At 65.5% G+C, this 106680-nt stretch carries 102 protein-coding genes and 5 tRNA genes (1 of these 107 only partly in view); 53 read left to right on the forward strand and 54 right to left on the reverse strand.

Going from position 1 to position 106680, the window contains the following annotated elements; all coding sequences use genetic code 11:
- Positions 1 to 586 carry the 5' portion of a 7-carboxy-7-deazaguanine synthase gene (queE, locus tag AO057_RS16120; protein ID WP_057676905.1) on the reverse strand. It extends 50 nt beyond the left edge of the window, so the window shows 586 of its 636 coding nt (coding positions 1-586); its start codon is at positions 584 to 586; its stop codon lies beyond the left edge, outside the window.
- A 468-nt stretch (positions 587 to 1054) separates the two neighbouring features.
- Between queE and AO057_RS16125 the strand changes: the two genes are divergently transcribed.
- The 10 genes from AO057_RS16125 (at position 1055) to AO057_RS16170 (ending at position 11276) form a co-directional block, all read left to right on the forward strand.
- On the forward strand, positions 1055 to 1945 hold the full coding sequence (locus tag AO057_RS16125; protein WP_156404591.1) for a hypothetical protein: 891 nt from the start codon (positions 1055 to 1057) through the stop codon (positions 1943 to 1945).
- Between the two features lie 414 nt (positions 1946 to 2359).
- Entirely contained in the window at positions 2360 to 3658 is a 1299-nt protein-coding gene (locus AO057_RS16130; protein ID WP_057676907.1) for a replication-associated recombination protein A, read from the forward strand.
- A 48-nt stretch (positions 3659 to 3706) separates the two neighbouring features.
- Entirely contained in the window at positions 3707 to 4627 is a 921-nt protein-coding gene (locus tag AO057_RS16135) for a branched-chain amino acid ABC transporter permease (protein WP_057676908.1), read from the forward strand.
- Between the two features lie 8 nt (positions 4628 to 4635).
- The gene (locus tag AO057_RS16140) at positions 4636 to 5727 is read left to right on the forward strand and encodes a branched-chain amino acid ABC transporter permease (RefSeq protein ID WP_057677344.1); all 1092 of its coding nucleotides are present in this window, start codon (positions 4636 to 4638) and stop codon (positions 5725 to 5727) included.
- Positions 5724 to 6533 carry an ABC transporter ATP-binding protein gene (locus tag AO057_RS16145; RefSeq protein WP_057676909.1) on the forward strand — a complete coding sequence of 270 codons (810 nt, stop codon included), beginning with the start codon at positions 5724 to 5726 and terminating at the stop codon, positions 6531 to 6533. The genes AO057_RS16140 and AO057_RS16145 overlap by 4 nt, the downstream gene beginning before the upstream one ends.
- A complete protein-coding gene (locus AO057_RS16150; RefSeq protein ID WP_057676910.1) occupies positions 6530 to 7252 on the forward strand; it encodes an ABC transporter ATP-binding protein in 723 nt (240 codons plus the stop codon). The genes AO057_RS16145 and AO057_RS16150 overlap by 4 nt, the downstream gene beginning before the upstream one ends.
- A gap of 119 nt (positions 7253 to 7371) precedes the next feature.
- Positions 7372 to 9675, forward strand: a complete 2304-nt coding sequence (gene mrcB / locus AO057_RS16155) for a penicillin-binding protein 1B (protein ID WP_057677345.1) — start codon at positions 7372 to 7374, stop codon at positions 9673 to 9675.
- A 33-nt stretch (positions 9676 to 9708) separates the two neighbouring features.
- Positions 9709 to 10302: a tetratricopeptide repeat protein gene (locus tag AO057_RS18125; RefSeq protein WP_057676911.1), complete on the forward strand. Its 594-nt coding sequence runs from the start codon at positions 9709 to 9711 to the stop codon at positions 10300 to 10302.
- A 97-nt stretch (positions 10303 to 10399) separates the two neighbouring features.
- Entirely contained in the window at positions 10400 to 10891 is a 492-nt protein-coding gene (locus AO057_RS16165; RefSeq protein ID WP_057676912.1) for a GlcG/HbpS family heme-binding protein, read from the forward strand.
- A 4-nt stretch (positions 10892 to 10895) separates the two neighbouring features.
- The gene (locus AO057_RS16170) at positions 10896 to 11276 is read left to right on the forward strand and encodes a VOC family protein (protein WP_057676913.1); all 381 of its coding nucleotides are present in this window, start codon (positions 10896 to 10898) and stop codon (positions 11274 to 11276) included.
- Between the two features lie 12 nt (positions 11277 to 11288).
- Here AO057_RS16170 and AO057_RS16175 read toward each other — a convergent pair whose 3' ends face one another.
- Positions 11289 to 12257: a Bug family tripartite tricarboxylate transporter substrate binding protein gene (locus AO057_RS16175; protein WP_057676914.1), complete on the reverse strand. Its 969-nt coding sequence runs from the start codon at positions 12255 to 12257 to the stop codon at positions 11289 to 11291.
- 146 nt (positions 12258 to 12403) lie between these two features.
- Between AO057_RS16175 and AO057_RS16180 the strand changes: the two genes are divergently transcribed.
- The gene (locus AO057_RS16180; RefSeq protein WP_057676915.1) at positions 12404 to 12820 is read left to right on the forward strand and encodes a hypothetical protein; all 417 of its coding nucleotides are present in this window, start codon (positions 12404 to 12406) and stop codon (positions 12818 to 12820) included.
- A gap of 265 nt (positions 12821 to 13085) precedes the next feature.
- On the opposite strand, the gene AO057_RS16185 is transcribed toward AO057_RS16180, so the two are convergent.
- A complete protein-coding gene (locus tag AO057_RS16185; protein WP_057676916.1) occupies positions 13086 to 14150 on the reverse strand; it encodes a CDP-6-deoxy-delta-3,4-glucoseen reductase in 1065 nt (354 codons plus the stop codon).
- Between the two features lie 45 nt (positions 14151 to 14195).
- Here AO057_RS16185 and AO057_RS16190 point away from each other — a divergent pair, with 45 nt between their 5' ends.
- Entirely contained in the window at positions 14196 to 15116 is a 921-nt protein-coding gene (locus AO057_RS16190; RefSeq protein WP_057676917.1) for an SDR family oxidoreductase, read from the forward strand.
- Here AO057_RS16190 and AO057_RS16195 read toward each other — a convergent pair.
- A complete protein-coding gene (locus AO057_RS16195; RefSeq protein ID WP_057676918.1) occupies positions 15113 to 15997 on the reverse strand; it encodes a LysR substrate-binding domain-containing protein in 885 nt (294 codons plus the stop codon). The genes AO057_RS16190 and AO057_RS16195 overlap by 4 nt on opposite strands.
- 117 nt (positions 15998 to 16114) lie before the next feature.
- Between AO057_RS16195 and AO057_RS16200 the strand changes: the two genes are divergently transcribed.
- Entirely contained in the window at positions 16115 to 16954 is an 840-nt protein-coding gene (locus AO057_RS16200; protein WP_057676919.1) for a class II aldolase/adducin family protein, read from the forward strand.
- Between the two features lie 165 nt (positions 16955 to 17119).
- Here the strand turns inward: AO057_RS16200 and AO057_RS16205 are convergent.
- Positions 17120 to 17204 (reverse strand) — tRNA-Leu (locus AO057_RS16205).
- 39 nt (positions 17205 to 17243) lie between these two features.
- On the opposite strand from AO057_RS16205, the gene cysM reads away from it, so the two are divergent.
- The 3 genes from cysM to AO057_RS16220 are packed head-to-tail and all read left to right on the forward strand — an operon-like array spanning position 17244 to position 18985.
- Positions 17244 to 18146 carry a cysteine synthase CysM gene (gene cysM / locus AO057_RS16210; protein WP_057676920.1) on the forward strand — a complete coding sequence of 301 codons (903 nt, stop codon included), beginning with the start codon at positions 17244 to 17246 and terminating at the stop codon, positions 18144 to 18146.
- Positions 18147 to 18158: 12 nt separating this feature from the next.
- The gene (locus tag AO057_RS16215) at positions 18159 to 18710 is read left to right on the forward strand and encodes an NUDIX domain-containing protein (protein WP_057676921.1); all 552 of its coding nucleotides are present in this window, start codon (positions 18159 to 18161) and stop codon (positions 18708 to 18710) included.
- Between the two features lie 47 nt (positions 18711 to 18757).
- A complete protein-coding gene (locus tag AO057_RS16220) occupies positions 18758 to 18985 on the forward strand; it encodes a sulfurtransferase TusA family protein (protein ID WP_057676922.1) in 228 nt (75 codons plus the stop codon).
- Between the two features lie 62 nt (positions 18986 to 19047).
- Here AO057_RS16220 and galU read toward each other — a convergent pair whose 3' ends face one another.
- The 5 genes from galU to AO057_RS16245 form a co-directional block, all read right to left on the reverse strand.
- Entirely contained in the window at positions 19048 to 19929 is an 882-nt protein-coding gene (galU, locus tag AO057_RS16225) for a UTP--glucose-1-phosphate uridylyltransferase GalU (protein WP_057676923.1), read from the reverse strand.
- 25 nt (positions 19930 to 19954) lie between these two features.
- The gene (locus AO057_RS16230; RefSeq protein WP_057676924.1) at positions 19955 to 22834 is read right to left on the reverse strand and encodes a valine--tRNA ligase; all 2880 of its coding nucleotides are present in this window, start codon (positions 22832 to 22834) and stop codon (positions 19955 to 19957) included.
- A 71-nt stretch (positions 22835 to 22905) separates the two neighbouring features.
- Entirely contained in the window at positions 22906 to 23094 is a 189-nt protein-coding gene (locus tag AO057_RS16235) for a DUF2783 domain-containing protein (RefSeq protein ID WP_057676925.1), read from the reverse strand.
- Between the two features lie 16 nt (positions 23095 to 23110).
- Positions 23111 to 24817 carry an FAD-dependent oxidoreductase gene (locus tag AO057_RS16240; protein ID WP_057676926.1) on the reverse strand — a complete coding sequence of 569 codons (1707 nt, stop codon included), beginning with the start codon at positions 24815 to 24817 and terminating at the stop codon, positions 23111 to 23113.
- Complete coding sequence (locus AO057_RS16245) at positions 24814 to 25452, reverse strand: VOC family protein (RefSeq protein ID WP_057676927.1); 639 nt, start codon at positions 25450 to 25452, stop codon at positions 24814 to 24816. The genes AO057_RS16240 and AO057_RS16245 overlap by 4 nt, the downstream gene beginning before the upstream one ends.
- Before the next feature lie 259 nt (positions 25453 to 25711).
- Between AO057_RS16245 and AO057_RS16250 the strand changes: the two genes are divergently transcribed.
- The 4 genes from AO057_RS16250 (at position 25712) to AO057_RS16265 (ending at position 29974) form a co-directional block, all read left to right on the forward strand.
- Positions 25712 to 26134 carry a rubrerythrin family protein gene (locus AO057_RS16250; protein ID WP_057676928.1) on the forward strand — a complete coding sequence of 141 codons (423 nt, stop codon included), beginning with the start codon at positions 25712 to 25714 and terminating at the stop codon, positions 26132 to 26134.
- A 99-nt stretch (positions 26135 to 26233) separates the two neighbouring features.
- Positions 26234 to 27583 carry a (Fe-S)-binding protein gene (locus tag AO057_RS16255; RefSeq protein ID WP_057676929.1) on the forward strand — a complete coding sequence of 450 codons (1350 nt, stop codon included), beginning with the start codon at positions 26234 to 26236 and terminating at the stop codon, positions 27581 to 27583.
- Between the two features lie 23 nt (positions 27584 to 27606).
- Positions 27607 to 28197 (forward strand): DUF3501 family protein, encoded by a 591-nt coding sequence (locus AO057_RS16260; protein ID WP_057677346.1) that lies wholly within the window; start codon positions 27607 to 27609, stop codon positions 28195 to 28197.
- Between the two features lie 109 nt (positions 28198 to 28306).
- Positions 28307 to 29974: a SulP family inorganic anion transporter gene (locus AO057_RS16265; RefSeq protein WP_057676930.1), complete on the forward strand. Its 1668-nt coding sequence runs from the start codon at positions 28307 to 28309 to the stop codon at positions 29972 to 29974.
- A gap of 47 nt (positions 29975 to 30021) precedes the next feature.
- Here the strand turns inward: AO057_RS16265 and AO057_RS16270 are convergent, their stop codons facing one another.
- The gene (locus AO057_RS16270) at positions 30022 to 30732 is read right to left on the reverse strand and encodes a hypothetical protein (protein WP_057676931.1); all 711 of its coding nucleotides are present in this window, start codon (positions 30730 to 30732) and stop codon (positions 30022 to 30024) included.
- 49 nt (positions 30733 to 30781) lie between these two features.
- On the reverse strand, positions 30782 to 31513 hold the full coding sequence (locus AO057_RS16275) for a pseudouridine synthase (protein WP_057676932.1): 732 nt from the start codon (positions 31511 to 31513) through the stop codon (positions 30782 to 30784).
- On the opposite strand from AO057_RS16275, the gene yaaA reads away from it, so the two are divergent.
- Entirely contained in the window at positions 31512 to 32288 is a 777-nt protein-coding gene (gene yaaA, locus AO057_RS16280) for a peroxide stress protein YaaA (protein WP_057676933.1), read from the forward strand. The genes AO057_RS16275 and yaaA overlap by 2 nt on opposite strands.
- Before the next feature lies 1 nt (position 32289).
- The gene (gene queF, locus AO057_RS16285; RefSeq protein WP_057676934.1) at positions 32290 to 33147 is read left to right on the forward strand and encodes an NADPH-dependent 7-cyano-7-deazaguanine reductase QueF; all 858 of its coding nucleotides are present in this window, start codon (positions 32290 to 32292) and stop codon (positions 33145 to 33147) included.
- Between the two features lie 21 nt (positions 33148 to 33168).
- On the opposite strand, the gene AO057_RS16290 is transcribed toward queF, so the two are convergent.
- The 4 genes from AO057_RS16290 to dinB all read right to left on the reverse strand — a co-directional run bounded on the left by AO057_RS16290 (position 33169) and on the right by dinB (position 35931).
- The gene (locus tag AO057_RS16290) at positions 33169 to 33519 is read right to left on the reverse strand and encodes a hypothetical protein (RefSeq protein ID WP_057676935.1); all 351 of its coding nucleotides are present in this window, start codon (positions 33517 to 33519) and stop codon (positions 33169 to 33171) included.
- Positions 33506 to 34351 (reverse strand): enoyl-CoA hydratase-related protein, encoded by an 846-nt coding sequence (locus tag AO057_RS16295; protein WP_057676936.1) that lies wholly within the window; start codon positions 34349 to 34351, stop codon positions 33506 to 33508. The genes AO057_RS16290 and AO057_RS16295 overlap by 14 nt, the downstream gene beginning before the upstream one ends.
- Positions 34352 to 34372: 21 nt before the next feature.
- Positions 34373 to 34651, reverse strand: a complete 279-nt coding sequence (locus AO057_RS16300; protein WP_082605599.1) for a hypothetical protein — start codon at positions 34649 to 34651, stop codon at positions 34373 to 34375.
- Positions 34652 to 34728: 77 nt separating this feature from the next.
- Positions 34729 to 35931: a DNA polymerase IV gene (gene dinB, locus AO057_RS16305; protein WP_082605666.1), complete on the reverse strand. Its 1203-nt coding sequence runs from the start codon at positions 35929 to 35931 to the stop codon at positions 34729 to 34731.
- A 128-nt stretch (positions 35932 to 36059) separates the two neighbouring features.
- On the opposite strand from dinB, the gene AO057_RS16310 reads away from it, so the two are divergent.
- Complete coding sequence (locus tag AO057_RS16310; RefSeq protein ID WP_057676937.1) at positions 36060 to 36653, forward strand: putative pterin-binding protein; 594 nt, start codon at positions 36060 to 36062, stop codon at positions 36651 to 36653.
- Here the strand turns inward: AO057_RS16310 and AO057_RS16315 are convergent.
- From AO057_RS16315 to argH, 4 genes are read right to left on the reverse strand one after another with little or no spacing between them, the layout of a single operon-like run.
- The gene (locus tag AO057_RS16315) at positions 36638 to 37795 is read right to left on the reverse strand and encodes an alpha-hydroxy acid oxidase (protein WP_057676938.1); all 1158 of its coding nucleotides are present in this window, start codon (positions 37793 to 37795) and stop codon (positions 36638 to 36640) included. The genes AO057_RS16310 and AO057_RS16315 overlap by 16 nt on opposite strands.
- 39 nt (positions 37796 to 37834) lie before the next feature.
- Positions 37835 to 38944 carry a 6-phosphofructokinase gene (locus AO057_RS16320; RefSeq protein WP_057676939.1) on the reverse strand — a complete coding sequence of 370 codons (1110 nt, stop codon included), beginning with the start codon at positions 38942 to 38944 and terminating at the stop codon, positions 37835 to 37837.
- 39 nt (positions 38945 to 38983) lie between these two features.
- Positions 38984 to 39475, reverse strand: coding sequence for a hemerythrin domain-containing protein (locus AO057_RS16325; RefSeq protein WP_057676940.1), 492 nt, complete (start codon positions 39473 to 39475; stop codon positions 38984 to 38986).
- 17 nt (positions 39476 to 39492) lie between these two features.
- A complete protein-coding gene (gene argH, locus AO057_RS16330; protein ID WP_057676941.1) occupies positions 39493 to 40950 on the reverse strand; it encodes an argininosuccinate lyase in 1458 nt (485 codons plus the stop codon).
- A gap of 111 nt (positions 40951 to 41061) precedes the next feature.
- On the opposite strand from argH, the gene AO057_RS16335 reads away from it, so the two are divergent.
- The 3 genes from AO057_RS16335 to AO057_RS16345 are packed head-to-tail and all read left to right on the forward strand — an operon-like array spanning position 41062 to position 43618.
- Complete coding sequence (locus tag AO057_RS16335) at positions 41062 to 42099, forward strand: histidine kinase (RefSeq protein WP_057676942.1); 1038 nt, start codon at positions 41062 to 41064, stop codon at positions 42097 to 42099.
- A complete protein-coding gene (locus tag AO057_RS16340; RefSeq protein WP_205630047.1) occupies positions 42096 to 42842 on the forward strand; it encodes a LytR/AlgR family response regulator transcription factor in 747 nt (248 codons plus the stop codon). Before AO057_RS16335 ends, AO057_RS16340 begins: the two co-directional genes overlap by 4 nt.
- 26 nt (positions 42843 to 42868) lie before the next feature.
- Complete coding sequence (locus tag AO057_RS16345; protein ID WP_057676943.1) at positions 42869 to 43618, forward strand: TerC family protein; 750 nt, start codon at positions 42869 to 42871, stop codon at positions 43616 to 43618.
- A gap of 25 nt (positions 43619 to 43643) precedes the next feature.
- On the opposite strand, the gene lolA is transcribed toward AO057_RS16345, so the two are convergent.
- From lolA to AO057_RS16360, 3 genes are read right to left on the reverse strand one after another with little or no spacing between them, the layout of a single operon-like run.
- On the reverse strand, positions 43644 to 44300 hold the full coding sequence (gene lolA / locus AO057_RS16350; RefSeq protein ID WP_057676944.1) for an outer membrane lipoprotein periplasmic chaperone LolA: 657 nt from the start codon (positions 44298 to 44300) through the stop codon (positions 43644 to 43646).
- Positions 44301 to 44305: 5 nt separating this feature from the next.
- The gene (locus AO057_RS16355) at positions 44306 to 46651 is read right to left on the reverse strand and encodes a DNA translocase FtsK (protein ID WP_057676945.1); all 2346 of its coding nucleotides are present in this window, start codon (positions 46649 to 46651) and stop codon (positions 44306 to 44308) included.
- Between the two features lie 44 nt (positions 46652 to 46695).
- Positions 46696 to 47373 carry a Crp/Fnr family transcriptional regulator gene (locus AO057_RS16360; RefSeq protein ID WP_057676946.1) on the reverse strand — a complete coding sequence of 226 codons (678 nt, stop codon included), beginning with the start codon at positions 47371 to 47373 and terminating at the stop codon, positions 46696 to 46698.
- Between the two features lie 149 nt (positions 47374 to 47522).
- Here AO057_RS16360 and trxB point away from each other — a divergent pair, with 149 nt between their 5' ends.
- The 3 genes from trxB to rpmG all read left to right on the forward strand — a co-directional run bounded on the left by trxB (position 47523) and on the right by rpmG (position 49302).
- Positions 47523 to 48476 (forward strand): thioredoxin-disulfide reductase, encoded by a 954-nt coding sequence (gene trxB / locus AO057_RS16365; RefSeq protein WP_057676947.1) that lies wholly within the window; start codon positions 47523 to 47525, stop codon positions 48474 to 48476.
- A 410-nt stretch (positions 48477 to 48886) separates the two neighbouring features.
- Positions 48887 to 49120 carry a 50S ribosomal protein L28 gene (gene rpmB / locus AO057_RS16370; protein WP_057676948.1) on the forward strand — a complete coding sequence of 78 codons (234 nt, stop codon included), beginning with the start codon at positions 48887 to 48889 and terminating at the stop codon, positions 49118 to 49120.
- A gap of 11 nt (positions 49121 to 49131) precedes the next feature.
- On the forward strand, positions 49132 to 49302 hold the full coding sequence (gene rpmG / locus AO057_RS16375) for a 50S ribosomal protein L33 (protein ID WP_057676949.1): 171 nt from the start codon (positions 49132 to 49134) through the stop codon (positions 49300 to 49302).
- A 166-nt stretch (positions 49303 to 49468) separates the two neighbouring features.
- Here the strand turns inward: rpmG and murB are convergent, their stop codons facing one another.
- Positions 49469 to 50548, reverse strand: a complete 1080-nt coding sequence (gene murB / locus AO057_RS16380) for a UDP-N-acetylmuramate dehydrogenase (protein WP_057676950.1) — start codon at positions 50546 to 50548, stop codon at positions 49469 to 49471.
- Positions 50549 to 50590: 42 nt separating this feature from the next.
- Between murB and AO057_RS16385 the strand changes: the two genes are divergently transcribed.
- From AO057_RS16385 to AO057_RS16395, 3 genes are read left to right on the forward strand one after another with little or no spacing between them, the layout of a single operon-like run.
- A complete protein-coding gene (locus tag AO057_RS16385; protein WP_057676951.1) occupies positions 50591 to 51076 on the forward strand; it encodes a YajQ family cyclic di-GMP-binding protein in 486 nt (161 codons plus the stop codon).
- A gap of 10 nt (positions 51077 to 51086) precedes the next feature.
- Entirely contained in the window at positions 51087 to 51734 is a 648-nt protein-coding gene (locus AO057_RS16390; protein WP_057676952.1) for a retropepsin-like aspartic protease family protein, read from the forward strand.
- A gap of 40 nt (positions 51735 to 51774) precedes the next feature.
- Positions 51775 to 52737, forward strand: a complete 963-nt coding sequence (locus AO057_RS16395; RefSeq protein WP_082605600.1) for an HD-GYP domain-containing protein — start codon at positions 51775 to 51777, stop codon at positions 52735 to 52737.
- A 24-nt stretch (positions 52738 to 52761) separates the two neighbouring features.
- Here AO057_RS16395 and plsY read toward each other — a convergent pair whose 3' ends face one another.
- From plsY to ybaK, 3 genes are all read right to left on the reverse strand, one after another.
- Entirely contained in the window at positions 52762 to 53391 is a 630-nt protein-coding gene (gene plsY / locus AO057_RS16400; protein WP_057677350.1) for a glycerol-3-phosphate 1-O-acyltransferase PlsY, read from the reverse strand.
- A 68-nt stretch (positions 53392 to 53459) separates the two neighbouring features.
- Positions 53460 to 54839: a diguanylate cyclase domain-containing protein gene (locus AO057_RS16405; RefSeq protein WP_057676954.1), complete on the reverse strand. Its 1380-nt coding sequence runs from the start codon at positions 54837 to 54839 to the stop codon at positions 53460 to 53462.
- Positions 54840 to 54939: 100 nt separating this feature from the next.
- A complete protein-coding gene (gene ybaK / locus AO057_RS16410; protein ID WP_057676955.1) occupies positions 54940 to 55431 on the reverse strand; it encodes a Cys-tRNA(Pro) deacylase in 492 nt (163 codons plus the stop codon).
- A gap of 62 nt (positions 55432 to 55493) precedes the next feature.
- On the opposite strand from ybaK, the gene AO057_RS16415 reads away from it, so the two are divergent.
- Positions 55494 to 56111: a YitT family protein gene (locus AO057_RS16415; RefSeq protein WP_057676956.1), complete on the forward strand. Its 618-nt coding sequence runs from the start codon at positions 55494 to 55496 to the stop codon at positions 56109 to 56111.
- A 21-nt stretch (positions 56112 to 56132) separates the two neighbouring features.
- Positions 56133 to 57569, forward strand: a complete 1437-nt coding sequence (locus tag AO057_RS16420; protein ID WP_057676957.1) for a coniferyl aldehyde dehydrogenase — start codon at positions 56133 to 56135, stop codon at positions 57567 to 57569.
- Between the two features lie 102 nt (positions 57570 to 57671).
- Here AO057_RS16420 and AO057_RS16425 read toward each other — a convergent pair whose 3' ends face one another.
- A complete protein-coding gene (locus tag AO057_RS16425) occupies positions 57672 to 58736 on the reverse strand; it encodes an aldo/keto reductase (protein ID WP_057676958.1) in 1065 nt (354 codons plus the stop codon).
- A gap of 40 nt (positions 58737 to 58776) precedes the next feature.
- The gene (locus tag AO057_RS16430) at positions 58777 to 60573 is read right to left on the reverse strand and encodes an acyl-CoA synthetase (protein WP_057676959.1); all 1797 of its coding nucleotides are present in this window, start codon (positions 60571 to 60573) and stop codon (positions 58777 to 58779) included.
- A 25-nt stretch (positions 60574 to 60598) separates the two neighbouring features.
- Here AO057_RS16430 and AO057_RS16435 point away from each other — a divergent pair, with 25 nt between their 5' ends.
- From AO057_RS16435 to AO057_RS17935, 7 genes are all read left to right on the forward strand, one after another.
- A complete protein-coding gene (locus tag AO057_RS16435) occupies positions 60599 to 61516 on the forward strand; it encodes an alpha/beta fold hydrolase (protein ID WP_057676960.1) in 918 nt (305 codons plus the stop codon).
- Between the two features lie 15 nt (positions 61517 to 61531).
- Positions 61532 to 62077, forward strand: coding sequence for a hypothetical protein (locus AO057_RS16440; RefSeq protein ID WP_057676961.1), 546 nt, complete (start codon positions 61532 to 61534; stop codon positions 62075 to 62077).
- A 104-nt stretch (positions 62078 to 62181) separates the two neighbouring features.
- Positions 62182 to 63286, forward strand: a protein-coding gene (prfB, locus tag AO057_RS16445) for a peptide chain release factor 2 (RefSeq protein ID WP_156404593.1) whose coding sequence is annotated in 2 segments (ribosomal slippage) — positions 62182 to 62262 and positions 62264 to 63286 — 1104 coding nt in all. Because the reading frame shifts where the segments join, the coding sequence is not laid out codon by codon here.
- Positions 63287 to 63295: 9 nt separating this feature from the next.
- Complete coding sequence (gene pepN / locus AO057_RS16450) at positions 63296 to 65986, forward strand: aminopeptidase N (RefSeq protein WP_057676963.1); 2691 nt, start codon at positions 63296 to 63298, stop codon at positions 65984 to 65986.
- Positions 65987 to 66004: 18 nt separating this feature from the next.
- Positions 66005 to 67024, forward strand: a complete 1020-nt coding sequence (locus AO057_RS16455; protein ID WP_057676964.1) for a class 1 fructose-bisphosphatase — start codon at positions 66005 to 66007, stop codon at positions 67022 to 67024.
- A 13-nt stretch (positions 67025 to 67037) separates the two neighbouring features.
- Positions 67038 to 67113 (forward strand) — tRNA-Thr (locus AO057_RS16460).
- 227 nt (positions 67114 to 67340) lie between these two features.
- On the forward strand, positions 67341 to 67517 hold the full coding sequence (locus AO057_RS17935) for a hypothetical protein (protein WP_156404594.1): 177 nt from the start codon (positions 67341 to 67343) through the stop codon (positions 67515 to 67517).
- A gap of 71 nt (positions 67518 to 67588) precedes the next feature.
- On the opposite strand, the gene AO057_RS16465 is transcribed toward AO057_RS17935, so the two are convergent.
- The 9 genes from AO057_RS16465 to folC form a co-directional block, all read right to left on the reverse strand.
- Positions 67589 to 67665: transfer RNA gene (locus AO057_RS16465), tRNA-Asp, on the reverse strand.
- Positions 67666 to 67720: 55 nt separating this feature from the next.
- Positions 67721 to 67796, reverse strand: a tRNA-Glu gene (locus AO057_RS16470).
- A gap of 33 nt (positions 67797 to 67829) precedes the next feature.
- Positions 67830 to 67905: transfer RNA gene (locus AO057_RS16475), tRNA-Ala, on the reverse strand.
- A 60-nt stretch (positions 67906 to 67965) separates the two neighbouring features.
- Positions 67966 to 69354 carry a glutamate--tRNA ligase gene (gene gltX / locus AO057_RS18130; protein ID WP_057676965.1) on the reverse strand — a complete coding sequence of 463 codons (1389 nt, stop codon included), beginning with the start codon at positions 69352 to 69354 and terminating at the stop codon, positions 67966 to 67968.
- 21 nt (positions 69355 to 69375) lie between these two features.
- Positions 69376 to 70605 (reverse strand): O-succinylhomoserine sulfhydrylase, encoded by a 1230-nt coding sequence (locus tag AO057_RS18135; protein WP_057676966.1) that lies wholly within the window; start codon positions 70603 to 70605, stop codon positions 69376 to 69378.
- A 4-nt stretch (positions 70606 to 70609) separates the two neighbouring features.
- The gene (gene purF, locus AO057_RS16490) at positions 70610 to 72115 is read right to left on the reverse strand and encodes an amidophosphoribosyltransferase (RefSeq protein WP_057676967.1); all 1506 of its coding nucleotides are present in this window, start codon (positions 72113 to 72115) and stop codon (positions 70610 to 70612) included.
- A 53-nt stretch (positions 72116 to 72168) separates the two neighbouring features.
- Positions 72169 to 72654, reverse strand: a complete 486-nt coding sequence (locus tag AO057_RS16495) for a CvpA family protein (protein WP_057677351.1) — start codon at positions 72652 to 72654, stop codon at positions 72169 to 72171.
- 10 nt (positions 72655 to 72664) lie between these two features.
- Positions 72665 to 73306, reverse strand: a complete 642-nt coding sequence (locus AO057_RS16500) for an SPOR domain-containing protein (RefSeq protein WP_057676968.1) — start codon at positions 73304 to 73306, stop codon at positions 72665 to 72667.
- An 11-nt stretch (positions 73307 to 73317) separates the two neighbouring features.
- Positions 73318 to 74628, reverse strand: a complete 1311-nt coding sequence (gene folC / locus AO057_RS16505; RefSeq protein WP_057676969.1) for a bifunctional tetrahydrofolate synthase/dihydrofolate synthase — start codon at positions 74626 to 74628, stop codon at positions 73318 to 73320.
- Positions 74629 to 74646: 18 nt separating this feature from the next.
- On the opposite strand from folC, the gene AO057_RS16510 reads away from it, so the two are divergent.
- The 3 genes from AO057_RS16510 to argG are packed head-to-tail and all read left to right on the forward strand — an operon-like array spanning position 74647 to position 76714.
- Positions 74647 to 75006: an ArsC family reductase gene (locus AO057_RS16510; protein ID WP_057676970.1), complete on the forward strand. Its 360-nt coding sequence runs from the start codon at positions 74647 to 74649 to the stop codon at positions 75004 to 75006.
- Between the two features lie 50 nt (positions 75007 to 75056).
- Positions 75057 to 75371: a pyrimidine/purine nucleoside phosphorylase gene (locus AO057_RS16515; RefSeq protein ID WP_057676971.1), complete on the forward strand. Its 315-nt coding sequence runs from the start codon at positions 75057 to 75059 to the stop codon at positions 75369 to 75371.
- Between the two features lie 5 nt (positions 75372 to 75376).
- Positions 75377 to 76714: an argininosuccinate synthase gene (gene argG, locus AO057_RS16520; RefSeq protein WP_057676972.1), complete on the forward strand. Its 1338-nt coding sequence runs from the start codon at positions 75377 to 75379 to the stop codon at positions 76712 to 76714.
- A 689-nt stretch (positions 76715 to 77403) separates the two neighbouring features.
- On the opposite strand, the gene AO057_RS16525 is transcribed toward argG, so the two are convergent.
- Positions 77404 to 78618 (reverse strand): DesA family fatty acid desaturase, encoded by a 1215-nt coding sequence (locus AO057_RS16525; protein ID WP_057676973.1) that lies wholly within the window; start codon positions 78616 to 78618, stop codon positions 77404 to 77406.
- A 142-nt stretch (positions 78619 to 78760) separates the two neighbouring features.
- Positions 78761 to 80032: an RsmB/NOP family class I SAM-dependent RNA methyltransferase gene (locus tag AO057_RS16530; protein WP_057676974.1), complete on the reverse strand. Its 1272-nt coding sequence runs from the start codon at positions 80030 to 80032 to the stop codon at positions 78761 to 78763.
- Positions 80033 to 80048: 16 nt separating this feature from the next.
- Between AO057_RS16530 and AO057_RS16535 the strand changes: the two genes are divergently transcribed.
- Positions 80049 to 80306, forward strand: coding sequence for a DUF1653 domain-containing protein (locus tag AO057_RS16535; protein ID WP_057676975.1), 258 nt, complete (start codon positions 80049 to 80051; stop codon positions 80304 to 80306).
- Between the two features lie 3 nt (positions 80307 to 80309).
- Here AO057_RS16535 and purN read toward each other — a convergent pair whose 3' ends face one another.
- A complete protein-coding gene (gene purN / locus AO057_RS16540; protein ID WP_057676976.1) occupies positions 80310 to 80891 on the reverse strand; it encodes a phosphoribosylglycinamide formyltransferase in 582 nt (193 codons plus the stop codon).
- Between the two features lie 25 nt (positions 80892 to 80916).
- Here purN and AO057_RS16545 point away from each other — a divergent pair, with 25 nt between their 5' ends.
- The 3 genes from AO057_RS16545 to AO057_RS16555 are packed head-to-tail and all read left to right on the forward strand — an operon-like array spanning position 80917 to position 83977.
- Positions 80917 to 81642: a YceH family protein gene (locus AO057_RS16545; RefSeq protein ID WP_371258284.1), complete on the forward strand. Its 726-nt coding sequence runs from the start codon at positions 80917 to 80919 to the stop codon at positions 81640 to 81642.
- A gap of 20 nt (positions 81643 to 81662) precedes the next feature.
- A complete protein-coding gene (locus tag AO057_RS16550; protein WP_057676978.1) occupies positions 81663 to 82844 on the forward strand; it encodes an acyl-CoA dehydrogenase family protein in 1182 nt (393 codons plus the stop codon).
- A gap of 17 nt (positions 82845 to 82861) precedes the next feature.
- Complete coding sequence (locus AO057_RS16555; protein ID WP_057676979.1) at positions 82862 to 83977, forward strand: acyl-CoA dehydrogenase family protein; 1116 nt, start codon at positions 82862 to 82864, stop codon at positions 83975 to 83977.
- 39 nt (positions 83978 to 84016) lie between these two features.
- Here the strand turns inward: AO057_RS16555 and AO057_RS16560 are convergent, their stop codons facing one another.
- Positions 84017 to 84394 (reverse strand): response regulator, encoded by a 378-nt coding sequence (locus AO057_RS16560; RefSeq protein ID WP_082605601.1) that lies wholly within the window; start codon positions 84392 to 84394, stop codon positions 84017 to 84019.
- Between the two features lie 52 nt (positions 84395 to 84446).
- A complete protein-coding gene (locus AO057_RS16565) occupies positions 84447 to 85007 on the reverse strand; it encodes an HNH endonuclease (protein WP_057676981.1) in 561 nt (186 codons plus the stop codon).
- Positions 85008 to 85182: 175 nt separating this feature from the next.
- On the opposite strand from AO057_RS16565, the gene AO057_RS16570 reads away from it, so the two are divergent.
- The 4 genes from AO057_RS16570 (at position 85183) to AO057_RS16585 (ending at position 91309) form a co-directional block, all read left to right on the forward strand.
- On the forward strand, positions 85183 to 86157 hold the full coding sequence (locus tag AO057_RS16570; protein WP_057676982.1) for a bifunctional riboflavin kinase/FAD synthetase: 975 nt from the start codon (positions 85183 to 85185) through the stop codon (positions 86155 to 86157).
- 89 nt (positions 86158 to 86246) lie between these two features.
- Complete coding sequence (gene ileS / locus AO057_RS16575) at positions 86247 to 89087, forward strand: isoleucine--tRNA ligase (RefSeq protein ID WP_057676983.1); 2841 nt, start codon at positions 86247 to 86249, stop codon at positions 89085 to 89087.
- Positions 89087 to 89581, forward strand: coding sequence for a signal peptidase II (lspA, locus tag AO057_RS16580; RefSeq protein WP_057676984.1), 495 nt, complete (start codon positions 89087 to 89089; stop codon positions 89579 to 89581). Before ileS ends, lspA begins: the two co-directional genes overlap by 1 nt.
- Before the next feature lie 24 nt (positions 89582 to 89605).
- On the forward strand, positions 89606 to 91309 hold the full coding sequence (locus AO057_RS16585) for an ABC1 kinase family protein (RefSeq protein WP_057676985.1): 1704 nt from the start codon (positions 89606 to 89608) through the stop codon (positions 91307 to 91309).
- A gap of 6 nt (positions 91310 to 91315) precedes the next feature.
- Here AO057_RS16585 and AO057_RS16590 read toward each other — a convergent pair whose 3' ends face one another.
- Positions 91316 to 92311, reverse strand: coding sequence for a quinone oxidoreductase family protein (locus AO057_RS16590; RefSeq protein WP_057676986.1), 996 nt, complete (start codon positions 92309 to 92311; stop codon positions 91316 to 91318).
- Between the two features lie 116 nt (positions 92312 to 92427).
- On the opposite strand from AO057_RS16590, the gene AO057_RS16595 reads away from it, so the two are divergent.
- Positions 92428 to 93333, forward strand: coding sequence for a DMT family transporter (locus AO057_RS16595; protein WP_057676987.1), 906 nt, complete (start codon positions 92428 to 92430; stop codon positions 93331 to 93333).
- A gap of 13 nt (positions 93334 to 93346) precedes the next feature.
- Here the strand turns inward: AO057_RS16595 and pstS are convergent, their stop codons facing one another.
- The 10 genes from pstS to AO057_RS16645 form a co-directional block, all read right to left on the reverse strand.
- Positions 93347 to 94402, reverse strand: a complete 1056-nt coding sequence (pstS, locus tag AO057_RS16600) for a phosphate ABC transporter substrate-binding protein PstS (protein ID WP_240480801.1) — start codon at positions 94400 to 94402, stop codon at positions 93347 to 93349.
- Positions 94403 to 94742: 340 nt separating this feature from the next.
- Positions 94743 to 95531, reverse strand: coding sequence for an SDR family oxidoreductase (locus AO057_RS16605; protein ID WP_057676989.1), 789 nt, complete (start codon positions 95529 to 95531; stop codon positions 94743 to 94745).
- Positions 95532 to 95604: 73 nt separating this feature from the next.
- Positions 95605 to 96495, reverse strand: a complete 891-nt coding sequence (locus tag AO057_RS16610) for a DMT family transporter (RefSeq protein ID WP_057676990.1) — start codon at positions 96493 to 96495, stop codon at positions 95605 to 95607.
- A 38-nt stretch (positions 96496 to 96533) separates the two neighbouring features.
- Positions 96534 to 98471 carry a S1 family peptidase gene (locus AO057_RS16615; RefSeq protein WP_168163380.1) on the reverse strand — a complete coding sequence of 646 codons (1938 nt, stop codon included), beginning with the start codon at positions 98469 to 98471 and terminating at the stop codon, positions 96534 to 96536.
- A 260-nt stretch (positions 98472 to 98731) separates the two neighbouring features.
- Positions 98732 to 100354 carry a gamma-glutamyltransferase family protein gene (locus AO057_RS16620; RefSeq protein ID WP_057676992.1) on the reverse strand — a complete coding sequence of 541 codons (1623 nt, stop codon included), beginning with the start codon at positions 100352 to 100354 and terminating at the stop codon, positions 98732 to 98734.
- Positions 100355 to 100406: 52 nt separating this feature from the next.
- Complete coding sequence (locus AO057_RS16625; RefSeq protein WP_057676993.1) at positions 100407 to 101366, reverse strand: Bug family tripartite tricarboxylate transporter substrate binding protein; 960 nt, start codon at positions 101364 to 101366, stop codon at positions 100407 to 100409.
- 84 nt (positions 101367 to 101450) lie between these two features.
- Positions 101451 to 102968, reverse strand: coding sequence for a tripartite tricarboxylate transporter permease (locus tag AO057_RS16630; protein ID WP_057676994.1), 1518 nt, complete (start codon positions 102966 to 102968; stop codon positions 101451 to 101453).
- 13 nt (positions 102969 to 102981) lie between these two features.
- Positions 102982 to 103431, reverse strand: a complete 450-nt coding sequence (locus AO057_RS16635) for a tripartite tricarboxylate transporter TctB family protein (RefSeq protein ID WP_057677352.1) — start codon at positions 103429 to 103431, stop codon at positions 102982 to 102984.
- Between the two features lie 233 nt (positions 103432 to 103664).
- On the reverse strand, positions 103665 to 105455 hold the full coding sequence (locus tag AO057_RS16640; protein WP_057676995.1) for a type IV pilus assembly ATPase TfpB: 1791 nt from the start codon (positions 105453 to 105455) through the stop codon (positions 103665 to 103667).
- Between the two features lie 4 nt (positions 105456 to 105459).
- Positions 105460 to 106218: a spermine/spermidine synthase domain-containing protein gene (locus AO057_RS16645; RefSeq protein WP_057676996.1), complete on the reverse strand. Its 759-nt coding sequence runs from the start codon at positions 106216 to 106218 to the stop codon at positions 105460 to 105462.
- Positions 106219 to 106680: the final 462 nt, after the last annotated feature.

Consider the following 106680-nt stretch of genomic DNA (forward strand, 5'->3'; position numbering starts at 1 on the left):
GGTGTTGCTGACAATATTCAATGGCGCGCTCGGTATTGGTGGCACGATCCGGCCCGTCCATGGGCTGCAGGAAGAAATGCTCGAAGGCCAAGCCTTCGAAACGCGCCGGATCCACCTCGACCTGCGGGTAGACCAGCTTGAGCTCGTTGCCCTGCTTTAGAACCACCTCGGCCTGGGCCTTGGGGCTGACGCAGATCCAGTCCAGCCCCGCCGGTGCCTGCACCGTGCCATTGGTTTCCACGGCAATCGTGAAACCACGCGCATGCAGAGCGGTGGTCAGCGCCTCATCCACCTGCAGCAGGGGCTCGCCGCCGGTCAGCACCACGTAGCGGCCGGCCCGACCTTGCGGTTCCCAGCTGTTCTCGATGGCCTCGGCCAGTGCATCGGCTGATGTGAACTTGCCACCACCGGTGCCGTCTGTGCCCACGAAGTCGGTATCGCAGAACTTGCAGACCGCGTTGGCCCGGTCTTCCTCGCGCCCCGTCCAGAGATTGCAGCCTGCAAAGCGGCAGAACACGGCAGCCCGGCCGGACTGGGCGCCCTCGCCTTGCAGGGTGTAGAAGATTTCTTTGACGGAATAGGTCATTTCTGGGTTTTGCGGTGCGAGACGAGATTTTCGCAGGTTATCGCTCTCTGCGATGCGCCCAAGCCAGCGAGGCAAGCCGGGTCTCGCCCCGGCGGGCGAGGTACTTTTCTTTGCTTCGCCAAAGCAAAGTACCCAAAAGAAAGGCGAGCCGGATTCGTCGACCCGCTGCGCGGGCACGCTGCGTTGCTCGGTCTGCGCGGGGTGCGCGCAAACTCGCTGCGCTCAAACATGCGCGCCCCTTTTTCCGCTCAGCCCTGCGCTACTCGCCTCCTCATTACGGCGGGGGGGGGAACCGGATACCGAAAACCACAAGGACGCGCCATGCGCGTCCTTCTTACCCTCGATTAGCCCTCAAATATCAATTAGACGAGGACCTCTCCGTATTCCGTATCAATCCTGGGTCAAGCTCATGTATAACAACTTAACAAAGATCGAGTACTTGGGCGTACCAGAAAGGGCCTGTTGATCATGAAGACAATTCTCTTCATTCTCTTGCTTGCCGGATACTCGTGCGCATTTTCTGCTTCAGCGGATTCAAAACCAAGAGCCGATAGCCACGCACAACAAACCGCTCCAAAGGAGATGGGAGCAAAAGCCGCCGTCTCCCTACTGGGAACCGACAAAAACCCGTTCATTGTTAAGCGCATCGATGACGTTGAAAGTCCTGAGAAGATTGCACAACAGGAGCAGGATCGCCTCGAAAAAGCATCAAACGAACGCGCCATCGTCACTTGGACGATAGTGATGGCGATTGCCAGCTTGCTGCTGGCAATCGTTGCATCAGTTCAGCTCGGAATGTTTTTGACGCAGCTTAGGTTAATGAAAGCTGGAGCCGAGGACACAAAAAACGCTGCTTTCGCTGCCAAGGCTCAGTCTGATGCGCTGATGGCCGCGGAACGCGCCTACGTAAAGATTTCACATGCTGCTCCAGGCATCACCCCTCTTACAGCCGGATTCAGCAACTACATTGAATTTGAAATCAAGAATTGGGGCAAAACACCAGCACATGTGACTGATGTGCACATCGGATTCAAGCTTCTTGAATACGGAGAAGCACTCCCAATACCGTATCCATTTGGAACGCAGTCGCGCGAGTCTTTCCCCAACGCCTTCTTGGTATCCGATGAGTCAATCTATATTGACAAGCATGTGTCCTTAGATCCTCTAAGTGACACAAGCAAGCAACTTTGGGTGTTTGGACACGTTGATTACATTGACGCATTCAATAGACGGTGGCGCGGCGGTTACGCCAGGAAATTCGTCGACAGCAAAGATAACAATCTCGCTTACAACACCGAGGCTCGGGATAACTTTGACCGAGAGCGCGTAATAGGTGAGGGTGATGATTGGAACAAGTAGTCCCGAACTAGCAACCGCTACTTGAGTTTGTCTGCAACGGTGCTGCTCGCTTCCTAATATCGGGGCGCGAAGCCTGAAGAATCAACGACCACAGAAGGACGCGCCATGGCGCGTCCTTGTGGTTTTCGATATCCGGTTCCCCCGCCGTAATGAGGAGACGAGTAGCGCAGGGAGCGGCGGATCAAGAAGCGCAGATGTTTGAGCGCAGCGAGTTTCTGCGCTTCCCGCCGGTCCCGAGCAACGCAGTGTGCCCGCAGCGACAGCGGAGGGTCGACGAATCCGGCTCGCCTTTCTTTCGGTTACCTTGCTTTGGCGAAGCAAAGAAAGGTGACTCGCCCGCCGGGGCGAGACCCGGCTTGCCACGATCGCCAAAGCACAGGCCAACAGAAAACCCGAAGCCCTAGAATCCCCCGCATGCCCCCAAGCGCCCCCTCGCATCAACCCCTGGCCGAACGCCTCCGCCCCAAAACCCTGGGCGAAGTCATCGGCCAGCAGCAGTTGCTGGGCGAAGGCATGCCCCTGCGCATCGCCTTTGAATCGGGCCAGCCGCATAGCTGCATCCTCTGGGGCCCGCCGGGCACGGGCAAGACCACCATTGCGCGGCTCATGGCCGATGCCTTTGGCGCGCAGTTCATCAGCATCAGCGCGGTGCTCGGCGGCGTGAAGGACATCCGCGAGGCGGTGGAGATGGCGCAGGTGGCGCTGGGCCAGGACAAAAGAACGATCGTCTTCGTGGACGAGGTGCACCGCTTCAACAAAAGCCAGCAGGACGCTTTCCTGCCGCACGTGGAGTCCGGCCTCTTCACCTTCATCGGCGCCACCACCGAGAACCCGTCCTTCGAGGTCAACTCGGCCCTGCTTTCGCGCGCGGCGGTCTATGTGCTGCAGTCGCTGAGCGAAGACGACCTGAAGCAGATCGTGCAGCGCGCCCTGGACATCAACGCCGTGCCGCCCATGGACGACACAGCGCGCGACCGATTGATCGCCTATGCCGATGGCGACGCGCGACGCCTGCTCAACACCCTGGAAACGCTGGCCGTGGCGGCCACGCAGCAGAAGCAGGCGCAGATCAGCGACGAGTGGCTGCTAAAGGTGCTGGGCGAGCGCATGCGGCGTTACGACAAGGGCGGCGAGCAGTTCTACGACACCATCAGCGCGCTGCACAAGTCGGTGCGCGGTTCAGACCCCGACGCATCCCTCTACTGGTTCATGCGCATGCTCGACGGCGGGGCCGACCCGCGTTACATGGCGCGCCGCCTGGTGCGCATGGCCAGTGAAGATGTGGGCCTGGCCGATCCGCGCGCCCTGCGCCTGGCGCTGGACGCGGCCGAGGTCTACGAGCGCCTGGGCTCACCCGAGGGCGAGCTGGCCCTGGCCGAGTGTGTGGTGTATCTCGCCATCGCGCCCAAGAGCAATGCCGTCTACAAGGCCTACAACGAGGCCAAGGCCTTCATCAAGAAGGACGGCACCCGCCCGGTGCCCATGCACCTGCGCAATGCACCGACCAAGCTCATGAAAGAGCTGGACTACGGCAAGGGCTACCGCTATGCGCATGACGAAGCCGGCGGTTTTGCGGCCGGTGAGAGTTATCTGCCCGAAGGCATGGCCGAGCCGGGTTTCTACCGACCCGTGGAACGCGGCCTGGAGATCAAAATCGCCGAGAAGATGCGTGCGCTGCGCGCGCTGAACGAAAAGAGTCGGAACCAGCCATAAAAACACGGGACCGGATGCAAGTGGCATGAAGCTTGCAGATGGGAATCTATGGACATCTTCCTGCAGCAAATCATCAACGGGCTGGTACTGGGCAGCATGTACGCATTGGTGGCGCTGGGCTACACCATGGTGTACGGCATCATCGGCCTGATCAACTTCGCGCACGGCGAGGTGCTGATGGTCGGCGCGCTGGTCAGCTGGAGCGTGATCGGCCTGCTGCAGCCCCTGCTGCCGCCCTGGCTGGTGCTGATCATCGCCCTCATCGTGGCCTGCGTGCTGGCCGCCGCGTTGAACTACAGCATCGAAAAGGTGGCCTACCGGCCGCTGCGCAACAGCCCGCGCCTGGCCCCGCTGATCACCGCCATCGGCATGTCCATCCTGCTACAGACCATGGCCATGATCATCTGGAAGCCCAACTTCAAGTCCTACCCCACGCTGCTGCCCAGCACGCCCATCCAGCTCGGCGGCGCCAGCATCACGCCCACGCAGATCATGATCCTGGTCGTCACGGCGCTGACACTCGCCGCGCTGATGTGGCTGGTACACGCCACCAAACTGGGCCGCGCCATGCGTGCCACCGCCGAAAACCCGCGCGTGGCCGCCCTCATGGGGGTGCAGCCCGACCGCGTGATCTCGGCCACCTTCATCATCGGCGCCGTGCTGGCCGCAATTGCCGGCGTGATGTGGGCCAGCAACTACGGCACCGCGCAGCACACCATGGGTTTCCTGCCCGGGCTCAAGGCCTTCACGGCGGCGGTCTTCGGTGGCATCGGTAACCTGGCCGGGGCGGTGGTGGGCGGCATCCTGCTGGGCCTGATCGAGGCCATCGGCGCCGGTTACATCGGTGACCTCACGGGCGGTGTGCTGGGCAGCCATTACGCCGACATCTTCGCCTTCATCGTGCTGATCGTGGTGCTGACGCTGCGGCCCTCGGGCCTGCTGGGCGAACGCGTGGCGGACCGGGCTTGACCATGCAGATGAATTCCCGTCACCGCCTCATCGCCATCGTGCTGGCCGCCATCGGCCTGCTGGTGCTGCCGCTGATCCTCCAGGGCTACGGCAATGCTTGGGTGCGCATCCTGGACATGGCCCTGCTCTTCGTCTTGCTGGCCCTGGGCCTGAACATCGTGGTGGGTTACGCCGGCCTGCTGGACCTGGGTTTCGTGGCCTTCTTCGCCATCGGCGCCTACATGTTCGGCCTGCTGGCCTCGCCGCACCTGAGCGACCACTTTCCCGCCTTTGCCGCCATGTTCCCCAACGGCCTGCACACGCCGCTGTGGCTGGTGATCCCGCTGGGGGCGCTGCTGGCCGGCGCTTTCGGCGTGCTGCTGGGGGCACCCACGCTGCGCCTGCGCGGCGACTACCTGGCCATCGTGACCCTGGGTTTCGGCGAGATCATCCGCGTTTTCCTGAACAACCTGGACCACCCGGTCAACATCACCAACGGCCCCAAGGGCATAGGCCAGATCGACTCCATCAAGTTCTTCGGTTTTGACCTGGGCAAGAAGCTCAACATCCTGGGCTTCGACGTGGCGCCGGTCACCATGTACTACTACCTCTTCCTCGCGCTGGTGGTGGTGAGCGTGGTGATCTGCCACCGCATCGAGTTCTCGCGCATCGGCCGCGCCTGGATGGCCATCCGCGAGGACGAGATCGCCGCGAAGGCCATGGGCATCAACACGCGCAATATGAAGCTGCTGGCCTTCGGCATGGGCGCCACTTTCGGCGGCGTCTCGGGCGCCATGTTCGCGGCCTTCCAGGGTTTCATCTCGCCCGAGTCCTTCAGCCTCATGGAGTCCGTGATGATCGTGGCCATGGTGGTGCTGGGCGGCATCGGCCACCTGCCGGGCGTGATCCTGGGCGCGGTGCTGCTGGCCTCCCTGCCCGAGGTGCTGCGTTATGTGGCCGGCCCGCTGCAGTCCATGACCGACGGGCGGCTTGACGCCTCCATCCTGCGCCAACTGCTGATCGCCCTGGCCATGATCGTCGTGATGCTGCTGCGCCCGCGCGGCCTGTGGCCCTCGCCCGAACACGGCAAGGTCCGTCGCACCAAGGGGGGACCGGCATGAGTGCGCATCACGCCGACGCCCTGCTGCATGTCAGCGGCGTCTCCAAACGCTTCGGCGGCCTGCAGGCCCTCAACGATGTGCACCTGCGCATCCAGCGCGGCCAGGTCTACGGCCTGATCGGCCCCAATGGTGCGGGCAAGACCACTTTCTTCAACGTCATCACCGGCCTGTACACCCCCGACAGCGGCAAGTTCGAGCTGGCCGGTCTGGCCTACAAGCCCACGGCCGTGCACGAGGTGGCGCGTGCCGGCATCGCACGCACCTTCCAGAACATCCGCCTCTTTGCCGACATGACGGCGCTGGAGAACGTGATGGTGGGGCGGCACATCCGCTCGGGCTCCGGCCTGCTGGGTGCCATCTTCCGCACCCGCGGCTTCGAGCGCGAGGAAGTGAACATCACCCGGCGCGCCAACGAGCTGCTGGACTACGTGGGCATAGGCCACCTGGGTGACTACAAGGCGCGCACCCTGAGCTATGGCGACCAGCGCCGCCTGGAGATCGCCCGCGCCCTGGCCACCGAGCCGCTGCTGCTGGCCCTGGACGAACCGGCCGCCGGCATGAACGCCACCGAGAAGGTGGAACTGCGCGCGCTGATCGAACGCATCCGCACCGATGGTGTCAGCGTGCTGCTGATCGAACACGACGTGAAGCTGGTCATGGGCCTGTGCGACCGCGTCACCGTGCTGGACTACGGCCGCCAGATCGCCGAGGGCACACCGGCCGACGTGCAGAAGAACGAGAAGGTCATCGAGGCCTACCTGGGCCACGCCGGCGCCAAGACCGCCGCGGAGGCCACCGCATCATGAGTGACAACAAGGACGTGCTGCTGCAGGTCCACGGCCTGAAGGTGGCCTACGGCGGCATCCAGGCCGTCAAGGGCGTGGACTTCGAGGTGCGCCGGGGCGAGCTGGTCTGCCTGATCGGCTCCAACGGCGCCGGCAAGACCAGCACCATGAAAGCCGTGACCGGCACCCTGCCCTGCCTGGGCCAGTTGCATTACCTGGGCCGTGCCCTGCGCGGCCAGGGGCCCTGGGACCTGGTGCGCCAGGGCCTGGCCATGGTGCCCGAGGGGCGCGGCGTGTTCACGCGCATGAGCATTGCCGAAAACCTGCTCATGGGCGCCTACACCCGCGACGACAAGGACGGCATCGCGACCGACCTGGAGCGCATGTACACCCTGTTCCCGCGCCTCAAGGAACGCCACACCCAGCTGGCCGGGACGCTCTCCGGCGGCGAGCAGCAGATGCTGGCCATGGGCCGCGCCCTGATGAGCCGCCCCCAGCTGCTGCTGCTGGACGAACCCTCCATGGGCCTGAGCCCCATCATGGTGGACAAGATCTTCGAGGTGGTGCGCGAGGTCTCCAGCCAGGGCATGACGGTGCTGCTCGTCGAGCAGAACGCCAGCCGCGCCCTGGCCCTGGCCGACCGGGGCTACGTCATGGAGTCCGGGCTCATCACGCTGTCCGGCCTGGCCCAGGACCTGCTGCACGACCCGGCCGTGCGCGCCGCCTACCTGGGCGAATAGGGCGCGAACGCGCGTAACAAGCCGTACAGGCCCGCGGGCCGCCCGCCCCGGCCCCTACAATCGACGGAGTTCACCCTGTGGGCGCGCACGCCGCTGCCCCGCCCCTCACGGACCTCCCCATGCATAGGCTGTCACCGTTCCTGAATCGTCTGCGTGCCTTGCCCCGCCTGCCCTGGAAAAAACCGGGGCTGGCCTTGCGGCTCATCGCCTGGTCGCTGCTGCTGGTCCTGGCGGGTTTCACCCTGTACCTGGACATCACCATCCGCGAGGCCTTCGAGGGCCGCAAGTTCGCGCTGCCGGCGCGCGTCTACGGCCGCGCGCTGGAGGTGTACCCCGGACTCAAGCTCACACCCGCGCGACTGGTGGAGGAACTGCGCGCGCTCGGCTACCGCGAGAACCCCGAGCCGCAGGAAGCGGCCACCTATCGCCACGTCCTCGATGGCGTGGAGTTCACGACCCGTGACTTCGTGTTCTGGGACGGCCCCCAGCCCAGCCAGCGCCTGCGCGCGGTGTTTGCCGAGGGCAAGGTCGCCCAGCTGCAGGAGCGCGGCACCGGGGACAAGGAGATGCCGCTGCTGCGCATCGAGCCGCCCCTGATCGGCGGCATCTACCCCGGGCACAACGAAGACCGCGCGCTGCTGCGGCTGGACCAGGTGCCGCGCGTGCTGGTCGACACGCTGATGGCCGTCGAGGACCGCAAGTTCCAGACGCATTGGGGCATCGATCCGCGCGGCATCGCGCGCGCGCTGTACCGCACGCTCAGCGGCCAGCGCGTGGAAGGCGGCAGCACGCTGACCCAGCAGCTCGTCAAGAATTTCTTCCTCAGCTCGGAACGCACGCTCACGCGCAAGGGCACGGAAGTGCTCATGTCCCTGCTGCTGGAAATGCACTACAGCAAGGACGAGATCCTCGAGACCTATCTCAACGAGGTCTACCTGGGGCAGGACGCCAGCCGCGCGATCCACGGCGTGGGGCTGGCCAGCCACTTCTATTTCGACCGGCCGCTGGAGCGGCTGGAACTGCAGGAGATCGCCCTGCTGGTCGGCATGATCAAGGGGCCGGGCGTCTACGATCCGCGCAACAAGCCCGAGCAGGCACTGCAGCGGCGCAACGTGGTGCTGCAGGAGATGGTGAAACTCGGTGTCATCACGCAGGCCCAGTTCGTGCCGGCGCGCGACAAACCCCTGGGCGTGATCCGCCGCGCGCCCACGGGCACCTCGCCCTATCCGGCCTTCCTGCAGTACGTGCAGCGTCAGCTGCAGCGCGACTACCGCGAGGAAGACCTGCGCAGCGAAGGCCTGCGCATCTTCACCACGCTGGACCCGCGCGTGCAGCGCGAGGCCGAGCAGGCCCTGGCGCAGCGCCTGACCCAGCTGGAGACCACGCGCAAGATCCCGGTCAACTCCCTGGAAGGCTCGGTGGTCGTCAGCAGTACGCAGCAAGGCGAGGTACTGGCGCTGGTGGGCGGGCGCCAGGCGCGCTATGCGGGCTACAACCGCGCCATCGACGCCAAGCGGCAGATCGGCTCCCTGGCCAAGCCCCTCGTGTTCCTGACGGCGCTGGAGCAACCATCAAAGTACACGCTGCTCACGCCGCTGGACGACTCGCCGCTGGTCTGGCGCCAGCGCGGCGCACCGGACTGGAAGCCGATGAACTACGACCGCAAGTTCAACGGCCAGGTCCCGCTGGGCACGGCACTCGCCCGCTCGCTGAACGTCTCCACGGCGCGCCTGGGCATCGACCTGGGTGTGGAACGCATCCTGGACAAGCTGCCGCGCTTTGGCGTTGGGCGGCCGTCGCCCTATCCGTCCAGCCTGCTGGGCGCGTTCGAGCTCTCGCCCATCGAAGTGGCACAGGTCTACCAGACCCTGGCCGACGGAGGCTTTCGCACCCCCCTGCGCGCCATCCGCGAGATCGTCACGGCCGACGGCAGGCCGCTGCAACGCTACCCGCTGAGCGTCGAAGCTGTGGCCAGCCCGGCCCCGGTCTATCTGCTGACCACGGCCCTGCAGGGCGCGGTACGCGATGGCACGGCCCAGGGCCTGAGCAACTGGGTCGCACCCGAAGTCCGCGTGGCCGGCAAGACCGGCACCACCGATGACCTGCGCGACAACTGGTTCGCCGGCTACACCGGCGACATGGTGGCGGTGGTCTGGGTCGGCCGCGACGACGCCAAGTCCACCGGCCTCACAGGTGCCACGGGCGCCATGACCATCTGGGGCGAGATGATGAAGAACCTCCAGCCCGAGCCCTTGTCACCCGAGGTGCCGGAAGACATCGAATTCGCCTTCATCGACCCGGCCAGCGGCCAGCGTTACAAGGAAGAATGCAAGGGCGCCGTGTCCGTGCCCTTCATCAAAAGCTCGCTGCCGCCCGAGACGGCCTGCCCGGACGTGCCCGCACTCAACACCATGAGCCCCTAGCAGAGCATCCAGACTCCAGACCCCGATCACCTCATGCGTCACCTCAGCTTCCTGCCTCTTCTGCGCCTGGCCCTGGCCGGGTCCATCGTCGTCTGGCTGACCGGCTGTGCCAGCGTGTCGCCGCCAGGCACCCCGACCTCGCCGCCGACGGAGCCGGGCAGGCCGCAGGAACAGGCGACAGCGGGCAGTGCACCCCCGTCCGCTGTCCCGTCCGCGGTGGCTCAGCCGTCCGACACCGCCACACCCCTGCCGGCCGAGGCCGGCAGCGAAACGGTGGCGCCACCGCCACCGGTCTCCAGCAACCGCGCCGTGGTCGCCCTGCTGGAACGCGCACGCCAGGAGGCCGGCAGCGGCCGGCGTGAGTCCGCCGGCGCTTCGCTGGAGCGCGCCCTGCGCATCGAACCGCGCAACGCCTGGCTGTGGCATGAGCTGGCACGACTGCGCCTGACCCAGGGCCAGTATGCGCAGGCCGTGTCCCTGGCCCAGAAATCGAACAGCCTGGCGGTCCGGGAGCGCACGCTGCAAGCCCTGAACTGGCACCTCATTGCCGATGCGCGCATCGCCCAGGGCGACCCGGCCGGTGCGGCACAGGCACGCAAGCTCGCCGAGGACCTGCAGCGGCCCTGAAGCCTTGGCTGGCGATCTCCAGTGCGTGCGCCGCTGGACCGGCCGCCGCTGTCAGGCTACGATGGCAGGCTCTGTGTTTGATCTGAAAGGCTGCATCATGAAACTCAGGTTCCTCCCCCTGGTGGCCGTGCTTCTCGCGGGCCACGCCACGGCCCAGGAGGCCGTATTCCAGACCAAATCACTGACACCCGAGGCTGCCCTCAAAGCAGCCCAGGCGGCCCTGGAGTCCTGCCGCAAGCAGGGCTACCAGATCGCCGTGGCCGTGACCGACCGCACGGGCCTGCTGCAGGTGCTGCTGCGCGACCGCTTTGCCGGTGCGCACACGGTCACGGTCGCCACCGACAAGGCCTGGACGGCGGCCAGCTTCAAGACCTCCACGCTCGAGTTCGGCAAGGACACGCAAGCCGGCAAGTCCATGAGCGGCATCCGCCAGGTACCGCGTGTCGTCGCGGCCGGTGGCGGCCTCCCCATTGAAGCCGGCGGCACACTGGTGGGCGCCATCGGCATCTCGGGCGGCCCCGGCGGCGAAGCCGACGAGGCTTGCGCCAAGGCCGGAATCAAAGCCATCGCCGACGCGCTCGAACTCTGAGCTGATGCGCATCGACAGCCTCGACCACCTGGTGCTGACGGTGGCCGACGTGGCGGCCACCTGCACCTTCTACCAGCGCGTGCTGGACATGGAGGTGGTGACCTTCGGTGCCGGCCGCAAGGCCCTGGCCTTTGGCGCGCAGAAGATCAACCTGCACCAGGCCGGCCGCGAGTTCGAGCCCAAGGCCCAGCGGCCCACGCCGGGTTCGGCCGACCTGTGCTTCCTGACGTCCGTACCGCTGGCCCAGGTGCAGGCGCACCTGGCGGCCGCTGGCGTGACCATCACCGAAGGCCCGGTGCAGCGCACCGGCGCGCAAGGCCCCATCCTCTCGGTCTACTTCCGCGACCCGGACCTCAACCTGATCGAGGTCTCGAACCGGCTCTAGCCAGCGAGGTCTTCAATCCACCTTCGCACCGGAGGCCTTGACGACCTTCTCGTACTTGGCGAGTTCAGCTTTCATGAAAGCACCGAATTCCTCGGGTGTGGTCGGCACGGGTTCGGCCATCAGCGCGGCAAAGCGGGTCTGCGTCTCGGGTGCCTGGAGCGCAGCCACGAAGGCCTGGTTCAGGCGGGCCAGCACCTCTTTGGGCGTGCCCGCCGGCGCCACCAGCCCCCACCAGGTATCCACCGCAAAGCCTGGCAGCGTCTCGGCCACGGCCGGTACCTGCGGCAAGGCGGGTGCACGTTTCAGCGTGGTGACCGCCAGGGCCTTGAGCTTGCCGGCGCGGATGTTGGCGGAAGCCGTGGCCAGGTTGTCGAAGTTGAAATCCACCTGGCCGCTGAGCAGGGCCAGCTGTGCCGGGTTGCCCCCGTTGTAGGGAATGTGCACGGCAAAGATGCCCGCCTGCGACTTGAAAAGCTCGCCCGCCAGGTGGCCGGCGCTGCCGTTGCCACCGCTGCCGTAGTTGAGCCTGCCGGGGTTGGCCCGGGCATAGGCGATCAGGTCCTGCAAGGTATGAATGTTCAGGCGCTGGGCGGTCTCGGCGTTGATGACCAGCACATTGGGCACGCGCAGCATCTGCGTGATGGGCGCGAAGTCTGCATCGGCCCTGTAGGGCATCCTGCTATAGAGCCAGGGGTTGACGGCGTGCGTGGCCGTGGCGGCAATGCCGATGGTCAGGCCGTCGGGCGCGGCCTTGGCCACGGCGTCGGCACCGATATTGCCGCCGGCACCTGCGCGGTTCTCGATGATGACGGTGCCAAGGCTGTCCTTGACACGCTCGGCGAGCGCACGCGCTGTGATGTCGATGGGACCACCGGCCGCATAGGGCACGATCAGGCGGATGGGCCTGGTCTGGGACAGGGCCGGGACGCCAGCCAGCGCCAGCGCGGCCAGGACGAGGAGAGGAAGGGCGCGTCGTTTCATGCCTGCATTGTGCAAAATTCGGCGCCCCTGTCATCCGTCACATTTACAAGACTTTGCAGAAAGAACGTCAGCCGACCGCGCGGTCGACCGCGTTGCAGGTTCATGGAAGTTTTTTCTTCCATGCTTCAACCCACAAGGAGTTCCGCATGAAAACCAAGATGTTGCTCGGTATCCTGGCCCTGGCCGCCAGTGGCGCCTACGCCCAGTCCGCCAATATGGGTAGCGCACCCAACCCCACGGCCACGCCGCGTGTGGACCAGCGCGAGGCGAACCAGGAGCGCCGCATCCAGCAGGGCGTGCACTCGGGCCAGCTGACGCAGCGCGAAGCCCATCGTCTGGAAAACCAGCAGGGCCGCATCGACCGCGCCGAAGACAAGGCCAAGGCCGATGGCAAGGTCACCGCCAAGGAACGTGCCCACCTGGGCAATATGCAGGACCGCGCCAGCCAAGACATCGGCCGCGAGAAGCACGACCGCCAGCGTGACATGAACCACGACGGCCGCAAGGACCGCCAGCATGCGGATCGCGGCAACACCGAGCGCCACCAGGGCAAGCGCCACTGACACCGTTCAACAAAAAAGGCCCGCCGTTGGAAGACGGCGGGCCTTTTGCCTTGGTGCGGTTCTGAAACTCAGGCGGCCACTCTATGACTACCGGCGCTACGCGCCATTCAAACCCGAGAGTTGTGGCTACGACACGGTGCTGCGCACCTTAACTTCGCTGCGCGAAGTTAGCCTGGGCCGCAAGAGGAAGGGCTTGTGGCTACGGCCGGCGCTAACGCGCCTTAACTTGGCTACGCCAAGTTAGCCTGCGCCGCAAACATGGCGCTTACGCGCCATGTTTGTCCGCCTCGCTGGTGAAGGCGTCGGCGTAGAACTCCTCCTCGGGCAGCCCGGCCTGGGCCACGTAGTCACGTCGGGCCGAGTCCACCACGATGGGCGCGCCGCAGGCGTAGACCTGGTGGCCCGACAGATCGGGGAAATCCTGCAGCACGGCCTGGTGCACGAAACCCGTGCGGCCGGCCCAGTGGTCTTCGGGCAGGGCATCGGACACCACTGGCACGTAACGCAGGTTTGGCATCTCCTGCGTCTTCTGCAACATCCAGCCGTGCATGTAGAGATCGGCCGGGCGGCGCCCGCCCCAGTAGAGCGTGGCCGGACGGGTGATACCTTTGTGCTGCATCTGCTCGATCAAGGCCTTGACGGGCGCGAAACCCGTGCCCGAAGCCAGCAGCACCAGAGGCTTGTCGCTGTCCTCGCGCAGGTAGAAGCTGCCGTAGGGGCCTTCGATGCGCAGGATCTCCTTTTCCTTCATGGCACCGAACACGTGGTCGGTGAACTTGCCGCCAGGCATGTGGCGGATGTGCAGTTCCATCGTCGCGCCCACCGGCGGCGTGGCCGTGGGCTGGCCCGCGCGGCTGTGCGGCGCATTGGCCATGGAATAGCTGCGCCGCGCGCCGTCACGCAGCAGGAACTCGATGTACTGGCCGGCATGGAACTGGAAGCTGTCATTGGCAGGCAACTGCAGCACTACGCGCATGACATCGGGCGAGACCTTTTGCATCTCGTTCACGCGCACCGGCATCTTGCGGATCGGGAAGGCACCGGCCTCCGTCACCTGGCGCGATTCCAGCACCACGTCGCTCTGCGGCAGGCCACAGCAGGTCAGAACGTAACCGGCGGCTTCCTCAGCCTCGCTCAGGGCCTTGCTCTGGTGCGGGCCATGCACCACGGTGCCGGAAATCTTCCTGCATTTGCAGGAGCCGCAGGCGCCGTCCTTGCAGCCATAGGGCAGGCCAATGCCGGCGCGGATGCCGGCGGCCAGCATGGCTTCGCCGGGGAGAACCTCGAAACTGCGGCCACTGGGCTGCACGGTAACCTGGTGGGTCGACATCTTTTCGTTATCCTTGGACAGTTTTTCGACGCAAAGACAGGAATTTTGCCAGTGTTAACAAGCCCCCTGGGCGCGCTGCCCATGCGCTTCAGGCGCCAGCGCGTGCTGATCATCGGCTGCGGCGACGTGGGCCAACGCGCCGCTGCCGCCTTGCCCGCCCGCGTGCGGGTGCTGGCGCTCACCTCGACACCGGGACGACGCGCTGAGCTGCGCGCACGCGGCATCACGCCGCTGTTGGGCAACCTGGATGACAGGGCCACGCTGCACCGCCTGGCTGGCCTGGCTACGAGAGTGCTGCACCTGGCGCCGCCGCCGGGCGAGGGCAAGGGGGACCCGCGCACCCACGCCCTGCTGAGCGCCTTGCGACGGCGCACGCCACCTGCCGCCCTCGTCTACGGATCGACCAGCGGTGTCTACGGCGACTGCGCCGGCGAGTGGGTCGCGGAAACCCGCCCCCTGCGCGCTGGCACGCCACGCGCCCAGCGGCGCGTGGCGGCCGAGAGGCTGGTGCGCTTCCACGGCCGCAGCAGCGGCATGCGGACCAGCATCCTGCGCATCCCGGGCATCTATGCGCCCGACCGCGAGGGCGGCACCCCGCGCGAACGGCTGCAACGCGGCACGCCGGTGCTGCGCGCCGAGGACGACGTCTACACCAACCACATCCACGCCGACGACCTGGCACGCGCCTGCGTGGCCGCCCTGTGGCGCGGCGCGGCACAACGGGTCTATCACGCGAGCGACGACACACAGCTGAAGATGGGCGACTACTTCGATCTGGCAGCCAGGCTGTATGGCCTGCCCCAGCCGCGCCGCATCTCGCGTCAGGAAGCCAAAGAGCAGCTGTCACCGATGCTGCTGAGCTTCATGAGCGAATCGCGGCGCATGGACAACACGCGCCTGAAGCGCGAGCTGCGTGTCGTACTGCGCTACCCGCAGGTGACGGGCGGATTGCGCCAGGGACCCTAGGAAATCTGCTGGAACAGCCAGTCGCGAAACAGCGCGATCTTGGGCAGGCTCTCCTCGCCGGAGCGGAAGTAGACGAAATGCGTCTCCTGCTCGATGGCCTTGAACTCGCGCTTGCCGAGTTCCATCAACTCACCGCGCTTGAGCGCCCGCTCGGCCAACCGCGTGCTCTCCAGCGCCACACCCATCTGGTCCACGGCCGCGGAGATCACCAGCGCGGCACGGTCGAATGAAGAGCGGGGATGCTCCGGCATCTCCAGCCGGTTCAGGCGGAACCAATCGGCCCAGGTCGCCTTGCTCAGGGGGGAATCGATCAGCGGCAGCTGGGTGATACGCCGGGCGGGGGAAACACCCTTCTTCAGCAGCGCCGGTGAACACAGCGGGACGATCCGCTCCTTGCCCAGGGGCAGCACGGTGACCTCGGCGCGCCGGGGCGGCGCGCCATAGGAGATCGCAACATCCAGCTCGTTCATGCGCGCCAGGTCGATGGGATCGGAACTCGATGTCATGCGGATGGTGATGTCCGGATGCGATTTCATGAACAGGGGCAGGCGGGGGCCCAGCCAGTTCACGGCGAAGCTCGGAGAGCAGTGCAAGGCCAGCACCTGTGCCTTGGGCGACAGGCGAACCTCCTTGCAGGCCACCTCCATCGCATCGAAGACGCGCGACAGGGTTTCGAGCAGGCGCCGGCCCTCGGGTGTGGGTTCGACCCGGCGGTTGCGGCGCAGGAAGAGCGGCCGGCCGAAATGCTCCTCCAGTTCCCGGATCTGGTGGCTGATGGCCGACTGGGTCAGATGCAGCTCTTCGGCCGCCTGGGTGAAGCTCTCCAGACGGGCCGCGGCTTCGAAAGCGCGCAGCAGCACGAAGTTCGGCATTTTTCTCATTAATGCAATATCCAGATGAATGAATTTTGTTCATGGTTTCATGAACAAGCATCACTTGTCAAACCCGGGGGGCATCCGGGAACATGCGGGTCTCCCCAACATCTTGAGAGCTTCGTCATGGACATGAAAGTCAAGCCCGCCAGCCCGCAGCACAAGCAGGAACGCGTCTCGATCTACCAGCCGGAACAGGAGGGCCTGATCTATCCCGAGATCCCTGTCTTCGACAATGTCGCCGACGAGCGCCAGCACCGCAAGGAGCGCCTGGTCGCGGCCTGCCGCGCTTTTGCACTGCAGAAATTCGACTACGGCTCGGCCGGGCATCTGACCATCCGCGATCCGGAACATCCCGAGCTTTACTGGACCAACCCCATGTGCGTGCATTTCTCGCAGGTCAAGGTGTCCAACCTCGTGCTGGCCGATCATTCCGGCCGTGTGCTGGAGGGGCGGCATGCCATCAACCGCGCAGGCTTTGTGTTGCATGCGGCGGTCCACGAAATGCACCCCGACATCCTGGCCATGTGCCATGCGCACACGGTCTACGGCACGGCGTTCGCTTCGCTGGGCAAGCGACTCGATCCCATCACCCAGGACACCGCGGCCTTTTTCGAGGACCACGACGTGGTCAACGAGGAAGCCGGCCAGGTGGTGGTGGAGGTGAAAGCCGGACACCGGGTGGCCAGCGCGCTGGGCAAAGGCAAGGCCATCATCCACCAGAACCACGGTCTGTTCACCGTCAGCCGCCACAGCATCGAAGCCGCCGCCTTCTGGTTCATCGCCCTGGAGCGCTGCTGCAAGCAGCAGCTGGTGGTGGAAGCCAGCGGCGCCAAGCCCATCCACCTGTCGCCCGAGACTGCGCGCTACAGCCGCGAGCACGTGGGCAGCGAGTACCTGGGCTGGCTGCACTTCCAGACCATCTGGGGCCAGCTGGTCGAACAGCAGCCCGATATGTTCGACTGAGAACGACTCACAGCGCCCTGGGCGTGCCGATTCGCGAGCAGATGAAGTGTTCGGAGAGAAGGTGCCTGGGGCTGGAATCGAACCCGCGCACGCTAGTGCGCTTCAACCATACCGCCTTGGGCGTGCCGGTTCGCGAGTGCCAACCAGGCCGATATTCCAAAGAGGTGGTGCCCGGGGCCGGAATCGAACCGGCACGCCTTGCGGCGGGGGGTTTTGAGTCCCCTGCGTCTACCAATTTCACCACCCGGGCAAGGAGAGGGAAGGCGGAAATTATGGCACAGTGGCGGTCATGAAGTACCCCACCATCGAAGACGCCATCGGCAAGACGCCGCTGGTGGCCCTGCAGCGCATCGGCGCCGTTGAAAACCAGGCGCGAGGCAACGTCGTCCTCGGCAAGCTCGAAGGCAACAACCCGGCCGGCTCGGTGAAAGACCGCCCCGCCCTGTCCATGATCCAGCGCGCCGAGGAACGCGGTGAGATCAAACCCGGCGACACGCTGATCGAAGCCACTTCAGGGAACACGGGCATCGCCCTGGCGATGGCGGCGGCCATCAAGGGCTACCGCATGGTGCTCATCATGCCGGAGGACCTGTCCATCGAGCGCGCCCAGACCATGAAGGCCTTCGGCGCCGAGCTGATCCTCACGCCGAAGTCCGGCGGCATGGAATACGCGCGTGACCTGGCCACGCAGATGGAACAGGGTGGCAAGGGCCGGGTGCTGGACCAGTTTGCCAATGCCGACAACCCGCGCATCCACTACGAAACCACCGGCCCCGAGCTGTGGGAGCAGACCGGCGGGCGCATCACGCATTTCGTCAGCGCCATGGGCACCACGGGCACCATCACCGGCGTCTCGCGTTTCCTCAAGGAAAAGAACCCCGCCATCCGGATCATCGGCGCCCAGCCCAGCGAAGGCTCGCGCATCCCCGGCATCCGCAAGTGGCCGCAGGAGTACCTGCCCAAGATCTACGACGCCAGCGCTGTGGACGAGCTGGTCTACGTGAGCCAGAGCGACGCCGAAGAGATGTGCCGCCGCCTGGCGCGCGAGGAAGGCATCTTTGCCGGCATCTCGGCCGCCGGGGCCTGCTGGGTCGCGCAGCAGATCGCCGCGCGCGAGACCAACGCCACCATCGCCTTCATCGTCTGCGACCGCGGCGATCGGTACCTGTCGACTGGCGTCTTCCCCGCTTGACGAGCCCGGCCCATGAACGAGGCCTATCGCTACTGCCCGGCCTGCGCCACGGCGCTGGCGCACATCAGCCTGCTGGAAGACGGTGGCCCGAAAGAGCGCCTGCGCTGCCCGGCCTGCGCCTGGACCCACTGGAACAACCCCACCCCGGTGCTGGCCGCCGTGGTGGAGTACCAGGGCCAGATCCTGCTGGCGCGCAATGCCGCCTGGGAAGGCAAGATGTACGCGCTGATCACGGGTTTCATGGAAGCCGGCGAGACGCCGCAGGAAGGCATCACGCGCGAAATCCAGGAAGAGACGAATCTGCAGGCGCAGGAGCTGAACCTGATCGGCGTCTACGACTTCCAGCGCATGAACCAGCTCATCGTGGCCTACCACGCGCGCTGCGAAGGTGAGGTGAAGCTCTCGCCCGAGCTGGTGGACTACCGGTTGTTCGCGCCTGAAAAGGTCAAGTGCTGGCCCGCCGGCACCGGCTACGCCCTGGCCGACTGGCTGCGCTCGCGCGGGCATACTCCGCAGTTCATGGAGGGCTGGAAGTCCCCACAGAGGTCCGATTCCGCCACCTGAAGGCCGGATTGCTTAAAATCAGGGCTACTCGCTAATCTGGACTTGTGATGAACGCTGACCGAGAACTCGACACCCGTGGCCTGAACTGCCCCCTGCCCATCCTCAAGGCCAAGAAGGCCCTGTCGGAGATGACGAGCGGCCAGACCATCAAGGTGATCGCCACCGACGCCGGTTCGGTCCGTGATTTTGTGGCCTTCGCCAAGCAGACCGGCAACGAACTGCTGGAACAGACCACCGAGGGCAAGGACTACATCCACGTCCTCAAGCGCCGCTGAGAACTTACGAATCAATCTACTGCGCGGCCTGATTGCCGCGTTGGGCGGTGTTGGCTCGGGCCTCAGACCTTGAGCGATTTCAGATACGCGCGGAAACTCGCCCCCACCTCGGGGTGCGCCAGGGCCAGCTCCACCGTGGCCTCCAGAAAACCTTCCTTGCTGCCGCAGTCGTAGCGCCTGCCGGCATAGGTGTAGGCGTGCACGGCCTCATGCTTGAGCAAGCCGGCAATGCCGTCGGTCAGCTGGATCTCACTGCCCGCACCGCGCGGCTGCTGGCGGATCTGCTCGAACACTGCCGGTGTGAGGATGTAACGACCGGCCACGGCCAAGCGTGAAGGCGCCTGCTCCGGCGCCGGTTTCTCCACCATGTGGCTGATCTTCAGCAGGCGCTCGCCGTCGGGCTGGCCCGCCACGATGCCGTAACGGCGCACCTGCTCCTGCGGCACTTCCTGCACGGCGATCACGGAGTTGTTCAATCGGTGAAACTGCTCGGCCATCTGGGCCAGCACATGCTGACCACCCGGCGGCCCCATCATCAGGTCGTCGGCCAGCAGCACGGCAAACGGCGCGCCTTCGGTCAGGTGCTCGGCACACAGCACCGCATGGCCGAGGCCCAGGGCACGCGGCTGGCGCACGTAGGAGCACAGCATGTCGTCCGGTTGCACCGAGCGCACCAGGTCCAGCAGGGCCTGCTTGCCGCTCTGCGCCAGCTCGTTTTCCAGCTCGTAGGCGGTGTCGAAATGGTCCTCGATGGCGCGCTTGTTGCGCCCGGTCACGAAAACCATGTGGCGGATGCCGGCCGCGTAGGCCTCTTCCACCGCGTACTGGATCAGCGGCTTGTCGACGACCGGCAGCATTTCCTTGGGCGCCGCCTTGGTGGCCGGCAGGAAACGCGTGCCCAAGCCGGCCACAGGGAAAACGGCAGTTTTGATTTTTTGCGTCATGCCACGATTCTCCCTGCGAAATATGTCAGTTCAAGCGGGTCAGCTGGTCCCGTATCTTGGCCAGTGTGGCCGTGAAGTCGGCCATGCGCTTGTTCTCCTGTTCGATCACGGCCGGCGGCGCCTTGGCCACGAAAGCCTCGTTGGAAAGCTTGCCCTTGGCCTTGGCGATCTCGCCTTCCAGCCGCGTGGCTTCCTTGCCCAGGCGCAGCTTCTCCGCGGCTACGTCGACTTCCATGTGCAGGCACAGGCGCGCTTCCCCCACCACGGCCACCGGCGCAGCTTGCGCAGCAGCAGCCCACTCGGCCTCGGTCTTGAAGACCTTGACTTCGCTCAGCTTGGCCAGGGCTTGCAGCACCGGCGCCCACTGTTCCAGGAAAGCCGTCTCGCCGGCGCTGCTGGCCACGGCGTACAGCGGCAGGCGCGTGGAGGGCGACACATTCATCTCGCCACGCAGGTTGCGGCAGGCGTCGACGAACTGGCGCAGGCGGGCCACCTCGGCCATGGCCGCAGCGTCGATACGCTCGGGCTGGCTCACGGGGTAAGCGGCCACGCTCACGGACGCACCGGCCCGGCCGGCGACGGGCGCCACCTTCTGCCACAGCTCTTCGGTGATGAAGGGGATCAGCGGGTGCGCCAGGCGCTGGATGGTTTCCAGCGTGCGGATCAGGGTGCGACGCGTGCCGCGCTGTTGCGCAGCGTCGCCGGTGTTGATCTGCACCTTGGCGATTTCCAGGTACCAGTCGCAGAACTCGTTCCAGACGAAGTCGTAGATGGTGTTGGCGACGTTGTCCAGGCGGTAATCGGCAAAACCCTGGGCCACGTCGGCCTCGACCTGCTGCAGCAGCGAGACGATCCAGCGGTCGGCAGCGCTGAAGCTCAGGTAGCCGTGGAAGGGACCACCGGGCACGCACTGCTCCTTCGTGTGCTCCTCCAGGCCGCAGTCATGGCCCTCGCAGTTCATCAGCACAAAACGCGTGGCGTTCCAGAGCTTGTTGCAGAAGTTTCGGTAACCCTCGCAGCGCTTGCTGTCGAAGTTGATGTTGCGCCCCAGCGAGGCCAGCGAGGCGAAGGTGAAACGCAGCGCATCGGCGCCGAAAGCGGGAATGCCGGCGGGGAACTCCTTCTCGGTGTTCTTGCGCACCTGGGGCGCGGTCTCGGGTTTGCGCAGGCCGACCACGCGCTTGTCCAGCAGGGGGGCGAGCGCGATGCCGTCGATCAGGTCCACCGGGTCCAGCACATTGCCTTCGCTCTTGCTCATCTTCTGGCCCTGCGCGTCGCGCACCAGGCCATGGATGTAGACGTGCTTGAAGGGCACCTTGCCCGTGAAGTGGGTCGTCATCATGATCATGCGGGCGACCCAGAAGAAGATGATGTCGTAACCCGTGACCAGCACGCTGGAGGGCAGGTAGAGGTCGAAATCTTCCGTCTGCTCGGGCCAGCCCATGGTGCTGAAGGGCACGAGAGCGGACGAATACCAGGTGTCCAGCACGTCCTCGTCACGTGTGAGTTTTTTGCCCGGCGCCTTGGCTTGCGCTTCCGCCTCGTTGCGCGCCACGATCACATTGCCGGCCTCGTCGTACCAGGCCGGGATCTGGTGGCCCCACCAGAGCTGGCGCGAGATGCACCAGTCCTGGATGTTGTTCATCCACTGGTTGTAGGTGTTGACCCAGTTCTCGGGCACGAATTTGACCGCGCCGCTGTCCACCGCGTCGATGGCCTTCTGCGCGATGCTCTTGCCCGTCGGGTCCTGCTCGCTGACCTTGCTCATGGCCACGAACCACTGGTCCGTCAACATGGGCTCGACGATCTGGCCCGTGCGGGTGCAGATGGGCACCATGAGCTTGTGTTTCTTGGTCTCAACCAGCAGGCCCAGCGCTTCCAGATCCTTCACGATGGCCTTGCGTGCCACGAAGCGGTCCAGGCCGCGGTATTTCTCGGGCGCGTTCTCGTTGACGGTGGCCTGTAGCGTCAGCACACAGATCAGCTCCAGCTTGTGGCGCTGGCCCACCTGGTAGTCGTTGGGATCATGGGCCGGCGTGACCTTGACCACGCCCGTGCCGAATTCCTTGTCCACATAGGCGTCGGCGATCACCGGGATCTGGCGGCCCACCAGGGGCAGGGTCACCATCTTGCCGATCAGGTGCTTGTAACGTTCATCCTCGGGGTGCACCATCACGGCCACGTCGCCGAGCATGGTCTCGGGGCGGGTGGTGGCCACGGTCAGGCTGCCCGAGCCATCGGCCAGCGGGTAGGCGATGTGCCAGAGCGAGCCATCCTTCTCCTCGCTCTCCACTTCCAGGTCGGACACGGCGGACTGCAGCACCGGGTCCCAGTTGACCAGCCGCTTGCCGCGGTAGATGAGGCCCTGCTCGTACAGGCGCACAAAAGTCTCGGTCACCACCTTGGAGAGCTTGTCGTCCATGGTGAAGTACTCGCGGCTCCAGTCCACGCTGTCGCCCATACGACGCATCTGCGTGGTGATGATGTTGCCGCTCTGCTCCTTCCACTCCCAGACGCGGGCCACGAAGTTCTTGCGGCCCAGGTCGTGGCGGCTGACCTTCTGCTCCTGCAGCTGGCGCTCCACCACGATCTGGGTGGCGATGCCCGCGTGGTCCGTGCCCGGCACCCAGACCGTGTTGGCGCCGGCCATGCGGTGGTAACGCGTGAGCGAGTCCATGATGGTCTGGTTGAAGGCATGGCCCATGTGCAGCGTTCCCGTCACATTCGGGGGCGGCAGCTGGATGGCAAAGGACGGCGCACCGGCTTTGGCCTGGCCGGTGCCGCGGAAACCTGCGTTGCCGTAGCCGCGTTTTTCCCATTCGGGGCCCCAGTGCGCCTCCAGGGCGGCGGGTTCGAAGGACTTGGACAGGCTGTTGAGGCCGGGTTGCTGGACGGTGTCGGTCATGGTGCTGACAAAAAATGAAGAACGGCACCCGAAGGTGCCGTTCCATGGGAGGTCTGGGAACTGCCCCGATTTTACCGGGGCAGGTCCTTGGCCGCCCGGATGCACTCGGCCAGCACATCCCTGCTGCCGATCTGGTTGGCCAGCAGCAGGATCAGCCGCGCATTGAGCAGCTCCGATTGTTCCTGGCTCAGGCCGGCGTGGGCGTCCAGCAACTGCTCGTAGAAGGTGTCGGCGTCCTGGAAATGGGGGGTGGTTTTCATGGTTCCTCCGCTTTTTTCAAGGCTGGATGCCGATGGCCCGCTCGATGGCCTGGATCAGGCCGGCGTCCACGCTCTCGCCCGTGGCGGCGATGTAGGCGTCGGGCCGCACCAAGGCCCAGGCATGGCCGAAGACATGGCAGGCGCCCTGCAGATGGCCCTGCGGGTCGATCACGAACTCGCGCGCCTGCGGCCGGGTGTCCGGCCCCACCACCTGCACGCAGCGCACGGGTGCGGCGCTGCCCAGGTGGCGCAGGCGCTGCGCCGCGGCCGCCGACATGTCACCAAAGACCAGCACCAACAGCTGGCCACCGGCCCATTCGATCAGGTCGTTGACGCAGCCGGCGCTGTGATCGGCCCAGCGAAAGCTCACGTTCTGCACCGACAGGCCCCCGCTGCGGTCGCAGATGCCGGAATGGGTGTAGTTGTTGGCCACGGCCATGCGGCCCGTGTTGATGAGCGCACGGGCAAAGGGGTGCTGGCGCGCCAGGCTGATGGCCGCGCTGCGGAAGGTGCGCTCCATGCCGTCAGCCGGGCGCAGGAAACGCGCCGTGCGGTTGGTCACCATGACGTTCTGCGCGGCGGCCTCGTGCCGCTCATCGTTGTAACTGTCCAGCAGGCTCACCGGCGCCTGGCCGCGTAACACGGCCGCCAGCTTCCAGGCCAGGTTGTCGGCATCGGCCACCCCGGTATTGCCGCCGCGCGCGCCGAAGGGACTGACGATCTTGGCCGTGTCGCCCATGAAAAACACGCTGCCGATGTGCAAGCGGTCCAGGCACTGGCTGCGGTAGGCGTAGGGGCCGACCCAGACGATCTCGGCTTCCACGTCCGGGCCGAACTGCTGCCGCAACCGTTCGCGCACCACGTCCTCGCGACTCACGACCTCGGGGTCGGCATTGGGCTCCATCTGGTAGTCGATGCGCCAGACTTCGTCGCCCATCAGGTGCTGCCAGACCGCGCGGTTGCCGTTGAAGGGCGCCTCGATCCAGGTGTGGCGCTCCTGCGGCGGACGGTGCTTGAAACGCACGTCGGCGATGCACCAGCGATCATCACCGCGGCGCGAAGTCATGGTGGCCCCCGTCCAGGCATGAAAGGGGGTGTGCGAGCCGCTGGCGTCGATCACGTGCTCGGCCTCCAGCGCGTAGGGGCCGGCCGGCGTGTCCACGATCAGCGTGGCGTAGCCCGCGTGCTGCTGGAAGCCCGTCACGCGCGATTTCCAGCGCAGGTTCACGTGGCCCAGGCCGTAGATGCGCTCGACCAGGTAGCCCTCGATGTAGAACTGCTGGATGTTGATGAAGGGCGGCTGGGCCGACAGGCTGTAGCTGCTGTTCTGCCGCAGGTCGAAGGAGTAGACCTCGTCCTGGCCGGCGAAGGTGCGGCCCACGCTCCACTGGATGCCCTTGGCGGCGATGCGCTCGTACACCCCCAGGCGCTGGAAGATCTCCAGCGACTTCTGCGTGTAGCAGATGCCGCGCGAGGATGCGCCCTTGACGCCCACGGTGTTGTCCTCGTCCAGCAGCACGGCCTCCACCCCCAGCTTCGCGAGGCCGCAAGCCAGGGTCAGCCCGGTGATGCCGGCGCCGATGATGACGATCTTGTGACGTTTGACTTCGCCGCTCTTGATTTCGGGCGGTTCGACAAAAGGGTACTCGGGCAGTTCGTAGCCCTTGCCCTGGGTGAACTCGTAGCCGTTCGTGTGGGCCACGTCGCGGTAGGCGGCCTTCATGCACGGCCTTTCTGCGCGGCGCGCGCGGCCACTTCGGGCCGGTCGTTCTGTTGCGGCTTGAGCGGTGCGGCCACCTTGCCGCTGGCACGTTCCTGGCGCCAGACCTGCTTGCGCGCCGTCCACTCGTTCAGGCGGTCGTGGGCCGTGGTGCTTTCCTTGAGCATCTGGAACTCGTCGGCCACCTGGGCCGAGAGTTCGAGCCGGATGCCGTTGGGGTCGAAGAAGTAGATGCTCTTGAAGATGTGGTGGTCGGTCACGCCGATCACCTCGACGCCGCTGGCCTGCAGCCGCACCTTCATGGCCTCCAGCTGCTCGATGGAGTCGAGCCGGAAGGCGATGTGGTTCACCCAGCGCGGCGTGTTGGCGCTGGGCTCGGCCGCCACGTCGTCGCCCAGGTCGAAGAAGGCGATGAAGGAGCCGTCCTGCAGGCGGAAGAAGAAGTGCGTGTAGGGGCAGTATTCGCCGGTGCTGGGCACGTGATCGCTCTGGATGATGTGGTACAGCGGCAGGCCCAGGATGTCTTCGTAGAAGTGCCGCGTCTCCTCCGCGTCGCGTGCGCGGTAGGCGTAGTGGTGCAGCTGCTGGATCGGTGGCGGCGCCGGCAGGGCAGTCGCCGCTCGGGGGCTGTTGCTCATGTTTGCTCCTCGGGCAGACAATTTACTTATACGTAACCCGTTTACTTTAACGTAACTCCCCACTCCTGCCGATCGTGATAAAGCCGGAGCGCCCGATAGTTATTGCGAATGAATATCAATAGCGACATTCAATAGGCAAGGGTAATTCGCCATATTGAAACTGCCAATTAGACGCGGGCATGTCGCAGGGCTACCCTAGGTTCCGTCTTTGACCTGTTCAAAGCGTTCCCGTGTTTTTCAACCCAACAAGGAGATAGCCATGCCCGCACTGAAAGGTTCCAAAACGGAACAGTGCCTGAAGGACGCCTTCGCCGGCGAATCACAGGCCAACCGCCGTTACCTGTACTTCGCAAACAAGGCCGACGTGGAAGGCCAGAACGACGTGGCAGCGCTGTTCCGCTCCACCGCTGAAGGCGAAACCGGTCACGCCCACGGCCACCTGGAGTTCCTGGAGCAGTCCGGCGACCCCGCCACCGGCATGCCCATCGGCTCCACCCGCGACAACCTGAAGTCCGCTGTCGCCGGCGAAACCCATGAGTACACCGACATGTACCCGGGCATGGCCAAGACCGCCCGCTCGGAAGGTTTCGACGAAGTTGCCGACTGGTTCGAGACCCTGGCCAAGGCCGAGCGTTCGCACGCGAACCGCTATCAGAAGGCCCTGAACGAACTGGTGGATTGATTCCGCTGTTCTTCCGCTACGCCGCGAGGCGTAGCGGTTTACGAAAGAGCTTTCGCACGAAAGCGCTTTCTTAAATCCACACAACAAAGAGGACACACCATGGCGCGCGAAGGCAACCTGGAAGCCCCGACCCGACACCCCCTGGACTGGAAGAACCCCGACTTCTACAACGAAGAATCGACCTTCAAGGAACTGGAACGCATCTTCGACATCTGCCACGGCTGCCGCCGTTGCGTCAGCCTGTGCGGCTCCTTCCCCACCCTGTTCGACCTGGTCGATGAAAGCGCGACCGGCGAGGTCGACGGTGTGGCCAAGCAGGACTACTGGAAGGTGGTGGACCAGTGCTACATGTGCGACCTGTGCTACATGACCAAGTGTCCGTACACCCCGCCGCACGAATGGAACCTGGACTTCCCGCACACCATGCTGCGCGCCAAGGCCATCAAGTTCAAAAAGGGCGAGGTCAAGACCAGCGAGAAGCTGCTGGCCTCCACCGACCTGCATGGCTCCTTTGCCGGCATTCCCATCGTCGTGCAGATCGCCAACGCCGTGACCCACACCCAGGCCGCGCGCAGCGTGATGGAGAGCGTGGCCGGCGTCGACAAGAACGCCTGGCTGCCCTCGCTGGCGACGCGGAAGTTCCGCTCCGGCGCCGCCGACAGCCAGCCCTATGCCGTGAAGAACGGCGACAAGACGCCGGGCAAGGTGGCCATCTACTCGACCTGCTACGTCAACTACAACGAACCCGGCATCGGCCACGACCTGCTCAAGATCCTCGACCACAACGAGATCCCCTACGTGCTGGTGAGCAAGGAAAAATGCTGCGGCATGCCCAAGCTGGAGCTCGGTGACCTGGACTCGGTCAACAGCAGCAAGGAAGCCAACATCCCCGTGCTTCACAAATATGCGCAGGAGGGCTACGCCATCCTCTCGGCCGTGCCCAGCTGCACCCTGATGTTCAAGCAGGAAATCCCGCTGATGTACCCGGAGGACAAAGCCGTGCAGGCGGTGAAGGAAGCCATGTGGGACCCCTTTGAGTATCTGATGGCGCGCAAGCGCGACGGCCTGCTCAAGACCGAGTTCCCGCAGAAGCTGGGCAATGTGAGCTACCAGATCCCCTGCCACGGCCGCGTGCAGAACATCGGCAAGAAGACCGAGGAGATGCTCAAGATGATCCCCGACACCACGATCAACACGATCGAGCGCTGCTCGGGCCACGCCGGCACCTTCGGTGTGAAGAAGGCCACCCACCAGCAGGCCATGAAGATCGGCAAGCCCGTGTTCAAGGCCATGGCCAGCATGAAGGACGGCACCAAGCCCGACTACATCAGTTCCGACTGCCCGCTGGGCGGCCACCACATCGCACAGGGCTTCGAGGTCAACGGCCTGGGCGCGCCCGAGCTGCAGCACCCGCTGTCTCTGGTGCGCATGGCCTATGGCTTGAAGTAAGAGTATTGGAGATGGAGATGGACATGCAACTCACCGGCAAGATCACCCCCGACAACCTGATGTCGCTGGAGGCCTACAGCAAGTGGCGCAAGGCGCACAAGGGCGAGGTCATCACCCACCGCAAGCTGCGCAGCGTGCTGCTGGGCGAGCACATCAACCTGCAGTTCGAATCGGAGCTGACCATCCGCTACCAGATCCAGGAGATGCTGCGCATCGAGAAGATCTTCGAGGAGGAAGGCATCCTGGACGAGATCCACGCCTACGCCCCGCTGGTGCCGGACGGCACGAACTGGAAGGCCACGATGATGATCGAGTACCCCGACATCAACGAGCGCAAGCGCGAGCTGGCCCGCCTGATCGGGGTGGAAGACCGCATGTTCGTCGAGGTGGAAGGCTACCCGCGCGTCTACGCGATTGCCGACGAAGATCTGGACCGCGAGAACGAGGAGAAGACCTCGGCCGTGCACTTCGTGCGCTTCGAACTCACGCCCGCCATGTGCGCGGCCATCAAGGCCGGCGCCGGTGTGAAGGTGGGCTGCGACCACACCAACTACCCGGCGCACGTGACGGTCAGCGCCGAGACCCTGGCCTCGCTGGCCGGCGACTTGAAGTAAATCGCTCTGCCCTGCACAGGGCAGCAGAACCGGGGCCAGCGCCGATGCACTGGCCTTGTGTTTTGGGGCGCGGCTAAACTGTCTGCTCGTCTGCCACTGCCCCACCCCCATGCCCTTCGTCACAGCCCGCCTGCGCTCGCTCCTGCCTTTCCTGAACTGGCCCCGCCCCACGGCCGAGCTGCTGCGCAGCGAGGCCCTGGCCGGTCTGGCCGTGGGCCTGATGGTGATCCCCCAGGGCGTGGCCTATGCCGTGCTGGCGGGCATGCCGCCGGTCACCGGCATCTATGCCTCCATCCTGCCGGCCCTGCTGGCGGTGCTGTTCAGCGCCTCGACCCGGCTCTCGGTCGGCCCGACCGCCCTGACCTGCCTGCTGGTAAGTGCCGGCCTCACGGGGCTGGCCCAGCCCGGCTCGGCTGAATGGGTCCAGTTGGCCATCTGGCTGGCCCTGCTCACCGGCCTGCTGCAGCTGGTGCTGGGTTTCATGCGCTTCGGCTGGCTGCTCAATCTGGTCAATGCGCCGGTGCTCACGGCCTTCACCCAGGCGGCATCCGTGCTCATCATCGGCTCCCAGCTGCCTGACCTGCTGGGCCTGCATGACTGGCGCAGCCTGGGATCGGACGCACTCCACGCCTGGCACCTGCCCTCCCTGGCTTTCGGCCTGGGCACGCTGGCGCTGCTGCTGGCGGCGCGCCGCTGGCGCCCCGCCTTTCCCTCGGTGCTGCTGATCGTGCTGGCCGCAGCCGGCCTGTCCCATGGGCTGGACTTCGAGGCTGCGGGCGGCCAGGTGGTCGGCATGCTGCCGGCGGGCCTGCCGGCCCTGCAGTTGCCGGCCCTGCCCGATGCCGCCGTGCTGGGCCATCTGCTGCTGCCCACCCTGGTCATCACGCTGGTGAGTTTCCTGGAAACGGCCTCCAGCGCCAAAGTCGACAACGAGCGCCGCGGCACGCGCTGGAACCAGGACCAGGACCTGATCGGCCAGGGCCTGGGCAAACTGGCGGCCGGCCTCAGCGGCGCCTTCCCGACCAGCTCCTCCTTCTCGCGCTCGGCGCTCAACCTCTACGCCGGCGCCCGCACCGGCTGGGCCACGGTGTTTTCCGCCGTGGTCGTGCTGCTGGCGCTGTGGCTGTTCATCCCGGTCCTGCGCCATGTACCGCAGGCCGTGCTGGCTGCCATCGTGGTGGCTGCGGTGCTGGGCCTGATCAAGCCACGCGAGTTCACGCGCCTGTGGCGCATCGCCCGCGTGGAGGCCATCATTGCCGGCACCACCTTCCTCATCACCCTGCTGGTCTCACCCCGGCTCTACTGGGGCGTGCTGGCCGGCGTGCTGATGTCGCTGAGTCATTTCCTCTACCAGCGCCTGCACCCGCGCATCATCGAAGTGGGCCTGCATCCTGACGGCAGCCTGCGCGATCGCCATGTCTGGAAACTGCCGCCGCTGGCGCCCGACACCTATGCCCTGCGCATGGATGCCGCGCTGGACTTCGCCGCCGCGGCCGAGTTCGAGCGCGCCATCGTCGAGTACCTGGCCGCCCATCCGCAAACCCGTCATGTCTGCCTCTTCGCCCAACCCATCAGCCACGTTGACGCCACCGGCGTGGATGCCCTGCTCAAGCTCAGTGGGCAACTGCGCCAGCAGGAGGTGCTGTTGCACATCAGCGGCATGAAACTGCCGGTGGAACGCACCCTGCTGCAGGCCGGGTGGAAGCCGGCCGATCCGGCGCATCGCCTCTACCGCACCGAGGCGGAAACGGTCGCCGCGCTGCGAGCCCTGGCCTGAGAGGTCTCACCCTCTGAGCCCGGGCCGGCGCCAGCCCCCTGGAGCGCTCAGCCGAATTTCAGGAACATGCGGCTGTAGGGACCCTTGAGCCGGTCCAGCGCCTCCCGCGCGGCGGTCGCGTCCTGGTTCATGGCGGCCCGGTGCAGCGTGGTCACCGAGGTCTCCAGCGCCTGCAGGGCGGCGCCAAATTCAGCGTCGTTCTGCAGGGCCTTCGGGGCCTCACTGCGCAGTTGCTTGGCCAGGTACTCCAGCACGCCCACCCGCTTGACCAGCGTCAGCATGGCCTGCGGACTGCTGGTCATCGCCGGCCCCTGCTGCAGCACATGCTCCATCTCGGCATGGTAGGCGTTCATGTGGTCACTGAAGACGATGACCCCATTGCGCCGGCGCAACTCGGCCATGATGTCCCGCGCCTGCTCCAGCGTTTCGTGCGCCTGCGCCAGCTTGCCCTGGCCGATCTCGCCGGCCGCCTTCTCGTAGACCTTGCCGACGGCCTGCAGGGAAGCACTGAATTCGGGATCCCTGTCGTAGGGGATGGGCGGCCTGGCAGCGAACCTGTCCAGGATCGATTGCCAGGCCTGCCGGGCCTGGGCCATCGCCTGTTCGGACTCGGCCTGCGCCTTGCTGTTGGTGCGGAACAGGGCGGCACGGTAGGGGGCGTAGGCCTGGTTGATGGCTTCCGTCACCGGGTCGGCCGCCTGGGCCCCCAGGCAGGCCAGCAGACCGAGCATCACGAAGAAATTGACAACGAGTTTCATGGCATCTCCAGATCAGGGACAACGCCGTCACAGCGGCGGCTGATTCAGTCTAGTCGGCGCTTGTCCGCCCGTCTTGACGTAAATCAATGCGGCGACGCCAGAGCGCCCAGTCAGGCCCGAGCGGGGCCTCGATCGGCAGCGCCGTGCCATGCACCGGATGGATCAGCTCCAGGCGCAGGGCATGCAGCCAGAGACGCTGCGCCCCCAGCAACGCCGCCAGGGCGCGATTCAGAGGCCCCTTGCCATGGGTGGCGTCCCCGATGATGGGGTGGGCGATGTGCTTGAGATGACGGCGCAGCTGGTGGCGCCGGCCGCTCAGGGGCTGCAGTTCCACCAGCGCGCAGCGCGTCGTGGGGAAGCCACCCTGCGGCAGCGGCAGCTCGTAACGCGCCAGCGTGCGATAACGCGTCTGGGCGTCCTGCACTTCCTGCCGGCCTGCGCGGGCGTCATCTTCCATGCGCTTGAGGGGGTGATCGATCAGGCCTGACTCGGGCGACCAGCCGCGCACCACGGCCTGGTAGGTCTTGCGCACCTGGTCCGGTGCCTCGAAGGCCTGGCCCAGCTGGCGGGCGGTATCGGCATCCAGCGCGAACAGCAGCACGCCACTGGTGCCCTTGTCCAGCCGGTGGGCGGGCCAGACCGGGCGGCCGAGTTGATCGCGCAGCAGTTGCAAGGCAAATTGCGTCTCGCCAGCATCCAGCCCGGTCCGGTGGACCAGCAGCCCCGGCGGCTTGTCCACGGCTACTAGATAATTGTCCTGATACAGGATACGCAAGAACATGCTGTTTTTATTATCTCCCGCGAAATCACTGGACTACGACACACCCGCTGGCGACGTGCCGCACACGCAGCCCCTGTTCGTCAAGCAATCGACCGAACTCATCAAGATCCTGCGCGGCTACTCACCGCAACAGATTTCCGAACTGATGGACCTGAGCGACGCGCTCGCCGGCCTGAACGTGGCGCGTTACCAGGCCTGGAGCCCGAAGTTCACGGCGAAGAACGCCAAGCAGGCCGTGCTGGCCTTCAACGGCGACGTCTACGAAGGGCTGGATGCGAAGACGCTCAAGGCCCAGGACCTGGCCTGGACGCAGGAGCACGTGTGCATCCTCAGCGGCCTGTACGGCGTGCTGCGCCCGCTGGACTGGATGCAGCCCTACCGGCTGGAGATGGGCACCCAGCTGCCCAACCCGAAAGGCAAGAACCTCTACAAGTTCTGGGACACGCAAATCGCGGATTACCTGAACGAACGCCTGCAGGCCGACAAGACGCCCGTGGTGGTGAACCTGGCCTCGCAGGAATACTTCAAGGCCGTGGACACCAAAGCACTGAAGGCCCGCGTGATCGAGTGCGTGTTCGAGGACTGGAAGGGCGACAAGTACAAGGTCATCAGCTTCCTGGCCAAGCGCGCGCGCGGCCTCATGGCGCGTTATGCGGCCACCAGGCACGTGACCACACCGAAGCAGCTGGAGAAATTCAATCTCGAAGGCTATGCTTACGAAGCGGCCGCATCCGAACCCGATCGTCTGGTGTTCCGCCGCAAGATCCAGGACTGACATGAGCCAACCTGAAGACTCGCTGCTGGGCAAGGCGGCCCCCTATGTGGACCAGTACGACGCCGCGCTGCTCTACCCCATCCCGCGCCTGCCGAAACGCCAGGAGATCGGCCTGGGCATCAAAGAGGGCGCCACCCTGCCCTTCATGGGTGCCGATCTGTGGACGGCTTACGAGCTGAGCTGGCTCAACGCACGCGGCAAGCCGCAAGTGGCCATCGCCCAGATCACCGTGCCCTGCGAGACGCCCAACATCGTCGAGAGCAAGTCCTTCAAGCTCTACCTCAACAGCTACAACAACACGAAGTTCGCTGATGCGGCCGAGGTGCAGACGCGTATCCGCGCCGACATCAGCGAAGCGGTCTGGCGTGGTTCCGACAAGACCGGCACCGTGGGCGTGAAAATCATCGCGCCCGAACTGTTCGACCAGCAGCCCATCCATGAACTCGACGGCCTGAGCCTGGACCGGCTGGACGTCGAATGCACGCACTACACGCCAGCCCCCGAACTGCTGACAGCCGCCTTCGACGAGCAGCCCGTGAGCGAGGTGCTGACCAGTTCCCTGCTCAAGAGCAACTGCCTGGTGACAGGCCAGCCCGACTGGGCCAGCGTGCAGATCGCCTACAGCGGCCCGCAGATCGAGCAGGCCGGCCTGCTGCAATACCTGGTGAGTTTTCGCAACCACAACGAATTCCACGAGCAATGCGTGGAGCGCATCTACATGGACCTCTGGACGCGCTGCAAACCGACCAAACTGACGGTCTATGCGCGCTACACGCGCCGCGGCGGCCTGGACATCAACCCCTGGCGCACCAGCCACCCGCAGGCCCTGCCAGCCAACGTACGCACGGCACGGCAGTAAACGCGGTCCTGGGACCTGGCCTCAAGGGCGACCTTGGGGCCACTGCAGGTCCAGCAGCTTCCAACCCGCCCCTGGCGTCTTCTGCACCGCGCACTGGTATTCGGAACGGACCATGGGCGCCCCAAAACGGGCCTGGGCATGGAGTGCGCCTGAGGCCAGCCAGACGTCGGCCATCCCCGCCCAGCGCTTGTCGTTCGCTGGTGTCGCTGGCCGTGTAGCGTCCATCCTGGGCTTGCCCAGGGTCTTCAGCGCCGCCAGGGCGTATTGCTGGCAGGCATAACTCGCATACAGCGCGTCGTCCTTCTCGGCCGCCTGCACCAAGCCACCAACCAGGACGAGGAGCAGGCCCCGGCCGGCTTTACTGGCCAGCATCGCGAAACGACCGTAGCGGCGCCAGTTCCGGGAACTGGCCTGCCCGCTTTTCCTTCATGGCCGTGACGGCCTCCATCACGTGCTTGTTGCTCCAGATCGCGCCTTGCAGCCAGCCCATCTGCTTGAGCGCGTCGTCCACGCCGTGGTCACGCGCGTAGTGCAGGGCCTGCTTGGTGCCCCAGATGGCCACCGGCGGCTTGGCTGCGATCTCCCTGGCCGTCTGCAAGGCGCCGGCCAGCAAGGCTTCCGGCGTGTCGAACACCTGGTTGACCAGGCCGTAGCCCAGAGCCTGTGCCGCCGGCAGGCGCCGGCCCGTGTAGGCCAGTTCCTTGACAACACCCAGCGGCATGAGCTTCGGTAAACGCTGCAAGGTGCCCACGTCGGCCACCATGCCGATGTTGATCTCCTGGATGCAGAAGAAGGCATCGCTCGTGGCGTAGCGCAGGCAGCAGGCGCTGACCATGTCCACCGCGCCGCCGATGCAGCCGCCCTGGATGGCCGCGATCACCGGCATGCGCAAGGTCTCCAGCTTGGTGAAGGTGGCCTGCATGTCGGTCAGCAGGTCGAAGATGGCGGCACGGCCTTCCGCGCTCTTGTCGTCCAGCGTGATGGCGCCACTGAAGGTCTCCAGCGCCATGCCGGCGCTGAAGTGCTTGCCGGTGCTGCTGATGAGCAGCACGCGCGCCTCGCCACTGGCGTGCAGCTGTGTGAGCACCTGGTCGAGCTCGCGCCAGAACTGCGGGTGCATGGTGTTCATCGCCTCGGGGCGATTCAGCACCAGATGGGCAATGTGATCGGTGATGGAAAGAGTGAAACAGTTCAGGGTGTTCATGCCCCTACTGTACCCAGCCTCTCAGGCCCGGCTGGACAACCAGTCGCAACGCAGGCGTTGCGCGCGGTGCGCGTGCGCACGCCAGGCCACGTAGAGCCTGGGGGCCGCGCTGCCCAGCAGACACAGCGGCCCGACCCACAGCAATTCGAACATCAGCACCGGCATCCAGCCGACCCAACCCATGAGCCAGCAGCAGAGGACGCCATCCCAGAGCTGGTACTCCAGCGGATGTTCATCCTTGTGCGCGACATGCCAGAGCCGGATACGCTTGATTTCTGCCAGGTTCAGGGGATGGTGCATGGAGGCCTCCGCTGCGGATGGCTTCACTGTAAGTTTGGCGTCAGCCCCTGTCAATGCCGGCCAACCCGCCTGATGGATCAGAACAGGGGGAGCGTATCCGCTCCTGAATCGATAGCATCCAGTGCAGCATTGGCAGCCGTATTTGGTTGCTGCACTGCAACATCCTCAGAACCCAGGCGACGCAGCGAGCCGACGCGCACGCCCAGCAGACGCAGGCGACGGCTCAGGTCCACGCGCTTGAGGCACAAGCCCGCTGCCTGGCGTATGGTTTTGGCGTCCGCCGTGTAGTGCTCCAGGGTCTGGTCGCGGGTGACACTTTTGAAATCGTCGTAACGCAGCTTGATGCCGATGGTGCGGCCTTCATAGCCCTTGCGCTGCAGGTCGGCCGCCACGCGCTCGCACAGGCTCGTGAAGATGGCCCCGAGCTCGGCCCGGTCGCGCGTGGCGTGCAGGTCGCGCTCGAAGGTGGTTTCACGGCTGAGCGACACCGGTTCGCTCTCGGTCACCACAGGCCGTTCATCACGCCCCCAGGCCGCATCAAACAGCCAGGCGCCGTAGCTTTTGCCGAAATGCTCGACCAGCCAGCCGGGCTCGCGCGCCGCCAGCTCGCCTATCGTATGGATGCCGTGCGACTGGAGTTTCTCGTCGGTCTTGGGGCCTACGCCGTTGATCTTGCGGCAGGGCAGCGGCCAGATCAGCGCCTGCAGGTCATCCGGTCGCACGACGGAAATGCCCCTGGGTTTGTTGAACTCGCTGGCCATCTTGGCGATGAGCTTGTTGGGGGCCACGCCAATGGAGCAGGTCAGGCCGGTGGCGTCGAAGATGCTCTTCTGGATCAGCCGCGCCAGGCTGCGGCCGCCGTCGCGCTGGCCACCGGGCACGTCGGTGAAGTCGATGTAGACCTCGTCCACGCCGCGGTCCTCCATCACCGGCGCGATCTCGGTGATGACTTCCTTGAAACGGCGCGAGTACTTGCGGTATTCGTCGAAATCCACCGGCAGCAGGATGGCCTGCGGGCAGAGCTTGGCCGCCTTCATCAGGCCCATGGCCGAGCCCACGCCGAACTGGCGCGCGGCATAGGTGGCGGTGGTGATGACACCGCGGCCGGCGTAGTCCTTGAGCAAGGGAAATTCGGCGACCGGGATCTCCGCCAAAGGCAGATCGGCATGCTTTTGCAGCAGCGCATCGTCGGGCCGACGCCGCGAGCCGCCGATGACCACCGGCAGGCCCTGCAACTGCGGGTAACGCAGCAATTCGACCGAGGCGTAGAACGCATCCATGTCGAGATGTGCGATGCGGCGCAGGGAGCGGGTTTCGGCAGTGGCAGGCGTGGCAGTCACCCGGCTAGCATAGCGCGCGCACCAAGGCAGAATAGGCGCTGGAACGCCCCTGCAGTTCAGGAGACCGCATGCAAAAACGTCAATTTCTGGCCGCCCTCGGCACCACCACCCTGGCCAGCGCCGTGCCGGCCGCACAGGAACGCCCCCAGCGCGGCCCCACCCTATTGACGGTGACGGGCGCCATCGGCCGCGGCAACCGCGGGCCGCTGGACAAGGCGCTCGACCAGATGATGGTCAAGCAGCAACTGGCTTTCGACCGGGCGCATGTCTTTGATTTCGAAGCCTTGCGCGCGCTGCCGGCGGTCACCATCCGCCCGACCCTGGAATACGACGCCAAAGTCCACACCCTGCGCGGCCCGCTGCTGAGCCAGGTTGTCGAAGCCACCGGCGCCCGGATGGACAACACGCACAAGCTGGTGCTGCGCGCCATCGATGGCTACACCGTGAGCCTGGGCCTGGCCCAGGCACGTCGTTACCGTTTCATCATCGCCACCCACCTGGACGGCCATCCGATGCCGCTGGGTGGCCTGGGCCCGCTCTGGGCGGTGTTCGACACCGACCGGCATGCCGACATCGCCGCCCGGCCGCTGGCCGAGCGCTACGCGCAGTGCCCCTGGGGGCTGTACCACCTGGAAGTGCAGGCCACTCAGGCCGTCGGGTAGGTCCCCGGCAGCAGGATGCTGCGGTCCACCGTGTTGATGTCCGTGTGGCCGCAGAAGGCCATGGTGATGTCCAGTTCCTTGTGGAGGATCTCCAGCGCCTTGCTCACACCGGCCCCACCCATGGCGCCCAGGCCATAGGCCATGGCGCGGCCGATGTAGACACCGCGCGCGCCCAGGGCCCGCGCCTTGAGCACGTCCTGGCCGGAGCGGATGCCGCCGTCCATGTGCACCTCGATCTGGCTGCCCACGGCCGCCACGATGGCGGGCAGGGCCTCGACGCTGCTTTGCGCGCCGTCGAGCTGGCGACCGCCATGGTTGGAGACGATCAGCGCGTCGGCGCCGGATTTGACAGCGAGCTTCGCGTCTTCCACGTCCTGGATACCCTTGAGGATGATCTTGCCGCCCCAGCGTTTCTTGATCCACTCCACATCGCCCCAGTTCAGCGCCGGGTCGAACTGCTGGTTGGTCCAGGCCGAGAGCGAGCTCATGTTCTCCACACCCTTGACATGCCCGACGATGTTGCCGAACTCGCGCCGCGGCGTGCCCAGCATGCCCAGCGCCCAGCGCGGCTTGGTGGCGATGTTGAGAATATTGGGGAGGGTCAGCTTCGGCGGCGCCGACAGGCCGTTCTTCAGGTCCTTGTGGCGCTGGCCGATGATCTGCAGGTCCAGCGTGAGCACCAGGGCCGAGCATTTGACGGCCCTGGCCCGCTCGATCAGGCGCTCGATGAAACCGCGGTCCTTCATCATGTAGAGCTGGAACCAGAAGGGGTGGCCGTCCGTCCCCTTGGACACGTCCTCGATCGAGCAGATGCTCATGGTCGAGAGCGTGAAGGGGATGCCGAACTTCTTGGCCGCACGCGCGGCCAGGATCTCGCCGTCGGCGTGCTGCATGCCCGTCAGACCCACGGGCGCAATGGCCACGGGCATGGCCACGTCCTGCCCGATCATGGTGCTGCGCGTGCTGCGGCCTTCCATGTTGACGGCCACACGCTGACGCAGCTTGATCTTCTGGAAGTCGCTCTCGTTGGCGCGGTAGGTGCTCTCGGTCCAGGAGCCGCTGTCGGCGTAGTCGTAGAACATGCGCGGCACGCGCTTCTGGGCCAGGACCCGCAGGTCTTCGATGTTGGTGATGACGGTCATTGTTTTTTCTCCTGAATTTTTCTCGATCTTAGGGCCTGTTCAGTCACCGAAGCAGATGCCCAGGTCGCGCCCGGTCTGCAGGGTGTCGCTGTCGGGCGGAACGGCCTTCATGCGGCCGGCCACCTCCGTCAGCGGCACGTAGATGACGTTGGGATGGGACAGCGCCACCATCACACCCGAGTGCCCCTCGTCCAGCGCACGCACGGCCGCGGTGCCGAAACGCTTGGCCGCCAGCCGGTCGAAGGTGGTGGGGCTGCCGCCGCGCAGCAGGTGCCCCAGCACCACCACACGCGCGTCCTTTCCGGTGCGCTCGGCCAGTTCCCTGGCCACCTGCTCGCCGATGCCGCCCAGGCGTTCGGCATGGCCGGCTTCAGCGCTGGCCAGCAGGGCACGCTGGCCTTGCTGCGCGCGGGCGCCCTCGGCCACCACGACCAGCGAGTACAGGCGGCCGTGGGCATCGCGCTCGCGGATCGCGGCCGCCACCTTCTCGATGTCGTAGGGAATCTCGGGCATCAGGATGGCGTGCGCGCCGCCCGAGATGCCGGCGTGCAGGGCGATCCAGCCCGCGTAGCGCCCCATCATCTCCACCACCATCACACGCTGGTGGCTCTCGGCCGTGCTGTGCAGGCGGTCCAGGCATTCGGTGGCAAAGGACACCGCGGTGTCGAAGCCGAAGGTGGTGTGGGTCTTGTCCAGGTCGTTGTCGATGGTCTTGGGCACCCCCACCACGCGCAGGCCGCGGCGGTGCAGTTCGTTGCCGATGGTGAGCGTGCCGTCGCCGCCCGCGATGACCAGGGCGTCGATGCCCTCGCGCTTGAAATAGTCCAGGATTTCGCCGGAACGGTCCACCTCGACCAGGCTGCCGTCGGCCTGGCGCACGGGAAAGTGGAAAGGGTCGCCCTTGTTGGTGGTGCCCAGGATGGTGCCGCCCAGGTGGGCGATGCCGCGCACGCGGTCACGGCTCAGCAACTCGGTGCCGCCCCGGGGGTAGTGCTGCGGTGACAAGATGCCGTTGAAGCCGTCGCGGATGCCCACGCATTCCCAACCCCGGTTGGCCGCGGCCCAGACCACGGAACTGATGACGGCGTTCAGGCCCGGGGCGTCACCGCCGCCGGTGCTGATGGCGATGCGTCGGATGGGCTGCTTCATGGTTGTCGGATGCACAAGAGCAGAGGCATCACCACAGGCTCAGGCGCAGGGCTCGTCCGGCGCGTGGCCGCACGATGGCACAGCCGCCTCGGTCGCGACGGGAGCACCTTCCCTGAAAGTCTCGGTCGTGGTGTCGTAGCCCTTTTCCTGCAGATAGCTCACCAGGCCGGCGTCCATGCCGCTGGCGTGCGAGGGGAACCACTCGACCAGGGCCTCGATCATGCTGGCGATGTATTCCATCTCGCCATTGAGCGCGCGGCGCTCCACTTCCTGCATCACCTGCAGCACGCTGGCATGCTGGCCGAAATGGCAGAAGTCGGGCTGGATGCCGCAGGCCGCCATCCAGCGTTCCTCCTGGGCGAAGTGCTCCACGGTGTGCGCCACCAGTTCCTGGTAGACGGCGAGCTTGTTCTCGAGGGGGGCAGCGGTGGTCGCGTTCACCAGGTCGATGAACTCCTGGTGGGTGTGGTCTGTGCGGGCGTCACCGAGCACCAGTTCTTCGGTCCAGCTCAGGGTATGGGTGGCAGACATCGTGGATCTTTCTGGATTCAGAGGGCCGCCAGGCGGGCCTGGTGGCGTTCGATCTGCAGCTTGACCTGGGCCGGCGCCGTGCCGCCCAGGGTGTGGCGCGCGTTGAGCGAGCCGCGCAACGAGAGCACGTCGTAGACATCCTTCTCGATGTTCTTGTTGAATTGCTGCAGCACGGTCAGCGGCAGCTCCGACAGGTCGCAGGCATGCGTGATGGCGGCCTTGACCGCGTGGGCCACGGTCTCGTGCGCATCGCGGAAGGGCAGGCCTTTCTTCACCAGGTAATCGGCCAGGTCGGTGGCGGTGGCATAACCCTTGAGGGCGGCCTGTTCCATGGCGGGGGCGTTGACGGTGATACCGCCTTCGAGCTTGCCGCTGGCGGGGTTGAGCTGGCCGCCCACCATTTCGGTGAAGATGCGCAGCGTGTCCTTCAGCGTGTCCACCGTGTCGAACAGCGGCTCCTTGTCTTCCTGGTTGTCCTTGTTGTAGGCCAGGGGCTGGCCCTTCATCAGCGTGATCAGGCCCATGAGATGACCCACCACACGGCCGGTCTTGCCGCGCGCGAGTTCGGGCACGTCGGGGTTCTTCTTCTGCGGCATGATGGAAGAGCCGGTGGTGAAGCGGTCTGCGATCTTGATGAAACCGAAGTTCTGGCTCATCCACAAAATCAGCTCCTCGCTCAGGCGGCTGATGTGCACCATGACCAGCGAGGCGGCGGCCGTGAACTCGATGGCGAAGTCACGGTCGCTCACGGCGTCCAGGCTGTTCTGGCAGACGCAGGCATCGCCCTGCTCATCCACCATGCCCAGGGTGCGGGCGACCCGCTCGCGGTCCAGCGGGTAGCTCGTTCCCGCCAGCGCAGCGCTGCCCAGGGGCAGGCGGTTCACGCGGCGGCGCACATCGGCCATGCGCTCGGCGTCGCGCGCGAACATCTCCACATAGGCCAGCATGTGGTGGCCAAAGCTCACCGGCTGGGCTACCTGCAGGTGGGTGAAGCCGGGCAGGATCACTTCCACGTTCTGCCCGGCCACCGTGATGAGGGCCTTTTGCAGATCGACCAGCAGGTCACTGATGAGATCGATCTCGCTGCGCAACCACAGGCGCACATCGGTGGCGACCTGGTCGTTGCGGCTGCGGCCGGTGTGCAGGCGCTTGCCGGCGTCGCCCACGAGCTGGGTCAGGCGCGCTTCGATGTTGAGATGCACGTCCTCCAGGTCGAGCTTCCACTCGAACTTGCCGGTCTCGATCTCGGCGATGATCTGGGCCATGCCGTCACGGATGGCAGCCAGGTCGGCGGCGGCGATGATGCCCTGCGCCGCCAGCATCTCGGCGTGCGCCAGGCTGCCGGTGATGTCGGCATGCCACAGGCGCTTGTCGAAAAAGACGCTGGCCGTGTAGCGCTTGACCAGATCGCTCATGGGTTCGGAGAACAGCGCCGACCAGGCTTGGGATTTCTTGTCGAATTGGTTTTGGGACATGGCGGGCGGGCGTATATGAGAAAGGTGGGCAAGGCTGGCGTGATAGCCATTGTGCGACCACGGTCATTTCACCAATAATGGAGCCGGCCCCAAGGCCGACCCCCACCATCCATGAAAGACACCCAGATTTTATCGGCCTTCCAGGAACTGAGCCCGGAAAGCCCGGCCAGCGCCGCGTCCGCCGTACTCCTGTACGACGCTTGCCAGGTGGGTGTGGCCCTGCGCGCCGTGCTTTTCGTGGAGGCCGTGGTGGCCGTGGGCGCCATGTACGGCACCAGCACGGCGCTGGACTGGTTCGTGCGCCTGGCCCTGCTGACCGGCAGCGCCCTGCCCGCCACGGTGTTCTGGCTGGTCGTTGCCTGCCTGTTCAAGCGGTCCCTGGGGCGCCTGCCGCGCCCGGCCCAGTACGCCGCCGGCGTGCTGCTGGGCGCCCTGGCCGGCCTCTACGGCTGCAGCATGCTTTTGCTGGCCGGCCTGCTCAGCCCCGCCCCCTGGCTGGCCAGCGCCAGCAGCGGTGCCCTGCTGGCCGGCGTGCTGGTGGCCGTGCTGGCCCTGCGCGCGCGCGGCCGCACCCCGGCCGACACCGCGGCGCGCCTGTCCGAGCTGCAGTCACGCATCCGCCCGCACTTCCTCTTCAACACCCTCAACAGCGCCATCGCCCTGGTGCGCGCCGAACCGGCCAAGGCCGAGGCCCTGCTGGAAGACCTGAGCGACCTGTTCCGCCATGCGCTGGTGGACCAGGGCGAGTCAGCCACGCTGGGCGACGAGATCGCGCTGGCGCGGCGTTACCTGGACATCGAGCAGGTGCGCTTCGGCGAGCGCTTGCAGCTCGAATGGGCGCTCGACCCGCTGGCCGACGGCGCCCGCCTGCCGCCGCTGCTGCTGCAACCCTTGCTGGAAAACGCCGTGCGCCACGGTGTGGAGCCCAGCCCGACCGGCGCACAGATCCGCATCTCTACCCAACGCCGCGGCTCGACCGTGGTGATCAAGGTGACCAACACCGTGCCATCCGGCCCGGGCCCGCACGGCCACGGCGTGGCGCTGGACAATGTGCGCGACCGCCTGCGCCTGCTGCACGACGTGCAGTGCAGCTTCCAGACAGTGCACAAGGACGGTATCTACCAGGTGCGCATGGAGGTGCCGGCATGACAACGCTGCGGGTCCTGATCGTGGACGACGAGACCCTGGCGCGCAGTCGCCTGCGCACCCTGCTGGGCGACTGCAAGGCGCCCGCGGCCAGCGTGGAAGGTGAGGCTGCCAACGCTACCCAGGCCATCGAACTCCTGCGCCGCCAGCCCTATGACTTGGCCTTGCTGGACATCCACATGCCCGGGGCCGACGGTTTGACGCTGGCGCAGACCCTGCGCACCCTGCCCCACCCCCCGGTTGTGATCTTCGTGACGGCCCATGCCGAGCACGCCGTACAGGCTTTCGAGTTGGAGGCCGTGGACTACCTGACCAAGCCGGTGCGCCTGGAACGCCTGCAGCAGGCCCTGCAGAAGGTCGAGCGCCTGCTGCGCGGCCGCCAGGAGGCCGGCACGGCAGTCCCCGAAGAAGTGCTGCTGATCCAGGAGCGCGGCCGCACCGAACGCGTGCCGCTGGCCGAGGTGCTCTACTTCAAGGCCGAGCTTAAATACATCACGGTGCGCACGCCGGCCAAGACCTACATCCTCGATGGCGCGCTCAGCGAACTCGAGGAAAAATACGCGACCCGGTTCATGCGTGTCCATCGCAACGCCCTGGTGGCCCGCCGTGCCGTGCGGGCATTGGAGAAGCACTACGATCCCGAAGAGGGCGAGGGCTGGGCCGTGCGTCTGAGCGGCACGGACGAGCTGCTTTCCGTGTCCCGCCGGCAGCTGGCCGCCGTGCGCGAGGCCATCGCCTCGAATTGAACCGCTGACAAAAACAGGAGAACGTGATGATGGAACTGCTGACGGACCCCCAGGCCTGGATCGCCTTCGCCACCCTGACCCTGCTGGAGTTGGTACTGGGGATCGACAACATCATCTTCATCTCCATCCTGGTCGACAAGCTGCCGCCCGAAAAACGCGTGCTGGCGCGCCGGCTGGGCCTGTTCATGGCCATGTTCATGCGCATCGGCCTGCTGCTGGTGCTGTCCTGGATCATCGGCCTGGTGGCGCCCCTGTTCACGGTGCTCAACCAGGAGATCTCGGGGCGAGATCTGATCCTGATCGCCGGCGGCTTGTTCCTGATCTGGAAGAGCACCGGCGAGATCCACCAGTCGCTCGAAGGCGAGGAAGGCCATTCCTCCGGCGCGGTGCAGGCCACGTTCACGGCAGTGATCCTGCAGATCATGGTCATCGACCTGGTGTTCTCGCTGGACTCCATCATCACCGCCGTGGGCATGGTGGATGAACTCGCCGTCATGATCGCCGCGGTGATTGCCTCGGTGGCGCTGATGATGGTGTTTGCCGGCGCCATCGGCCGTTTCGTGTCGGACCACCCCAGCATCAAGATGCTGGCCCTGTCTTTCCTGGTCGTGGTCGGCGTGGTGTTGCTCGCCGAAGGTTTCGACCACCACGTGCCCAAGGGCTACGTCTACTTTGCCATGGCCTTCTCGGTGGGGGTGGAGATGCTCAACATCCGCATGCGCAAGCGCTCCGCCAAGCCGGTGCACCTGCACAACGAGTACACGCGCGAGCCCTGAGCCGCGCTGAGTCGCGCCCGCCCGCTTATTGCCGGATCACGTCGGCACCGGCGGGCGCCTTGAAGCGGAAGGTCTCGGGCGGCAGGCTCACATTGAGCTGCACCTTGGTGAAGGTCAGCAGCGAACGCTGGCCGAAGTTGTCGACGATCTCCAGCGCCGCCAGCTCGGCCGTCCTGGCCCCGGCCTTGTCCACTTCGCGCAGGCCCACGCGCACCGTCTGCACCTGGCCGTCGCGCGCGCGCGGCGTCGCCACCACCCACTGCAGACCATCGCGCTCGGGCCCGTTGGCCAGCTGGTAGTCGGCCTGCAGGGCACGCATGTCGGGTGCAGCGGCAATCAGCGCCGCGGGCGTGCTGCCCAGGGCACTGGCCTGCGAGCGCGCCGTCACCTGGTTCAGGTCGACGTCATGCAGCCACAGGGTCTGGCCATCGGCCACGATGGTCTGGGCCAGGGGTTTGCCGTAGACGAAGCGGAAACGCCCCGGGCGCTGGAACTCGAAGGTACCGCTGGAGCTGCGCGTGCGCGCCACCTGGCCCTCACGCGGCGGCGCCGTCACCACCTGGGTGAAGTCGGCGCGGCCGCTGGAGGCGGTCTTGAGGAAGAGTTCGAGCGCGCCCAGGCCATCGGCTCGTGCCACCATGGCACAAAACGCTATCGAAAAAGTAGCAAGCAGTTTTTTCATGGGATTCACTCCGCGCGCGCCGGCACCAGGATGTCGCGCTGGCCGTTGGTGCTCATGGCACTCACCAGCCCCGCCTTCTCCATGTCTTCCACCAGGCGCGCTGCGCGGTTGTAGCCGATCTTCAAATGGCGCTGCACCAGCGAGATGCTGGCCTTGCGGTTCTTCAGCACGATTTCCACCGCCTGGTCGTACATGGGGTCCTTCTCGCCAGCGGGGCCGCCTTCGCCCAGGAGGCCGTCCTCGCCATCGACCGTGCCGCCTTCGAGCACGCCTTCGATGTAGTCGGGCTCGCCCTGGCTCTTGAGGTACTTCACCACACGGTGCACTTCCTCGTCGCTGACAAAGGCACCGTGCACGCGGATGGGCAGGCCGGTGCCGCTGGCCATGTAGAGCATGTCGCCCATGCCCAGCAGGGCTTCGGCACCCATCTGGTCGAGGATGGTGCGGCTGTCGATCTTGCTGCTGACCTGGAAGGCGATGCGGGTGGGGATGTTGGCCTTGATCAGGCCGGTGATCACGTCCACGCTGGGACGCTGCGTGGCCAGGATCAGGTGGATGCCGGCGGCGCGCGCCTTCTGCGCCAGGCGGGCGATCAACTCCTCGATCTTCTTGCCCACCACCATCATGAGATCGGCCAGCTCGTCGATCACGACGACGATGTGCGGCAGGCGGTCCAGCGGCTCGGGTGATTCGGGGGTGAGGCTGAAGGGGTTGTAGATGAACTGTTCCTTGGCCTTGGCTTCGTCGATCTTGTGGTTGTAGCCGGCCAGGTTGCGCACGCCCAGCTTGCTCATGAGCTTGTAACGGCGCTCCATCTCGGCCACGCACCAGGTCAGACCATGCGCGGCCTGTTTCATGTCGGTGACCACGGGGGCCAGCAGGTGCGGAATGCCCTCGTAGACCGACATCTCCAGCATCTTGGGGTCGATCATGAGCAGGCGCACGTCGCGCGCCTCGGCCTTGTAGAGCAGGCTCAGGATCATGGCATTGATACCGACCGACTTGCCCGAGCCGGTGGTGCCGGCCACCAGCACGTGGGGCATCTTGGCCAGATCGGCCACCACGGGGTTGCCCACGATGTCCTTGCCCAGGCCCATGGTCAGCATGGACTTGGCTTCGTTGTAGACCTGCGAGCCCAGGATTTCCGAGAGCTTGATGGACTGGCGCTTGGCGTTGGGCAATTCGAGAGCCATGGTGGTCTTGCCCGGGATGGTCTCGACCACGCGGATCGACACCAGGCTGAGCGAACGCGCCAGGTCCTTGGCCAGGCCCACGATCTGCGAGCCTTTCACGCCCGTGGCGGGTTCGATCTCGTAGCGCGTGATCACCGGGCCGGGTTGGGCCAGCACCACCCGCACGTCCACGCCGAAGTCCTTGAGCCGTTTTTCGATCATGCGGCTGGTCATCTCCAGCGTCTCGGGGGCGACGGTCTCCTGGCGAGTCTGCGCGCCGTCCAGCAGGTCGACCTGCGGCAGCTTGGAATCGGGCATGTCGCTGAACAGGGGCTTCTGGCGCTCCTTGGCCACGCGCGTGCTCTGCGGCACTTCCACCAGCACGGGTTCGATCAGCACGGGCGGGGCATGGTGCTCGATGATCTCCTCGCGCTCCTCCAGCACCCCCTCTTCGCGTTCGCGCGCGGCCCGCTGGCCCAGGGCCAGGTCCTGCGCCATTTCGCGGCGGGGGCGACGCGATTCGATGAGGTCGTGGATCCAGCCGCCGATGCGCTCGGCCACGTGGCCCCAGGAAAAACGGAACACCAGGCCCATGGCCAGCACCCACAGGCCGATGGCCAGCAAGGCCGAGCCGGTGACCCCCAGCCAGCGCACCGCCAGCGGCCCCACCAGATAACCCAGCACACCACCGGCATGCCCCGGCAGGCGCGGCTCCAGGCTGTAGAAACGCGCCCACTCGATCGCCGTGCTGGCCAGCATGAGCAAGGCCAGGCCGATCCAGAAGCTCCAGCGGCTGGCCACGAAGCGCGCCAAATGCGAGGAAGCGCCTGCAGGTTCGAGGGGCAGCTCATGGGCGCGCAGCCAGCGCGCCAGCGCCGACAACCAGCCGCGCACGGCGGCAGCAAAACACCACCAGACCGAGAAGCCGAAGAGGTAGAAACTGGCATCGGCCAGCCGCGCCCCCAGCTGGCCACCGAGATTGCGCACCGCCGCGCCGTCGCCGGAGGTAGACCAGGCCGCGTCGAGTCGGCTGTAGCTGGCCAACACCAGCAGCCAGTACACCAGCAGCACCAGGCTGACGAAAAGCAGCACTTCGCCGGCAAAACGGCCCCGCCCGCTGCGGGTGGGCGCCGCAGCGCCGGAGTCTTCGGAATTGAGCGTGTGGAGTCGGTAGGTCATGTAGACAGGGAAAGGGCGCCTTCACGCGGGGTGAAGCGCCGCATTCAGCGCGGCTTGGAGCGGCGTTCCTTGACGTGCATGGCCCCGCCTTCGAGCGGGGTCACGAAGCCCTGCTCCTCGAAGTCTTTCATGACACGGCTGACCATCTCGCGCGAGGCACCGACCATCTTGGCGATGTCCTGGCGCGAGAGCTTGTCGCGAATGATCATGTCGCCCGCCGGTGCGACCTTGGCCGCATCGAGCAGCACATTGGCCACACGGCCATAGACACTCATCAGTGCCAGCGAGCCGATCTTGCGGTCGGCAAGGCGCAGGCGCTGCACCAGGCCGCGCATGATGCCGTAGGCCATGGGCGCGCTGTCGGCCAGGCTGCGCAGAAACTCGGCACGCCCCAGTTCCAGCACGTCGGTCTGGGTCTCGGCCTCGACCGATGCGGAGTGGACGTCGTTGTCGATCAGGCTCATTTCGCCAAAATAGTCGCCTGACTGCAAAGTGGCCAGGATGACTTCGCGCCCGTTGCCGGTGTCGGTCATGAGCACACGCGCCCGGCCCGAGAGAATGATGGACAGGGCGTCCGACTTCTCTCCCTGCTGGACGATGCGTTCGCCACGCTTGACGCGACGCTTGACCACCGCCGCGGCGAGCGCGTGGAGCTGGTCGTCCGACAGCATGGAAAACAGCGGAACCCGGCGCAACAAATCCTGATTGGTCAGCATTGACATAGTTCGGTCATTCTGCGCGTGCATGGTTGAGTTCATACAATGGCAAGTCGGCCGGTTTTCCGGTCTCCTCCCTGGCCATCCACCGCGGCACGGTACGCGGCACATCGATTATTGACCAAAAGATTCACGAAACAAGCAAGGTTCACAGAATGTCGCAGAACAAACACGCCAAGGTCCTCATCCTGGGCTCCGGCCCGGCCGGCTACACCGCGGCGGTTTATGCCGCGCGCGCCAACCTCAACCCCGTGCTGGTCACCGGCATGGCCCAGGGCGGCCAGCTCATGACCACCACCGAGGTCGACAACTGGCCGGCCGACACCGACGGCGTGCAGGGCCCTGAGCTGATGCAGCGTTTCCTGGCCCATGCCGAACGCTTCAAGACCGAGATCGTCTACGACCACATCAACCAGGTCGATTTCAGCAAGCGCCCCTACACCCTCACCGGCGACAGCGGCACCTACACCTGCGATTCGCTGATCATCGCCACCGGCGCCTCGGCCAAATACCTGGGCCTGCCGTCCGAGACGGCCTTCATGGGCCGTGGCGTCTCCGGCTGCGCCACCTGCGACGGCTTCTTCTACCGCGACCAGGTCTGCTGCGTGGTGGGCGGCGGGAACACGGCCGTGGAAGAGGCCCTGTACCTGTCGAATATCGCCTCCAAGGTCTACCTGGTGCACCGCCGCGACAAGTTCAAGGCCGAGCCCATCCTGATCGACAAGGTCATGGACAAGGTCAAGGCCGGCAAGATCGTGCTCAAGACCTTCAAGACCCTGGACGAAGTCCTGGGCGACGCCAGCGGCGTCACCGGCATCCGCCTCAAGAGCACGATCGACGGCAGCACCGAGGAGCTGGAACTCAAGGGCGCCTTCATCGCCATCGGCCATGCCCCCAACACCGAGATCTTCCAGGGCCAGCTGGCCATGGAAAACGGCTACATCGTCACCCAGGGCGGGCTCAAGGGTTTTGCCACCCAGACCTCGGTGCCGGGCATCTTCGCCGCCGGCGACGTGCAGGACCACGTCTACCGCCAGGCCATCACCAGCGCCGGCACCGGCTGCATGGCGGCCCTGGACGCCCAACGTTTCCTGGAGCAACAGGAATAAGCCGCCCAGGCTTGGAGCCTGTTTGCGGTCTGGAAGGGGTCGCGTTGGGACGCAATCGGGATGAGTTGCTCGCCCAGTCCCGCCGCATGGGCTGCCGCCCATGCAAGGGGATGGGTGGGCAAATCGCCCGATTGCGTCCCAACCCGCAGGGCAGGTGTCTTTTCGGGCGGTCTGCGGCGTTGCAATACTTGCCCATAGCTGGGCTATGGGCTGCGCACCGCGCCTTGCATCCCATCCCGAAAAGATATCTGCGCGGCCCCTTCCAGACCGCAAGCAGGCTCTACACAATCTGGCTATAATTGCAGGCTTTGCTGGACTTTCTGGTCCATCATGGGTTACCGCCACCCTACTGGCGAGGTGAGGCCCCCACTGCCCAGGTGGCGGCCGTTTGAAGAAAGCGAAGTGTCCTCATGGCACGCGTATGCGAAGTAACGGGTAAAGGCCCGATGGTCGGAAACAATGTTTCCCACGCCAACAACAAAACCAAGCGCCGGTTCCTGCCGAACCTGCAATACCGCCGTTTCTGGGTCGAGACTGAAAACCGCTGGGTCCGTCTGCGCGTTTCCAGCGCCGCCCTGCGTCTGATCGACAAGAATGGTATCGACTCCGTGCTCGCCGACCTGCGCGCACGTGGCCAAGCTTAAGGAGCTGAATCATGGCAACCAAAGGCGGACGCGAAAAGATCAAGCTGGAATCCACGGCCGGCACCGGTCACTTCTACACGACCAGCAAGAACAAGAAGACCATGCCCGAGAAAATGGCGATCATGAAGTTTGATCCCAAGGCTCGCAAGCATGTGGAATACAAGGAAACCAAGCTGAAGTAATTCAGCCCGGCTCCTGTCCGAAAGCCCGCCCTGTGCGGGCTTTTCTGTTTCCGCTCCCCGGATCAACCACTGCTGGACTGTCCTTGAATGAATTAAATGCGAATCGCTCTTATTTGAGAGGTTCGCGCTTGCTCGACAGTGCGGCGACGGGTGCCGCACGACGCATTCAGACCACCACCGGTTCAGGCTCCAGCAGGATGCCAAAGCGCTCGTAGACGCTGGTCTGGATGGCCTTGGCCAGGGTCATGACCTCGCCGCCCGTGGCCCCACGGGGGCCACTGCCATGCCCGCCCTGCTCGCCGCCGCCGCGGTTGACCAGCACCAGCGCCTGCTTCTCGTAGACCCCTGCCTGGCCGATGGACTTGCCCTTCCAGCCGCAGGCGTCGATCAGCCAGCCGGCCGCCAGCTTCACCGTCCCGTCAGCCAGTTGATAGTGGACGATCCTGGGCTCGCGCGCAATGATGTCGGCGCACTGTTCGGCCGTCACCGTCGGGTTCTTGAAGAAGCTGCCGGCATTGCCGATGACTGCCGGATCGGGCAGCTTGGCGCGGCGAATTTCGCAGACCCAGTCGTAGATCTGGCGGGGTGTGGGCTTGTGGATACCGGTCTCGGCCATCCTGCGTTCCAGGTCCAGATAACCCAGCACCGGTTTCCAGGCCTTGGGCAGCGCCAGGCGCACACGGGTGATGAGGGCGCGGCCCGCCAGGCCAAAACCGGGGGCGCGGCCGTCGGCGACATGCTTGAACACCGAGTCGCGGTAGGCAAAGCCGCACTGCGCGGCATCCAGCGTGAAGGCGCGGCCGGTTTCCAGGTCGATGGCATCGAGCGACTCGAAACGGTCCTGCAACTCCACGCCGTAGGCACCGATGTTCTGCACCGGCGCAGCCCCCATGGTGCCCGGGATCAGGGCCATGTTCTCCAGGCCAGGCCAGCCCTGCTCCAGCGTCCAGCCCACAAAGTCATGCCAGTTCTCGCCGGCACCGGCCTCGACGATCCAGGCCTTGGGCGTCTCCTCGACCAGGCGCCGGCCCGGGATCTCGACCTTGAGGACCACCGGCTTCACGTCCCCGGTCAGCACGATGTTGCTGCCGCCGCCGAGCACGAATTTGGGCGCCGGGCCGAGCGTGGGGTCGGCCAGCACGGCACGCACGTCGGCCTCCTGCAACACCCGGACCAGGGTAGGGGCCCGGGCGACGATGCTGAAGGTGTTGTATGGCTGGAGCGGGACGTTTTTCTCGACTAACATCGGTCTGATTCTCTCATTCATCAGTCTTAGAAAAATACCGTCATGCCTTCTTTCGACACCGTCTGCGAAGCCGATATGGTCAAGGTGAAAAACGGCGTGGAGAACTCCGTCAAGGAGATTGCCACCCGCTTCGACTTCAAGGGCACCTCGGCCAGCATCGAGATCAAGGACAAGGAGATCACCTTGGTCGGCGACGCCGACTTCCAGATCGAGCAGATCCTGGAAGTGCTGCGCAACAAGCTGACCAAGCAGGCCGTGGACGTGCGCTTCCTGGACATCGGCGATCTGCAGAAGATCGGCGGCGACAAGGTCAAGAAGCTCATCAAGGTGCGCAACGGCATCGAGGCCGAACTGGCCAAGAAGATCCAGCGCCTGGTCAAGGACAGCAAGATCAAGGTCCAGGCCGCCATCCAGGAAGACAAGGTACGGGTCACCGGCGCCAAACGCGATGACCTGCAGGCCGTCATGGCCTTGCTGCGCAAGGACATCGCCGACGTGCCCATCAGCTTCAACAACTTCCGCGATTGATGCCGACCCCATGCAAAGCCACCTCGCCCTGCTGCTGTGCGCCCTCGCCCTGACGGGCGCAGCGCAGGCGCAGACCGTGGTGCTGTCGGGCATCCTGGGTGGCAAGGCCCTGCTGGTGGTTGATGGCGGCCCCCCCAGGAGCGTGGCCGTGGGCCAGAGCCACCAGGGCGTCAAGGTCATCGGCATTCAGGCCGGTCAGGCCATGGTGGAAATCGGCGGTGCGCGCCAGACCCTGCGCCTGGGTGAAGGGCCGGTCAGCGCACCCTCTGCCCAGAGCGAAACGGGGGACCAGCGCCGCATCGTCCTGCACGCGGGCAGCAACGGCCACTTCCGTGCCCTGGGACAGATCAACGGGCGCGCCGTCACCTTTTTGGTGGATACAGGCGCCTCGGTTGTCAGTGTCAGCGCCGCCGAGGCCGATCGCATCGGGCTGAATTACCGCGCCGGTCAACCGGTTCAGATGCAAACCGCCAATGGCAGCACGACCGGCTGGCTGGTCAAGCTCCATTCGGTCCGGCTGGGCAGCATGGATATTTTCGACGTCGACGCGATCGTCAGCGCCGCGCCCATGCCCTACGTGTTGCTGGGCAACAGCTACCTCACCCGTTTCCAGATGACGCGCACCAACGACCAGTTGGTGCTGGAGCGCCGGTATTGAAGCTGCTGGTATCCTAGGCTCATATTCCGAACCGCGCACCGTGACTGTCCAAAACGAAAACGAGTACGAAGACCTGCTGGGCTTGTGGTCGGACCTGGAGTCCGGCCTGGGCATCCTGCTGGGCAGTCCGCTGAGCGTGCAGGAGTTCGAGCAGCGTATCTGGCAGTACGACCGCTGGATGCAGGCCCTGCTGCAGCGCGACGCCGACGTCGGCATCTACCTGCTGTTCCAGCTGGCCACCAACTCTTCGGTCGGCTACAGCGCCTCGCACAGCCTGGTCTGCGCCACCCTGTGCCACCTGCTCGCCGCCGAGCTCAAGCTCGATGCCAAGGAACGCGACAGCCTGGTCCATGCCGCGCTGACCATGAACATCGCCATGACCGAACTGCAGGACCAGCTCGCCCTGCAGACCGAAAAGCTCAGCCAGCCCCAGCTTGAAGCCATCCGCCTGCACGCCCCCAAGGGCGGCCTGATGCTGGCCAACAGCCTGGGCGTGAGCGACCCGCTGTGGATCGAGGTGGTGTCCTCGCACCATGACGAGTACACCGAAAAGATCGAGCTGCGCCTGCTGCCCGCCCACAAGCGGCTGATCCGCATCCTGCGGGTGGTGGACCGCTACGCGGCCATGATCTCGCCGCGCAAATCACGGGAAGGCCGTAGCGCGACCGAGTCCGTGCGTACCATCATGACGGGTGCCAATGCCTACAACGACGAGGTCGGCCACGCCATGGTGCGCGCTGTGGGCCTGTGCCCGCCCGGCACCTATGTGCGCCTGGAAGACAACACGCTGGCCGTCGTGATGCGCCGCAGTGTGCGCCCCAACCTGCCCCATGTGGCCGTGGTCACCGGCACCGATGGCCAGGTGCTGCCGCAGCCCCGCCTGCACCGCACCTTGAGCGGCCGTCCGACTATCCAGGCGGCACTGGCCACCTCCCTGGTGAGGCTGCGCCTGAACCATCACCTGATCCTGCAGCTGGGCGCGCACGCCGCCATGCAGGCCTGACCCCGGCATCCGGGGCCGGAGCCTTCAGGTCTTTTTCTTGCCGAGCCTGGACTCGGTACCGCGAGCCAGCCGGCCGATGTTTTCGGCATGCCGATAGATCAGCAGCAATGACATCAGGCTGACGGAAAACAGCAGGGCCCCGTCCATGTACCAGGCCAGACCATCACCGAAGATGTAGTACAGCGGCGCGAAGACAGAGGCCACCAGCGCGGCCAGCGAGGAATAGCGGAAGAAGAAGGCGATCAGGATCCAGGTCAGCAGGGTGGCCAGGCCCAGCGCCCAGTGCACGCCCATCAAAACGCCCAGCGCTGTGGCCACGCCCTTGCCCCCCTCGAAGCGGAAGAACACCGGGTACAGGTGGCCGAGGAAAGCGCCCAGGCCCACCAGCGCCACCGTGCCGGCTTCCAGTCCGTAAGGCTTGCCGTACCACTGGACCAGGGCCACCGGCAGCCAGCCCTTGGCGGCGTCGAGCAGCAGGGTGACCACGGCGGCCTTTTTCGAGCCCGAGCGCAGCACGTTGGTCGCCCCGGGGTTCTTGCTGCCATACGTGCGCGGGTCGTTCAGGCCCAAGACATGGCTGACGATGACGGCGAAGGACAGCGAGCCCAGCAGATAGGCGGCCACCGTGGCCAGGGCGGGATAGGCGACAGACAGGGAATCCAAGACTCTTGCTCCTCGATCGGCCCAAATGCAGCAGGGGCCTGTTTTTTCGGTACAGGCCGCTATTCTGCCAGCGCAGCCGGCCTGGAAAACCCGCCCTTGCGCGACGTCTTGTCGCTGTACATCTGGCCGTCTGCCGCATGCAGCAGCTGGTCCAGGTCGGTGCCGGCCTCCGGGTAGATGGCCACCCCGATGGAAACGCCCACCTGGAGTTGATGCCCTTCGAAATCGATGGGCGCCTGGATGGAGCCGCGCAGGCGCTGGGCAATGGTTTCCAGCATGTCCCTGGAAATGTTCTCCAGCAGCACGATGAGCTCGTCACCACCCCAGCGCGCCACCGTATCATGCTGACGTACGGCCGCCAGCGCCCGGCTGGCCACGGCCATGAGTACGGCATCGCCGGCCTTGTGGCCATGCAGGTCGTTCACGGTCTTGAAGTCGTCGAGATCCAGAAACAGCAGCGCGCACAGCTGCTCCGGCTGGCGCTGCTGGCGGGAAAATGCCATCAGGGCGCGGTCCTCGAAGAGCCGGCGATTGGGCAGGCCCGTCAGGTCGTCGTACATGGCCCGGTGCGCCATCAGGCCACGGTTGCGGATCAGCATGTAGAGCATGGTCGCGACCAGCAAGCCAGCCGCCGCTGAACCCGTGCGGATCAGCCAGCGCAGCCCGCGGCTGTCGTCGGCCAGGCGCGGGCGCACGGCAATGGCCCAGCGCCCCCCGGGGATCTCCATCTCCTGCACCAGCACCTCCGGCTGATCGAACAGGCCCAGTGCCCCCCAGACCGCTTCGCCTGTCAGTCCTTGCGCGTCACGGCCGCGGATCGCAAACTCGTAGCGATCGTCTTCCGATTCGGCCTGTACTGCCCGGAACAGTGAGTCGGAGTCGATCACGGTCGACAGCAAGCCCCAGTAGCGGCCGTGCAGCATCAACGGCATGCGGTACACCAGTCCCCGGCCACCCTGCACCAGCTCCACCGGCCCGGCCAGCAAGGCCAGGCCGCTCTGGGCGATCTTCTGGATCATGGGCCATTGGGTCGGCTGATCCGGGTAGTACAAGCCGATCGCCCTTTCATTCCCCAGCAGGGGATAGACATAGAGCAGGCGGTAGCCAACAGCCACTCCGAAATTCCGGATGTGCCGGTTGCTGCGGTGCAGGACGGCCAGGATGTCCTGGATCTCGCTGGTCTGCATGCTGCTGTTGCGCACGACCAGATAAGCCCCCAGGCCGCTGTTGAGATAGAGCAAGGCGTTGAGTTCACGCTCCAGGCGCACACGCAGGGTGGTGGCGTAGGACAGCGCCTCGATATGGCGCTTGTTCAGGCGATCCTGCAACTGGGAGCGCAGGACCACCTCCCCGCCCGCCACCAGCAGGCCGAACACGACGAGCCCACTGGCCAGCGCCCCGGCCCGTCTGGAGAAAAATGCAAAACCCGGGAATCGCATGCAACAAACTCCGTTGGCTGATCCATTCTCTCAGAGTCCGTTCATATGCGTGGCGCCCCGGCTCCCGCGCGGGGCGATGAGATCGCGCAGCGACCGAGCGCTACTCGGCCAGCGCACACTGCACCGGTGTGGCCCCCAGCAACTGCACGCAGACCTGCGGGGCGATGCCCACCAGGTAACCGCGCCGCCCGCCGTTGATCAGGATGCGCGGCAGCGCGAGGATGGTCTCTTCAATGTAGACCGGCATCTCGCGCCGTGTGCCGAAGGGTGAAGTGCCGCCCACCAGATAACCGCTGTGCCGATTGGCAACCTCGGGCCTGCAGGGCTCCACCGACTTGGCGCCGATCTGCCGCGCCAGGTTCTTGGTCGAGACCTTGCGGTTGCCGTGCATCAGTACCACCAGCGGCTTCGCATCCTGGTCCTGCATGATCAGCGTCTTCACCACTGTGTACGGGTCCCAGCCCAGCACCTGCGCGCTGTGCTGCGCGCCGCCATGCTCCAGGTACTCGTACGGGTGCTCGGTGTACTCCACCTTATGCGACTTGAGCAACTGGGTGGCAGGGGTTTCGGAGACGTGTTCTTTCTTGGCCATGCGTGAATTTTCCCTCAAGGAAAGGGCCCCGGCGTCACCGGGCAGTGCCACAATTCCGGTGCATGAACTCGCCCCAAGACACGCCGCCCCTACGCCACAGCAGGGCCGAGGATGCTCTGGCCCTGCTCTCGGGCACGGCACTGATCGCCCTGGCGGTGGCGCTGTTCCAGCATGCGCAGCTGCTCAGCGGCGGCACGGCCGGCATCGCCTTCCTGCTGCACTACGGCACGGGCTGGGGTTTCGGGCCGGTGTTCTTCGTGCTCAACCTGCCCTTCTATGTGCTGGCCTGGCGTCGTCTGGACCGGGCCTTCCTCGTCAAGACCATGATCGCCGTGGCCTTGCTCTCGGTGCTGAGCGAACTCACGCCCCACTTCATCACTTTCGAACAGGTACAGCCGCTTTACGCGGCCCTGGTGGGGGGCGTGCTGCTGGGCGTGGGCTTTCTGATCCTGTTCCGCCACCGCGCCAGCCTGGGCGGCGTGGGCATCCTGGCCTTCTGGCTGCAGGAGACCCGGGGCTGGCGTGCCGGCCACGTGCAAATGGCCGTGGATACGCTCATACTTCTGCTGGCGCTGGCCACCGCACCGCTGCCGCAGGTGGCCCTGTCCGTGGCCGGAGCCGTGGTGCTGAACCTCACGCTGGCCATCAACCACCGCGCCGGCCGCTACATGGCCAACTGAAGAAAAACAAGGAGAGTGACGATGAATGCTGTCAATGATTCCGCCGGTGCGCTGGTACACACCATGCTGGAAGCCGCCCTCAAGCGCCAGCGCGCCGCCTACCTCGCCAACCCGGAGCCTGACTATGAAAGCCGCTGCTCCGACCTGCGCAAGCTCGAGCGCTTCGTGCGCGAGCACCAGGACGCCATCTGCGATGCCATCAGCGCCGACTACGGCAACCGCTCGCGCCACGAGACTCTCCTGACCGAAATCATGCCGGTGCTCAAGGGCATCCACCACACGCTCAAACGACTCAAGCGCTGGATGAAGCCGCAACGCCGTGGCATCGACCGCATGGCTTTCGGCCTGGCCAGCAACCGCGTGATCCCGCAGCCGCTGGGCGTGGTGGGCGTCATCGTGCCCTGGAACTTCCCGCTCAATCTCAGCCTGCTCCCGCTGGCCGCCATCCTCGCCGCCGGCAACCGAGCCATGGTCAAGATGAGCGAAAACTCGCGCCACCTCGCGAAGCTGCTGGTCAAGGAAATACCCGACTACTTCCCCGAGGAGAAGCTGCAGTTCTTCGACGAAACAGGTGGTGTCGGCGTGGAGTTTTCCAAACTACCCTTCGACCACCTGCTGTTCACGGGTTCGGGCCAGACCGGCCGCGCCGTCATGGCCGCGGCCGCACAGAACCTGTGCCCGGTCACGCTGGAACTGGGCGGCAAGTCGCCCGCCATCGTGTGCGAGGACTTTCCGATGCGCACGGCCGCCGAGCGCCTGCTCTACGTCAAGTACCTCAACGCCGGCCAGATCTGCACCACGGTGGACCACGTGTTCGTGCCGGACCGGAAAATCAAGGAATTCGTGCGCCTGGCCCAAGAGATCATGCCCAAGCGCTATCCGAAGCTGGACTCGCCGGACTACACGTCCATCATCGACGACATCGCCTACGCGCGCCTGCTGCATGCGCTGGACGATGCCAAACAGCGCGGCGCCCAGGTGATCCCGCTGATCCCCGGCAAACCCTTCGATGCCAAGCTGCGCAAGATCGCGCCGCACCTCGTTCTGGACGCGCCCGCCGACTGCCTGCTGATGCAGCGCGAGATCTTCGGCCCCATCCTGCCGGTGATCAGCTACGAAGACCTGGAAGACGATGTGATCAAGCGCATCAACGCCGGAGCGCGCCCGCTGGCACTCTACCCCTTCACCAATGACAAGGCCGTGCAGGCGCAGTTGCTCACACGCGTGATGTCGGGCGGTGTGTCCATCAACGACGCGCTCTTCCATGTGGGCCAGGAAGAACTGCCCTTCGGCGGCGTGGGCGCCTCGGGCATGGGCCACTACCACGGCCATGAGGGTTTCCTGACCTTCTCCAAGCTGCGTCCTGTCTTCAAGCAGGCCCGCTTCTCCACCGCCAGGCTGCTGGCACCGCCCTACGGGCCGCTGACGGACAAGCTGCTGAAGTTCCTGCTGAAGTAGGCAAGTGCGGCGTGAGTCGCCGCCGGGCCGCCCCAAGGCGACGAGGGCCCCCAGTGGGGGCAGCGGCGACACGCAGTGCGCAAGCGTGGGGGCGTCCTAGTTCTAGACGGCGGGGTCTCGCATCTCCTTGCGGATCGCGTCGATGGCCTTGAGCAGTTCGGGGCTCAGCGTGGTGCCCCAGGCGTTGAGATCCTCGTCCAGCTGCGCGAGGGAGGTCACGCCGATGATGGTGCTGGTGACCTGCCACTTGGTGTAGCAGAAGGCCAGGGCCATCTGGGTGGGCGTGAGGCCATGCTCGCGCGCCAGTGCGTTGTAACGACGCGCGGCGTCCAGCGCCTCGGCACGACCCCAGCGCTGCTTGCGCACGCTCTCGAACTTGGCAATGCGGCCTTCTGGTGCATCGGAACCCAGGAAACCGCTGCTGTCGTACTTGCCGGTCAGCAGGCCGAAACCCAGGGGCGAATAGGCCAGCAGCGAGACGCCCAGGCGGTGCAGGGTTTCGTCCAGCGCGTTTTCGACCGTGCGGTTCACCAGGCAGTAGGGGTTCTGCACCGTGGCCACGCGCGGCAGGCCGTGCTGCTCGGCCAGACGCACGAACTCGTGCACACCGTAGGGTGACTCATTCGACAGGCCGATCGCCCGAACCTTGCCCGCCTTCACCAGCTTGCCCAGGGCCTCCAGCTGCTCGTGGATGGACGTGACCGCAGGATCGTCCTTGGACGGGTCGAAGTACATCTGGCCGAACATGGGCACGTGACGCACCGGCCAGTGGATCTGGTAGAGGTCGATGACGTCGGTCTTCAGGCGCTTGAGGCTGTCGTCGCAGGCGGCCAGGATGTCGGTCGGCGTCAGATTGCTGCTGCCGCCACGCACCCAGGGCATGCCACGCGAGGGACCGGCCACCTTGGTGGCCACCACCATCTTCTGGCGCGCGCCGGGACGGCTGGCGAACCAGTTGCCGATGATCTTCTCGGTGGCGTTGTAGGTCTCGGCCTTGGTAGGCACCGAGTAGATCTCCGCCGTATCCAGGAAGTTGATGCCGCGCTCCAGTGCGCGGTCCAGGATGGCGTGGGCGGCGGCCTCGCCGACCTGTTCGCCGAAGGTCATGGTGCCCAAGCAGATGGGGGTGACGTGCAGATCGCTCTGGCCGAGTCGGACGTTTTTCATGGGAGTCAGGTTTTGGGTTGGTGTCGGCAAAGGCGCGAGTTTACGCAGTGGGCAATGTCCCTGCCTGTCGCGCGCGTTCCTCCTCGAGCAAGCGCAGCACGCGACGCTGCACCTTGCCCGTGGTCGTCATGGGCAAGGCATCGAGAAACTCGATCTCCTTGGGGTATTCGTAGGGCGCCAGCTGGCCCTTCACGTGCCGCTGCAGGTCGATCATCAGGCGCCGCTCCCACTCGTTGCGCGAGACGGGCTCGTCGCCCCGCTCGGCTGCGGCCTCCACCGTCAACACGACATAGGCCTTCACCAGCGCGCCACGCTCGGCGTCGGGCTTGGGCACGACCGCGGCATTGGCCACGGCCGGGTGCTTGATCAGACAGTTCTCGATCTCCCCCGGGCCGATGCGGTAGCCAGCAGCCTTGAACATGTCATCGGCGCGGCCCTGGTACCAGAGGTAGCCATCGGGGTCACGCAGGGCGAGGTCACCGGTGCGGCACCAGTCGCCGGTGTACTTATCGCGGGTGTCCGCCTCGTTTTTCCAGTAGCCGAGGAAGAAGATCGGGTCCGGATCACCATGCACGTCCAGGCGGTGGATCGCCACCTCGCCAAGCGTGCCGCTGGCGCACTCGCGCCCCTGCTCGTCGATCACCGCCACCCGGTGGCCCGGATAGCCCTTGCCCATGCTGCCGGGCTTGGCCGGGTAAAAGATCGAGCAGTTGCCGACGATGTAGTTCACCTCGGTCTGGCCGAACATCTCGTTCACCGTCACGCCCAGTTCCTTCTGGCAATAGCCGAACACGGCATCGCCCACCGCCTCGCCCGCGCTCATGATGGCCCGCAGCCTGAGCTTGAAGAACTTCTTCGGCTGCGGGAAGGCCTTCATCATGGCCTTGAGCGCCGTGGGGAAGAGGAAGGTGTGCGTGATCTCGTATTTCTGCAGCAGTTCGAAGGCAGCCTGCGGACTGAAACGGCCGTTCCAGGCCACGATGGGACGGCCAAAGTAGAGACTGGGCAGCAGGGCGTCCATCAGACCGCCCGTCCAGCTCCAGTCTGCGGGGCTCCAGAAAACGCTGGGCGTTTTGGGCTGCGGCAGTTTTGTCAACGGCCCCCGGTCCTGCGGGTCGAAGCCGAACCAGTTCTGGCTGCAGACGAAACCCGTCAGGTTGCCGATCAGCGCGCGATGCGGGATCAGTGCGCCCTTGGGGTTGCCCGTGGTGCCGCTGGTGTAGATCAGCACGGCCGGGTCGTCGGCGCGTGTGCGCACCGGGTCGAACTCGGGCGGGTGCTGCGCCAGCAGGGCAGCGTAATCCAGATCGGCCATGCCGGCCGCGCCGCCACCGGCGTCTCCGCCGGCGCTGGAGCCCACACCGATCACGTGGCGCAGCGCTTCGCACTCACCCCGGATGTTCTGGATGTTGACGATGGCCGCGTCGTCGCAGATCAGGACCGAGGCCGCGCTGTCGTTCAGGCGGAATTCCAGTGCCTCGGGGCCGAACAGGGTGGACAGCGGCATGGCCACCGCGCCCAGCTGCAGCACGGCCATGTAGGCCACGGCGGTCTCGAAACGCTGCGGCAGCACGATGGCCACGCGGTCGCCCTGGCGCACCCGCAACTGGGCCAAGGCATTCGACAGGCGGTTGGCCTGGTGCTGCAGTTCGGCGTAGCTGTGCGCGCGCGGCTGCAGGCCGGGCCCGTCGGCATGGATGGCGATGCGCTGGCCGGCATCGGCCGCCCGTGCCCAGCGCCGGCTGCAGACCTCTGCAATGTTGAATTCATCCGGCACCAGCCAGCGAAATTCGCCGTGCAAAGACGCATAGTTGTCCCGGTCTTGACTGCTTGCCATGTGATGTCTCCGTATGATTGGATAAATGTACCAAGTCCGACGTCCCGCCCACAGCGAATTTACCCCTGTACGCAACCTGAAGTACCACGTCCTGCAATGGGGTGAGGCCAAATCTGCCCTGCCCCCGCTGGTGCTGATGCACGGCTGGATGGACGTGGCCGCGTCCTGGCAGTTCATGGTGGACGCCTTCAGCCCCAGCTTCATGCAGGGCCGCACCATCATCGCAGCCGACTGGCGCGGTTTCGGGCTGACTGAGTGCCCGGGGCACGACAACTACTGGTTCCCTGATTACCTGGCCGATCTCGATGGCTTGCTCGACCACTACGCCGGCGAGCAGCCCGTGGACCTGGTGGGCCACAGCATGGGCGGCAACGTGGTCATGCTCTACGCCGGTGCCCGCCCCCAGCGCATCCGCCGCCTGGTCAACCTGGAAGGTTTCGGCATGCCGGCCAGCAAGCCAGAAAAAGCCCCCAAGCGTTATGCCCAGTGGATGGACGAGCTCAAAAGCCTGCACTGCGGCGAACTGGCCCTGAAAAGCTATGACGATGCCGCCGGCGTGGCGCGTCGCCTCATGAAGACCAACCCGCGCCTGGGCGAGGACAAGGCGCAGTGGCTGGCGCGGCACTGGGCGCGGCCCAATGTCCTGGGAAAATGGGAAATCCTGGGCGACGCCGCGCACAAGATCGTCAACGCCCAGCTTTACCGGGTGGACGAAGTGCTGGCCGCCTTTGCCGCCATCACGGCGCCCGTGCTGTCGGTGGAAGCGAGCCACAACCAGATGGAGCAGTGGTGGGAGGGTAAATACACCCTGGCCGAATTCCACGAGCGTCTGAAAAGCGTGCCCCAGCTGCAGCAGGCCCTGATCGAGGACGCCGGCCACATGCTGCACCACGACCAGCCCGAGCAGTTGGCTAGACTCATCGAAAACTTCCTGGCCGGCTAAGGCCTCTCCCGTCTCATGCACTTTCTATCGCGCCCGTTCATTCTGGCCGGGTCCCTGCTCTGGGCTGGCTTCAGCCTGGCCCAGACGGTCGACCCCCAGGCGGACAACACGCCGCCCCCCGCCATCGCCGAAGCGGCCGCACCCACCCCCCTCACCCTCACGATCGCGCCCGTCGTCTACCACTGGCGTGACGACCCCGAGCACAAATATGCCTTTGTGATCTCGGTGGAACAGCATCTGGACCGTCAGCGCCTGGTCGGGCTGGCACTGTTCCGCAACTCCTTCGGCCAGCCGTCGGCCTACGCCTACGCTGGCTATCACTGGCACAACTTTCTGGGTGAACCCAATCTCTCACTCAAGGTGTCGGCCGGCATCATCTACGGCTACACGGGTGAATACGCGGACAAGGTGCCTTTGAACTGGGAAGGCTTTTCCCCCGGCATCATCCCGTCGCTGGGCTACAAGATCGGCGCCAACGGCTCGGTCAACCTCATGCTGCTGGGCACGGCCGGCGTGGTGATCGGCTATAGCCACAGCTTCCAGGGGTTTGCCAGCCCATGAGGCGCCCGCCCTGCTTTGGGGGAGGGCCTAAAATCAGGGGTTCCGGGCAATAGACACTGCCACCGGCAGTCCGCCCCCGCAGAACACAGACAGGATCTCCCATCATGGACGCAGAACAAATCAATGCCATCGGTACCAAACTGGCCGACCTGAGCCAGCGCACGGTCGAGCTCCGGAGGTATCTTTGACTACGATGCCAAGGCTGAACGACTGAGGACGGTCAACGCCTCGCTGGAAGACCCCACGGTCTGGAACGACCCCAAGCGGGCCCAGGAGCTGGGCCGCGAAAAGAAGGCGCTGGACGACGTGGTCGTCACGCTCGACAAGCTCAGCAGCGAACTGTCCGACAACTCCGAGCTCTACGAGATGAGCAAGGAAGAAGGCGACGAGGCCGGCCTGTTGACCATCTCGGCCGAAGAAGCCAAGCTCTCCGAAATCGTGGAGAAGCTGGAATTCCGCCGCATGTTCAACAACCCGGCCGACCCCCTGCCCGCCTTCCTGGACATCCAGGCCGGTGCCGGCGGTACCGAGGCCTGCGACTGGGCCAGCATGCTGCTGCGCCAGTACCTGAAGTACGCCGAACGCAAGGGCTTCAAGGCCACGGTGGAAGACGAAACCCCGGGCGACACCGCCGGCATCAAGAGCGCCACCATCAAGGTGGAGGGCGACTACGCCTTCGGCCTGCTGCGCACCGAGACCGGTGTGCACCGCCTGGTGCGCAAGAGCCCCTTTGACAGCTCGGGCGGCCGTCATACCAGCTTTGCCAGCGTGTTCGTCTACCCGGAGATCGACGACACCATCGAGATCGACATCAACCCCTCCGATGTGCGCACCGACACCTTCCGCGCCAGCGGCGCCGGCGGCCAGCACATCAACAAGACCGACTCGGCCGTGCGCCTGACGCACATCCCAACCGGCATCGTGGTGCAGTGCCAGGACGGCCGCAGCCAGCACAGCAACCGCGACGTGGCCTGGAAACGCCTGCGCAGCCGCCTCTACGACCATGAGATGCGCAAGCGCCAGGAAGAGCAGCAAAAACTGGAAGACACCAAGACCGACGTGGGCTGGGGCCACCAGATCCGTTCCTACGTGCTGGACCAGAGCCGCATCAAGGACCTGCGCACCAATTACGAGACCTCGGCCACCCAGAAAGTGCTGGACGGCGACCTCGACCCCTTCATCGAAGCCTCGCTCAAACAAGGCGTTTAAGGAATCACCATGCGTGAAGGACAAGCCCACGTCATCCGGCGCGAGGACTACACCGCCCCGGCCTACTGGATCGACACCGTCGACCTGAGTTTCGACCTGGATCCGGCCAAGACCCGCGTGCTCAACAGGATGACGCTGCGCCGCAATCCGGCAGTGGCCCCCCAGCCCCTGCGCCTGGACGGCGAGGAGCTGAACCTGGCACGCGTGCTGGTCAATGGCCAGGGCACCAGCTTCAAGATGGACGGCAGCCAGCTCCTGCTGGAGAACCTGCCCGAAGGCGAGGCCCCTTTCGAACTGGAGATCTTCACCACCTGCGCCCCGGTGAAAAACACCAAGCTCATGGGCCTGTACGTGAGCAACGACTCCTTCTTCACGCAATGTGAGGCCGAAGGTTTCCGCCGCATCACCTACTTCCTGGACCGTCCCGACGTGATGGCCAGCTACACGGTGACCCTGCGCGCCGACAAGGCCCGTTACCCCGTGCTACTGTCCAACGGCAACCTGGTGGATCAGGGCGATCTGGAAGACGGCCGCCACTTTGCCAAGTGGGTCGACCCGCACCGCAAGCCCTGCTACCTGTTTGCGCTGGTGGCCGGCAAGCTGGTGGCGCGCGAGCAGCGCATCACCGCACGCAACGGCAAGGACCACCTGCTGCAGGTCTATGTGCGCCCCGGCGACCTGGACAAGACCGAACACGCCATGAACTCCCTCATGGCCTCCGTGGCCTGGGACGAGGCGCGCTTCCAGCTGCCGCTGGACCTGGAACGCTTCATGATCGTCGCCACCAGCGACTTCAACATGGGTGCCATGGAGAACAAGGGCCTGAACATCTTCAACACCAAGTACGTTCTGGCCAACCAGGCCACCGCCACCGACGCCGACTATTCCAATATCGAAAGCGTGGTGGGTCACGAGTACTTCCACAACTGGACTGGCAACCGCGTCACCTGCCGCGACTGGTTCCAGTTGAGCCTCAAGGAAGGCCTGACCGTCTTCCGTGACCAGGAGTTCAGCCAGGATCTGGCGGGTGACCTGTCGGCGCGCGCCGTCAAGCGCATCGAAGACGTGCGTGTGCTGCGCACCGCCCAGTTCCCCGAAGATGCCGGCCCCATGGCCCACCCGGTGCGGCCCGACAGCTACATCGAGATCAACAACTTCTACACCGTCACCGTCTACGAAAAAGGCGCCGAAGTCGTGCGCATGCAGCAGACGCTGACGTCGCGCGAAGGTTTTGCCAAGGGCATGGCCCTGTACTTCCAGCGCTTTGACGGCCAGGCCGTCACCTGCGACGACTTTGCCCAGGCCATCGCCGACGCCAACCCCGGCTCCGAACTGGCCCGCCTGCTGCCGCAGTTCAAGCGCTGGTACAGCCAGGCCGGCACGCCGCGCCTGAGCGCCAGCGCGCAATACGACGCAAGCAACCGCAGCTACACGCTGACGCTGAGCCAGTCCTGCGCCCCCACGCCGGGCCAGGCCGTGAAAGAGCCTTTTGTCATCCCGGTCAGCCTGGGCCTGGTCAGCAGCGATGGCCGTGCGCTGCCGCTGCAACTGGAAGGCGAGGCCGAACCCGGCCCCAGCTCACGCACCATCGTGCTGACCGAAGCCTCGCAAACGCTGCGTTTCATCAACGTGGATGCCGAGCCCGTACCCTCGCTGCTGCGCGGTTTCAGCGCCCCAGTGGTGCTGGCCTATGACTACAGCGACGAGCAGCTGCTGGCCCTGCTGGCCCACGACACCGACCCCTTCAACCGCTGGGAGGCCGGCCAGCGCCTGGCCGTCAAGCGTGCACTGGCCTTCATCCGTGGCAGCGCCCAGCCGGGCGAAGCCAAAGTGCTGGATGCCGCCTACGTCGACGCCATGCGCCAGGTGCTGCGTCACCCCACGCTGGACGCCGCCTTCAAGGAGCTGGTGCTCACGCTGCCCGCCGAGACCTATATGGCCGAGCAGCTGGACGTAGTAGACCCGCAGCGCGTGCATGCCGTGCGCGAGGCCATGCGCCAGCAACTGGCGCTGGAGTTGCGGCACGACTGGGCCTGGGCCTATGAGGAGCACCACGACACCGGCGCCTACCGCCCGGACGCCACCTCCTCCGGCCGCCGCGCTCTCACCGGCCTGGCACTCACCATGCTGTGTCTGGCTGCACGCGAAACCGGCGATGTGATCTGGCCCGGCAAGACCTACCAGCGTTTCAAGGACGCCGGCAACATGACCGACCGCTTCAACGCCCTGGGCGCCCTGGTCAACAGCGGGCATGAGCTGGCTGCTCCTGCACTGGAGCGTTTCCACGCCCTGTTCAAGGACGAGGCCCTGGTGCTGGACAAGTGGTTCGCCCTGCAGGCCGGCAACTGCGACCGCGGCGGCCAAGTGCTGCCGGCCGTGCGCCAGTTGATGACGCACCCGGACTTCAACCTGCGCAACCCCAACCGCGCGCGCAGCCTGATCTTCAGCTACTGCAGCGCCAACCCGGGCGCCTTCCACCGCGCCGATGCCGCCGGTTATGTCTACTGGAGCGAACGCGTGCTGGAGCTGGACGGCATCAACCCGCAGGTCGCCGCGCGCCTGGCGCGCGCGCTGGACCGCTGGAAGAAGCTGGCCGAGCCCTACCGCCACGCCGCCCGCGAAGCCATCGCCCGCGTGGCCGCCAAGCCCGACCTGAGCAACGACGTGCGCGAGGTGGTCACCCGCGCTCTTGCCGATTGAACCCCAAAGAGGACCGCCATGAGTTCCAAGATTTCCCTCACGCGCTACCTGGTCGAACAGCAGCGCAGCCACGGCCACATCCCCTCCGAACTGCGCCTGCTGCTCGAAGTGGTGGCCCGCGCCTGCAAGAGCATCAGCCAGGCCGTCAACAAGGGCGCCCTCGGCGGTGTGCTGGGCAGCGCCGGCAGCGAGAACGTGCAGGGCGAAGTGCAGAAAAAGCTCGACATCATCGCCAACGAGGTGCTGATCGAGGCCAATGAATGGGGCGGCCACCTGGCAGCCATGGCCTCCGAAGAGATGGACAGCATCTACGCCGTGCCCAACCGCTATCCCAAGGGTGAATACCTGCTGTTGTTCGATCCCCTGGACGGCTCCAGCAACATCGACGTCAACGTCAGCATCGGCACCATCTTCTCGGTGCTCAAGAAGGGCAACGACGACCCCACGGCGATCGAGCCCGTCTGCGAGCAGGATTTCCTGCAAGCCGGCAAGCAGCAGGTGGCCGCCGGCTACTGTGTCTACGGCCCGCAGACCACGCTGGTGCTGACGGTCGGCGACGGCGTGGCCATGTTCACGCTGGACCGCGAGCAGGGTTCCTTCGTGCTGACGCAAGAGGACGTGAAGATCCCGGAAGACACCAGGGAATTCGCGATCAACATGAGCAATATGCGCCACTGGGACGAACCGGTGAAGCGCTACATCGACGAATGCCTGCTGGGCCAGACCGGCCCGCGCGGCAAGGACTTCAACATGCGCTGGATCGCCAGCATGGTGGCCGACGTGCACCGCATCCTGACCCGCGGCGGCGTCTTCATGTACCCCTGGGACAAGCGCGAGCCCAACAAGCCCGGCAAGCTGCGCCTGATGTACGAAGCCAACCCCATGAGCTGGCTCATCGAGCAGGCCGGCGGTGCCGCCACCAACGGCCGCCAGCGCATCCTGGACATCCAACCCACCAGCCTGCACGAGCGCGTCAGCGTGATCCTGGGCTCGAAGAACGAGGTCGAGCGCGTCACGTCATACCACGGCAAGGTATAATTTTGGGCTTGCCGCCGGTGTAGCTCAGTTGGTAGAGCAGCTCATTCGTAATGAGAAGGTCGAGGGTTCGATTCCTTTCTCCGGCACCAATTAAAAGCCCTGATTCGCAAGCGTCAGGGCTTTTTTCATGTGCCATGGCCGACCCGCAGCGCTGCGCAACGCGCCACAGGATCGTGACCTGGGCAGATCTCCCGCCGCCGGCGTGAACTTTGACGCATAGAAGGCTGGAATCAGACGCGGTGGCGGTTGACCAGCCTGATGGGCACAGCACAATGGGTTGATCTGCTCCATCCTAGGCATGAAGCAGGATCCAACCATGCAACAAGCCACCAGACCATCCACCGAAGACGCCGCGAAGGAAATCGAGGCGATGGCGCGCGCTGCCGCCCTGCTGCTGGATGCCGGCGACCTGAAAAGCTCGCAGAGCGTAGGCCGCCTGCTGCTGGCGATCGAACAACGCGCGGCCGAACTTGCCCGGAGTGCCGGCGCCTGAGTCCCCGGCAAAGCAAGACACCCGCAAGAAAAAAGCCGCTGCATTTTCATGCAACGGCTCTTCTTTTTTGTTGGCGGAGTGGACGGGACTCGAACCCGCGACCCCCGGCGTGACAGGCCGGTATTCTAACCAACTGAACTACCACTCCAGTTGCTGCGTTTTGCCTGCTTGCTAGAGACAAGCAGGCCAAGTGCGGCAAAACTTGGCGACCCTACGGGGATTCGAACCCCGGTACTCACCGTGAAAGGGTGATGTCCTAGGCCTCTAGACGATAGGGTCAAAACCTGGACTGTTTCCGACTCGACGTGAAATTGGTGGAGGTAAACGGGATCGAACCGATGACCTCTTGCATGCCATGCAAGCGCTCTCCCAGCTGAGCTATACCCCCATTTCGTCTGACACTTTTTCTCAAAAGCATCGTGTCGAGCCTCGAATTATAGACTGAAATTCAGGCCCTTTGCAAACGGGCCTGAACTTTTTCACGTGGCAGGAGCTCCAGCACGGCATCCAGCGACGGCGTCTGGGGCGTGCCCAGCACCAGCACGCGCACGGGCATGGCCAGCTGCGGCATTTTCAGGCCCGTGGCTGTGAGCACTTCCTTGATGGCGGCGGCAATCGAAGCCTTGTCCCAGGCGCAGGCGGCCAGTTTGTCCCGCAGTTGGGCCAGCGCAGGCTTGATTGCATCCGTGATGTGCTGGGCCAGATCTTCGGCCTTCGGACTTACGTCGGCGTAGAAGGCCTGGGCCCAGTCGGCCAGGGCCACGGTGGTGTCGCAGCGGTCCTTGAACAGGCCGCAGATGCGCTGCAGGCGTTCGTCGGACGTGATGCCGCGCTTGCCCAACTGGGCAAGCACCAGCGGCGCCAGCGCCTCATCGGTCATGGCCTTGAGGTGCTGGGCGTTGACCCAGCGCAGCTTGGCTTCGTCGAACTGCGCGGCGCTGCGGCCCAGGTGGTCGAGGTTGAACCATTCCAGGAACTGCGTGCGGCTGAAGATCTCGTCGTCACCGTGGCTCCAGCCCAGGCGCGCCAGGTAGTTGACCATGGCGTCGGGCAGGTAGCCCTCGTCGCGGTACTGCGTGACGGGCTTGGCGCCGTTGCGCTTGCTCATCTTCTCGCCCTGCTCGTTGAGCACGGTGGGCAGATGGGCGTAGACCGGCGGCTCCTTGCCCAGCGCCTTGAAGATGTTGATCTGGCGCGGCGTGTTGTTCACATGGTCGTCACCGCGGATCACGTGGGTGATGGTCATGTCGATGTCGTCCACCACCACGCAGAAGTTGTAGGTGGGTGTACCGTCGGGGCGCGCGATCACCAGGTCGTCGAGCTCGTCGTTGCTGATTTCGATGCGGCCCTTGACCTTGTCATCCCAGACCACGGCGCCACCCTGCGGGTTCCTGAAGCGCAGCACGGGTTTCACACCCGCGGGGACTGGCGGCAGGGCCTTGCCCGGCTCGGGGCGCCAGGTGCCGTCGTAACGCGGCTTTTCCTTGTTGGCCATCTGGCGCTCACGCAGGGCGTCAAGTTCTTCCACGCTCATATAGCAGGGGTAGACATGACCGGCGGCCTGCAGCTCGGCCAGCACGGCCTTGTAGCGCTCCATGCGCTGCATCTGGTAGAACGGGCCTTCGTCGTACGTGAGGCCCAGCCAGGCCATGCCTTCGATGATGACGTCCACCGCTGCCTGGGTGGAGCGGTCCAGGTCGGTGTCCTCGATGCGCAGGATGAAGTCACCGCCCGTGGCGCGCGCGAACGCCCAGGGATAAAGAGCCGAGCGGATGTTGCCGAGGTGGATGAAGCCCGTGGGCGAAGGGGCAAAGCGGGTACGAACGCGTTGGGTCACGGAATCAGTTCAATTCAAAAATCAGGACAGGGTGTTCAGGCCGCGTGCCATGTCGTCCTGCACGTCCTGCGGATGCTCCAGGCCCACGGCCACACGGATCAGGCCCTGGACGATACCGGCCGCCTGACGCTGGGCCTCGGACAACTTGCCGTGCGAGGTACTGGCCGGGTGCGTGAGCAGGGTCTTGGTATCGCCGAGGTTGGTGCAGAGCGAGAGCGTCTGTAGCGAGTCCAGCACGTGGAAAGCGCGTGTGCGCGCCTGCTCGGGGCTGCCGGCCTTCACCTCGAAAGACAGCACCGCCCCGCCCAGGCCCGACATCTGTTTCATGGCCAGCGCGTGCTGGGGATGTTCGGCCAGCGAGGGATAGTGCACCCTGGCCACCGCCGGATGGGTGCGCAGCCAATGGGCCAGCTCCAGGGTCAGGGCGCTTTGCGCACGCATGCGCAGGTCCAGCGTCTCCAGCCCCTTGAGCACGACCCAGGCGTTGAAGGGCGACAACACCATGCCGCTGTTCTTCTGCACGGGCAGGAATTTCTCCAGCACCATCTTCTCGCTGGCGCACAAGGCGCCCGCCATGACACGGCCCTGACCATCGAGGTACTTGGTGCCCGAATGCATCACGATGTCGGCGCCCATGTCGACGGGGCGCTGCAGCGCGGGCGTGGCAAAGCAGTTGTCCACGGCCAGCAGGGCCCCGGCGTTGTGCGCCACATCGGCCAGGGCGGCGATGTCGCACACCTCGGTCAGCGGATTGGTCGGCGTCTCGGCAAACAGCAGGCGCGTGTTCGACCGGACGGCGGCCTTCCAGGCGGCCAGGTCCGTCTGCGGGACGGCGGTGGACTCCACGCCGAAACGAGCGAATTCCGAACCGATCAGCTTGATGGTCGAACCGAACAGGGACTGGGAATAGACCACGTGGTCGCCCGCCTTGAGCAGGCTGAAGCACATCAGCATGATGGCCGACATGCCGGACGAGGTGGCCATGCAGGCTTCGGCCCCCTCCAGGGCGGCGAGGCGCTGCTCGAAGCTGCTCACCGTGGGGTTGCCGGAGCGGCCATAGGTGTAGCCCTCTTCTTCGCCAGCAAAACGGCGGGCAGAGATCTCCGCACTGGGCTGCACATAACCACTGGTGAGGTACAGGGCTTCGGAGTTTTCTCCGTACTGGCTGCGCTCGACCGCCGCGCGCACCGCCAGCGTCTGCAGGCGCAGGCCCTCGGGCCGGGATTTGCTGCTGTTGATTTTGCTGCTCATCCGCTCAGTCTCCCTGATGGTTGGGCAGGGCCAGGCGCGAGGTGTCGGCATCGTCCTCGCCACCCTTGACGCGGCTGGCATTCATGCGCGCAATGTCCTCGGCGCGGATGTCACCGGTCACGTAGACGCCATCGAAGCACGAGGCGTCGAAGCCGTTGATCTTGGTGTTGAGTTTGCCGATGGCGTGTTTCATCGCATCGACATCCTGGTAGATCAGCGCATCGGCACCGATGATCTGGCGCACCTCTTCCACGGTGCGGCCGTGCGCCACCAGTTCTTCCACCGTGGGCATGTCGATGCCATAGACGTTGGGAAAACGCACCGGCGGCGCAGCACTGGCCATGTAGACCTTGTTGGCCCCGGCCTCGCGTGCCATCTGGACGATCTCGCGGCTGGTGGTGCCGCGCACGATGGAGTCGTCCACCAGCAGCACGTTGCGGCCCTTGAACTCGCTGCCGATCACGTTGAGCTTCTGGCGCACGCTCTTCTTGCGCACGGCCTGGCCCGGCATGATGAAGGTGCGGCCCACGTAGCGGTTCTTCACGAAACCCTCGCGGTAGGGCAGGCCCAGCAACTGGGCCAGCTGCATGGCGCTGGGGCGGCTGGATTCGGGGATGGGAATGACTACGTCGATCTCGCTGGGCGGGACGGTCGAGACCACGCGCTTGGCCAGGGTCTCGCCCAGGTTCAGGCGGGCCTGGTAGACCGAGATGCCGTCCATGACCGAGTCGGGGCGGGCCAGGTAGACGTATTCGAAGATGCAGGGGTGCAGACGCGGCACGTCGGCGCATTGCAGGGCGCTGACACGACCTTCCAGATCGACGAAAACGGCCTCGCCCGGGGCGATGTCGCGCTCGAACACATGGCCCGTTCCCTCCAGCACCACGGACTCGCTGGCCAGCATGACGGTGCCGTCCGGGCTGCGGCCCATGCACAGCGGACGGATGCCGTAGGGATCACGGAAGGCCAGCACGCCGTGGCCGGCGATCAGCGCGATGACGGCGTAGGAGCCGCGCAGGCGCTTGTGCATCTGGCGCACAGCGGTAAACACGTCGCCCACGCGCAGCGGCTTGCCGCGGGTGGCCTTGTCCATCTCGTCGGCCAGCACGTTGAGCAGCACCTCGGAGTCGCTCTCGGTGTTGAGATGGCGGTGGTCGGTATTGAACAGTTCGACCTTGAGCGCCTGCGCATTGGTCAGGTTGCCGTTGTGCACCAGCACGATGCCGAAGGGCGCGTTGACGTAGAAGGGCTGGGCCTCTTCCTCGCTGTAGGCGTTGCCGGCCGTCGGGTAGCGCGCCTGGCCCAGGCCGCAGTTGCCCGGCAGCGCGCGCATATTGCGCGTGCGAAACACGTCCTTCACCATGCCCTTGGCCTTGTGCATGAAGAACTTGCGATCCTGCTGCGTGACGATACCGGCCGCATCCTGCCCGCGGTGCTGCAAGAGCAGCAGCGAGTCATAGATCAGCTGGTTGACGGGTGCGTTGCTGACAACGCCGACGATTCCACACATAGTTTCACTTCCAGTCGGGTGCGCACAGCCTGTCCGTGCGCTGCCCGATCAATTCAGGGCAAATACTTTCCCACACTCTGAGGCAGCACCGGCTTGAGCAGCTTGAGCGCTTCCACCGATATATGCGCCGCCTTGGCCTCACGCCACCAGGTCTGGCTCTTCAAGGGCGACATCAGCACCAGCACGGTCAGCGCCAGCAGCAGGATGAGCCCGCGCAACAGGCCGAACACGCCGCCCAGCACCCGATCCACCGGGCGCAGACCGGCCTGCTCGATCAGCTTGGGGATGCCCCACACGATCAAACCGCCGATGAACACGGACACCACGAAAACCAGCACAAAACCGATGATCTGGACCAGGGCCTCCGAGCTGCTGTCGATCGGCAGCTGGCGGCCGACATCGGCGCCCAGCCACTGGGCCAGCACAAAGGCCAGCAGCCAGTTCAGCACCGACATCACCTCGTAGACAAAACCTCGCCAGACGCCCAGGCCGATCGAGGCGAGCAGGGCCACGATGAAAATCCAGTCGAGTGCGGCCATGGCCATGTCCTTACAGGCTCAGCACCGTGCCAGGCAGGTCGAGTTTCTTGAGTTTCTCCGCAGCGCGCTCGGCCTCGGCCTTGCTGGCAAAGGGCCCGGCCCGCACGCGGATGCGTTTGCCGTCCTTGGTTTCCACGGCCTGGGTGTAGTTCTTGAGACCGGCACGCTCGATCTTGCTGCGCGCGTCGCGCGCGCGGTTTTCGTCGGCGAAGGAGCCGACCTGCACCACGTAGCGGGTTTCGGTGGCGGCCTTGGTGTCGGTTTTTTTGGCCTCGGGCTTGGGTTCGGCTTTGGCTGCCGGAGCCGGCTTGGCTGCTGGCTTGGCCGCCGGCGGGGGGGCCTCGGTGACGAGGCCCGAGGCGGCGGCCGAGGGTACCGGCGCGGCTTCGGACACGGCGGCCGGCGACGGCACAGCGGGTGTCGTCAGCGGCAACGCCTTGTTCTTGTCGGGGATCTCGATCGGCAGGTCCACGGCCACGGGGCGCGGCTGCTTGTCCACCAGCAGGGGAAAACCGATGACGCCGATCAGCACCAGGATGGCCGAACCGATCAGCCTGTTCTTGGCGCGCCGGCGCAGCACCTCCACGCTCTCGGGCTGCGCGGCAGGGGCCGTCTGATCGTCGCCACCCTTGCGGAACTTGAAAAAGGCCATGTGCTGCGGGTTCAGGGTTTGAGATGCTGGGCTTGAAGGCGCGGCACGCCTTCCTTCAGAACGCCACCGACCGTGTAGAACGATCCGAAGACCACGATTCTATCAGCGGGGTCCGCTGCGGCGATGGCCGCGCCCAGGGCCTGCAGAGGGTCGGCAAAGAGCGCGGACGTCCCGGCCACGCGCGGGTTCAGCGCCTGGCACCGGGCCTGCAGATCGGCCGCACCGGCGGCCCGCGGCGTGGGCAGGTCGGTGAAATACCAGCGGTCCACCAGGGGCATGATGCGCGCCAGCATGGGCGCCAGGTCCTTGTCGGCCATGGCGCCGAAAACGGCATGGGTCGTCGGGAAGTACCCCATGGCGTCCAGGTTGGCTGTCAGCGCCGCCACCGAATGCGGGTTGTGCGCCACGTCCAGCACCAGGGTGGGCTGGCCCGGGATGATCTGGAAGCGCCCGGGCAGCTCCACGAAGGCCAGGCCGTTGCGCACGGCCTGCGCCGTCACCGGCAGCTTCTCGCGCAGCGCCGTGAGGGCGGCCAGCACCCCCGAGGCGTTGACCAGCTGGTTGGCGCCGCGCAGCGCCGGGTAGGCCAGGCCGCTGTAACGACGGTCCCGGCCGGCCCAGCTCCACTGCTGCTTGTCGCCGGAATAGTTGAAGTCGCGACCGAAACGCCAGAGTTCGGCGTCGATGGCGGCGGCATGGTCGATCACGCTTTGCGGCGGGATGGGGTCGCTCACCACCACCGGGCGCCCGGTGCGCATGATGCCGGCCTTCTCGCGACCGATGCTCTCGCGGTCGGGGCCGAGAAGCTCCATGTGGTCCAGATCGATGCTGGTGATGATGGCGCAGTCGGCGTCCAGGATGTTGACGGCATCGAGCCGCCCGCCCAGGCCCACCTCCAGGACGGCCACGTCCACGCCAGCGTGCGCGATGCAGTCGAGGATGGCCAGGGTGGTGAATTCGAAATAACTCAGCGAAATTTCGTCTCCGCCGGCCGTGCGGGCCTGCTCGACGCGTGCGAAGCAGGGCAGCAGTTCGTCAGCCTTCACCATCTCCCCCCGCAGGCGCAGGCGCTCCTCGAAATGCACCAGATGCGGCGAGGTGTAGACACCGGTGCGGTAACCGGCCTGGCCGAGGATGGACTCCAGCATGGCGCAGGTGGAACCCTTGCCGTTGGTGCCGGCCACGGTGATGATGGGGCAATCGAAATGCAGGCCCATGCGCTGTGCGACGGCCTTGACGCGGTCCAGCCCCATGTCGATGGTCTTGGGATGCAGGCGCTCGCAGTAGGCCAGCCAGTCGGAAAGTGTGTTCAAGCTCGACATATCCGACAATTGTCCCCCATGAAGCATCCCATCACGCTCTACGGCATCCCCAACTGCGACACGGTCAAGAAGGCGCGCGCCTGGCTTGCTGAACATCAGGTGGAGGTGCAGTTCCACGATTTCAAGAAGCTGGGGGTGCCCGAAGCCCGGCTGGACCACTGGCTGGCCAGCGCTGGCTGGGAAAAGCTGCTGAACCGCCAGGGCACGACCTGGCGCAAGCTGGACGCCGCCACCCAGGCCGCCGTCACCGATGCCGCGAGCGCCCGCGCCCTCATGCTGGCCCAGGCCAGCGTGATCAAACGGCCCGTCGTTGAATGGAACACCCGGGATGTGAGCGTGGGCTTCGACGCCACCAACTGGCTGGCCCGGCTGAACTAGGCCGCTGCCTTAAAATCGCGGATTCGCCCCTGCAAACAGAGCACCACACCATGACCCAGCAATACAACGGCGTGACCGTCGCCACCCAGGCCAATGTCTATTTCGACGGCAAATGCGTCAGCCACAGCATCACCCTGGCCGACGGCACCAAAAAATCGGTCGGCGTGGTCCTGCCCGCCACCCTGACCTTCAACACCGGCGCCCCCGAGATCATGGAATGCGTGGCCGGCAGCTGCGAGTACAAGCTCAAGGGCACCGACGCCTGGGTCAAATCCGCCGCTGGCCAGAAGTTCAGCGTGCCCGGCAACTCCTCGTTTGAAATCCGAGTGACCGAGCCCTACCACTACATCTGCCACTTCGGTTGATCCTCATGGCCACCATCCTGCAAAACCTCCCCATCGGCCAGAAGGTCGGCATCGCCTTCTCGGGCGGCCTGGACACCAGCGCCGCCCTGCTGTGGATGAAGCTCAAGGGCGCCGAACCCTACGCCTACACCGCCAACCTGGGCCAGCCCGACGAGCCCGATTACGACGCCATCCCGCGCAAGGCCATGGAATACGGCGCCAAGCTGGCCCGTCTGATCGACTGCCGCCGCCAGCTGGCGCACGAAGGCATTGCCGCGCTGCAGGCCGGTGCCTTCCACATCACCACAGCCGGTGCCACCTACTTCAACACCACGCCGCTGGGCCGTGCGGTCACCGGCACCATGCTGGTGGCCGCCATGAAGGAAGACGACGTCAACATCTGGGGTGACGGCTCGACCTTCAAGGGCAACGACATCGAGCGTTTCTACCGCTACGGCCTGCTGACCAACCCCTCGCTCAAGATCTACAAGCCCTGGCTGGACCAGCTCTTCATCGACGAACTGGGCGGCCGCGCCGAGATGAGCGCCTTCATGACGCAGCACGGCTTCGGCTACAAGATGAGTGCCGAGAAGGCCTACAGCACCGACTCGAACATGCTGGGCGCCACCCACGAGGCGAAAGACCTGGAGCACCTCAACAGCGGCATGAAGATCGTAAACCCCATCATGGGTGTCGCATTCTGGAAGGACGACGTGGTCGTCAAGCGCGAGGAAGTCTCCGTGCGCTTCGAGGAAGGCCAGCCGGTCGCCCTGAATGGCGTGCAGTTCAGCGACCCGGTGGAACTGATCCTGGAAGCCAACCGCATCGGCGGGCGCCACGGTTTAGGGATGAGCGACCAGATCGAGAACCGCATCATCGAGGCCAAGAGCCGCGGCATCTACGAGGCCCCCGGCCTGGCCCTGCTCCACATCGCCTATGAGCGCCTGGTGACCGGCATCCACAACGAAGACACCATCGAGCAGTACCGCGACAACGGCCGCAAGCTGGGCCGCCTGCTCTACCAGGGCCGCTGGTTCGACCCGCAGGCCATCATGCTGCGCGAAGCCGCCCAGCGCTGGATTGCCCACGCCGTCACCGGCGAAGTCACGCTGGAGCTGCGCCGCGGTAACGACTACTCCATCCTCAACACGGTCAGCCCCAACCTCACCTACGCGCCCGAGCGCCTGAGCATGGAGAAGGTGGAAGACGCGCCCTTCAGCCCGCTGGATCGCATCGGCCAGTTGACCATGCGCAACCTGGACATCACGGACACGCGGGCCAAGCTGGGCATCTATTCCGGGACCGGCTTGTTGTCGGCAGGAGTGGGAGCTGAGTTGCTGTCGATCGGCAAGAGCAAGAAATAGTCTCTTTCCACGCTGGTATCTGGAAGGCCACCTGCGGGTGGCTTTTCTGTTTCCGCTGCGCGCTGTTGCTCGCGTGGCTGGCCGGGTCTCGCCCCGGCGGGCGAGGAACTTTTCTTTGCTTCGCCAAAGCAAAGTACCCAAAAGAAAGGCGAGCCGGGTGCGTCGTCCCTCCGCTACGCTCCGGGCACACTGCGTTGCTCGGCAAGGGCGGGAAGTGCAGAAACTCGCCCTGCGGGCTCAGACATCTGCACTTCTTATTCCGCCCTTGCCTGCGCTACTCGCCTCCGCACACGGCAGAGGGGAACCGGATACCAAAACCAAAGACCACAAGGACGCGCCATGGCGCGTCCTTGTTTGGCTGTTCTGTTCTCGGCTGTTGGCTCCCGGCTGTCCGGATCCCTATGCCGTGTGGCAGGGCTGAGCAGCGCAGCAGCGGGCGGATCAGGGCGGGCGTTGTTTGAGCGCAGCGAGTTTAGCCCGACCCCGCCCGATGCGAGCAGCGCAAGGTACCCCGCAGGGGCCCTGACTTCGGCTGCCCTTCTCTTTGGTGACTTTCTCTTGGGCACGCAAGAGAAAGTTACTGCGCTGTCGGGCGCACATCCCGACAAAGCCACATCAACAAACACATAACGCAGAAAAGAAAAAGCCCGCATGAAAGCGGGCTTCGTCAGGAAGAAGGGAAACGGGGATTAAGCCCGAGCCATCCGCAACTTCATCGAGAACTCCTGCAGCGCGGCAATACCGCTTTCCTCGGCGCGATGGCACCAGGCCTGCAGATTGGCGATCAGTTGCTCGCGCGAGAGCGAGGTGTTCAGCCAGAGCTGGCGCAGTTCTTCGCGCATGGTGACCATCTTGTCCAGCACCGGGGATGCGGCGCGGGCCTGGGCCAGCACGGGCGCCACGGTGGCGGGCACCTTGTCTTCGTCGCGGTGCAGCCAGCGGCTGGCGGCCTTGATGACGGCGGTGTCGGCGCTGCGGGCCTTGAGGGAGGCGACTTCCTGCTGGAAGGCGCGCTGCATGCCGGCGGCGTAGCCGGCCATGATCTCGTAGCGGTTGGCGATCAGGGCCTCGAGGGTCTTGTCGTCGGCCACGGGCTTGATGTCACCCAGGGCCAGCTTCGGTGCGGTCTTCTTGACCTTGGCCAGACCCATGGCGCTCAGGATGCTGATGTAGAGCCAACCGATGTCGAACTCGTAGGGCTTCACGGACAGCTTGGCCGAGGTCGGATAGGTGTGGTGGTTGTTGTGCAACTCCTCACCGCCGATGATGATGCCCCAGGGCGAGATGTTGGTGCTGGCGTCAGGCGCCTCGAAATTGCGATAACCCCAGTAGTGACCGATGCCGTTGATGATGCCGGCGGCGGTGATCGGGATCCAGGCCATCTGCAGGGCCCACACGGCCGCACCAGCGGCGCCGAAGAGGGCCAGGTTGATGATCAGCATCACGCCCACGCCCTGCCAGGAGTAACGGGTGTAGAGGTTGCGCTCGATCCAGTCGTCCGGGGTGCCGTGGCCGTAACGGGCCATGGTTTCCTGGTTCTTGGCTTCGGCACGATACAACTCGGAGCCTTCGAAGAAGACCTTCTTGATGCCGTAGACCTGCGGGCTGTGCGGGTCTTCGGCCTGCTCGCACTTGGCGTGATGCTTGCGGTGGATGGCGGCCCATTCCTTGGTCACCATGCCGGTGGTCAGCCACAGCCAGAAGCGGAAGAAGTGCGAGGGGATGGCGTGCAGATCCAGCGCGCGGTGCGCCTGGTGGCGGTGCAGAAAGATGGTGACGCTGGCAATCGTGATGTGGGTCAAGGCCAGGGCGACCAGGGCAATCTGCCACCAGCTCAGATCCAACAGGCCGTGCGCCAGCCAGTCGATGGCCGCGTTCAGCACAGCCCAGTCAGGTAAGAACATAGAAGTCTCTCAACGTAGTGAATAGGAATAAGCCCCGCCTTAAATAAGCGACCGGGCCTGTGACATGGATTCTAAGGGTTCCACCCTGTTTTGACCATAGTTGGCCAGCTTTAGGCGGAAAACCTTAATTCAAGTCAATTGACTACTTTTTTTGCCAAATTGCGGCAAAGAAGCCGTCTGTTTGATGCAGATGGGGCCAAAGACGCAGGTAACGCAAACCATTCGCACCCCCGCTGCACAGACGCTCGGCGCCGGGCACCTTGAGGTCGGCCAGGATCTGGCCGGCTTCAATCGGCTCGAAATCCGGGTGGGCCGTGCTGAAGGCCTCGGCGATGGCCTCGTTTTCCTGGGGCAGGACGCTGCAGGTGGCATAGACCAGGCGCCCGCCGGGCTTGAGCAGGCGCGCCGCGCTGGCCAGGATGGCGGCCTGCTTGACCGTCATTTCCTCCACAGCCTGCAGGCTCTGGCGCCATTTCAGGTCCGGGTTGCGGCGCAGGGTGCCCAGGCCGGAGCAGGGGGCATCGACCAGCACGCGGTCGATCTTGCCGGCCAGGCGCTTGATGCGCTCGTCACGCTCATGGGCGATGGCGGCCGGGTGCACATTGGACAGGCCGCTGCGTGCCAGTCGGGGCTTGAGGGCTTCGAGCCGGTGGCCCGAGGTGTCGAAGGCATACAGCCGGCCCGTGCTGCGCATGGCCGCGCCGATGGCCAGGGTCTTGCCGCCGGCACCGGCACAGAAGTCCACCACCATCTCGCCACGATGGGCGTCCAGCAGCATGGCCAGCAGTTGTGAGCCCTCGTCCTGCACTTCGATGGCCCCGCGCGTGAAGGCGTCCAGCTTGTTCAGCGCAGGCTTGCCCTCGATGCGCAAACCCCAGGGTGAATACGGCGTGGGCACCGCCTTGATGCCCGCCTCCTTCAATTCCTTCTGCACCGCCTCGCGCTTGGCCAGCTGCGTGTTGACGCGCAAGTCCAGGCCCGCGCCCAGGTTGAGGCTTTCGACCAGAGGCCAGAAGCCTGCGCCCAGCTGGTCTTTCAGCGGTTGCACCAGCCATTCGGGCAGGTTGTGGCGATGCAGATCAAGCAGCTCCTGCGGCTTGACCTGGTCGCAATAGTCCAGCCATTGCTTTTCCTGCTCGGTCAGCACGCTCTTGATGAAGTCACGCGGGCCGTAGAAGCCGAGGATGGCCAGGCGCCGCTCCCGGGGCCCGCTGCCCGAGAGCGCCAGCTTCTCAAACAGCAGCTTCTTGCGCAGCACGGTGTAGACCGTCTCGGCCAGGGTGGCGCGTTCCCGCGGGCCCAGGCCGCGGTGTTCGCGGAAAAAGCGCGACACGATGGCGTCGGCCGGATGGTCGAATTTGAGGGTGAGCCGGACCAGTTCGGTGCAGACGTCCAGCAGGGTTTGAGGGTGCATAGGTCAGAATTGTCCCATGAGCGATAAAGACCTTCCCCCGTTGATCGAAACCCGCCCCGGCCTCTACCGGCATTACAAGAATCTCATGTACGAGGTGCTGGGCACGGCGCGCCACAGCGAAACGCTGGAACCCATGACCCTGTACCGCGCGCTCTACGGCGAGCGCGGCCTGTGGGTGCGGCCGGCCGCCATGTTCAGCGAGGACGTCGTGATCGCCGGCGTCCGCCAGCCGCGCTTCACCTGGGTGGGCGAAGCGGGTTCACCTGCGCCCTGATTGCTACAACTTCTGTAGCAATTCGGCAATCGCCCGCGGGTAGATCTGGTGCTCCTGCGTCAGTACACGAGCCGCCAGCGTGTGCTCGTCGTCCTGCGGCAGCACCGGCACCACGGCTTGCGCCAGGATGGGCCCGTGGTCCAGTTCGGCCGTGACCTGGTGCACGGTGGCGCCGGCGAACTTGCAACCGGCCTCGATGGCGCGGCGGTGCGTGTGCAGGCCCGTGAAGGCCGGCAGCAACGAAGGATGGATATTGAGCAGGCGCCCGGCGTAATGCCCGACAAAACCCGGCGTCAGGATGCGCATGAAACCGGCCAGCACCACCAGCGCAGGCTGGTGGGCGTCGATGGCGGCCATCAGCGCGGCGTCGAAGGCCTCGCGGCTGTCGAAAGCCTTGTGGTCGAGCACGGCGGTGGCGATGCCCTGCTCACGGGCAAAGACCAGGCCCTTGGCATCGGCCTTGTTGCTCAGGACCGCGGCCACGCGCCCGCCCCATCGGTCTTGCCAGTGCTCGCGCCCGGCGGCCTGGACGATGGCTGCCATATTGGAGCCGCCGCCTGAGATCAAAATGACGATGTTCTTCATACCGGCACGAATTATGACCCCGAGCATCCCCACCCCGACCCAGCCATCGACCCTCAGCGCCGTGGAGGCGCGTGTGCTCGGCACCCTGATGGAAAAAGCCCGCACCGTGCCGGACAGCTATCCGCTCACGCTCAACTCGCTGCTGCTGGGCTGCAACCAGAAGACCAGCCGCGAGCCGCTGATGGAACTGGATGAGGCGCAGGTCGCCACCGCACTGGACACCCTCAAGCCGCTCGGGCTGGTGCGCGAAGTCAGCGGCGGGCGCACGGCACGTTATGAGCACAATTTCCAGCGCGCCATCGGCGTGCCGGAGCAATCGGCCGTGCTGCTGGGCCTCTTGATGCTGCGTGGCCCGCAAACCGCGGGCGAGTTGCGGCTCAACACCGAACGCTGGTACAAGTTTGCCGACATCTCCTCCGTGGAAGGGTTCCTGGAGGAACTGCAAGACCGCCCGGCCGAAAAAGGCGGCCCCCTGGTCATCAAGCTGGCCAGGACACCGGGCACGCGTGAGCAACGTTGGGCGCACCTGTTGTGTGGCCCGGTGGACGAGACACAAGCCGGGGCCATGCCGGCTTCCCGCGTCTCAGGTGGCGAGGCCACCGGTAACACCGTGGAGCGGCTGGAACAACTCGAAGCAGAGGTGACACAACTGCGCGCCACCGTCGAGAAACTGTGCGCAGAACTCGGCATGTCACCACTTGGACAGCCGCAAGCGAACGACCGTGCTAAAACCTCAGAAGTTTCAGACTGACGCCCCTTTTGGAGACCCCCATGGATTTGGCATTCACCCCTGAAGAACAAGCATTCCGCGAGGAGATCCGCGCCTGGGTGCGCGCGAACCTCCCGGCCGACATCTCGCACAAGGTGCACAACGCCCTGCAGCTGACGCGTGACGATCACCAGCGCTGGGCCAGGATCCTGGGCAAAAAGGGCTGGCTGGGCTGGGGCTGGCCCAAGCAGTTTGGCGGCCCGGGCTGGAACGCCATCCAGAAGCACCTGTTCGAAGAAGAAAACGCGCTGGCCGGTGCACCACGTGTCATCCCCTTCGGCCCGGTGATGGTGGCCCCGGTCATCATGGCCTTCGGCAGCCCGGAACAGCAGCAGCGCTTCCTGCCCGGCATCGCCAGCGGCGAAGTCTGGTGGAGCCAGGGTTACAGCGAGCCGGGTTCGGGCTCCGATCTCGCCTCGGTGAAGACCCGCGCCGAGCGCAAGGGTGACAAATACATCGTCAACGGCCAAAAGACGTGGACCACCCTGGGCCAGTACGGCGAGTGGATCTTCTGCCTGGTGCGTACCAGCAACGAAGGCAAGCCGCAAACCGGCATCTCCTTCCTGCTGATCGACATGAAGTCCAAGGGCGTCACCGTGCGGCCGATCAAGCTGCTCGACGGCGAGTGCGAGGTCAACGAGGTCTTCTTCGACAACGTCGAGGTGCCGGCCGAGAACCTGATCGGTGAAGAGAACAAGGGCTGGACCTATGCCAAGCACCTGCTCAGCCACGAGCGCACCAACATCGCCGACGTGAACCGTGCCAAGCGCGAACTGGAACGCCTCAAGCGCATCGCGAAGGCCGAAGGGGTCTACGAAGACGTGCGCTTCCGCGACGAGATCGCCAAACTGGAGGTGGACGTGGTGGCGCTGGAAATGCTGGTGCTGCGTGTGCTGTCCGCCGAGAAGTCGGGCAAGAACTCGCTGGACATCGCTGGCCTGCTCAAGATCCGCGGCAGCGAGATCCAGCAGCGCTACGCCGAACTCATGATGCTGGCCGCCGGCCCCTACGCCCTGCCGCTGATCCGCGAGGCGATGGAAGCCGGCTGGCAAGGGAACTACCCGGGCGGCGTGCTGGCCAACGCCCCGCTGGCCTCGACCTATTTCAATATGCGCAAGACCACCATCTACGGTGGTTCCAACGAAGTGCAACGCAACATCGTGGCTCAAACCATCCTCGGCTGAGCACAAGGAGACAGAACATGGATTTCGATTTCACCGACGACCAGCAGCAACTGCGCGACGCCGTGCACAAATGGGTGGAGAAGGGCTACAACTTTGAACGCCGCCGCGGCATCGAGGCCAAGGGCGGTTTCTCGCGCGAGGCCTACACCGAACTGGCCGAACTGGGCCTGTGCGGTCTCTACATCCCCGAAGACGAGGGTGGCCTGGGCATGGGCCCGATCGAGGGCATGGTGGTCATGGAGGAGCTGGGCCGCGGCATCGTGCTGGAACCGCTGGCGCAAAGCCTGATCGCCGGCGCCGTGCTGTCCGGCTACGCGGGTGCGGATCTCAAGAGCAGCTGGCTGCCGCGCATCGCCGGTGGCGAAGCGCTCGTGGTGCTGGCCCAGCAGGAGCGCAAGGCGCGTTATCGCCTGGATGTGTGCGCAGCCACGGCGACACAAGCGGGCAGCGGTTGGACCGTGTCGGGTACCAAGAACATGGTGCCGGCCGGCGACCAGGCCGATGCCTTTCTCGTGCCTGCCATGGCCGGTGGCAAGCTGGCCCTGTACCTGGTCGAGCGCACAGCAAAGGGCGTGAGCACACGCGGTTACGGCACGCAGGATGGCGGCCGCGCCGCCGACGTGGTGCTGGACAAGGCCGCGGCGCAACTCGTCACGGCCGAGGGTCTCACCGCCCTGGAGCACGCGGTGGACATCGGCATCGCGTCGCTGTGCGCCGAAGCCGTGGGCGTGATGGACCAGACCCTGGCCGTGACCCTGGACTACATGAACACGCGCAAGCAGTTCGGCGTGGCGATTGCCAGCTTCCAGGCGCTGCGCCATCGCGCCGCCGACATGAAGATGCAACTGGAACTGGCACGCTCCATGAGCTATTACGCCAGCCTCAAGCTCAACGCCCCGGCCGACGAACGCCGTCGGGCCATGGCGCGCGCCAAGGTCCAGCTGGGACAGTCCATGCGTTTTGTCGGCCAGCAGGCCGTGCAACTGCATGGCGGCATAGGCGTGACCGACGAGTACATCGTCAGCCACTACTTCAAGAAGCTGACGCAGCTGGAGATGACGTATGGCGACAGCCTGCACCAGCTGGGCGAGGTCTCGGCCCGCATGCAGGAAACGGCTGGCGTCTTCGCCTGAAGGTGCGGCCGTCCGTTCGGAACAGGACGGATGGCGCGCTCACAATTTCAGCAGCGCGGCTTCCAGGGCCTTGATGTCCAGCGGCTTGACCAGGTAGCCGCTGGCGCCGGCATCGCGGTAATAGGCCCAGTTGGCTGCCAGGTCATTGCCGCTGACCAGGATGACCGGCAGGGTGGCCTGTCCGCGGGCGCGGCGCTCGCGCAGGCCGGCCAGCGTGGCCAGGCCGTCGTGCACCGGCATGCTCAGGTCCAGCAGCATGAGGTCGAAGGGCAGGCGCTCCAGCATGTCCAGGGCGATCTGGCCGTTGTTGGCCAGCGCGCCGGAATGCCCGAGCTCACGCAACAGACGCGCGGCGATGCGAAGCTGGATCGGATCATCGTCGGTCACCAGGACCCGCAATGGACGCTGGGTTGTCATGGTCGCGGATGGTAGCGGAGGAGCTTGCCAGCGACCTGACGATCCCCGCGGATCAGTTGATCAAGAGGCGCGATGAGCGTGGCACGTGCGCCATGAGGAACTCCATCTGGTCGGCCAGGATACGGCGGTTGCGCAGGATGAAGTCTTCCCAGAGGCTGGGGATGTAGGGAGCGTAGAGCAGGGGCATGCCGGCCTGCTCGGGCGTGCGGCTGCTCTTGCGGTGGTTGCAGGCGCGGCAGGCAGTGACCACGTTCATCCAGTGGTCCTGGCCGTCCTGGGCAAAGGGGATGATGTGCTCGCGGGTGAGCTCGGTCTCGTGGTGGTCGACACCGCAGTAGGCACAGACGTTGCGGTCGCGCGTGAAGAGCTTGCTGTTGGTCAGGCTGGGGCGCAGGTCGAAGGGGTTGATGCTGGGCACGCCCTTGGTGCCGATGATGCTGTTGACCGTGATGACGGACTGCTCACCGGTGATGGCGTTGTGGCCACCATGGAACACGGCGATCTCGCCGCCCGCTTCCCAGCGCACTTCGTCGGCGGCGTAGTGCAACACCGCTTCCTCGAGCGAAATCCAGGACTGGGGCAATCCCTGGGCTGACAGCTTCAAGACCTTCAAAACACGCCTCCTGACCGGTTACGAGAACCATCCAAACGGAACGTTTGCGTCTGCGGTGGCTCCTTGCTACGGAGCCGCCTCGCCATTCGGACACAATATACCCTGTTTTCATGACGAATTGGCGGCAACTGCCTCAGGCGAGGGCCTGGCCCGCTATCAAAAATATATCAACCCCATGAAAGTCTTCCGCGGCTTCAACCACCCCGGCATCGCCCCCGCCTGTGCCCTGACCATCGGCAATTTCGACGGCGTGCACCGAGGCCACCAGGCCATGCTGGCGCTGCTGCGCGGCGAGGCCGCGCAGCGCGGCGTGCCCAGCTGCGCCATGACCTTCGAGCCGCACCCGCGCGACTACTTTGCCGGTGCCACGGGCAACGCCGCCCTGGCCCCGGCCCGCATCGCCACCCTGCGCGACAAGCTGGCCGACCTGCAGCGCTGCGGCATCGACCAGGTGATCGTGCTGCCCTTCGACGCCCGCCTGGCCTCGCTGAGTCCCCAAGCCTTCATCGACGACGTGCTGGTGCGCGGCCTGGGCACACGCTACGTGCTGGTGGGCGACGACTTCCGTTTCGGCGCCAAACGCGCCGGTGACTACGCCCTGCTGGACGCCGCCGGCACCCGGAAAAGCTTCGACGTCGCCCGCATGAACAGCTACGAGGTCCATGGCCTGCGCGTCTCCAGCTCGGCCGTGCGCGCTGCCCTGGCCGAGGGCCGCATGGACGACGCGGCCCGCCTGCTGGGCCACCCGTACCACATCTCCGGCCACGTGCTGCACGGCCGCAAGCTCGGGCGCGAGCTGGGGTTCAAGACCCTGAACCTGCGCTTCACCCACTGGAAACCGGCCGCCAGCGGCATCTTTGCGGTGCTGGTGCACGGCCTGGATGCCCAGCCCCTGCGCGGGGTGGCCAACCTGGGGGTGCGACCCTCGCTGGACCCGACCGACGTGAACGGCGGGCGGGTGCTGCTGGAGACCCATAGTCTGGACTGGCCGGCCGCCTTGGGCGCCGAGGGGGCCTACGGTAAAATCATCCGCGTGGAACTGCTGCACAAACTGCACGACGAACTGAAATACGACAGCCTGGATGCCCTCACGCAAGGCATCACCCGGGACTGCGATGCTGCGCGCGCCTGGTTCGCCCGGCGAATTTGACGGGGCATCACTGGCGCACCTTGCCCCGCGCCTGAATCTGCCCCCGCCGGCCTGCTGCGCGGGCCGCCACGTCTCTCGAAAAGTTTGCCATGACCGACAAAGTTGATTACCGCGCCACGCTGAACCTGCCCGACACCCCCTTCCCCATGCGCGGCGACCTGCCCAAGCGCGAGCCGGGCTGGGTCAAGCAATGGGAAGACCAGGGCCTGTACAAGAAGCTGCGCGACGTGCGCCAGGGCAAGCCCAAATTCATCCTGCACGACGGCCCGCCCTACGCCAACGGCTCGATCCACATCGGCCACGCCGTCAACAAGGTCCTGAAAGACATGATCGTCAAGGCGCGCCAGCTCAAGGGCCTGGACGCTCAGTACATCCCGGGTTGGGACTGCCATGGCCTGCCCATCGAGAACGCCATCGAGAAATTGCACGGCCGCAACCTGCCACGCGACGAGATGCAGGCCAAGAGCCGCGCCTTTGCCACCGAGCAGATCGCAGGCCAGATGGCCGACTTTAAGCGCCTGGGTGTGCTGGGCCAGTGGGACAACCCGTACAAGACGATGAACTTCGTCAACGAGGCCGCCGAGATCCGCGCCTTCAAGCGCGTGATGGAGCGCGGTTTCGTCTACCGCGGCCTCAAGCCCGTCTACTGGTGCTTTGACTGCGGCTCGTCACTGGCCGAGTTCGAGATCGAATACCAGGACAAGAAGAGCAGCACGCTGGACGTGGGCTTCGAGTGCGCCGAGCCCGAGAAACTGGCGGCCGCCTTCGGCCTGGGCAAGCTGGAGCAGCCGGCCTATGCCGTGATCTGGACCACCACCGCCTGGACCATCCCCGCCAACCAGGCGCTCAACCTCAACCCCGAGCTGGAGTACGCGCTGGTGCAGACCGAACGCGGCCTGCTGGTGCTGGCGGCCGTGCTGGTCGAGAAATGCATGGAGCGGTTCAAGCTCAGCGGCAAGGTGCTGGCCACCACCGTGGGCAAGAAGCTGGGCCTGATCAACTTCAAGCATCCGCTCTACGACGTGGATGCTGGCTACCGTCGCCTCAGCCCCATCTACCTGGCCGACTACGCCACCGCCGACGACGGCACGGGTATCGTGCACTCGGCACCCGCCTACGGCGTGGACGACTTCAACAGCTGTGTGTCGCACGGCCTGAAGTACGACGATATCCTCAACCCCGTGCAGGGCAACGGTGCCTACGCCGCGGACTTCCCGCTCTTCGGCGGCCTGCACATCTGGAAGGCCGTGCCGGTGGCGCTCGAAGCACTGAAGAACGCTGGCCGTCTGTTCGCCACGCAGGACATCACGCACAGCTATCCGCACTGCTGGCGCCACAAGACGCCGGTGATCTACCGCGCCGCGGCCCAGTGGTTCGTGCGCATGGACGAAGGCACGGGCATCTTCACCAAGGACAAGGCGCCGCAGACCCTGCGCCAGATGGCCCTGGCCGCCATCGACGACACCCGCTTCTACCCCGAGAACGGCCGTACCCGACTGCGCGACATGATCGCCAACCGGCCCGACTGGTGCATCTCGCGCCAGCGCAGCTGGGGCGTGCCCCTGCCCTTCCTGCTCGACGTGGACAGCGGCGAGCCGCACCCGCGCACGCCCGAGATCATCGACCTCGCCGCGCAAGTCGTGGAGCAGGGCGGCATCGAAGCCTGGAGCAAGCTCTCCACCGCCGAGATCCTGCAGCGCATCGGTGACAAGAGCAACGCCGCGCAGTGGAGCAAGAGCACCGACATCCTGGAAGTGTGGTTCGACTCCGGCACCACCCACACCACCGTACTCAAGACCTCGCACCCGGGCGCCGGCCACGAAAGCGGCCCGGAAGCCGACCTCTATCTCGAAGGCCACGACCAGCACCGCGGCTGGTTTCACAGCTCGCTGCTCACGGCCTGCGCCATGTACGGCCGCGCGCCCTACCGCGGCCTGCTGACCCACGGCTTCACCGTGGACGGCCAGGGCCGCAAGATGAGCAAGAGCGTGGGCAACGTTGTGGCCCCGCAGCAGGTCAGCGAGAAGATGGGTGCCGAGATCATCCGCCTGTGGTGCGCCGCCACCGATTACTCGGGTGACCTGGGCATCGACGACAAGATCCTGGCGCGCGTGGTGGACACCTACCGCCGCATCCGCAACACCTTGAAATTCCTGCTGGCCAACGTGAGCGACTTCGATCCGAAAAAGGACGCCGTGCCGCTGGACCAGCTGCTGGAGATCGACCGCTACGCACTGAGCCGGGCCGCTGAGCTGCAGGCCGAGATCCTGGCGCACTACGAGGTCTACGAATTCCACCCGGTGGTCGCCAAGCTGCAGGTCTATTGCAGCGAAGACCTGGGCGCCTTCTACCTGGACGTGCTCAAGGACCGCCTCTACACCACGGCCCCGAAGTCGCTGGCACGCCGCAGCGCCCAGACCGCGCTGTACCAGATCACCCAGGCCATGCTGCGCTGGATGGCGCCCTTCCTCAGCTTCACGGCCGAGGAAGCGTGGAAGGTGGCCGGCTCGTCCGAATCGATCTTCATGGAGACCTATGTCGAACTGGGCCAGCCCGACGCCGCACTGCTCGCCAAGTGGACCCGCATCCGCGAGATCCGCGACGCGGTGAACAAGGACATCGAAGCGCTGCGCGCCGAGGGCAAGGTCGGCGCCTCGCTGCAGGCCACCGTGACCCTGGCAGCCGAGCCGGCCGACCACGCGCTGCTGGCCAGCCTGGGCGAGGACCTGAAGTTCGTCTTCATCACCTCGGCCGTGACGCTGCAGCCCGGCAGTGCGCTGACCGTACAGGTCGCCCCCAGCACCGCGCAGAAATGCGAGCGCTGCTGGCACTACCGCGAGGACGTCGGCGCGGACGCCGCCCATCCCACCCTGTGCGGCCGCTGCACCAGCAACCTGTATGGCGCCGGTGAAAGCCGGAAGGTCGCCTGATGGGCCGCGCCATCAAATCGGCCGGCCTGCTGCAGTGGCTGGGCCTGGCCTTGCTGATCCTGGTGGTGGACCAGATCACCAAGGTGCTGATCCTGGTCTATTACCACCCGGGCGAGGTCACCGTGCTGACCGATTTCCTGAACATCGTGCGCGTGCACAACCGCGGCGCGGCCTTCTCCTTCCTCGCCGGCGCCGACGGCTGGCAGCGCTGGTTCTTCGTGGGCATCGGCGTGGCGTCGGCGCTGTTCATCATCTACATGCTGCGCACCCATGCCGGCCAGCGCCTGTTCTGCTTTGCGCTGACCTGCATCCTGGGCGGCGCCATCGGCAATGTAGTGGACCGCCTGCTCCACGGTTATGTGGTGGACATGGTGGACTTCCACGTCGGCCGCTGGCACTTCCCGGCCTTCAACGTGGCTGACAGCGCCATCACCCTGGGTGTGATCTTCCTGCTGCTCGACGAGCTCTTGCGGGTACGGCGCTCGCGCGCCTGAGTCCACCGGCCTGACACTCTGACCATGAACACTTCAGCGGTCCACGGTGTCAGGCGCAGCAATCTGGGCCGCCTCAACGAGATCGCCGGTGTGCTGGTGCGCCACGGCCTGGGCGAACTGGTGCGCCGCTGGGGCTTGGCCGATGTGCTGGAAAAGGCCGGTCACCGCCTGCACTGGGACCACGCCGCCGATCTGGCCCACCTCTCCCCCCCCGTGCAGCTGCGCCAGGCCCTGGAGGAACTGGGCCCCACCTTTGTGAAACTCGGCCAGATCCTGGCCGGCCGGGCCGACATGTTCGGCCCCGAGTGGATCGCCGAATTCGAGAAACTGCACAGCCATGTGCCGGCCCTGCCGTTGGACGCGCTGCGTGCACAACTGCGCGAAGACCTGGGCGACGAGCCCGAGGCCGTGTTCGCCCGCTTCGACCCCGAGCCGCTGGCGGCCGCCTCCATCGCCCAGGTGCACCGCGCGCGGCTGGCCGACGGCAGTGAGGTCATCGTCAAGATCCGCCGCCCCGGCATCCGCGAAGTGATCGAGGCCGACCTGCGCCTGCTCGACCGCCTGGCCGCGCTGGCTGAAATCGAATTGCCGGCGCTTGCCCCCTACCGCCCGCGCCAGCTGCTGCGCGAGTTCGGCCGCTCACTGCAGCGCGAACTGGATCTGGCCAGCGAATGCCGCCATGCCGAGCGCCTGGCCCGCAACATGGCGACCCTGCCCTTCGTGCAGATCCCCCACATCCACTGGGCCTGGACCCGCGAGCGCGTCAATGTGCAGGACTACGTGGAGGGCATCGCCGGCCACGACCTGGCCCGGCTCGACGCCACCGGGCTGGACCGCCGGCTGCTCGCCCGGCGTGGTGCCCAGGCCGTGCTCAAGATGATCGTGGAAGACGGCTTCTTCCACGCCGATCCGCACCCCGGCAATGTCTTCTACCTGCCGGACAACCGGCTGGCCTTCATCGATTTCGGCATGGTGGGCCACCTCTCCATGCGCCGGCGCCAGCAGCTGCTCAAGCTGCTGCTGGGCCTGGTGCAACGCGAGCCGCAAACGGTGGTGGACGTGCTGCTGGATTGGACACGCGACGGCCAGACCGTGCCGGTGGAACGGCTGGAAAGCGATATCGAAGCCTTCCTCGACCAGTACCACGGCACCCCGCTGGCCGAGCTGAGCCTGGGCCGCATGCTGGTGGACGTGACAGCCATCCTGCGCGAAAACCACCTCGCCCTGCCCGCCGACCTGGCCCTGCTGATCAAGGCTTTCATCACGCTGGAGGGCCTGGGCCGTGGCCTGGACCCGGACTTCAACATGGCCGGCGAGGCCCTGCCCCTGCTGCAGCAGGTGGTGCGCGCGCGCTATCGGCCCCGGGCGATGGCGGGGCGCGTCTGGGGTTCCTGGCTGCGCCTGATGGAAGTGGCCGAGCAGTTGCCACAGGACCTCTCGCATCTCCTGCGCCGCGCGCGCCAGGGACGCATGGGGCTGGACATCGAGAGCCGCTCGCTGCGCCACGTGGGCAAGCAGCTCGACCGCGCGGCCAACCGGCTCTCGCTGGCGCTGATCATTGCGGCGCTCATCATCGGCTCCTCCATCGTCATGACGGTGGGCGGCGGCCCCACCCTGCTGGGCCTGCCGGCCTTCGGCCTGCTGGGTTTCCTGGGCGCGGGCATCGGCGCGCTCTGGCTGGGCCGGGCCATCTGGCGCAGCCACCGGCACGAGGACGACGAGCTCTAGCGCTGCTTACAACGTCAGGATGGTGCTGCCCGTGGTCTTGCGGGCTTCCAGGTCGCGGTGCGCCTGCTGCACCTGCTCCAGCGGGTAGCGCTGCGCGATGTTGATCTTCACCTTGCCGCTGCCCACCATGGCGAACAGGTCGTCGGCCATGGCCTGCGTGCTCTCGCGCGTGGCGATGTGGGTGAACAGGGTCTGGCGCGTCACGTAGATCGAGCCCTTGGCCGCCAGGCTGCCCGGCGCAAAGGGCGGCACCACGCCCGAGGAATTGCCGAAGCTGGCCATCAGGCCGAAGGGGCGCAGGCAGTCCAGCGACTTGTCCCAGGTGTCCTTGCCGACCGAGTCGTACACCACCTTCACGCCCTTGCCGCCGGTGATCTCCTTCACGCGCGCCTGGAAGTCCTCGGTCGCGTAGTTGATCACGTGCGCCGCGCCGTTGGCCCGGGCAAGTTCGCACTTGGCGTCCGAACCGGCGGTGCCGATCAGCTGCAGGCCCAGGGCGCGGGCCCACTGGCAGGCGATCAGGCCCACGCCGCCGGCAGCCGCATGGAAGAGGATGTGATCGCCGGGCTGCAAGCCCTCGACCGGGCGTGTCTTGTTCAGCAGGTACTGCACGGTCAGGCCCTTGAGCATCATGGCCGCGCCGGTCTCGAAGTCGATGTTGTCGGGCAATTTGCAGACGCACTTGGCCGGCATCACGCGCAGTTCGCAATAGGCGCCGGGCGGCTGGCTGGCATAGGCGGCGCGGTCGCCCACCCTCAGGTGCGTCACGCCCTCGCCCACCGCCTCGACGATGCCCGAGGCCTCCATGCCCAGCTGCAGCGGCATGGGCAGCTGATAGACGCCGGTACGCTGGTAGACGTCGAGGAAGTTCAGGCCGCAGGCCTTGTGGCGGATGCGGATCTCGCCGGGGCCGGGTTCGCCCACCATCACCTCGGCGATCTTCATTTCTTCGGGGCCACCGTGCTGATTGATGCGCACCGCGCGGGATTTGAACTGGCTCATGTCTGTCTCCTTGTGTTGCGCAAAATTCTACGTGAGCATACGACTGCCCGCCGGCAGCAGGGCCAAACGACCTGGGCGACAGCGCCCCGGCCCGGGGCTTGCTACAGTGCCAACCCATGCACACCCGTCTCAGCCCCTCCACCGCCCTGCTCCTGACCGTCCCGCCCCTGATGTGGGCGGGCAACGCCGTGGTGGGCCGCATGGTGGGCGAACTCGTGCCGCCCATGATGCTCAACCTGCTGCGCTGGGCGCTGGCCGGCCTGATCCTGCTGCCCCTGGCGGCCTGGGTCCTCAAGCGCGACAGCGGGATGTGGAAACACTGGCGGCGCTTCTCCATGCTGGGCCTGCTCAGCGTGGGGGCCTACAACGCGCTGCAGTACCTGGCGCTCAAGACATCCTCGCCCATCAACGTCACCCTGGTGGCCGCCAGCATGCCGATCTGGATGCAGCTCATCGGCCGCCTGTTCTTCGCAGCGCCGGTGTCCAGGCGCCAGCTGCTGGGCGCCCTGCTGTCGATCAGCGGCGTGCTGCTGGTGCTCAGCCGCGGCCAGCTCGACACCCTGCTGCAGGTCCAGCTGCTGCCGGGCGACATCTACATCCTGATCGCGTCCATCTGCTGGGCTTTCTACAGCTGGATGCTGGCGCGCCCGGGGGGCGAGCCGACCACCATCCGCGGCGACTGGGCCGCTTTCCTGATGGCGCAGATCGTCTTTGGCCTGGTCTGGTCGGCCCTCTTTGCCGCCGGTGAGTGGGCCGTGGTGGAGCAGCCCATCACCTGGGGCTGGCCGCTGCTGGCGGCCCTGGTTTTCGTGGCCGTGGGGCCGGCCTTGCTGGCCTACCGCGCCTGGGGCATCGGCGTGCAACGCGCCGGCCCCACGGTGGCCAGCTTCTTCGGCAACCTCACGCCCCTGCTCGCGGCGCTGATGTCCGCCGCCCTGCTGGGCGAACTGCCGCAGCTGTACCACGGCGCCGCCTTCGTGCTCATCGTCTGCGGCATCGTGGTGTCATCGGCGCGGCGCTGAAGGCCGCACAGGTTCAGAATCCCGTGACCTGCATGCCGATCGGGTTGCCGGTCTTGTCCTTGACGGACGCAATGATCCTGAAGGCCGCCGCCTGCACGCGGGTGGGCAAGCGCACGAAACTGCTCTGCTGCACCAGTTCGTCACCGTGCATGAAGGACCAGGCGAAGAACTTCAGGGCGGGCAGGATGTCCTGCGGCTTGTCGGCCACCAGCGGCACAACGGCGAAAGTAGCCATGGTGATGGGCCAGGCACCGCGCCGGTTCATGTGGGTCAGCGTCGTCGTGAAGTTGCCGCTGCTGACCCAGTCACTGGCCGACAGCGCGGTGCGGAAGCTTTCGCTGGACGGATTCAGGAACTCGCCGGTGGCATCGGCCAGCTGCACCGGGGTGAGCTGGTATTCGCGCACATAACCAAAGTCGACATAGCTGATGCCACCCACCGTCTCGCGCACCGCCTTGGAGACCCCCTCGCTGCCTTTCGCAGCAATGAAATGTCCGGGCCAGGTGATGCTGCTCTTGACGCCAAACTGCGCCTGCCAGTCCGGATGCACCTTGGCCAGGTAGTCGGTGTAGTTGTAGGTGGTGCCCGAGCCATCACTGCGCACGATGACCTTGATGGGCAGATTGGGCAGGGCCAGGCCCGGGTTGAGCTGGACGATCTCGGGCGCATTCCACTGGCTGAGCTGCCCCATGAAGATGCGCGCCAGCACGGCGCCATTCAATCGCAGTTGGCCGTCGGCGATCCTGGGCAGGTTCACCACGGGTGTGATGCCCGTGATGGCGATCGGAAACACCAGCAACCCGTCCTTGTCCAGCTCGGCGCGGGTCGGTGCGACGTCGGTCGCGCCATAACCCACCTCGCGCGCCTTGATCTTGCGCACACCTGCCGAGGAGCCTGCCGATTCATAGACCAGCTTGTGGCTGGTGGCCTTCTCATAGGCAGCGCCCCAACTGCGGTAGATCGGCGCCGCGGCGGATGAACCGGCGCCGGTGAAAGTATCGGCCCAGGCGCCGCAGGCGGTCGCGGCCAGCCATGCGGCGGCAAGTCCCAACGATATCTTCTGTTTCATCATTCTTCAATTCCAAGCATTCATGAACACGCCCACCCGGTCCGCAAAACGGGACCGGAACATCATGTCCTGCGCCAGGGTGCGGTCAGACAGGGATGACAGGGGGTGGTCGGACTGACTGGCCTGACCCGCGTCAGGCACAGCTCTGGGGGCGCAGGCGAACTGCAAAAAGCAGATACCCGCGTCCGCATTCTAAAAGAACCAAGGGAAAACCCTCGCCCCCGGATCAGACAGGGACACACATCTCATCACGCAGCCGCGCCATGGCGATGTGCGGCGGGGAACGAAGGCGACTTGGATGCCCCGTCATGCGGCGCTGGCCGCGCCGGGCTGAACCGGCTCAGTACGTGCCGGGATAGGCGCCACCGTCGGCCAGCACGTTCTGGCCGTTGATGTAGCCGCCGTACTGGCTGCACAGGAAGGCGCAGATGGCGCCGAACTCCTCGGGGGTGCCGAAACGCTGGGCCGGGATGGTCATGCGGCGCGCGTTGGCGATGTCTTCGATGGGCTTGCCGGTCTTCTGCGCCGCACCCGCCATGGTGTGCTTGAGGCGGTCGGTATCGAAGGCGCCGGGCAGCAGGTTGTTGATGGTCACGCCCTTGGCCGCGATCCGGGCATTGCGCGCCACGCCGGCCACGAAACCGGTCAGGCCGCTGCGCGCGCCGTTGGACAGACCCAGGATGTCGATCGGCGCCTTCACCGCGCTGGAGGTGATGTTGACGATGCGGCCATAACCCCGTGCGGCCATGCCGTCCACCGTGGCCTTGATGAGCTCGATGGGGGTGAGCATGTTGGCGTCCACCGCCTTGATCCAGGCGTCACGGTCCCAGTCGCGGAAGTCGCCGGGCGGCGGGCCACCGGCGTTGGTGACCACGATGTCGAAGTCCTTGCGCTGGGCGAAGATGGCTTCACGGCCGGCCACGGTGGTGATGTCCACCGGCACGGCGATGACCTGCACCCCCGGGGCCTCGGCCTTGAGGCTGGCCGCTGCCGCATTCAACGCCTCGGCGCCGCGCGCCACGATCACCACGTTCACGCCTTCACGCGCCAGCGCCTGTGCGCAGCCGTAGCCCAGGCCCTTGCTCGCGCCGCCGACCAGTGCCCACTTGCCTTTGATTCCGAGATCCATGATGTTGTCCTGTCTGAAAAATGAATGGTGACGATGATACGTTTACTGTCGAGTCCCCGCCGTGGTCAGGCCTTCAGTCGACAGGCAGGCGCGCCGCCCGGCTGAAGACGAAGATGCCGGCCAGCACCAGCGCCGTGCCCGCCACCACCCAGCCGGTGAAGGGTTCGCCCAGCAGCCAGACGCCCATGAGAATGGTGGACATCGGCCCCACCATGCCGGCTTGCGCCGCAGCGCCGGCACCGATGCGCTCGACGGCCATCATGACCAGCAGCACCGGCACCGCCGTGCAGGCCGTGGCATTGAGCAGGGAAAGCCAGAGCACCTCGGGGGCCACCTGCGCCGCCGACAGCGGTCGCAACAAGGCGAATTGCAAGAGGCACAGCCCGCACGCCACGCTGGTCGCCAGCCCGACCAGGCGCAGCGAGCCCAGGCGCCGCACCAGTTCGCCGCTGTAGCTCAGGTAGACCGCATAACTGACGGCGCTCAGGAAAACCAGCAGCGAACCCCAGGCCACATCGGCCCCGGCCAGCGTCACCTCGCGGCCGAACACCAGCAGCACGCCCAGGTAGCTGATCCCCATGCCGCCGGCCTGGGCGCGGCTGATGCGCCGGCCGTACAGCAGGTAGCCGAGCAGCAGCACGATGGTGGGCGTGAGATAGAGGATGAGGCGCTCAAGCGACGCCGTGATCCAGGCCAGCCCCGCGAAGTCCAGGAAGCTGGCCAGGTAATAGCCGCAAAAGCCCAGGCCCAGCACGCCCAGCCAGTCCCGCCGTTCGAGCGCTGGGCGATTGCGACCGGCCCACCAGGCCATGGCCAGGAAGAGCGGCAGCGCGAACAGCATGCGGTACATGATGAGCGTGACCGCATCTACCCCGTGGCGGTAGGCCAGCTTGACGATGATGGCCTTGCCGCTGAAGGCGATGGCGCCCAGGACGGCCAAAACAAGACCTGGTACCCCGGTCATCGGTCAGCACTTGCACCCGGGCCTGCGCGGCAGCACCGTTATCGCCCGTTGATCTGCAGGCCCTGTCGAAAGATGCCCAGGCGCTGGACCATCAGGTCTTTTTCCACTGCGCTATCGACGGAATAGGCCACGCTGTAGAGCAAGGGCAACTGGGACAGTTCCCCCCGGGTTTGCTGCGGCGCATGAGCGCTGGCAATCACCGTGCGGGTCTTGTCCGAGAAAGCCACACCGGTATACGGCGTGCGCGCATTCGCCACCGACTCCCAGGTCAGGCGATCCGCGTCGGGCATGGTCTCGGGCGGCCGCGGATGACGGTTGATCAGTACGTAGGTCGACGTATCCTTGTCCTCACCTGCCAGGACCGAGCTGACGTCCCAGACCACACGGTCGTTTTCCTTGAAATAGGACGGCTTGAGATGCAGGTCGCTGTTTTCGGTGACTTTCATCAGGTCGGACGTGTAGGAAAACGTCATGCGCCTGGAGCGGTAGGTGAATTTCTTGCCATAGTCCGTTTCAAGCTCGATGGACTCGAAGACGGCCGGCAACATGTCGCGCGCCGACAGGAACTCCTGCCACTGCTTCAGGGTTCCGTAGTAGGTAACAAAGGCATAGTCGGCCAGCGTCTTCATGTCCTCTTCGAACATGTAGCTGGTGAATTCGTCGGCGGCATTGACGAGGATGGCAAAACCGTCAGGCTGGGGCAGCGCGTAGGCAACGATCTTCTCGTCGCTGTGCTCGATGGTCCAGCGCCGCACCTGCCACTTGCGTTGATAGCCATCGACGTGCACCGCTTCCTCCTTCGCGGCCCCCAGCGAGGTGATGCGCACCCGCTCGGCACCAAAGGCCCGGCTGAAATACAGTCCGCGCAGCACCAGGTCCATGAAACGCTTGGAATCCTTCTGCAGTTGCGTCACCGAAGCATCGTCAGGGGTCTTCATGCGCAGGTAGAGGAAGTTGCCCATCTTGCCGAAAGCCAGCTTCCCGTTCCGGCCGATCTCGGCTTCGCGCCGTTCGCTGGGTGCGACGGCATCCCAGGTGCCGTCGCGCTGCTTGGACACCATGCGCGGGAAATTCGCCGCGATGTTGGTGCGGTACAGCAGCGCCTGCGCGCCGGCTGTCTGCGGGAACATCTCGTCACGGTAAGTGGTCTTGAACCGGTCTGACAACGACAGCGAGAAATTCTTCAGACGGGCTTGCAGTGCGCGCCCGAACTCCACGTAGCCCATGGGCAGGTCCAGCGTCTCGTCCATCTTGCCCATCAGGGTATGGTCGGTGTTGTCGAGCTTGAAGATCGCCTTGGACCGGACTTCGGCCTTGTCTGCCGGCGCCTTCAGCACCTCGCTGATCGGCAGGGCGAAATTCAGGTTTTCGTTCTGTGATTTGCGCAGCACCACACCAAGCACACGGCCGTCGCGATCCACCAGCGGCCCGCCGCTGTTGCCGGGCGAAGCTGCGGCCGAGAAGCGCAGCCATTTCCAGCGGCCATCCTCCTCCTCGGGCGTGTCCGATGTGTACAGCCCGTCGCGCACGATGATGCCGTCGCCCAGTGCGTTGCCGACCGCAAAGACCTTGTCGTTCCTTTTCGCGGCCGGGTTGGTGTGCAGCACCCCCTCAGACCGGTAATCCTTGAGCGTAAAGACAATGAAATCCCGCGCCATCGAATACTTCAGGACCCGATCGAGCTGGACGATCCGGCCGTTCGGGTCGCGCAGATGGATGCGGCGGCGCACGCTATCGGAAGCCAGCACCATCACGTGCGCGGCCGAGACATACTGGCCGCCCCCCAGGGCGAAGGCCGTCCCGATGGACTGGTACTTGTCGTTGCGTTCACGGAAGGGCAACAGATCGAAGGGCAGCTCCTTCTCGTAACTCAGGGAATCGGTCGTCGGCTTCTCCAGCACCACTTCGTACGTCGCCTTGCGCAGGGCCGTCAGCACCTTGCTGCCCAGCTCCTCGGCCCGAACGGGCAGTGCCATGCCCGCGATGGCGATCAATCCGGCAAGGCTCCAGCGACTGAAGCGGGAGCACACCAGGGACCATTGTTTCAGGTAAGGGGTTGTCATGTATTTGTATTCCCTGCTAGGACTTCACGCCGACAAGACGCGAGGTTGGACGATGAAACCGACTCTCGTTCAAAGTCTAGCAGAGCACCCGGCGCCAAATGCCCAACGTTACGCTTGCTTGCACCGGCGCGGCAGCGCGGCGAAGAGGCCGCGCTGCGCGAGGGCCTGGCAGCCTAGAAACCGGCCGCCTGGCCGTCGCGGCGTGCGTCGCTGGCGGCCACGTACCCCTGCACTTTGGGATCACCGGCGCGCCAGATGAACTGGCCGGCGCCGAAGTCCTGGTAGGAGTCGTTGATGACTTCCATGCGGTGGCCGCGCGCCGACAGGCCCTGCACGGTGGCCGGGTTCATGGTCGCCTCGACGTTGATCTCGAAGCCCGCGTTGTAGCGCCAGCGCGGCGCGTCGCAGGCGGTCTGCGGGTTCTGGCCGTAGTCCAGCATGCGCACCAGGGTCTGCAGGTGGCCCTGGGGCTGCATATTGCCGCCCATCACGCCGAAGCTCATCACCGGCTGGCCGTCCTTCGTGAGGAAGGCCGGGATGATGGTGTGGATGGGGCGTTTGCCCGGCGCCACCAGGTTGGCCGTGTTGTTGCCGGCCGGGTCCACGTTGAAGCCGTGGCCGCGGTTCTGCAGGCTGATGCCGAAGGTGGGCTCCACGCAACCCGAGCCGAAGCCCATGAAGTTGCTCTGGATGAAGCTGATCATCATGCCGTTCTCGTCGGCCGCGGTCAGGTAGATGGTGCCGCCCTTGACCGGGTTGCCGGCCTTGAAGTCCTGCGCCTTTTTCATGTCGATGAGCTTGGCACGGCTGCTCAGGTAGGCGTCGTCGAGCATCTGCTCCGGCGTGACCTGCATGGCCGAGGGCTCGGCCACGTAGCGGTAGACGTCGGCGAAGGCCAGCTTCATGGCCTCGATCTGCAGGTGCTGCGAGTCCACGCTGTCCACGGGCAGCGAGCCCAGGTCGAACTTGTCGAGGATGCCCAGCGCCATCTGTGCGGCGATGCCCTGGCCATTGGGCGGGATCTCGTGCAGGGTGTGGCCGCGGTAGTTCTTGGCCAGGGGCAACACCCACTCCGGTTGGTAAGCGGCCAGGTCGCTGGCCTTCAGGACGCCGCCGCACTCGGCAGCGAAGGTCGCCAGGGCCTGGGCGATCTCGCCGCGGTAATAGGCCTCGCCCTTGCTCTGCGCGATGGCGCGCAGCGCGCGCGCCGCAGCCTTGAACTGGAACAGCTCGCCCACCTGGGGCGCACGGCCCCATGGGAGAAAGCTCTGGGCAAAACCCGGCACACCCTGCAGCTCGGGCGTAGCGGCGGCCCACTTCTGCTGCACCACCACGGGGATGAGGTAACCGCGCTCGGCAATCTCGATGGCCGGCTCCAGCAGGTCGGCAAAGGGCAGCTTGCCGAAACGCTCACTCAAGGCCACCCAGCCGGCCACGGCGCCGGGCACGGTAACGGAATCGATGCCGCGCTTCGGGGGCGTCTTGGCACCGTCGCCGTACTTGCGCTTGAAGTACTCGGGCGTCCAGCCCTGCGGCGCACGGCCGGAGGCGTTGAGGCCGTGCAGTTCCTTGCCGTCCCACAGGATGGCAAAGGCATCACTGCCCAGGCCGTTGCTGACCGGCTCGCAAATCATCATGGCCGCTGCCGCGGCGATGGCGGCGTCCACCGCATTGCCGCCCTTCTGCATCATGCGCAGGCCAGCCTGGGCGGCCAGCGGGTGCGAAGTGGAGACGACGTTGCGCGCGAAGACCGGCAGGCGCGTGCTCGGATAGGGAGTGCTGTAGTTGAAGTTCATGATGTCAGGGTCCTGTTCTGCTCCGTTCATTCACATGAACGCAGGGGCTTCATTAATCCGCAGTGATTTTTCTTTCAGTGATGACCTTTTTCCATTTGGCCGACTCCGCCTTCACCACGGCAGCGAACGCCTGCGGCGTGCCACCGGTGGTTTCGGCGCCCAGACGGGCAAAACGGTCTTTCAGGTCTGGCTCGGCCAGCGCGGCGTTCACCGCCTGGTTGACGCGCGTCACGATCTCGGGCGGCAGGCCGCGCGGACCATAGATGCCGAACCAGGTGACGGACTCGAAACCCGGCAGCAGCTCGGACACCGCCGGCAGTTCGGGGGCCAGCGTGCTGCGCTTGGGGCTGGTGACGGCCAGCGCACGCAGCTTGCCGTCGCGTACATGGGGCATGCCCGACACGATGGAGTCGAACAGCACGTCGACCTTGCCGCTGATCAGGTCGGCGATCGACAGGCCGGTGCCCCGGTAGGGAATGTGCACGAGGAAGGTGCCGGACTGCGCCTTGAAGTTCTCGGTGGACAGGTTGGAGATGGTGCCATTGCCGCTGGAGGCGTAGTTCAGGCGCCCCGGGTTCTTGCGCGCATGGTCGATGAACTCGCGCAGGTTTTTCGCCGGCGAAGTCATGGGCACCAGGATCACCTGCGGCGAACTGGCCACGTAGACGATGGGCGTGAAGTCGGCCTCGGCGTTGTAGGGCATCCTGGGATTGATGGCCGGGCCGATGCTGTGCGTGCTCGAGGTGGTGAGCAGCAGGGTGTAGCCGTCGGCCGGGGCCTGGGCCGCGGCCAACGCACCGATGGTGCCGCCGGCACCGGGCTTGTTGTCGACCACGATGGACTGGCCCAGCTTCCTGGCCAGCTCCTGGGACAGCGCACGCGACAGGATGTCGGTGGCGCCGCCCGCGGGGAAAGGCACGACCAGGCGCAGCGGCTTGGCCGGCCAGGTCTGGGCCGAGACCGACAGGCTCAGGCCGACGGCCAGCAAGCCGAGCAGGGTTTTGAACTTCATCTCTGGGTTACTCCTCTGAATGGGGTTCCAAAAAGGCAAGAACGGCACCCATGGGTGCCGTTCTTGTCGGGGAAGGACAGGAACTCACTCCTCGACGAAAGCTTCCTCGCGCTTGGACTTGATCGACGGCAGCAGCACGATGATGAGCAGCAGCAGCGCCATGCCCAGCAGCGTGGCCGAGAGCGGGCGCGTGACCAGCACGCTCCAGTCACCGCGCGACAGCAGCAGCGCGCGACGCAGGTTCTCTTCCATCATCGGGCCCAGGATGAGGCCCAGCAGCAGCGGCGCGGGCTCGACCCCCAGCTTGATGAAGCCGTAGCCGATGACACCGAAGATGGCCACCATCCACACGTCCCAGGTGTTGTTGTTCGTGGAGTACACGCCGATGGCGCAGAACAGCACGATGGCCGGAAACAGCCAGCGGTAGGGCACCGACAGCAGCTTGATCCAGATGCCGATCAGCGGCAGGTTCAGGACGATCAGCATCAGGTTGCCGATCCACATGGAGGCAATCAGGCCCCAGAACAGCTCGGGGTTGCTGGTCATCACCTGCGGGCCGGGCTGGATGTTGTGGATGGTCATGGCACCGACCATCAGCGCCATCACCGGGTTGGGCGGAATGCCCAGCGTCAGCAGCGGGATGAAAGAGGTCTGCGAACCGGCGTTGTTGGCCGACTCGGGAGCCGCCACGCCGCGGATATTGCCCTGACCGAAGGGCACCTCGCCCGGCTTGAGCTTGGTCTTCTTCTCGATCGAGTAAGCCGCAAAGGCCGACAGCAGCGCGCCGCCGCCGGGCAGGATGCCCAGCATGGAGCCCAGGGCCGTGCCACGCAACACCGCCGGGATCATGCGCTTGAAGTCTTCCTTGGACGGATAGATGTGGGTGACGTTGCCGGTGAACACCTCGCGTTTGTCTTCCGGGTGCGAAAGGTTCTGGATGATCTCGCCGTAGCCGAACACGCCCATGGCGATCACGATGAAGCCGATGCCGTCGGTCAGCTCCGGGATATCGAAGGAGTAGCGTGCCACGCCGGAGTTCACGTCGGTACCGACCAGGCCCAGCAGCAGGCCCAGGATGATCATCGCAATCGCCTTGAGCAGCGAGCCCGAGGCCAGCACCACGGCGCCGATCAGGCCCAGCACCATCAGCGAGAAGTATTCGGCCGGGCCGAACTTGAAGGCGACTTCCGTCAACGGTGCCGCGAAGGCGGCCAGAATCAGGGTGCCCACACAGCCGGCGAAGAAGGAGCCCATACCGGCAGCGGCCAGCGCGGGGCCGGCACGGCCCTTGCGCGCCATCTGGTAACCGTCGATCACGGTCACCACCGAGGACGATTCACCCGGCAGGTTGACCAGGATGGCGGTGGTGGAGCCACCGTACTGGGCACCGTAATAGATGCCGGCCAGCATGATCAGTGCGGCCACCGGGGGCAAGGCATAGGTGGCCGGCAGCAGCATGGCGATGGTGGCGATCGGGCCGACGCCCGGCAGCACCCCGATCAGCGTGCCCAGCAACACACCGATGAAGCAGTACAGCAGATTCTGGAAGGTAAAGGCGACGCCGAAACCCAGCGACAGGTTGTTGAAAAGATCGAATTCCATGTTCTTGTACTCCTCAACCCGTGATGAAAGCAGGCCAGACCTGGAACTGCAGGTTGAGCAGTTTCACGAACGCACCGTAGCTGATGACGGCCAGGATGGCGGCCAAGACCAGCACCTCACGCAGCTTGAACTTCTCGCCCGCCAGGCTGGCCAGGATGGTCAGGCCGAAAATGGCGGCGATCAGGCCCATGGCGGGGATACCGAACTTGGGAATGCCACCGAGCAGGATGCCGAACAGCACGTTGGCGCCGATGATGTAACCCAGCGGGCGCCAGGCCATGCCGCCCAGCTTGTCGCCGGTCTCCGTCCTGTTCACCACGCCCTTGAACATGATCATCCCGCCCAGGATGGCGAGGATGATGCCCAGCATCAGCGGGAAGTAGCCGGGGCCCATGCGGGCGCCGGTGCCGATGTTGTAGTTGGTTGCCCCGATGGCGAATGCACCACCCACGATGGTGAACATCAGGCCGGAGTAAAAATCTTTTTCACTCTTGATGAATCTCACGAATTTGTCTCCTACGGGCCATGCCCGAAACACACGGGATTCTGCCCCGGAATAACACTCATGCCGGATGTGGATTACACCTATGCCTCCCCCGGTAGTACAGGGTGAGTCAGCAGGGAATACCCTAGGTTGCGGACCGATGTGCGCCGCAGCGGTGCACAGGTCAGGAACAGGTCAGGCAGGTGCCTGCATCAGGTGAGTGGCGGCGTGGCGCCCAGTACCTCGTCGATCACCGTCAGCCCCTCGGCGACACGCAAGGCACCCGCCAGGCGCAGCGGGCGCATGCCGTCGGCCACGGCCTGGCGCTTGAGGGCGTCGATGTTGGGCTCCTTGCTGACCTTGTCCTTGAAGCCTTCGCTGATGACCAGCAGCTCGTACAGGCCCATGCGCCCCTGGAAACCCGTCATGCGGCAGTCCACGCAGCCCACCGGCTTGAAAGGCTTGTAGCCGCCGCTGATGTTCCAGGGCTTGACCATCTCGGCCAGGTGCTCGCGCGTAGCGGCCTCGTCACGCACCTTGCACTGCGCGCACAGGGTGCGCACCAGGCGCTGCGCCAGCACGCCCAGCACCGTGGCGTTGAGCAGATAGGGCGGAATGCCCAGCTCCATCAGGCGCGTGATGGCCGAGGGCGCGTCATTGGTGTGCAGGGTGGAGAAGACCAGGTGGCCAGTCAGCGCGGCCTGCACCGCCATCTCGGCGGTTTCCAGGTCGCGGATTTCGCCCACCATGATGATGTCCGGGTCCTGCCGCATCAACGCGCGCAGGCCCTCGGGGAAACCGAAGTCCAGCTGCGGCTGCACCTGGGTCTGGTTGAAGGCCGGCTCGATCATTTCGATCGGGTCTTCCACCGTGCTGACGTTGACCTCTTCCGTCGCCACGCGCTTGAGGGTGGAGTAGAGCGTGGTGGTCTTGCCAGAGCCGGTGGGGCCGGTGACGAGGATGATGCCGTGCGGCCGCTTGACCAGCGCCTCCCAGCGCTGCGCGTCGTGCGGGCTGAACCCCAGCTCGGCCAGGTCCTTGACCGTGGTGTCCGGGTCGAAGATACGCATGACCATCTTCTCGCCAAAGGCCGTGGGCAGGGTGGAGATACGCATCTCGACCTCGTCACCGCCGGGGTTGCGCGTCTTGATGCGGCCATCCTGCGGCCGGCGCTTCTCGATCACGTCCATGCGGCCCAGCAGCTTGATGCGCGCCGTCATGGCGGTGAGCACGCCCATGGGCATCTGGTAGACGGGGTGCAGCACGCCGTCGATGCGGAAGCGGATCACGCCCTGCTCGCGCCGCGGCTCCAGGTGGATGTCGCTGGCGCGCTGGTCGAAGGCGTACTGCCACAGCCAGTCCACCACCTGCACCACGCTCTGGTCGTTGGCGTCGAGCTGCTTGTTGCTCTTGCCCAGCTCCACCAGCTGCTCGAAGCTGGCGCCCGTATTGCCGCTGCCCGACTTCATGGCCGAGCGCACCGACTTGGCCAGGGCAAAGAATTCGGCCGTGTAGCGCGTGATCTCGCCCGGGCTGGCGATCACCCGACGCACGCTGCGGCGGGTCTGGCGTTCCACCTCGCCCACCCAGTCGGTGATGTAGGGCTCGGCCGTGGCCACCACCACTTCATTGGGCAGCACCTGCACCGGCAGCACGCGATGCCGCTCGGCGTAGGCTGCGCTCATGGAGTCGGCCACCTTGCCCACGTCGACCTTGAGCGGGTCGATGCGCAGGTAGTCCAGTCCGGCGCGCCCGGCCAGCCATTGCGTGAGGCTCTCCACGTCCAGCGGCTTGTGGTCGACGGCGCGGCGGATGGACACGCTGGCCAGGCGCAGCAGCGGATGCTGGGCGCTCTCGGCCTGCGAACAACGCGCGATGGTGCGCTGCGCCTCGTCCTCGGCGATCACGCCGTCGGCCAGCAGCCACTCGACCAGGCGACGCCAGTCCACCGGCCCCACGTGCTCGGACTTGGACAGGCTCTTGAGTTTGGGCTGGGCGCTCATGGAATCAGAGTTCTACGATAGGTTTGAAGCCGCGCAGCCACTTGGTGGCGGGCAAGTCCCACTGAGTCTGGATGATTTCGGCCCGCTCGGCAAGCTCGGCGCGCTTGGGACGCGAGGGTGTGCGCTGGGCCAGCACCACGGTGTTGCCTTCACGCGTCGCCTTGAAGGCCCAGATGGCCTCGCGGCCGAAGGCGGCGGCGATCTTGTCCACGCTCTTCGCATAGCTGGAGGAGCGGCCGAAGAGGTTGACCGTCATGCAGCCGTCCTCCGTCAGCAGGCGGCGGCAATGGGCATAGAACTCGGCGCTGTCGAGCACCGGCGCGGCCGCCTCGTGGTCGTACAGGTCCACCTGCAAGGCGTCCACGGTGCCGAACCACTCGGCTTTCTGGACTTCCTGGGCCGCGTCGGCCAGGATGACCTTCATCTTCGCGCTGTCGGCCGGCAGCTTGAACCAGCCGCGGCAGGCGGCCAGCACCTGCGGATTGAGCTCGATGGCCGTGGTCTTCATGCGCAGGACCTTGGCGCAGAACTTGGTCAGCGAACCGGCCCCCAGCCCCAGCTGCACGGCTTGGCGCTTCGTCACGGTGTCCGGCGCCACGAACAGCAGCCAGGCCATCATGCGCTGGATGTACTCGTGCACCAACCGGGTCGGGTCCCGGGTGTCCATGGACCCCTGGATCCAGATCGAATCCAGGTGGAGATGACGGATGGGGCCCTCGTCGGAGAACTGGACTTCGGGGAGGGAGATTTTTTGTTTGCTCAAGGTGGGGGGATTATCGCTTTGACTTTTTTACTTGATGGCTGCGAGTTTTGACTGCGTCGCTTGGTCTACCCCCCACTCATCCCCCCGCCCTTCTCTACCCCCACCGGGGTAGAGAAGGGAGCCTGGATTTTGCTTTTGGCCTTCTGGCTACGCTTCTACGACGAGGGAAGTCTCCACCGTATGTACTGGGCCTGCATTTCTGGCCGGCGGTCGTAGAGAACTCACGCGTATAAGCACGCCTCCACCGACGGCTGCGCCAGCCGGTAACGAGACAAGCACGCACACATTGTCTTGTCTCGCTCGCGGCAGGGCGCGCAGCGACCGCCGCTTTGGGCGCAAAGATCAGCAACCTTTGACTACGACTGGTGGTTTGAAATGCAGGCGCTCCACAAACGGTGGCGGCGCTCCGCTCCGTAGAAGCGGAACCAAGAAACCAGAAACCAAATCCAGGCTCCCCTTCCT

It is taken from the genome of Curvibacter sp. PAE-UM (genome assembly GCF_001432305.1).
Classification (GTDB): domain Bacteria; phylum Pseudomonadota; class Gammaproteobacteria; order Burkholderiales; family Burkholderiaceae_C; genus Hylemonella.

Excerpts from the sequence above, each read along its gene's own strand:
- AO057_RS16570 (WP_057676982.1), top strand. The coding sequence starts at position 85,183 with ATGAAAGTCTTCCGCGGCTTCAACCACCCCGGCATCGCCCCCGCCTGT.
- AO057_RS16315 (WP_057676938.1), bottom strand. The coding sequence starts at position 37,795 with ATGACCGTCATCACCAACATCGAAGACCTGCGGGTCCTGGCCCAGAAG.
- AO057_RS16550 (WP_057676978.1), top strand. The coding sequence starts at position 81,663 with ATGGATTTGGCATTCACCCCTGAAGAACAAGCATTCCGCGAGGAGATC.
- folC (WP_057676969.1), bottom strand. The coding sequence starts at position 74,628 with ATGTCGAGCTTGAACACACTTTCCGACTGGCTGGCCTACTGCGAGCGC.
- AO057_RS16615 (WP_168163380.1), bottom strand. The coding sequence starts at position 98,471 with ATGGCACTGCCCGTTCGGGCCGAGGAGCTGGGCAGCAAGGTGCTGACG.
- AO057_RS16625 (WP_057676993.1), bottom strand. The coding sequence starts at position 101,366 with ATGAAGTTCAAAACCCTGCTCGGCTTGCTGGCCGTCGGCCTGAGCCTG.
- AO057_RS16335 (WP_057676942.1), top strand. The coding sequence starts at position 41,062 with ATGAAAGACACCCAGATTTTATCGGCCTTCCAGGAACTGAGCCCGGAA.
- AO057_RS16260 (WP_057677346.1), top strand. The coding sequence starts at position 27,607 with ATGCAACTCACCGGCAAGATCACCCCCGACAACCTGATGTCGCTGGAG.
- AO057_RS16185 (WP_057676916.1), bottom strand. The coding sequence starts at position 14,150 with ATGTCGACCCACCAGGTTACCGTGCAGCCCAGTGGCCGCAGTTTCGAG.
- AO057_RS16240 (WP_057676926.1), bottom strand. The coding sequence starts at position 24,817 with ATGAAGGCCGCCTACCGCGACGTGGCCCACACGAACGGCTACGAGTTC.
- AO057_RS16640 (WP_057676995.1), bottom strand. The coding sequence starts at position 105,455 with ATGAGCGCCCAGCCCAAACTCAAGAGCCTGTCCAAGTCCGAGCACGTG.
- AO057_RS16165 (WP_057676912.1), top strand. The coding sequence starts at position 10,400 with ATGAAACTCAGGTTCCTCCCCCTGGTGGCCGTGCTTCTCGCGGGCCAC.
- AO057_RS16355 (WP_057676945.1), bottom strand. The coding sequence starts at position 46,651 with ATGACCTACCGACTCCACACGCTCAATTCCGAAGACTCCGGCGCTGCG.
- AO057_RS16510 (WP_057676970.1), top strand. The coding sequence starts at position 74,647 with ATGAAGCATCCCATCACGCTCTACGGCATCCCCAACTGCGACACGGTC.
- AO057_RS16430 (WP_057676959.1), bottom strand. The coding sequence starts at position 60,573 with ATGGCAAGCAGTCAAGACCGGGACAACTATGCGTCTTTGCACGGCGAA.
- AO057_RS16255 (WP_057676929.1), top strand. The coding sequence starts at position 26,234 with ATGGCGCGCGAAGGCAACCTGGAAGCCCCGACCCGACACCCCCTGGAC.
- queF (WP_057676934.1), top strand. The coding sequence starts at position 32,290 with ATGAGCCAACCTGAAGACTCGCTGCTGGGCAAGGCGGCCCCCTATGTG.
- AO057_RS16275 (WP_057676932.1), bottom strand. The coding sequence starts at position 31,513 with ATGTTCTTGCGTATCCTGTATCAGGACAATTATCTAGTAGCCGTGGAC.
- AO057_RS16610 (WP_057676990.1), bottom strand. The coding sequence starts at position 96,495 with ATGACCGGGGTACCAGGTCTTGTTTTGGCCGTCCTGGGCGCCATCGCC.
- AO057_RS16325 (WP_057676940.1), bottom strand. The coding sequence starts at position 39,475 with ATGTCTGCCACCCATACCCTGAGCTGGACCGAAGAACTGGTGCTCGGT.
- galU (WP_057676923.1), bottom strand. The coding sequence starts at position 19,929 with ATGACGCAAAAAATCAAAACTGCCGTTTTCCCTGTGGCCGGCTTGGGC.
- AO057_RS16500 (WP_057676968.1), bottom strand. The coding sequence starts at position 73,306 with ATGGCCTTTTTCAAGTTCCGCAAGGGTGGCGACGATCAGACGGCCCCT.
- AO057_RS16525 (WP_057676973.1), bottom strand. The coding sequence starts at position 78,618 with ATGTTCTTACCTGACTGGGCTGTGCTGAACGCGGCCATCGACTGGCTG.
- AO057_RS16620 (WP_057676992.1), bottom strand. The coding sequence starts at position 100,354 with ATGAACTTCAACTACAGCACTCCCTATCCGAGCACGCGCCTGCCGGTC.
- AO057_RS16150 (WP_057676910.1), top strand. The coding sequence starts at position 6,530 with ATGAGTGACAACAAGGACGTGCTGCTGCAGGTCCACGGCCTGAAGGTG.
- AO057_RS16440 (WP_057676961.1), top strand. The coding sequence starts at position 61,532 with ATGCACTTTCTATCGCGCCCGTTCATTCTGGCCGGGTCCCTGCTCTGG.
- AO057_RS16455 (WP_057676964.1), top strand. The coding sequence starts at position 66,005 with ATGAGTTCCAAGATTTCCCTCACGCGCTACCTGGTCGAACAGCAGCGC.
- AO057_RS16405 (WP_057676954.1), bottom strand. The coding sequence starts at position 54,839 with ATGCGATTCCCGGGTTTTGCATTTTTCTCCAGACGGGCCGGGGCGCTG.
- AO057_RS16245 (WP_057676927.1), bottom strand. The coding sequence starts at position 25,452 with ATGAGCAACAGCCCCCGAGCGGCGACTGCCCTGCCGGCGCCGCCACCG.
- AO057_RS16310 (WP_057676937.1), top strand. The coding sequence starts at position 36,060 with ATGCAAAAACGTCAATTTCTGGCCGCCCTCGGCACCACCACCCTGGCC.
- AO057_RS16200 (WP_057676919.1), top strand. The coding sequence starts at position 16,115 with ATGGACATGAAAGTCAAGCCCGCCAGCCCGCAGCACAAGCAGGAACGC.
- AO057_RS16560 (WP_082605601.1), bottom strand. The coding sequence starts at position 84,394 with ATGACAACCCAGCGTCCATTGCGGGTCCTGGTGACCGACGATGATCCG.
- AO057_RS16270 (WP_057676931.1), bottom strand. The coding sequence starts at position 30,732 with ATGAAACTCGTTGTCAATTTCTTCGTGATGCTCGGTCTGCTGGCCTGC.
- AO057_RS16135 (WP_057676908.1), top strand. The coding sequence starts at position 3,707 with ATGGACATCTTCCTGCAGCAAATCATCAACGGGCTGGTACTGGGCAGC.
- AO057_RS16220 (WP_057676922.1), top strand. The coding sequence starts at position 18,758 with ATGAACGCTGACCGAGAACTCGACACCCGTGGCCTGAACTGCCCCCTG.
- AO057_RS16360 (WP_057676946.1), bottom strand. The coding sequence starts at position 47,373 with ATGTCAATGCTGACCAATCAGGATTTGTTGCGCCGGGTTCCGCTGTTT.
- AO057_RS16140 (WP_057677344.1), top strand. The coding sequence starts at position 4,636 with ATGAATTCCCGTCACCGCCTCATCGCCATCGTGCTGGCCGCCATCGGC.
- ybaK (WP_057676955.1), bottom strand. The coding sequence starts at position 55,431 with ATGGCCAAGAAAGAACACGTCTCCGAAACCCCTGCCACCCAGTTGCTC.
- AO057_RS16420 (WP_057676957.1), top strand. The coding sequence starts at position 56,133 with ATGAATGCTGTCAATGATTCCGCCGGTGCGCTGGTACACACCATGCTG.
- AO057_RS16425 (WP_057676958.1), bottom strand. The coding sequence starts at position 58,736 with ATGAAAAACGTCCGACTCGGCCAGAGCGATCTGCACGTCACCCCCATC.
- AO057_RS16415 (WP_057676956.1), top strand. The coding sequence starts at position 55,494 with ATGAACTCGCCCCAAGACACGCCGCCCCTACGCCACAGCAGGGCCGAG.
- AO057_RS16605 (WP_057676989.1), bottom strand. The coding sequence starts at position 95,531 with ATGGATCTCGGAATCAAAGGCAAGTGGGCACTGGTCGGCGGCGCGAGC.
- AO057_RS16435 (WP_057676960.1), top strand. The coding sequence starts at position 60,599 with ATGTACCAAGTCCGACGTCCCGCCCACAGCGAATTTACCCCTGTACGC.
- argH (WP_057676941.1), bottom strand. The coding sequence starts at position 40,950 with ATGTCCCAAAACCAATTCGACAAGAAATCCCAAGCCTGGTCGGCGCTG.
- AO057_RS16290 (WP_057676935.1), bottom strand. The coding sequence starts at position 33,519 with ATGCTGGCCAGTAAAGCCGGCCGGGGCCTGCTCCTCGTCCTGGTTGGT.
- AO057_RS16590 (WP_057676986.1), bottom strand. The coding sequence starts at position 92,311 with ATGAGCCAGTTCAAATCCCGCGCGGTGCGCATCAATCAGCACGGTGGC.
- AO057_RS16390 (WP_057676952.1), top strand. The coding sequence starts at position 51,087 with ATGCAAAGCCACCTCGCCCTGCTGCTGTGCGCCCTCGCCCTGACGGGC.
- AO057_RS16630 (WP_057676994.1), bottom strand. The coding sequence starts at position 102,968 with ATGGAATTCGATCTTTTCAACAACCTGTCGCTGGGTTTCGGCGTCGCC.
- AO057_RS18125 (WP_057676911.1), top strand. The coding sequence starts at position 9,709 with ATGCGTCACCTCAGCTTCCTGCCTCTTCTGCGCCTGGCCCTGGCCGGG.
- AO057_RS16495 (WP_057677351.1), bottom strand. The coding sequence starts at position 72,654 with ATGGCCGCACTCGACTGGATTTTCATCGTGGCCCTGCTCGCCTCGATC.
- rpmG (WP_057676949.1), top strand. The coding sequence starts at position 49,132 with ATGGCAACCAAAGGCGGACGCGAAAAGATCAAGCTGGAATCCACGGCC.
- rpmB (WP_057676948.1), top strand. The coding sequence starts at position 48,887 with ATGGCACGCGTATGCGAAGTAACGGGTAAAGGCCCGATGGTCGGAAAC.
- AO057_RS16215 (WP_057676921.1), top strand. The coding sequence starts at position 18,159 with ATGAACGAGGCCTATCGCTACTGCCCGGCCTGCGCCACGGCGCTGGCG.
- AO057_RS16230 (WP_057676924.1), bottom strand. The coding sequence starts at position 22,834 with ATGACCGACACCGTCCAGCAACCCGGCCTCAACAGCCTGTCCAAGTCC.
- AO057_RS16295 (WP_057676936.1), bottom strand. The coding sequence starts at position 34,351 with ATGAACACCCTGAACTGTTTCACTCTTTCCATCACCGATCACATTGCC.
- AO057_RS16300 (WP_082605599.1), bottom strand. The coding sequence starts at position 34,651 with ATGCACCATCCCCTGAACCTGGCAGAAATCAAGCGTATCCGGCTCTGG.
- AO057_RS16195 (WP_057676918.1), bottom strand. The coding sequence starts at position 15,997 with ATGAGAAAAATGCCGAACTTCGTGCTGCTGCGCGCTTTCGAAGCCGCG.
- ileS (WP_057676983.1), top strand. The coding sequence starts at position 86,247 with ATGACCGACAAAGTTGATTACCGCGCCACGCTGAACCTGCCCGACACC.
- AO057_RS16555 (WP_057676979.1), top strand. The coding sequence starts at position 82,862 with ATGGATTTCGATTTCACCGACGACCAGCAGCAACTGCGCGACGCCGTG.
- murB (WP_057676950.1), bottom strand. The coding sequence starts at position 50,548 with ATGTTAGTCGAGAAAAACGTCCCGCTCCAGCCATACAACACCTTCAGC.
- AO057_RS16180 (WP_057676915.1), top strand. The coding sequence starts at position 12,404 with ATGAAAACCAAGATGTTGCTCGGTATCCTGGCCCTGGCCGCCAGTGGC.
- AO057_RS16585 (WP_057676985.1), top strand. The coding sequence starts at position 89,606 with ATGAACACTTCAGCGGTCCACGGTGTCAGGCGCAGCAATCTGGGCCGC.
- AO057_RS18135 (WP_057676966.1), bottom strand. The coding sequence starts at position 70,605 with ATGAGCAGCAAAATCAACAGCAGCAAATCCCGGCCCGAGGGCCTGCGC.
- argG (WP_057676972.1), top strand. The coding sequence starts at position 75,377 with ATGGCCACCATCCTGCAAAACCTCCCCATCGGCCAGAAGGTCGGCATC.
- AO057_RS16265 (WP_057676930.1), top strand. The coding sequence starts at position 28,307 with ATGCCCTTCGTCACAGCCCGCCTGCGCTCGCTCCTGCCTTTCCTGAAC.
- AO057_RS16235 (WP_057676925.1), bottom strand. The coding sequence starts at position 23,094 with ATGAAAACCACCCCCCATTTCCAGGACGCCGACACCTTCTACGAGCAG.
- cysM (WP_057676920.1), top strand. The coding sequence starts at position 17,244 with ATGAAGTACCCCACCATCGAAGACGCCATCGGCAAGACGCCGCTGGTG.
- pstS (WP_240480801.1), bottom strand. The coding sequence starts at position 94,402 with ATGAAACAGAAGATATCGTTGGGACTTGCCGCCGCATGGCTGGCCGCG.
- dinB (WP_082605666.1), bottom strand. The coding sequence starts at position 35,931 with ATGGATGCGTTCTACGCCTCGGTCGAATTGCTGCGTTACCCGCAGTTG.
- AO057_RS16145 (WP_057676909.1), top strand. The coding sequence starts at position 5,724 with ATGAGTGCGCATCACGCCGACGCCCTGCTGCATGTCAGCGGCGTCTCC.
- AO057_RS16175 (WP_057676914.1), bottom strand. The coding sequence starts at position 12,257 with ATGAAACGACGCGCCCTTCCTCTCCTCGTCCTGGCCGCGCTGGCGCTG.
- purF (WP_057676967.1), bottom strand. The coding sequence starts at position 72,115 with ATGTGTGGAATCGTCGGCGTTGTCAGCAACGCACCCGTCAACCAGCTG.
- AO057_RS16385 (WP_057676951.1), top strand. The coding sequence starts at position 50,591 with ATGCCTTCTTTCGACACCGTCTGCGAAGCCGATATGGTCAAGGTGAAA.
- AO057_RS16535 (WP_057676975.1), top strand. The coding sequence starts at position 80,049 with ATGAGCGATAAAGACCTTCCCCCGTTGATCGAAACCCGCCCCGGCCTC.
- trxB (WP_057676947.1), top strand. The coding sequence starts at position 47,523 with ATGTCGCAGAACAAACACGCCAAGGTCCTCATCCTGGGCTCCGGCCCG.
- AO057_RS16635 (WP_057677352.1), bottom strand. The coding sequence starts at position 103,431 with ATGTTCACCATCGTGGGTGGTGCATTCGCCATCGGGGCAACCAACTAC.
- AO057_RS16250 (WP_057676928.1), top strand. The coding sequence starts at position 25,712 with ATGCCCGCACTGAAAGGTTCCAAAACGGAACAGTGCCTGAAGGACGCC.
- AO057_RS16340 (WP_205630047.1), top strand. The coding sequence starts at position 42,096 with ATGACAACGCTGCGGGTCCTGATCGTGGACGACGAGACCCTGGCGCGC.
- lspA (WP_057676984.1), top strand. The coding sequence starts at position 89,087 with ATGGGCCGCGCCATCAAATCGGCCGGCCTGCTGCAGTGGCTGGGCCTG.
- pepN (WP_057676963.1), top strand. The coding sequence starts at position 63,296 with ATGCGTGAAGGACAAGCCCACGTCATCCGGCGCGAGGACTACACCGCC.
- lolA (WP_057676944.1), bottom strand. The coding sequence starts at position 44,300 with ATGAAAAAACTGCTTGCTACTTTTTCGATAGCGTTTTGTGCCATGGTG.
- AO057_RS16130 (WP_057676907.1), top strand. The coding sequence starts at position 2,360 with ATGCCCCCAAGCGCCCCCTCGCATCAACCCCTGGCCGAACGCCTCCGC.
- AO057_RS17935 (WP_156404594.1), top strand. The coding sequence starts at position 67,341 with ATGCAACAAGCCACCAGACCATCCACCGAAGACGCCGCGAAGGAAATC.
- AO057_RS16320 (WP_057676939.1), bottom strand. The coding sequence starts at position 38,944 with ATGAAGCAGCCCATCCGACGCATCGCCATCAGCACCGGCGGCGGTGAC.
- AO057_RS16595 (WP_057676987.1), top strand. The coding sequence starts at position 92,428 with ATGCACACCCGTCTCAGCCCCTCCACCGCCCTGCTCCTGACCGTCCCG.
- AO057_RS16125 (WP_156404591.1), top strand. The coding sequence starts at position 1,055 with ATGAAGACAATTCTCTTCATTCTCTTGCTTGCCGGATACTCGTGCGCA.
- AO057_RS16530 (WP_057676974.1), bottom strand. The coding sequence starts at position 80,032 with ATGCACCCTCAAACCCTGCTGGACGTCTGCACCGAACTGGTCCGGCTC.
- yaaA (WP_057676933.1), top strand. The coding sequence starts at position 31,512 with ATGCTGTTTTTATTATCTCCCGCGAAATCACTGGACTACGACACACCC.
- AO057_RS16515 (WP_057676971.1), top strand. The coding sequence starts at position 75,057 with ATGACCCAGCAATACAACGGCGTGACCGTCGCCACCCAGGCCAATGTC.
- mrcB (WP_057677345.1), top strand. The coding sequence starts at position 7,372 with ATGCATAGGCTGTCACCGTTCCTGAATCGTCTGCGTGCCTTGCCCCGC.
- purN (WP_057676976.1), bottom strand. The coding sequence starts at position 80,891 with ATGAAGAACATCGTCATTTTGATCTCAGGCGGCGGCTCCAATATGGCA.
- AO057_RS16345 (WP_057676943.1), top strand. The coding sequence starts at position 42,869 with ATGATGGAACTGCTGACGGACCCCCAGGCCTGGATCGCCTTCGCCACC.
- AO057_RS16170 (WP_057676913.1), top strand. The coding sequence starts at position 10,896 with ATGCGCATCGACAGCCTCGACCACCTGGTGCTGACGGTGGCCGACGTG.